The sequence below is a fragment of the Streptomyces sp. NPDC006879 genome (assembly GCF_042869595.1).
Classification (GTDB): Bacteria; Actinomycetota; Actinomycetes; order Streptomycetales; family Streptomycetaceae; genus Streptomyces.
Genome location: NZ_JBIAGC010000004.1, coordinates 168,362 through 254,964, shown reverse-complemented (window position 1 = coordinate 254,964; position 86,603 = coordinate 168,362). Strand labels below are relative to the sequence as shown.

At 69.9% G+C, this 86,603-nt stretch carries 76 protein-coding genes, 1 tRNA gene and 2 pseudogenes (1 of these 79 cut by a window edge); 46 read left to right on the top strand and 33 right to left on the bottom strand.

The genetic code is table 11. The annotated features are described in order from the left end of the window. Positions 1–228 precede the first annotated feature (228 nt). The 3 genes and pseudogenes from ACFYMC_RS05610 to ACFYMC_RS05600 all read right to left on the bottom strand — a co-directional run. Complete coding sequence (locus ACFYMC_RS05610) at positions 229–1,002, bottom strand: HNH endonuclease (protein ID WP_388519255.1); 774 nt, start codon at positions 1,000–1,002, stop codon at positions 229–231. Positions 1,003–1,292: 290 nt separating this feature from the next. Next, entirely contained in the window at positions 1,293–2,903 is a 1,611-nt protein-coding gene (locus ACFYMC_RS05605) for a recombinase family protein (protein WP_388519252.1), read from the bottom strand. A 30-nt stretch (positions 2,904–2,933) separates the two neighbouring features. Beyond that, positions 2,934–3,263: pseudogene (locus tag ACFYMC_RS05600) on the bottom strand (DUF2252 family protein); the annotation flags it as partial. Between the two features lie 179 nt (positions 3,264–3,442). On the opposite strand from ACFYMC_RS05600, the gene dnaE reads away from it, so the two are divergent. Then, positions 3,443–6,982 carry a DNA polymerase III subunit alpha gene (gene dnaE / locus ACFYMC_RS05595; protein WP_388519249.1) on the top strand — a complete coding sequence of 1,180 codons (3,540 nt, stop codon included), beginning with the start codon at positions 3,443–3,445 and terminating at the stop codon, positions 6,980–6,982. 141 nt (positions 6,983–7,123) lie between these two features. Here the strand turns inward: dnaE and ACFYMC_RS05590 are convergent, their stop codons facing one another. Beyond that, on the bottom strand, positions 7,124–7,297 hold the full coding sequence (locus ACFYMC_RS05590) for a hypothetical protein (RefSeq protein WP_388519246.1): 174 nt from the start codon (positions 7,295–7,297) through the stop codon (positions 7,124–7,126). Positions 7,298–7,565: 268 nt separating this feature from the next. Between ACFYMC_RS05590 and ACFYMC_RS05585 the strand changes: the two genes are divergently transcribed. The 4 genes from ACFYMC_RS05585 (at position 7,566) to ACFYMC_RS05570 (ending at position 11,745) form a co-directional block, all read left to right on the top strand. After that, a complete protein-coding gene (locus ACFYMC_RS05585; protein ID WP_388519277.1) occupies positions 7,566–8,846 on the top strand; it encodes an NYN domain-containing protein in 1,281 nt (426 codons plus the stop codon). 88 nt (positions 8,847–8,934) lie between these two features. After that, on the top strand, positions 8,935–10,014 hold the full coding sequence (locus tag ACFYMC_RS05580; RefSeq protein WP_388519243.1) for an ABC transporter ATP-binding protein: 1,080 nt from the start codon (positions 8,935–8,937) through the stop codon (positions 10,012–10,014). Beyond that, positions 10,011–10,850: an ABC transporter permease gene (locus tag ACFYMC_RS05575; protein WP_388519240.1), complete on the top strand. Its 840-nt coding sequence runs from the start codon at positions 10,011–10,013 to the stop codon at positions 10,848–10,850. The genes ACFYMC_RS05580 and ACFYMC_RS05575 overlap by 4 nt, the downstream gene beginning before the upstream one ends. A gap of 142 nt (positions 10,851–10,992) precedes the next feature. Continuing rightward, entirely contained in the window at positions 10,993–11,745 is a 753-nt protein-coding gene (locus ACFYMC_RS05570; protein ID WP_388519238.1) for an ABC transporter permease, read from the top strand. 245 nt (positions 11,746–11,990) lie between these two features. Here ACFYMC_RS05570 and ybaK read toward each other — a convergent pair whose 3' ends face one another. The 3 genes from ybaK to ACFYMC_RS05555 all read right to left on the bottom strand — a co-directional run bounded on the left by ybaK (position 11,991) and on the right by ACFYMC_RS05555 (position 15,027). Beyond that, on the bottom strand, positions 11,991–12,479 hold the full coding sequence (gene ybaK / locus ACFYMC_RS05565) for a Cys-tRNA(Pro) deacylase (RefSeq protein WP_388519235.1): 489 nt from the start codon (positions 12,477–12,479) through the stop codon (positions 11,991–11,993). Positions 12,480–12,508: 29 nt separating this feature from the next. Beyond that, a complete protein-coding gene (locus ACFYMC_RS05560; protein WP_388519233.1) occupies positions 12,509–13,249 on the bottom strand; it encodes an LON peptidase substrate-binding domain-containing protein in 741 nt (246 codons plus the stop codon). Positions 13,250–13,413: 164 nt separating this feature from the next. After that, positions 13,414–15,027, bottom strand: coding sequence for an oxidoreductase (locus ACFYMC_RS05555; protein ID WP_388519231.1), 1,614 nt, complete (start codon positions 15,025–15,027; stop codon positions 13,414–13,416). A 204-nt stretch (positions 15,028–15,231) separates the two neighbouring features. Between ACFYMC_RS05555 and hisD the strand changes: the two genes are divergently transcribed. Genes hisD through hisF form a run of 8 tightly spaced genes read left to right on the top strand, consistent with a single transcriptional unit; the run spans position 15,232 to position 21,000 of the window. After that, the gene (gene hisD / locus ACFYMC_RS05550) at positions 15,232–16,554 is read left to right on the top strand and encodes a histidinol dehydrogenase (protein WP_388519228.1); all 1,323 of its coding nucleotides are present in this window, start codon (positions 15,232–15,234) and stop codon (positions 16,552–16,554) included. Beyond that, positions 16,551–17,702 (top strand): histidinol-phosphate transaminase, encoded by a 1,152-nt coding sequence (locus tag ACFYMC_RS05545; protein ID WP_388519225.1) that lies wholly within the window; start codon positions 16,551–16,553, stop codon positions 17,700–17,702. The genes hisD and ACFYMC_RS05545 overlap by 4 nt, the downstream gene beginning before the upstream one ends. Then, positions 17,699–18,292: an imidazoleglycerol-phosphate dehydratase HisB gene (gene hisB, locus ACFYMC_RS05540; RefSeq protein ID WP_388519223.1), complete on the top strand. Its 594-nt coding sequence runs from the start codon at positions 17,699–17,701 to the stop codon at positions 18,290–18,292. Before ACFYMC_RS05545 ends, hisB begins: the two co-directional genes overlap by 4 nt. 2 nt (positions 18,293–18,294) lie before the next feature. Then, positions 18,295–18,462 carry a hypothetical protein gene (locus tag ACFYMC_RS05535; protein ID WP_388519220.1) on the top strand — a complete coding sequence of 56 codons (168 nt, stop codon included), beginning with the start codon at positions 18,295–18,297 and terminating at the stop codon, positions 18,460–18,462. 3 nt (positions 18,463–18,465) lie between these two features. Next, the gene (hisH, locus tag ACFYMC_RS05530) at positions 18,466–19,107 is read left to right on the top strand and encodes an imidazole glycerol phosphate synthase subunit HisH (protein WP_388519217.1); all 642 of its coding nucleotides are present in this window, start codon (positions 18,466–18,468) and stop codon (positions 19,105–19,107) included. Then, positions 19,107–19,847 (top strand): bifunctional 1-(5-phosphoribosyl)-5-((5-phosphoribosylamino)methylideneamino)imidazole-4-carboxamide isomerase/phosphoribosylanthranilate isomerase PriA, encoded by a 741-nt coding sequence (gene priA, locus ACFYMC_RS05525; RefSeq protein WP_388519214.1) that lies wholly within the window; start codon positions 19,107–19,109, stop codon positions 19,845–19,847. The genes hisH and priA overlap by 1 nt, the downstream gene beginning before the upstream one ends. Further along, entirely contained in the window at positions 19,844–20,248 is a 405-nt protein-coding gene (locus ACFYMC_RS05520; protein WP_388519210.1) for a RidA family protein, read from the top strand. The genes priA and ACFYMC_RS05520 overlap by 4 nt, the downstream gene beginning before the upstream one ends. Next, on the top strand, positions 20,245–21,000 hold the full coding sequence (gene hisF / locus ACFYMC_RS05515) for an imidazole glycerol phosphate synthase subunit HisF (protein ID WP_388519207.1): 756 nt from the start codon (positions 20,245–20,247) through the stop codon (positions 20,998–21,000). The genes ACFYMC_RS05520 and hisF overlap by 4 nt, the downstream gene beginning before the upstream one ends. A gap of 53 nt (positions 21,001–21,053) precedes the next feature. Here hisF and ACFYMC_RS05510 read toward each other — a convergent pair whose 3' ends face one another. Next, a complete protein-coding gene (locus ACFYMC_RS05510; protein ID WP_388519205.1) occupies positions 21,054–21,686 on the bottom strand; it encodes a TIGR03085 family metal-binding protein in 633 nt (210 codons plus the stop codon). Between the two features lie 91 nt (positions 21,687–21,777). On the opposite strand from ACFYMC_RS05510, the gene hisI reads away from it, so the two are divergent. The 11 genes from hisI to lgt all read left to right on the top strand — a co-directional run bounded on the left by hisI (position 21,778) and on the right by lgt (position 30,734). After that, on the top strand, positions 21,778–22,155 hold the full coding sequence (gene hisI, locus ACFYMC_RS05505) for a phosphoribosyl-AMP cyclohydrolase (protein WP_388519202.1): 378 nt from the start codon (positions 21,778–21,780) through the stop codon (positions 22,153–22,155). A 15-nt stretch (positions 22,156–22,170) separates the two neighbouring features. Then, positions 22,171–23,709: an anthranilate synthase component I gene (locus tag ACFYMC_RS05500; protein ID WP_388519200.1), complete on the top strand. Its 1,539-nt coding sequence runs from the start codon at positions 22,171–22,173 to the stop codon at positions 23,707–23,709. 45 nt (positions 23,710–23,754) lie between these two features. Further along, complete coding sequence (locus ACFYMC_RS05495; protein WP_388519198.1) at positions 23,755–24,408, top strand: TIGR02234 family membrane protein; 654 nt, start codon at positions 23,755–23,757, stop codon at positions 24,406–24,408. Between the two features lie 157 nt (positions 24,409–24,565). Continuing rightward, positions 24,566–24,772, top strand: a complete 207-nt coding sequence (locus ACFYMC_RS05490) for an HGxxPAAW family protein (RefSeq protein ID WP_388519195.1) — start codon at positions 24,566–24,568, stop codon at positions 24,770–24,772. An 87-nt stretch (positions 24,773–24,859) separates the two neighbouring features. After that, the gene (locus ACFYMC_RS05485) at positions 24,860–25,288 is read left to right on the top strand and encodes a DUF2752 domain-containing protein (protein WP_388519192.1); all 429 of its coding nucleotides are present in this window, start codon (positions 24,860–24,862) and stop codon (positions 25,286–25,288) included. 236 nt (positions 25,289–25,524) lie between these two features. Next, a complete protein-coding gene (trpC, locus tag ACFYMC_RS05480; RefSeq protein ID WP_388519189.1) occupies positions 25,525–26,334 on the top strand; it encodes an indole-3-glycerol phosphate synthase TrpC in 810 nt (269 codons plus the stop codon). 48 nt (positions 26,335–26,382) lie between these two features. Next, positions 26,383–26,550 (top strand): tryptophan biosynthesis modulator TrpM, encoded by a 168-nt coding sequence (gene trpM, locus ACFYMC_RS05475; protein WP_388519275.1) that lies wholly within the window; start codon positions 26,383–26,385, stop codon positions 26,548–26,550. Positions 26,551–26,635: 85 nt separating this feature from the next. Continuing rightward, a complete protein-coding gene (gene trpB / locus ACFYMC_RS05470; protein ID WP_388519187.1) occupies positions 26,636–27,916 on the top strand; it encodes a tryptophan synthase subunit beta in 1,281 nt (426 codons plus the stop codon). After that, complete coding sequence (trpA, locus tag ACFYMC_RS05465; protein WP_388519184.1) at positions 27,913–28,725, top strand: tryptophan synthase subunit alpha; 813 nt, start codon at positions 27,913–27,915, stop codon at positions 28,723–28,725. The genes trpB and trpA overlap by 4 nt, the downstream gene beginning before the upstream one ends. A 97-nt stretch (positions 28,726–28,822) precedes the next feature. After that, on the top strand, positions 28,823–29,599 hold the full coding sequence (locus tag ACFYMC_RS05460) for a thioredoxin domain-containing protein (RefSeq protein WP_388519181.1): 777 nt from the start codon (positions 28,823–28,825) through the stop codon (positions 29,597–29,599). 100 nt (positions 29,600–29,699) lie between these two features. Beyond that, complete coding sequence (lgt, locus tag ACFYMC_RS05455) at positions 29,700–30,734, top strand: prolipoprotein diacylglyceryl transferase (protein WP_388519178.1); 1,035 nt, start codon at positions 29,700–29,702, stop codon at positions 30,732–30,734. 95 nt (positions 30,735–30,829) lie between these two features. Here lgt and rbsK read toward each other — a convergent pair whose 3' ends face one another. Further along, entirely contained in the window at positions 30,830–31,792 is a 963-nt protein-coding gene (gene rbsK, locus ACFYMC_RS05450) for a ribokinase (RefSeq protein WP_388519175.1), read from the bottom strand. Then, positions 31,789–33,225: an ADP-ribosylglycohydrolase family protein gene (locus ACFYMC_RS05445; protein WP_388519172.1), complete on the bottom strand. Its 1,437-nt coding sequence runs from the start codon at positions 33,223–33,225 to the stop codon at positions 31,789–31,791. Before ACFYMC_RS05445 ends, rbsK begins: the two co-directional genes overlap by 4 nt. Before the next feature lie 429 nt (positions 33,226–33,654). On the opposite strand from ACFYMC_RS05445, the gene ACFYMC_RS05440 reads away from it, so the two are divergent. The 3 genes from ACFYMC_RS05440 (at position 33,655) to ACFYMC_RS05430 (ending at position 40,760) form a co-directional block, all read left to right on the top strand. Further along, positions 33,655–34,386, top strand: coding sequence for a VIT1/CCC1 transporter family protein (locus ACFYMC_RS05440; RefSeq protein ID WP_388519169.1), 732 nt, complete (start codon positions 33,655–33,657; stop codon positions 34,384–34,386). Between the two features lie 325 nt (positions 34,387–34,711). Beyond that, entirely contained in the window at positions 34,712–39,307 is a 4,596-nt protein-coding gene (gene gltB / locus ACFYMC_RS05435; protein WP_388519166.1) for a glutamate synthase large subunit, read from the top strand. Then, positions 39,300–40,760 (top strand): glutamate synthase subunit beta, encoded by a 1,461-nt coding sequence (locus tag ACFYMC_RS05430; RefSeq protein WP_388519164.1) that lies wholly within the window; start codon positions 39,300–39,302, stop codon positions 40,758–40,760. Before gltB ends, ACFYMC_RS05430 begins: the two co-directional genes overlap by 8 nt. A gap of 205 nt (positions 40,761–40,965) precedes the next feature. Here ACFYMC_RS05430 and ACFYMC_RS05425 read toward each other — a convergent pair whose 3' ends face one another. Then, positions 40,966–41,406, bottom strand: coding sequence for a hypothetical protein (locus ACFYMC_RS05425; RefSeq protein ID WP_388519161.1), 441 nt, complete (start codon positions 41,404–41,406; stop codon positions 40,966–40,968). Positions 41,407–41,505: 99 nt separating this feature from the next. Here ACFYMC_RS05425 and ACFYMC_RS05420 point away from each other — a divergent pair, with 99 nt between their 5' ends. Beyond that, positions 41,506–42,810, top strand: coding sequence for a cutinase family protein (locus ACFYMC_RS05420; protein ID WP_388519158.1), 1,305 nt, complete (start codon positions 41,506–41,508; stop codon positions 42,808–42,810). A gap of 126 nt (positions 42,811–42,936) precedes the next feature. On the opposite strand, the gene ACFYMC_RS05415 is transcribed toward ACFYMC_RS05420, so the two are convergent. The 4 genes from ACFYMC_RS05415 to ACFYMC_RS05400 are packed head-to-tail and all read right to left on the bottom strand — an operon-like array spanning position 42,937 to position 46,374. Continuing rightward, entirely contained in the window at positions 42,937–43,434 is a 498-nt protein-coding gene (locus ACFYMC_RS05415; protein WP_388519155.1) for a pyridoxamine 5'-phosphate oxidase family protein, read from the bottom strand. A 35-nt stretch (positions 43,435–43,469) separates the two neighbouring features. Then, positions 43,470–44,198: a vWA domain-containing protein gene (locus ACFYMC_RS05410; protein WP_388519152.1), complete on the bottom strand. Its 729-nt coding sequence runs from the start codon at positions 44,196–44,198 to the stop codon at positions 43,470–43,472. Continuing rightward, positions 44,195–45,229, bottom strand: a complete 1,035-nt coding sequence (locus tag ACFYMC_RS05405; RefSeq protein WP_388519149.1) for an acyl-CoA dehydrogenase family protein — start codon at positions 45,227–45,229, stop codon at positions 44,195–44,197. The genes ACFYMC_RS05410 and ACFYMC_RS05405 overlap by 4 nt, the downstream gene beginning before the upstream one ends. Next, positions 45,229–46,374 (bottom strand): acyl-CoA dehydrogenase family protein, encoded by a 1,146-nt coding sequence (locus ACFYMC_RS05400; protein ID WP_388519146.1) that lies wholly within the window; start codon positions 46,372–46,374, stop codon positions 45,229–45,231. Before ACFYMC_RS05400 ends, ACFYMC_RS05405 begins: the two co-directional genes overlap by 1 nt. 80 nt (positions 46,375–46,454) lie before the next feature. Here ACFYMC_RS05400 and ACFYMC_RS05395 point away from each other — a divergent pair, with 80 nt between their 5' ends. The 5 genes from ACFYMC_RS05395 to ACFYMC_RS05375 all read left to right on the top strand — a co-directional run bounded on the left by ACFYMC_RS05395 (position 46,455) and on the right by ACFYMC_RS05375 (position 51,284). Then, positions 46,455–47,237 (top strand): SDR family oxidoreductase, encoded by a 783-nt coding sequence (locus ACFYMC_RS05395; RefSeq protein WP_388519143.1) that lies wholly within the window; start codon positions 46,455–46,457, stop codon positions 47,235–47,237. 31 nt (positions 47,238–47,268) lie between these two features. Then, complete coding sequence (locus ACFYMC_RS05390) at positions 47,269–47,904, top strand: TetR/AcrR family transcriptional regulator (protein WP_388519141.1); 636 nt, start codon at positions 47,269–47,271, stop codon at positions 47,902–47,904. 33 nt (positions 47,905–47,937) lie between these two features. Continuing rightward, on the top strand, positions 47,938–49,104 hold the full coding sequence (locus tag ACFYMC_RS05385) for an acetyl-CoA C-acetyltransferase (RefSeq protein ID WP_388519138.1): 1,167 nt from the start codon (positions 47,938–47,940) through the stop codon (positions 49,102–49,104). Between the two features lie 223 nt (positions 49,105–49,327). Beyond that, positions 49,328–49,531 carry a cold-shock protein gene (locus ACFYMC_RS05380; RefSeq protein ID WP_365049076.1) on the top strand — a complete coding sequence of 68 codons (204 nt, stop codon included), beginning with the start codon at positions 49,328–49,330 and terminating at the stop codon, positions 49,529–49,531. Positions 49,532–49,637: 106 nt separating this feature from the next. After that, the gene (locus tag ACFYMC_RS05375; protein WP_388519135.1) at positions 49,638–51,284 is read left to right on the top strand and encodes a DEAD/DEAH box helicase; all 1,647 of its coding nucleotides are present in this window, start codon (positions 49,638–49,640) and stop codon (positions 51,282–51,284) included. 38 nt (positions 51,285–51,322) lie between these two features. Here the strand turns inward: ACFYMC_RS05375 and ACFYMC_RS05370 are convergent, their stop codons facing one another. From ACFYMC_RS05370 to ACFYMC_RS05350, 5 genes are all read right to left on the bottom strand, one after another. Then, the gene (locus ACFYMC_RS05370) at positions 51,323–52,237 is read right to left on the bottom strand and encodes a tyrosine-protein phosphatase (protein WP_388519132.1); all 915 of its coding nucleotides are present in this window, start codon (positions 52,235–52,237) and stop codon (positions 51,323–51,325) included. 139 nt (positions 52,238–52,376) lie between these two features. Then, positions 52,377–53,444, bottom strand: a complete 1,068-nt coding sequence (locus ACFYMC_RS05365) for an NAD(P)H-dependent flavin oxidoreductase (RefSeq protein WP_388519129.1) — start codon at positions 53,442–53,444, stop codon at positions 52,377–52,379. Further along, a complete protein-coding gene (locus ACFYMC_RS05360; protein WP_388519127.1) occupies positions 53,444–54,226 on the bottom strand; it encodes a CoA-transferase subunit beta in 783 nt (260 codons plus the stop codon). The genes ACFYMC_RS05365 and ACFYMC_RS05360 overlap by 1 nt, the downstream gene beginning before the upstream one ends. Further along, positions 54,223–55,074, bottom strand: coding sequence for a CoA transferase subunit A (locus ACFYMC_RS05355; RefSeq protein WP_388519272.1), 852 nt, complete (start codon positions 55,072–55,074; stop codon positions 54,223–54,225). The genes ACFYMC_RS05360 and ACFYMC_RS05355 overlap by 4 nt, the downstream gene beginning before the upstream one ends. Before the next feature lie 11 nt (positions 55,075–55,085). Continuing rightward, positions 55,086–55,844 carry an enoyl-CoA hydratase family protein gene (locus ACFYMC_RS05350; RefSeq protein ID WP_388519124.1) on the bottom strand — a complete coding sequence of 253 codons (759 nt, stop codon included), beginning with the start codon at positions 55,842–55,844 and terminating at the stop codon, positions 55,086–55,088. A 64-nt stretch (positions 55,845–55,908) separates the two neighbouring features. Here ACFYMC_RS05350 and ACFYMC_RS05345 point away from each other — a divergent pair, with 64 nt between their 5' ends. The 6 genes from ACFYMC_RS05345 to ACFYMC_RS05320 all read left to right on the top strand — a co-directional run bounded on the left by ACFYMC_RS05345 (position 55,909) and on the right by ACFYMC_RS05320 (position 63,933). Then, positions 55,909–56,694, top strand: a complete 786-nt coding sequence (locus ACFYMC_RS05345; RefSeq protein WP_388519121.1) for an SDR family oxidoreductase — start codon at positions 55,909–55,911, stop codon at positions 56,692–56,694. A gap of 34 nt (positions 56,695–56,728) precedes the next feature. Then, a complete protein-coding gene (locus tag ACFYMC_RS05340) occupies positions 56,729–57,667 on the top strand; it encodes an SDR family oxidoreductase (protein ID WP_388519118.1) in 939 nt (312 codons plus the stop codon). Between the two features lie 347 nt (positions 57,668–58,014). Continuing rightward, the gene (locus tag ACFYMC_RS05335) at positions 58,015–58,365 is read left to right on the top strand and encodes a chorismate mutase (RefSeq protein ID WP_388519115.1); all 351 of its coding nucleotides are present in this window, start codon (positions 58,015–58,017) and stop codon (positions 58,363–58,365) included. Positions 58,366–58,441: 76 nt separating this feature from the next. Then, positions 58,442–60,949 carry an aminopeptidase N gene (pepN, locus tag ACFYMC_RS05330; RefSeq protein ID WP_388519112.1) on the top strand — a complete coding sequence of 836 codons (2,508 nt, stop codon included), beginning with the start codon at positions 58,442–58,444 and terminating at the stop codon, positions 60,947–60,949. 138 nt (positions 60,950–61,087) lie between these two features. Further along, on the top strand, positions 61,088–62,521 hold the full coding sequence (locus tag ACFYMC_RS05325) for a pyridoxal phosphate-dependent decarboxylase family protein (RefSeq protein ID WP_388519110.1): 1,434 nt from the start codon (positions 61,088–61,090) through the stop codon (positions 62,519–62,521). Then, positions 62,518–63,933, top strand: a complete 1,416-nt coding sequence (locus ACFYMC_RS05320; RefSeq protein ID WP_388519107.1) for a lysine N(6)-hydroxylase/L-ornithine N(5)-oxygenase family protein — start codon at positions 62,518–62,520, stop codon at positions 63,931–63,933. The genes ACFYMC_RS05325 and ACFYMC_RS05320 overlap by 4 nt, the downstream gene beginning before the upstream one ends. A 158-nt stretch (positions 63,934–64,091) precedes the next feature. Here the strand turns inward: ACFYMC_RS05320 and ACFYMC_RS05315 are convergent, their stop codons facing one another. Continuing rightward, the gene (locus ACFYMC_RS05315; protein WP_388519105.1) at positions 64,092–65,897 is read right to left on the bottom strand and encodes a bifunctional metallophosphatase/5'-nucleotidase; all 1,806 of its coding nucleotides are present in this window, start codon (positions 65,895–65,897) and stop codon (positions 64,092–64,094) included. A 75-nt stretch (positions 65,898–65,972) separates the two neighbouring features. Between ACFYMC_RS05315 and ACFYMC_RS05310 the strand changes: the two genes are divergently transcribed. Together ACFYMC_RS05310 and pyk are read left to right on the top strand one after the other, a co-directional pair. Next, entirely contained in the window at positions 65,973–66,701 is a 729-nt protein-coding gene (locus tag ACFYMC_RS05310) for an SIMPL domain-containing protein (RefSeq protein WP_388519102.1), read from the top strand. 144 nt (positions 66,702–66,845) lie between these two features. Then, positions 66,846–68,273, top strand: coding sequence for a pyruvate kinase (pyk, locus tag ACFYMC_RS05305; protein ID WP_388519099.1), 1,428 nt, complete (start codon positions 66,846–66,848; stop codon positions 68,271–68,273). Between the two features lie 323 nt (positions 68,274–68,596). On the opposite strand, the gene ACFYMC_RS05300 is transcribed toward pyk, so the two are convergent. After that, positions 68,597–68,671: transfer RNA gene (locus ACFYMC_RS05300), tRNA-Leu, on the bottom strand. Positions 68,672–68,772: 101 nt separating this feature from the next. On the opposite strand from ACFYMC_RS05300, the gene ACFYMC_RS05295 reads away from it, so the two are divergent. Beyond that, on the top strand, positions 68,773–69,429 hold the full coding sequence (locus ACFYMC_RS05295; RefSeq protein ID WP_388519096.1) for an ANTAR domain-containing response regulator: 657 nt from the start codon (positions 68,773–68,775) through the stop codon (positions 69,427–69,429). 79 nt (positions 69,430–69,508) lie between these two features. On the opposite strand, the gene ACFYMC_RS05290 is transcribed toward ACFYMC_RS05295, so the two are convergent. The 8 genes from ACFYMC_RS05290 to ACFYMC_RS05255 form a co-directional block, all read right to left on the bottom strand. Beyond that, entirely contained in the window at positions 69,509–70,225 is a 717-nt protein-coding gene (locus ACFYMC_RS05290; protein WP_388519093.1) for an ABC transporter ATP-binding protein, read from the bottom strand. Then, positions 70,222–71,265, bottom strand: a complete 1,044-nt coding sequence (locus ACFYMC_RS05285; RefSeq protein WP_388519091.1) for an ABC transporter ATP-binding protein — start codon at positions 71,263–71,265, stop codon at positions 70,222–70,224. Before ACFYMC_RS05285 ends, ACFYMC_RS05290 begins: the two co-directional genes overlap by 4 nt. A 5-nt stretch (positions 71,266–71,270) precedes the next feature. After that, positions 71,271–73,001 (bottom strand): branched-chain amino acid ABC transporter permease, encoded by a 1,731-nt coding sequence (locus ACFYMC_RS05280; protein WP_388519088.1) that lies wholly within the window; start codon positions 72,999–73,001, stop codon positions 71,271–71,273. A 5-nt stretch (positions 73,002–73,006) separates the two neighbouring features. Beyond that, positions 73,007–73,942, bottom strand: coding sequence for a branched-chain amino acid ABC transporter permease (locus ACFYMC_RS05275; RefSeq protein ID WP_388519085.1), 936 nt, complete (start codon positions 73,940–73,942; stop codon positions 73,007–73,009). A gap of 120 nt (positions 73,943–74,062) precedes the next feature. Beyond that, positions 74,063–75,298 carry a branched-chain amino acid ABC transporter substrate-binding protein gene (locus ACFYMC_RS05270; RefSeq protein WP_388519082.1) on the bottom strand — a complete coding sequence of 412 codons (1,236 nt, stop codon included), beginning with the start codon at positions 75,296–75,298 and terminating at the stop codon, positions 74,063–74,065. 552 nt (positions 75,299–75,850) lie between these two features. Next, positions 75,851–76,258, bottom strand: a complete 408-nt coding sequence (locus ACFYMC_RS05265; RefSeq protein WP_388519079.1) for a hypothetical protein — start codon at positions 76,256–76,258, stop codon at positions 75,851–75,853. A gap of 101 nt (positions 76,259–76,359) precedes the next feature. Continuing rightward, positions 76,360–76,836, bottom strand: coding sequence for a PaaI family thioesterase (locus ACFYMC_RS05260; RefSeq protein ID WP_388519076.1), 477 nt, complete (start codon positions 76,834–76,836; stop codon positions 76,360–76,362). A 119-nt stretch (positions 76,837–76,955) separates the two neighbouring features. After that, on the bottom strand, positions 76,956–79,235 hold the full coding sequence (locus ACFYMC_RS05255) for an FdhF/YdeP family oxidoreductase (protein WP_388519074.1): 2,280 nt from the start codon (positions 79,233–79,235) through the stop codon (positions 76,956–76,958). Positions 79,236–79,399: 164 nt separating this feature from the next. Between ACFYMC_RS05255 and polA the strand changes: the two genes are divergently transcribed. Continuing rightward, positions 79,400–82,120, top strand: a complete 2,721-nt coding sequence (gene polA, locus ACFYMC_RS05250) for a DNA polymerase I (RefSeq protein ID WP_388519071.1) — start codon at positions 79,400–79,402, stop codon at positions 82,118–82,120. 32 nt (positions 82,121–82,152) lie between these two features. Here the strand turns inward: polA and ACFYMC_RS05245 are convergent, their stop codons facing one another. Further along, positions 82,153–82,995, bottom strand: coding sequence for a DUF4184 family protein (locus ACFYMC_RS05245; RefSeq protein WP_388519068.1), 843 nt, complete (start codon positions 82,993–82,995; stop codon positions 82,153–82,155). A gap of 232 nt (positions 82,996–83,227) precedes the next feature. Here ACFYMC_RS05245 and ACFYMC_RS05240 point away from each other — a divergent pair. Beyond that, positions 83,228–83,974 (top strand): annotated as a pseudogene (locus ACFYMC_RS05240) (hypothetical protein); the annotation flags it as partial. A 113-nt stretch (positions 83,975–84,087) separates the two neighbouring features. Here the strand turns inward: ACFYMC_RS05240 and ACFYMC_RS05235 are convergent. Beyond that, on the bottom strand, positions 84,088–84,810 hold the full coding sequence (locus ACFYMC_RS05235) for a hypothetical protein (protein ID WP_388519280.1): 723 nt from the start codon (positions 84,808–84,810) through the stop codon (positions 84,088–84,090). A gap of 117 nt (positions 84,811–84,927) precedes the next feature. On the opposite strand from ACFYMC_RS05235, the gene ACFYMC_RS05230 reads away from it, so the two are divergent. Both ACFYMC_RS05230 and ACFYMC_RS05225 read left to right on the top strand, forming a co-directional pair. Then, complete coding sequence (locus ACFYMC_RS05230) at positions 84,928–85,068, top strand: SPW_0924 family protein (protein WP_388519065.1); 141 nt, start codon at positions 84,928–84,930, stop codon at positions 85,066–85,068. Positions 85,069–85,078: 10 nt separating this feature from the next. Beyond that, positions 85,079–86,095: a DUF3068 domain-containing protein gene (locus ACFYMC_RS05225; protein WP_388519063.1), complete on the top strand. Its 1,017-nt coding sequence runs from the start codon at positions 85,079–85,081 to the stop codon at positions 86,093–86,095. 14 nt (positions 86,096–86,109) lie between these two features. On the opposite strand, the gene hrpB is transcribed toward ACFYMC_RS05225, so the two are convergent. Then, positions 86,110–86,603: the 3' end of an ATP-dependent helicase HrpB gene (gene hrpB, locus ACFYMC_RS05220; protein WP_388519060.1), read on the bottom strand. Its footprint extends 2,026 nt past the window's final position; 494 of the gene's 2,520 nt are visible here — the last part of the coding sequence; its start codon lies off the right edge, out of view; the stop codon is at positions 86,110–86,112.

Below are 86,603 nucleotides of genomic sequence, written 5' to 3'. Positions count from 1 at the left end.
ACCTCAAGGGTTTTCGAGAGGTTATGAGACGGGTTTTGCTACACGGTTTCGGGCGACTGAGGCGGTCGGTGAGACCGTCTCAATAACCATCGTTTCCGAGACGGTCGATCAGTGTCACGCAAAGCAACGATCGCCCCACAGAAAGACCCTGATGATCCATCAGGGAATTTCCGCTCCCACACGCTCAGGCGCGGGAAGGGTCGGGGGTACCCGCCTGGGGGGGGAAGGTCAGCGCGCTGCCGGGAAGGGTGGCGACCACTCGTCCATCAGCCGATCCTTCTTGGACGAGTTGCACACCACGCAGACCACACGCATGTTGGCGACCGTCGAGAGGCCACCCCGCGATATGGGGGTCAGGTGGTCAATCACCCCACCCTCGGGCAGCGGAGCCGAACAGTGGAAGCACCCGGCATCCCCGTGCGCAGCACGAACCTTGCGCTGAAGCGTCACCCGCCGGGCGGCTGTCCGCTGCTTCGCCTGACAGGAACGGCACACGCCATCGCGGAACTTCAGGACCACGGGCTTACCGCAGCGCCGGCAATCCACCGGTCCGGGTTTGGTGCGGGCACGCTTGCGCAGATGCTCAGCGGCACGGCTGCACCGCTCGGAGCAGTACAAGCGACCACGACCGCCCGATAGACCCACGGGCTCCGAGCACTTCGGACCCTGACAAGGCTTCTGGGCAGCCTCTTGCCGTCTGCGCTCCACCTCCTTCTTACGCTCCTCACGCCGAGACTTGTCCACCTCCTCAGCGCACCGACGGCAGTACAGCGCCCATGCGGCCCGCCCGTGCGGCTCGTCGCAGCGATGGCAGCGCGGGACACCGACGGCAGCCCTTACGGCCTCACGCGCCTTGCGGGCAGCGATCTGCAACCGGGCCGACTCGACACACAACGGCGCGCCACACGTCGCACGATCCCGGCGGGAGCGCGGACCAAGGCACTCCGAACATGTGGCGCGCGACTCATCAAGGGCAGTCAAGCGGAACCCCACCTCTTCCATTTTTGTTGATCATGAAGCGTTGCCGTGGGAGCGCTGCAAGCCAGTAACCGCAAGGGTTGGAGCAGGGGGCCGGACAGGTCCCAAAGAAGCAAAGCAGCGCAAAGCGAGACCCACCCCGTCTACGTCCCTTCACCACTCCCCCGACGAAACCGTTACCGAAGTCCGGCAACGCCCCGACCCTACGCGCGGCCTCTGACGACATCCCCACAGGTCACACACGCTGCCAGGAACGCCAAACGGCCCGCCACCAGGTTTCCCCCAGTGACGGGCCGCGTATGGCGCTCAGACGGCTACAGGAGCCCTTCCTGACGGGCGATGTCGTCCAAGAGGTCCTGCCGGATCTCGTCATGCTGTTCAGGAGTCAGCGCGGTGGGCCTACGGAAGCGCTCTTCGTCCTCAGCGCTGATGATGGCGGCGAACTCGGCGGCAGCATCCTCGAAGAGTTCGCCCAGGTTGATATCGCAGCGTTCCCCGAGCGGAACCCGCGCACGGCGCACTTCGGGGTTCCACACCGTCACTGTTGCTTCCGTCTCCCGTAGCCATTCTCCCCGCTCGGTTTCCGTCCAGCGGTGCCACAGGTCGCGGAGCTTTTCCCCGGTATCGACGGTCACCCAGCCGGATTCGGTTTCCGGCACTGCTTCGAGTTCCGCAATTCGTGTTGCCGTGTCGGCGTACTGTCGCCTGAAACGCTCAAGTGCTTCGGGCGTTGCGTACATGCCCGCCTTTCGGTCTTCTTCAAGCTCAGTGAGGAACGCGCGCATCCGGCCAAGGTCGGCACCGGTTCGATTTCCCTGGTGGTAGACGCGCTGAGTCGCATTCATGCTTCCGACGCGAATCCGAACATCATCGACTACATGTTTGCTCAGCTCTTCGGCGCGCACGCTCACGTTCGGATGCGGATTCTGCAACGTCCCACGGCAGCGAAGAATTACCGTGTCAGGCTGATTCTTTCCGCCGTTGGTCCGCTTCAAGTTCCCCTTGCAGACTCCGCAGCGAGCAACGCCGTAGAGCCAGTGCCTACCGGCTGTGGGCTTGCGGGGAGTTGGGGGCGCGAGAGCGAGAATGGCCGATGCCTGCTCCTCTTCACTGACGATCGGCTCCCAGACCTCAACGGGAATGCCCTCTTCGCGCACGAGCCGCTTCGTCAGGGGGTCGATCTGGTGACCGATGATCGTGGGGGAATCCACGATGACGCGAATTGCCCGGCTTGACCATGCTGCCGCTTTCGGTTCCTTCTTGCCGCTGTTATGGACCCGAGGGGAAGCGATTCCCCGGGACTGTAGGTCAGCGGCAATGGCCGTCATTGCGTCGCCTTCATTGATCCGGTCCACGATTTCCCGAATAACCTTTGCCGCTACGTCGTCCCGGACGAGAATCTTTCCGGCTCCGTCGGGATGTGGGGCAGGCTTCAATCCGTAGGGGACGCGTCCCCCTGTCCAGCGTCCGACCTTGTGAAGATATCGGCGCGCATTGCGCACGCGGGTCCGGATGTTCTCGCGCTCCCATTCGGCAACGGTGGCGAGAATGGATGCCTGCAACCGTCCGGCTGGTGTGCTCAGGTCGAATGCGTCGTGAATGGAGACGAGTACCGTTCCGGCATTCTCGGAGGCGCGCACCATATCCATGAATCCGAAGAGGCTTCGGGCAAGGCGGTCGATCTTCCATACGATCACAACGTCATTCCGTTGCCACTCTTCGAGGAGGCGGGAAAGCCCCGGGCGTTTCGTCGGCTCAAGGGCCCCGCTCACTCCGTCGTCCACGTAGACGACTACGGGAACGCCTGCCCAGCGCTGTGCCGCCAGGGCTCTTCCGTCAGCTTCCTGACGCTCAACTGACGTGCTGTCATCGGTAGTTCGGCTCAGCCGGACGTACAGCCGGATCGTGCCTGGGAGTGTGGTCACACGGGGACTCTACCGGGAAGAGCCTCACGGTACCTTTGGCTCGTCGAAATCGTTGACGTTGAAGATCAGTCGGCCGGTGGAGTCCATGTAGGTGCCGAAGTTCTCGGCATGGAGATCGCCGTGTATCCAGACCCGGCCGGTGCGTTCGTCGAGGTAGGGACCACCGTGCCGGTCCCTTTCCAGGTCGGCGTAGAAGAGGCACGCGGTACCCCGGTAGAAGGCGAAGGCGGAAGCTGCCATCTTGCGGAACTTCACCTGGAACGCTGCCGGGTCGGCGGCGAGGAGTTCACCGAAGGCGGTGTCGAACACATCGAGGATCTGCTCGGCGCGCTGTTCGTTCGTCGTCTCGGGGACCGCCATGGGTGGTGCCTCCTGGTGCACGGGCTGCTACGGGCTGGTACGAGGTGTCGCCGGTCGTCGCGCCGGGGTGTCTCCTGGAATCTGCAACGCCCGACGGTACCGGTCGGTGCCCCTGGAGTGTCACTCCCGGGACGTAGACTTCGGGGCTGTCCCCATCCCCTTGTCGGAGGTCTGCCGCCGTGACCAAGCCGCCGTTCACGCACCTGCACGTCCACACCCAGTACTCCCTGCTGGACGGTGCCGCGCGGCTGAAGGACATGTTCAACGCCTGCAACGAGATGGGCATGACCCATATCGCGATGTCCGACCACGGCAACCTGCACGGTGCGTACGACTTCTTCCACTCCGCGAAGAAGGCCGGGGTCACCCCGATCATCGGGATCGAGGCGTACGTCGCCCCCGAGTCCCGGCGCAACAAGCGCCGCATCCAGTGGGGGCAGCCGCACCAGAAGCGGGACGACGTCTCCGGTTCCGGTGGCTACACCCACAAGACCATCTGGGCCGCGAACAAGACCGGACTGCACAACCTCTTCCGGCTGTCCTCCGACGCCTATGCCGAGGGCTGGCTCACCAAGTGGCCGCGGATGGACAAGGAGACCATCGCCCAGTGGTCCGAGGGACTGATCGCCTCGACCGGTTGCCCCTCGGGCGAGGTGCAGACCAGGCTCCGGCTCGGCCAGTTCGACGAGGCCGTGCAGGCGGCCTCGGACTACAAGGACATCTTCGGTGAGGGCCGCTACTTCCTGGAGCTGATGGACCACGGCATCGAGATCGAGCGCCGGGTCCGCGACGGACTGCTGGAGATCGGCAAGAAGCTCGGCATCCCCCCGCTGGTCACCAACGACTCCCACTACACCTACGCCCACGAGGCCGGGGCGCATGACGCGCTGCTGTGCATCCAGACGGGCAAGAACCTCTCCGATCCTGACCGCTTCCGCTTCGACGGCACCGGCTACTACCTCAAGTCCACGGACGAGATGTACGCCATCGACTCCTCGGACGCCTGGCAGGAGGGCTGCGCCAACACGCGTCTGGTCGCCGACCAGATCGACATGAGTGGCATGTTCGAGGCGCAGAACCTGATGCCCCGCTTCGACATCCCCGAGGGTTACACCGAGGTCACCTGGTTCCGTGAGGAAACCATGCGGGGCATGCACCGGCGCTTCCCGGACGGCATCCCCGAGGACCGCATGAAGCAGGTCGAGTACGAGATGGACACCATCATCTCGATGGGCTTTCCCGGGTACTTCCTCGTGGTCGCCGACTTCATCATGTGGGCCAAGAAGCAGGGCATCGCGGTGGGTCCGGGCCGGGGGTCGGCGGCGGGTTCCATCGTCGCGTACGCCATGGGCATCACCGACCTCGACCCGATCCCGCACGGTCTGATCTTCGAGCGGTTCCTGAACCCCGAGCGCGTCTCCATGCCCGATGTCGACATCGACTTCGACGAGCGTCGGCGCGTCGAGGTGATCAGGTACGTCACGGAGAAGTACGGGGCGGACAAGGTGGCCATGATCGGCACCTATGGCACCATCAAGGCCAAGAACGCCATCAAGGACTCCGCGCGAGTCCTCGGCTATCCGTACGCCATGGGAGACCGCCTCACCAAGGCCATGCCCGCCGACGTGCTCGGCAAGGGCATCCCGCTCTCCGGAATCCTCGACCCGCAGCATCCCCGCTACGGCGAGGCGGGCGAGATCCGCGGCATGTACGAGAACGAACCGGACGTGAAGAAGGTCATCGACACCGCCCGTGGCGTCGAGGGCCTGGTGCGACAGATGGGCGTGCACGCCGCCGGTGTGATCATGTCCAGTGAGACGATCACCGACCACGTGCCCGTGTGGGTGCGCCACACGGACGGTGTGACCATCACCCAGTGGGACTACCCGAGCTGTGAGTCGCTCGGCCTGCTGAAGATGGACTTCCTGGGCCTGCGCAACCTCACGATCATGGACGACGCCGTCAAGATGGTGAAGGCCAACAAGGGCATCGACATCGACCTCCTGGCCCTGCCGCTTGACGACCCCACGACCTTCGAACTGCTCCAGCGCGGTGACACCCTCGGCGTCTTCCAGTTCGACGGCGGCCCTATGCGGTCCCTGCTGCGGCTGATGAAGCCCGACAACTTCGAGGACATCTCCGCAGTCTCGGCCCTGTACCGCCCCGGGCCGATGGGAATGAACTCGCACACCAACTACGCCCTGCGCAAGAACAAGCAGCAGGAGATCACCCCGATCCACCCGGAGCTGGAGAAGCCCCTCGAAGAGGTCCTCGCCGTCACCTACGGCCTGATCGTCTACCAGGAGCAGGTCCAGAAGGCCGCGCAGATCATCGCCGGGTACTCGTTGGGCGAAGCCGACATCCTGCGCCGCGTCATGGGCAAGAAGAAGCCCGAGGAACTCGCCAAGAACTTCACGATCTTCCAGGCCGGCGCCCGCAAGAACGGGTACAGCGACGAGGCCATCCAGGCGCTCTGGGACGTCCTGGTCCCCTTCGCCGGCTACGCCTTCAACAAGGCGCACTCCGCCGCCTACGGCCTGGTGTCCTACTGGACCGCCTATCTGAAGGCCAACCACCCGGCCGAGTACATGGCGGGGCTGCTCACCTCGGTCAAGGACGACAAGGACAAGTCCGCGATCTACCTCAACGAGTGTCGCCGGATGGGCATCAAGGTCCTCCCCCCGAACGTGAACGAGTCGCAGTCCAACTTCGCGGCACAGGGCGACGACGTGATCCTCTTCGGTCTCACAGCGGTACGCAACGTCGGCCAGAACGTGGTCGAGTCGATCATCAGGTGCCGCAAGTCCAAGGGCAAGTACAGTTCCTTCCCCGACTTCCTGGAGAAGGTCGAAGCGGTCGTCTGCAACAAGCGCACCGTCGAGTCCCTGATCAAGGCGGGCGCCTTCGATGAGATGGGGCACACCCGAAAGGGCCTGGTCGCACATCATGAGCCGATGATCGACAACGTGGTGGCGGTCAAGCGCAAGGAGGCCGAGGGCCAGTTCGACCTGTTCGGTGGGATGGGCGAGGCCGACAGCAGCGAACCTTCCTTCGGTCTGGACGTCGAGTTCTCGGACGTGGAGTGGGAGAAGTCCTACCTGCTGGCGCAGGAGCGCGAGATGCTCGGCCTCTACGTGTCCGACCACCCGCTCTTCGGCCTGGAGCACGTCCTGTCCGACAAGACGGACGCCGGGATCTCCCAACTCACCGGCGGGGAGCACGCGGACGGGGCGGTGGTCACCATCGGTGGGATCATCTCCGGCCTTCAGCGCAAGATGACCAAGCAGGGCAACGCATGGGCCATCGCCACCGTGGAGGACCTCGCCGGCTCGATCGAGTGCATGTTCTTCCCCGCCACCTACCAACTGGTCTCCACCCAGTTGGTCGAGGACGCGGTCGTCTTCGTCAAGGGCCGCTTGGACAAGCGCGAGGACGTGCCCCGGCTGGTGGCCATGGAGCTCATGGTCCCCGACCTCTCCTCCGCCGGGACCAACGCACCGGTGGTCCTCACCATCCCCACCGTGAAGGTCACCCCTCCGATGGTCAGCCGCCTCGGCGAGATCCTCAACCACCACCGGGGCAACACCGAGGTCCGGATCAAGCTCCAGGGTCCGCGGTCGACCACGGTGCTGCGACTGGACCGTCACCGGGTCCAACCCGACCCCGCCCTCTTCGGCGATCTGAAGGTGCTGCTCGGCCCGTCCTGCCTGGCGGGTTGAGCCCTCCGGCAAGCCGGCCCGCGCCCGGGTCGCGCACAACGGACAGCACATGAACAGCACATGAGGAGAGGGGCGCACCCGTTTGAGGGTGCGCCCCTCTCCTCATGTGTTCCGGTACTCGCGGTTCAGCCAGAGGCGGCTTCAGTTGTGACCGAAGCGTTTCTGCCGGCCCTTGTGCGCCATGTCCGAGGGTGACGCCTGCTGGAGCCTCTCCTCCGCCTGGTCCTGCGTCGACTTCGGCTGTGCCTGCTCCGCGCTGCCGGACCGGGACTGGTGCTTGGGCTGGCTCTGCTGGCGGTTCTTGTTCTTGGCCATGGTGGAAGCCTCCTGTGAGGGTCTAGGGGCCAGGGCCGCCTTCACATTCACATAGCGGAACAACCCCCGCATTTTGGATCATTGCCGTCCGTAGTCATCGGCGGTGGGCCGGGCGAATTCCGCGTGGCAGGCATGCCGGGCCGGGTGTCCGGAAACAACGTGTGGAGAACAGCAAAATCCGCCACGCCGGTGATCGACGTTCGGCCCGTAAGGGCCTCCGAGGTCGGGCAGACTCAGGAATCCGATGCAGGACCGCTCGCGGAAGAGGGTGGAAAGCGTGGACCGCTGCGTAGTCCTGGTGGACGCGGGCTATCTGCTGGGAGCGGCTGCGAGTCTGCTCGCCGGAGAGCCCTCCCGATCGCGTATCACCGTCGACCATGCGGCCCTCATCCAGGGCTTGCGTGAGCGCGCCGAGGCCGACACCGATCAGCCGTTGCTGCGCATCTACTGGTTCGACGGGGCCCCCGACCGGGTGCCGCAGCCCGAGCATCGGCGCTTGCGCGTAATGTCACGGGTCACCGTGCGCCTCGGTGCGCTCACTCGTAGTGACGGTCGTTGGGCGCAGAAGGGAGTGGACGCGGCGATGCACGCCGAACTCACCGAACTGGCCAGAAACCGTGCCTGTTCCGATGTGGTTCTGGTGACCGGTGACGGAGATCTACTGCCCGGACTGATGTCCGCCAAGGAACACGGAGTTGCCGTGCATCTGTGGGCGGTCCAAGCCGCGGACGGTGACTACAACCAGTCGGAGGACCTCGTGGCGGAGGCGGACGAACGCCGGGTCCTGGACCGTGCCTGGATCACCCGGGCGGTGCGGGGCAAGGAAGCCGGCGGACTGTGCGCACCAGCCTCCGCGCCCCGTCCCGAGATCGCCGCCATCCTCTCCGCACCGCTGCCCGAGGCGGCCCTCGCCGAGGCCGCCCGCAACGGGGGCGCGCCCCGCACCACCTCGCCCAACGAACGGCTCGGTGAAGGTGCGTTGGATCCCGACCGGCTCGACGACACCGCAGCCGGCGCCGGGAGTCACCCCGGCCCGCACAAGGCGCCCAGCGTTCCGACGCCCAAGGACCTCGCCGGGCTGCGCACCGGCAATGCGCACCCCGGCTCGCAGCCCGGCAACGCCACCTTGCGCTGGTCCTCGGACCGGGGCTGGGTGGAACGCGGAGGCCCCCTGGGTGAGCCTCCCGAGACCGCTTCGCTGCCCACGCTCGCCCAGCTCACCAGCGCCGAGGAACGCTGGGCCGACCGAGAGGAGGACATCACCACCGTCGGCGGTGACCCCTTCGAGGTCGGGCAGGTCTTCGCCCGTCGCTGGATGGCCCGTCTCCCCGAGACCGTCCACGTCCAGAAGCTGTCCAGCATGTACCCCCGGATTCCGCACCGCATCGATGGTGAACTGCTGCGCTACGCCGCCCGCTTCGGGCTCCTCGCACACAAGGACGACCAGATCGACGAGCACGACCGGTACGCGATCCGGGCCGGCTTCTGGCGCGAGATCGACGTCCGCGCCGCCGCCGACCACCTTTCGGCGAGCCCTACCGGAGAGTGAGCGCAGGTGTTCAGGGGCCGTGGCGCGCCCGCGCCCCGCAGCGCCCCGCGTACCTCCGCCGGCCCCTGACCCCGTAGGCTGACCCCTCGTGAGTACGGGCACAGCACAGGCGGAAAACGGCGCGAGCGCCGTCACGGAACAGGCTGACGCCGTCTTCGCGGTACGCGATCTCGTCAAGACCTACCCGGCCGTGCGGGCCCGCCGGGGCACTCCCGCGGTTCCCCAGACCCGGGCCACCGACGGCATCTCGCTGGACGTCCGGCGCGGTGAGATCTTCGGTCTGCTCGGCCCCAACGGCGCCGGCAAGTCCACTTTGGTGCGCCAGCTGACCGGGCTCCTGCGCCCCGACTCGGGCACCGTGCACCTGCTCGGCCACGATCTGGTCCGACACCCCGAGCGGGCCTCCCGGCTCCTGGGATACCTGGGGCAGGAGTCCACCGCCCTGGACGAGCTGACCGTCGCCCTGGCGGCCGAGACCACCGGCCGGCTGCGAGGCCTGAGTGCCCCCGCGGCCCGGTCCGCCCGCGACGAGGTGCTCGACGAGCTCGGCCTCGCCGCGATCGCCGGGCGACCGCTGAAGAAGCTCTCCGGTGGCCAACGCCGCCTGGCATGCCTGGCAGCCACCCTGGTGGGGGAACGGCCGGTGCTGATCCTCGACGAGCCCACCACGGGCATGGACCCGGTGGCGCGCCGAGCCGTGTGGGCAGCCGTGGACCGTCGACGCGCGCAGCGGGGCGCCACTGTCGTGCTGGTCACCCACAACGTGATCGAGGCCGAAACCGTCCTCGACCGCGTGGCCGTCCTCGAACGCGGACGGGTCATCGCCTGTGACACCCCCGCAGCCCTCAAGGCGGGGGTCGCCGACGAGGTCCGGCTGGAGCTGGTCTGGCGGGACCGTCCGCCCCTGGACGTTCCCGAGATCGCCGCGCTGCACCTGCGGGCCGAGGGATCCGGGCGGCGCTGGGTGCTGCGGACGACCCCCGACGAGGCGCGTGCGGTGGTGGCCACCGTGACCGGGGGCGCCGCCTTCGCCGCGCTGGACGACTTCACACTTGCCACCCCGAGCCTGGAGGACGTCTACCTGGCGCTCGGCGGTCGTAGCCCGCTGCGCTCCGGCGCGGGCGCCGGCTCGATCCGGGACGCAGCGGACGGGAGCACCACAGGATGAGTGTCGTACCGATGGAAGCGACCCCCGGAGCGGCTACCGGCCTCCCTGCCGAGCACCCCAGGCCCGACGGGGTCCAGGTGGCGGCCCCCTTGGCGCCACGGGCCCGGCTGCTGCCGGCCCTCGCCGCGGTCTACCGGGCCCAGCTCTCCAGGGCCAGGGTGGCTCGGATGCCGCTGCTGTTCGTGGCCACCTTCCAGTCCGTCGGCATCATGATCTTGATGCGGGGTGTGGTTGACGGCGGATCGGAGGCCCGCGCGGTGGTCGCGGGTTCCTCCGTACTGGTCGTCGCCTTCGTCGCGCTCAACCTGCTCGCCCAGTACTTCGGCCAGCTCAGGGCCGGCGGTGGCCTCGACCACTACGCGACCTTGCCGGTTTCGCCGTCCTCGGTGGTACTGGGCGCCGCGGGCGCCTACGCCTCCTTCACGGTGCCGGGCACGGTGGTGACCGCTGCCTTCGGGTCGGTGCTGTTCGGGCTCCCGCTGGCGAACCTCTGGATCCTTGCGGCGGTCATTCCGCTCGCGGGTGCGGCACTGGCGGGTCTGGGCGCCGCGCTGGGGCTACTCGCCCCCCGACAGGAGTTGGCCACCCTCTTCGGGCAACTCGGCATGTCGGCGGCCCTGCTCCTCGGAGTCCTGCCCGCCGAGCGGATGCCCGAGCCGATCGCCTGGGCCCGCGATCTGCTGCCTTCCACCTACGGGGTCGAGGCGTTCGCCCGCACGTTCGAGAAAAGCCCGGACTGGCTCGCGGTGGCCTTGGACCTCGGCGTGTGCGCCGCGGTGGGAGTCGCATCCCTGGCCGTGGCCACGTGGGCCTACCGCCGTGCGGCGGTCCGCTGAGACCCCGCGGGGTGGTCGCTGCCCTCAGGCGGGAGCCGCCGAGGGCTGTCCGGTACGCCGCCCGAGCACGAAAGGCCCTGGCCCAAGAACCGGCTGCCGCCCTGAGTGGGTGCCGTGGCCTGCGGCCTGGCACGATGGCAGAGTGACTGCACCCCTGACACCTCCGGGTCCAAGCTCCGAACACCAGCCCGGCGCCGATCCCTGGCGGCAGTACCAGTCGGCGCCCGAGAGCGAGCCGGTGTCCCCGCACGGGCAGGACCCCCACGGGCAGGAGCAGGGGAGCGGCCCCGGTCTGGCGACGGACCTACGGGACGGAGCCGCGATCGCCGTGCTCCTCGCGGCCTGCGGAGTGGTTCTCGGCCTGTTGTGGCTGTGGCTGGCGCCACGCGTGCAGTTCTTCTCCAACGGTGAGGCGATCTTCCTCAAGGACACCGAGAACGAAGGCAGGATCGGTGCCGACGGCACCTTCCTGCTGATCTCCCTGGGGCTCGGGATGCTCACTGGCGCCCTCGTCTACCTCTTCCGTCGAAGGGGTGGGGTCCTGCTGGTGGTCGGCCTGGCCGTCGGAGCCCTGCTCGGATCGATCCTGGGCTGGCGCCTGGGAGTCTGGCTCGGCCCTAGCCGCGACCTGCTCGGCGCCGCCCGCAAAGCAGGTACGGACGTGCCCTTCGACGCACCTCTCCAGCTCATGGCCCACGGGGCGCTGTTGACTTGGCCGGTGGCCGCCCTCGCCACGCACCTCGCCCTCACCGCACTGTTCGCCCCCCGCGACCCCCAGGTGCAGGACGACTGGCCACAGGGCCGTCCGCCACCGCACCTGCGGACCTCGCAGGCTGAGCAGAAGCCGGTGGAGTCCCAGGATCCCGAGGACCGGTCGGAGCCGCGGGGCGACTGAACGCCTTCCCGGGCCGAACCACGCCCGCCCTGGCAAGGCGCCTCGGCGGGCTCATGCGGGACGCCGTCCATGGTTCGGTCGGGATCGTTTGCGCAGTCGCCACTTCCGCTTGCGCGTGCGTTTGGACACGGGCCCCTCCTCGGCTGGCGCCTTCGCTTCCTCCTCTCGGTGGTAGTCGTGGCGGGCGCCGCCGTACAGGGGGTGTTCCGGCCGCTCTTGGCCGCGCCCCTGCGGCCAAGAGCGGGCTACCGCTTGCCGATCGCCGCCATCACGGCACCCGTCAGAGCGGCCAGCGCGGCCGGGGCCAGTTCGATCTCCACCCCGCGCCGGCCGGCCGACACGCAGATGGTCGGATGGGTCGATGCGGAGGAGTCGAGCACCGTGCGTAGCCGTTTGCGTTGGCCCAGGGGAGAGATGCCGCCGCGGACGTAACCCGTGGTGCGTTCAGCGGCCACCGGGTCAGCCATCGCGGCTCGTTTGCCGCCCAGGGCCTGGGCCAGTGCCTTCAGGTCGAGGGAGCCGGCGACCGGGACCACCGCGACGGCCAGTTCCCCGTCCACGTCGGCCACCAGCGTCTTGAACACCCGCTCGGGTGGCACCCCCAGTGCCTGGGCGGCTTCCGCACCGTAGGAGCCACTGGCGGGGTCGTGGGTGTAGGAGTGCAGGGTGAAGGGTGTGCCGGAGGCGGCCAGCGCGACCGTCGCCGGTGTCCCGCCGGGCTTCTTCTTCGGCACGTGGAGGTTCCTCCGCTCGGTCCTGCTGGTCAGTTCGGGCTGGTCGGTGCGCGGGTGAGTTCCACCGCGGGCAGGGACGGCAGGTGCCGCAGTACCGCGGTCTCCGCGCGCAGCAGCCGCAGTTCCTCGGTCAGCCGGGTGGCCACGTCCGGGGCCTGGAGCAGCCGCTGCTTGGACGGAGTGTCCAGCACCGCGGCGGCGGCGACCAGGTAGGACACCACGGACGGGTCGTCCGGCAGCTCCGCAGCGGTCGCCAGTGAGCGTTCCCGTGCCCCCGCGAGCCGCTTCTGGTACGCGCGGAAGGCGCGCAGCACGCCTTCCGCGAGGGCGCCGGCTCCGTCCCCGGGGTCCTCCGGGAGTTCTTCCAGCTCGGCGGTGAGGTAGGCGCCGGCGGAGTCGATGGAGAGCAGCTTGACCCGTCGTGTGCCGGTGGCCAGCACCTCGAAGCTGCCGTCCTCCCTTTCCCGGATGGTGGCCGCATCCGCGATGCAGCCGACCCGGTGGAAGGCCTGGATGGGGTCGGGGCCGAACCCTGCGGTGGGCCCGCGTTCGGGCAGGGCCGTCGGGTCGGGCATGCCCGGGGCGGTCCGGGCGACCTCACGGCCATCGCGGATCGCCACGACGGCGAACCGGCGGGGCGCGTCCTCGTCGGCCTTCAGCAGGTCGCGCATCATGGCGCGATAGCGCTCCTCGAAGACGTTCAGGGGCAGGACGAGCCCGGGGAACAGCACCGAGTTCAGCGGGAAGAGCGGCAGGCGAACGGTGGTCACGACGGTCAAGCGTAATGGCCGTCGGCCTCAGCTCGGACGGGCTGTACACGACGGCTTCCCGCGATCCCCGCCTGGAGCGCTCCCGCGCACCCCGGCGCACTCGGCGCGGTGGTACGGATGGCCGGGATGCGCCCCCGGGATGCGGGTGGCCCGGGCACTCGCACCTATCCCCTGCGCAGCAGCCGGCTGGCGCCCGCGGCCACGGTCGTCGCCAGGATCCAACCCAGCAGGACCAGGGCCGCGGCCAGCCACTGCCAGGCCCCCTCCAGCCGCCAGTAGCCGTCCTGACCCAGCCCGATCACCGGGAGCAGCAGGTCCAGGGCGAACAGCGGGGCGTTCCACTGGGGGTGCTCGTCCGTCTTGATCGCCGCCGGGTGCAGTCCGGAGAAGGCCAGTGCGCCGGCCGCCCACAGCACGGCCATCCACAGTGCGGCCCGGCCGGGCCGGTACCCGTAGGCGACCGCCCAGTCCTGGAGGTAGCCCCAGGCCCGTGCCGCGACCGGCAGGGTCTCGCGCCGACGGCGCTGCTTGGCCAGCAGCACCGCCCGCGCGTCCGCGTCCTCTCCGCTGCCGCGCAGGACCGCCGCGAGGCGCTCGTACGGTTCGGGGGAGTACTCGGGGGTTGCGGCGGCCAGCCACTCCAGGCGCCGGGCCAGTGGGAAATGGCCGCGGGGAGCCAGCGTTTCGTAGCCGAAGCCGTCCATCGAGAAGCCCCCGGTGCCGGGCCAGGCCGTGGAACGGTCCACCAAGGTGGTCACCTTCGCCCCCGAGAGCACCACCCGGCCGCGCTCCGGGCGTTCGCCGAGGAAGCGCAGTTCGGGGGTGGAGATCCGCCGCAGCGAGAGCTGTTGGTCGGCGGCGAGCACGAAACGGGCCTGGTAGAAGTCCACGGCGTCACCGAAGCGCCCGTCGTCGAGCCGCATTCCGCCGCGGCATTCGAACCTCTGTACGCGGCTGCCCCGGACGGGCGCGCCGCCCACCCCGTAGGGGGGTGTGACGCCCGCTTCGCCCCGCGGATCGACTGCCAGCCCCGTCATGTAGAGCGTGCGTTCGACCGTCAGCTGTGGGGCGTTGAGGGCGTAGCGGCCGTAGGGATTGCGCAGTCGACTGCCGCGCAGACTCATCGACACGCCGACCTTGGCCCCGCGCAGGGAAAGCTCCCCATAGGTTTCGATCATGTCGGCTTGGAAGTCCTGGCCCACCGACATCCCGTCCGCCGCGATCGAGCGTCCCTTGCGGTCCCGGTGCGCGACGACCTGGTTGAGCAGCAGGTCCGTCCCTATCCGCGCGTCCGTCAGGCGGATCCCGCGGGCCACCCGGCAGCGCGGCAGATGGAGATCGCCCTCGGTGTGCAGTCGGGCCGCTTCCAGCCGGGGCATCGAACAGCCGACCATGCGCAGGGTGGTGAAGCGGGCCTCCGGGAGCAGCACCTCGCCGTCGAAACGGCAGGAGTGCAGTTCCACATACGGCGCGATGACGCCGCCCGCCAGGTCGAGCCTGCCGGTGATACGTGCACCTCGGAGCTTGAGGGCGGCCACCCGGCCGGGCAGCGGCGGCGGTCCGCTGAGCAGGAGCAGCGCCACCGTGTCCGCCCGGACGCTGCGCTCCGCACCCCAGGCGTGATCGGCCAGTGGATCGTCCTGGTCCGCCGTACGGGCGCTCAGATCGCACACCGATCCGGTCCGAAACGCCCGCCACATCCGCAGCTCGGCGGTACTGAGGTCGTCCGGCGCCCCGTCGGCCTGGGTCCGTGCCCCGCCGCCCTGCGGCTCCGTCACGGCCGCCTCCTTTCCCCGTGCCGGCGCAAGCCCCGCGAGCGGGGTGCGCTCCGTCTGGTGAGTGCTCGTGCGTGTTTCCGCTCGGGATTCACTCGTTCGTTCCCCGCGGCGCGGAAACCTAGTGGTGACGGGTGACGGTCGGGGCGTGTATCAGCCAGTGATACAGGCGTCCGGTGTGGGGAGAGGGTCTGAGAGAATCGAACCGTGATCTCTCGTATCGACCTGCGCGGTGACGCCCTCCCCGAGGGCGGCGCCCTGCGCGACCTGCTGCCCCGTGCCGAGTTCGACGTGGAAGCCGCCCTGGAGAAGGTGCGGCCCATCTGCGAGGACGTCCATCATCGGGGTACGGCGGCGCTGATCGATTACGCGGAGAAGTTCGACGGTGTCAAGCTCTCGCAGGTCAGGGTGGATCCCTCGGCCATAAAGGCCGCTCTGGAGCAGCTCGACCCGGCGGTGCGTGCCGCCCTGGAGGAGTCGATCCGAAGGGCCCGGATCGTGCACGCTGAGCAGCGTCGTGCCGAGCACACCACCCAGGTGGTGCCCGGCGGCACCGTCACCGAGAAGTGGGTGCCGGTTGGGCGCGTGGGCCTGTACGCCCCCGGTGGCCGGTCCGTGTACCCCTCGTCCGTGGTGATGAACGTGGTCCCGGCCCAGGAGGCCGGGGTGCAGTCCATCGCCCTCGCCTCACCGCCGCAGGCCGAGTTCTCGGGCTTGCCACACCCCACGATTCTGGCCGCCTGCGCACTGCTCGGCGTGGACGAGGTGTACGCGGCAGGAGGCGCCCAGGCCGTCGCGATGTTCGCGTACGGGACGCAGGAGTGCGCCCCGGCGAACATGGTGACCGGCCCCGGAAACATCTGGGTCGCCGCCGCCAAGCGCTACTTCACCGGAAAGATCGGCATCGACACGGAGGCAGGGCCGACGGAGATCGCCGTCCTCGCCGACTCCACCGCGGACCCGGTGCACGTGGCTGCCGACCTGATCAGCCAGGCCGAGCACGACCCGCTCGCAGCGGCGGTCCTGGTCACCGACTCCGAGGAGCTTGCCGCAGCCGTCGAGAAGGAGCTGGAGGCGCAGGTCGCGGTCACCAAGCACATCGAGGACCGGATCCGTCCGGCGCTCGCCGGCAAACAGTCCGCGATCGTCCTCGTCGACGGCCTGGAGGACGGACTGCGAGTCGTCGACGCGTACGGGGCGGAGCACCTGGAGATCCAGGCCGCCGACGCGGCGGCCTGGGCCGACCGCGTCCGCAACGCGGGAGCGATCTTCGTCGGCCCCTGGGCCCCCGTCTCCCTGGGCGACTACTGTGCGGGCTCCAACCACGTCCTGCCCACCGGCGGCTGTGCCTGCCACTCCTCCGGCCTGTCCGTGCAGTCCTTCCTGCGCGGCATCCACATCGTGGACTACACCCGGGACGCACTCGCCGAGGTCACCCACCATGTGGTGACGCTGGCGGAGGCGGAGGACCTGCCCGCACACGGCGCGGCCCTCAAGGCGAGGTTCGGATGGAAGGTTCCCGGCAAGTGAGCAGCGCGTACCAGCACGACACGCCGGCCGCCGCCGGCGCGCCGATCGGCATCGACGACCTCCCCATCCGGCCCGAGCTGCGCGGCAAGTCCCCCTACGGCGCGCCCCAGATCGACGTGCCCGTGCAGTTGAACACCAACGAGAACCCGTACCCGCTGCCCGCCCCGCTCGTCGCCCGGATCGCCGAACGAGTCGCGGAGGCCGCACGTACCCTCAACCGCTACCCGGACCGGGACGCGCTCGAACTGCGCGCCGGATTGGCGGCCTACCTGAACCGCACCTGCCAGTACCCCGTGGGCAGGGAGAACGTCTGGGCGGCCAACGGCTCCAACGAGGTCCTGCAGCAACTGCTCCAGACCTTCGGCGGCCCCGGGCGCACCGCACTCGGCTTCGAACCCTCGTACTCGATGCACTCCCTCATCGCGCGCGGTACCGGTACGGGTTGGGTCCGCGGTCCTCGCGACGAGGGATTCCGCATCGATCGGGACACCGCTGTGGCGGCGATCGCCGAACACGCCCCGGACGTGGTCTTCGTCACCTCGCCGAACAACCCCACGGGTACCGCCACCCCGGCCGGGACGGTCCTCGCGATCTACGAAGCCGCCCAGGCCGCCAAGCCCTCACTGGTCGTCGTCGACGAGGCGTACGTCGAGTTCAGCCACCACGACTCGCTGCTGCCGCTGCTCGACGGACGCCCCAACCTGGTGATTTCCCGGACCATGTCCAAGGCGTTCGGCGCCGCCGGGCTGCGCCTGGGCTACTTCGCCGCGCACCGGGCGGTGGTCGACGCGGTGCAGCTGGTCCGGCTGCCTTACCACCTCTCGGCGGTCACCCAGGCGACCGCGTTGGCCGCGCTGGAGTACACCGACACGCTGCTCGCCTACGTCGAGCAGCTCAAGGCCGAGCGGGACCGGCTGGTCGCCGAGCTGAGGGCGATCGGCTACGAGGTCACCGAGTCCGACGCCAACTTCGTGCAGTTCGGGAAGTTCGCGGACGCCGACGCCGCGTGGCGCAAGATCCTCGATCAGGGTGTCCTGGTCCGGGACAACGGAGTACCGGGGTGGCTCCGGGTCACGGCAGGAACCCCTGCGGAGAACGACGCGTTCCTGGAAGCGGTTCGCGCACTGAAGAAGGAGCAGCAGGCATGAGCCGCATCGGACGGGTCGAACGCACCACGAAGGAGACCTCGGTCCTCGTCGAGATAGACCTCGACGGCACCGGCAAGGTCGACGTGTCCACCGGCGTGGGCTTCTTCGACCACATGCTCGACCAGCTCGGCCGCCACGGTCTGTTCGACCTCACCGTCAAGACCGACGGCGACCTGCACATCGACTCGCACCACACCATCGAGGACACCGCCCTGGCGCTCGGTGCCGCCTTCCGACAGGCCCTCGGCGACAAGGTGGGCATCTACCGCTTCGGCAACTGCACGGTCCCGCTGGACGAGTCCCTCGCGCAGGTGACCGTGGACCTGTCCGGCCGCCCGTACCTCGTGCACACCGAGCCCGAGAACATGGCACCGATGATCGGGTCCTACGACACCACGATGACCCGGCACATCCTGGAGTCCTTCGTCGCCCAGGCACAGATCGCACTGCACGTGCACGTGCCCTACGGGCGCAACGCCCACCACATCGTCGAGTGCCAGTTCAAGGCGCTGGCCCGGGCCCTGCGCTACGCCTCGGAGCGCGACGCGCGCGCCGAGGGCATCCTTCCGTCGACGAAGGGCGCGCTGTAACCGTGACCGGCCTTTCCACCCTCCTTATCGTCGTCGGCCTCTTCCTGGCCGGCGGCGTCTACTCCTTCCACAAGCAGCAGATGCCCAAGGGTGTCATCGTGCTGCTCGGCATCGGCTCGGTGATGTGCCTGGTCGCCGGTGTCATGCGCATCCAGGGAATTTGGGGCTAGCCGGTGAGCACTCAGAAGAAGGTCGTCGTCTTCGACTACGGCTTCGGCAACGTACGTTCCGCCGAACGGGCCCTGGCCCGGGTCGGCGCGGACGTGGAGATCACCCGCGACTACGAGCGGGCGATGGCCGCCGACGGGCTCCTCGTGCCCGGTGTGGGCGCCTTCTCCGCCTGCATGCAGGGGCTGAAGGCGGCCCGCGGCGACTGGATCGTCGGCCGCCGGCTCTCCGGCGGGCGGCCCGTCCTGGGCATCTGTGTCGGAATGCAGATCCTTTTCGCACGCGGCATCGAGCACGGCGTGGAGAGCGAGGGCCTCGACGAGTGGCCCGGCTCGGTGGAACCACTGAAGGCGCCGATCGTTCCGCACATGGGCTGGAACACGGTGGACGCGCCAAAGGACAGCCAGCTCTTCGCCGGGCTCGACGCCGAGGAGCGCTACTACTTCGTGCACTCCTACGCCGTGCACGACTGGAAGCTGGAAGTCGGCAACCCCAACATCCGCGCTCCCAAGGTCACCTGGGCCACCCACGGCGAGCCCTTCGTCGCGGCGGTGGAGAACGGCGCCCTGTGGGCGACGCAGTTCCACCCCGAGAAGTCCGGCGACGCCGGTGCCCAGCTCCTCACCAACTGGATCGAGACCCTCTGATGCCCGCCAACCAGGCCCCCCAGCTGGAACTCCTGCCCGCTGTCGACGTCCGGGACGGCCAGGCCGTCCGTCTGGTCCACGGAGAGTCCGGCACGGAGACCTCCTACGGCTCCCCGCTCCAGGCGGCCCTCGCCTGGCAGGGTGCCGGCGCCCGATGGCTGCACCTCGTGGACCTGGACGCAGCCTTCGGCACGGGTGACAACCGCGACCTGGTCGCGGAGATCACCGGTGCCATGGACATCGAGGTCGAGCTGTCCGGCGGGATCCGCGACGACGCCTCGCTCGCCAAGGCCCTCGCCACCGGCTGCACCCGGGTCAACCTGGGCACCGCCGCCCTGGAGAGCCCGCAGTGGGTGGCCAAGGTCATCGCCGAGCACGGCGAGAAGATCGCCGTGGGACTGGACGTGCGCGGCACCACCCTCAAGGGGCGCGGCTGGACCAGCGAGGGCGGCGACCTGTACGAGACGCTCGCCCGCCTCGACGTCGAGGGCTGCGCCCGCTACGTGGTCACCGACATCGCCAAGGACGGCACGCTGAGCGGCCCCAACCTGGAGTTGCTACGCAACGTGTGCGCGGCCACCGACCGCCCCGTCGTCGCCTCCGGCGGCGTCTCCTCGCTGGCGGACCTGCGCGCCATCGCCGAGCTGGTGCCGCTGGGCGTGGAGGGTTCGATCGTCGGCAAGGCGCTGTACGCCAAGGCCTTCACCCTCGAAGAAGCCCTGAGGGCGGTCTCCTCATGAGCGGATCCGGCCAGGTGCGCCGCATCGCCTCCGGTGGACCCTGGGAGGAGGCCATCGGCTACTCCCGCGCGGTGGAACTCCCCAACGGGCTGGTGCTCGTCTCCGGTTGTACCTCGGTCATCGACGGACGGATCGCGGCGGGTGGTCCGTACGAGCAGACCACCACCGCCTTCGGGGTGGCCTTCGAGGCGCTCCGGCAGGTGGGCCTCGGGCCGGAGCACGTCGTACGCACCCGCATGTACCTCACCCACGCCCGGGACGTCGAGGAAGTGGGCCGTGCCCACAAGGAGCTCTTCGACGCCGTCCGGCCCGCCGCATCCATGATCATCGTCTCCGGCTTCATCGACCCCAGCCTGGTCGTCGAGGTGGAGGTCGAAGCCTTCCGAGGAGAGTCCTCATGACCCTGGCCGTACGGGTGATCCCCTGCCTGGACGTGGACAACGGCCGCGTCGTCAAGGGCGTCAACTTCCAGAACCTGCGCGATGCCGGTGACCCGGTGGAGATGGCCAAGTTGTACGACGCCGAAGGCGCCGACGAACTGACCTTCCTGGACATCACCGCCTCCTCGGGGAACCGCGAGACCACCTACGACGTGGTGCGCCGCACCGCGGAGCAGGTCTTCATCCCGCTGACCGTGGGCGGCGGGGTGCGCACCGCCGAGGACGTGGACAAGCTCCTGCGGGCCGGCGCGGACAAGGTGGGCGTCAACACGGCCGCCATCGCTCGGCCCGAGCTGATCCGCGAGATCGCGGAGCGCTTCGGGCGTCAGGTGCTCGTGCTGTCCGTCGACGCCCGGCGCACCGAATCGGGCACCTTCGAGGTCACCACGCACGGCGGCCGGCAGGGAACCGGCATCGACGCCGTCGAGTGGGCGCACCGGGCCGCCGAGCTCGGTGCCGGCGAGATCCTGTTGAACTCCATGGACGCCGACGGCACCAAGGACGGCTACGACACGCAGATGATCACCGCGGTGCGCCAGCACGTCAGCGTCCCGGTCATCGCCTCCGGTGGCGCTGGCAAGCTGGCGGATTTCCCGCCGGCCGTCGCCGCCGGCGCCGACGCCGTGCTGGCCGCCTCCGTCTTCCACTTCGCAGACCTGCGGATCACCGAGGTCAAGGACACCCTCAAGCAGGCCGGCCACCCGGTCCGCTGAGCCGCTCACGCCGAGCCCCCGGTCTTCCCCGCCGGGGAGGCCGGGGAAGGTCCTCAGATGCCGAACTTGGTTCCGGTGATGCGGGCGATCGCCTCCTTCTCACCCTCCAGCTCCACCTGGGCGCAGTCCTGGCGGCCGAAGAGGAACATCGTCAGCTCGCCCGGCTCGCCGGTGACCGTCACCACGGGGGTTCCCTTGTGAGCCACCACCGTCTGTCCGTTCGGGCGGCGCAGGACCAGGCCGACCGGGGCGCGGCGCGCGGTGATGCGGGCCAGTCTCTCCAGCCGGGACCAGAGGGCGTCCGCGAAGACCGGGTCCACCTCGCGCGGGCTCCAGTCCGGCTGGGCCCGGCGCACGTCCTCGGCGTGGACGTAGAACTCCACCGCGTTGGCCGCCTCGTCGATCTGCTTGAGTGCGTACACGGACGCCTTCGGCGGACCGGTGCGGATCAGTTGGAGCAGTTCCTCGTACGGTTTGGCCGCGTACTCGGCCATCGCGGCGTCCAGCCGGTCCTTGAGGATCTTGAGTAGCAGCCCGCCCGCCGCGTCGGGCCGGCGTTCGCGTACCACCACGTGTGCGGCCAGTTCCCTGGTGCGCCAGCCCTCGCACAGCGTCGGGGCGTCGGGCCCCGCCGACTCCAACAAGTCGGCCAGCAGCAGTCGTTCACGCTTCGCATGGGTAGACATGACCGCCAGCCTACGGCCGTGACCCCCCGGTTGGGCGCCCACGTGCCGGACTCCGGTCCGGGCGCGCCGCTCCGCGCGGCACAATGACCCCATGAGCAGCCAGCAGCACCCCGCCCCCCGGCCCAGCGGCCTCGACCCGGCCATCGCCGCCCGCCTCAAGCGATCCGCGGACGGTCTGGTGCCCGCCATCGCCCAGCAGCACGACACCGGTGAGGTGCTCATGCTCGGCTGGATGGACGACGAGGCGCTGCACCGCACCCTGACCACGGGCCGCTGCACCTACTGGAGCCGCAGTCGCCGGGAGTACTGGGTCAAGGGCGACACCTCCGGCCACGTCCAACACGTGAAGTCCGTCGCACTCGACTGCGACGCGGACACGATCCTGGTCAAGGTCGACCAGGTCGGCGCGGCCTGTCACACCGGTGCGCGCACCTGCTTCGAAGCCGACCGGCTCGACGTCAACCAGTAGGTAGGGTCACCAGGCATGGATCTTGAGACGTTCCGCAAGTTGGCGGCGGACCGCCGCGTCATTCCGGTCACCCGCAGGCTGCTGGCCGACGGAGACACCCCCGTCGGCCTGTACCGCAAGCTCGCCGCCGAACGCCCCGGCACCTTCCTGCTGGAGTCGGCGGACGGAGGCACCTCGCACACCGGGGGCACCGGGGGAGGCGGCTCCTGGTCCCGTTACTCCTTCGTCGGGGTGCGCTCCGCGGCCACGCTGACGGTCCGTGACGGGCAGGCTCACTGGATCGGAAACGCCCCCGTCGGCGTCCCCGTCGACGGGGACCCGCTGGAGGCCCTGCGCGCCACGGTGCAGACCCTGCACACCCCGCGTGACCTCGCCGACCCCGCCGGGGGCGCGCTTCCGCCGTTCACCGGCGGCATGGTCGGATACCTCGGCTACGACATCGTCCGCCGTCTGGAGCGCATCGAGGAGCACGGGCAGGACGTCCTCCAGGTGCCGGAACTGACCATGTTGCTCACCTCCGACCTCGCGGTCCTCGACCACTGGGACGGTTCGGTCCTGCTGATCGCCAACGCGATCAACCACAACGACCTCGACACCGGTGTCGACGAGGCGTTCGCCGACGCCGTCGCCCGTCTGGACGCGATGGAGGCAGACCTCGCCCGGCCGGCGCCGTACGCGCCCGTCTCACTGCCCCCGTCGGAGCTGCCGGAGTTCTCGGCCCTGTGGGGCGGCACCGACTACCAGGCGGCCGTCGAGGACATCAAGGAGCGCATCCGGGCGGGCGAGGCCTTCCAGGTGGTGCCCTCGCAGCGGTTCGAAACCCCCTGCACGGCTTCCGCCCTGGACGTGTACCGGGTGCTGCGGGCCACCAACCCCTCGCCGTACATGTACCTGCTGCGCTTCGAGGGTTTCGACGTGGTGGGGTCCAGCCCGGAGGCGCTGGTCAAGGTCGAGGACGGCAGGGCCATGGTCCACCCGATCGCCGGCACCCGGCACCGCGGTGGTACCCCTCAGGAGGACCAGGCCCTGGCCGAGGAACTGCTGGCCGACCCCAAGGAGCGGGCCGAGCACCTCATGCTCGTCGACCTCGGGCGCAACGACCTGGGCAGGGTCTGCGAGCCCGGCTCCGTCGAGGTGGTCGACTTCATGTCGATCGAGCGGTACTCGCACGTCATGCACATCGTCTCGACCGTCACCGGGAAGGTCGCCGAAGGCCGCACCGCTTTCGATGTGTTGACCGCCTGCTTCCCCGCGGGAACCCTCTCCGGGGCGCCCAAGCCGCGCGCCATGCAGATCATCGAGGAACTGGAGCCCTCGCACCGGGGCCTGTACGGCGGCTGCGTCGGCTACCTCGACTTCGCCGGGGACTCCGACACCGCGATCGCCATCCGCACCGCCCTGCTGCGCGACGGCACCGCCTATGTACAGGCGGGGGCGGGTGTCGTCGCCGACTCCAATCCGGTCTCCGAGGACCAGGAGTGCCGCAACAAGGCGGCAGCGGTGCTGCGGGCGGTGGGCACCGCGAACCGGATGCACGGGGGACCCCGAAGCTGAGCCGGCCGGGAACCGCCTGACGCGCAGCGCGGGCGGTAGGGGATAGTGGGGTACGTGAGTGCCGTATCCCAACCCTTCCCCGAGCCCCCGGGCGCTTCCGCCGGCAGTCGGCGCAGCGTCGCGTCGGCCCTGCTCCTCGGCGCGCTCGGCGCCACGGTCGTCCTCCTCGCCTCCGGTCGTACCTGGGCCAGCGGCAGCACGGAGATCGGCGGCGGCACGCTCGACCTGAGCGCTGACGGCCGGGCCGTCACCGGGGTGCCGGCGGCGTTGGCGATCGTGGCCCTGGCCGCCCTCGTCGCGGTCTTCGCGGTCCGCGGGTCCGGCCGTGCCCTGGTCTCCGGACTCCTCGCGGTGAGCGGCCTGGGCGCCGGGCTGGCCGCGGTCCTCGGCGCCTCCGACCGCCGTGCCCTGCAGGCGGAGGCTGCTCGAACCACCGCGGACACCGCCGCGGGTGTCGCCGACCTGAGCCACACAGCCTGGCCCTACGTCACGGCCGCCGGCGGGCTGCTCATCCTGCTCGCCGGCTTGTTGGCGCTGCGCTACGGGCGTCACTGGCCCGCGATGTCGGGCCGCTACGAGCGCGACGGCACGGCCCGGCCGCGCCGCGCCCGCAGCGCTCCGGCGGACCCCGATCGCCCCGAGGAGCTGTGGAAGGCCCTGGACCGGGGTGAGGACCCCACCCGCGCCGATCCGGCCTGAGGCATCCTGGCGCACCCATCCGGCCCCGGGAGCCTCACCTGAGCCACCCCCCGGCGATCGGGCCCCGCGGCTTGCGGAACAATATGGAACGAGCTTTGACACAGCGGTGCGCCGACGCGGACGCAGCGCACACAGCAACAGCAACGAGGAGCAACTCATGGCGGACAGCCACGGCAACACCCCGGCCGCCTGGACCGGTGTCATCATCGCCTTCATCGGTTTCTGCGTGTCCGGAGCCTTCATGGTGCTCGACAACCCGCTCGGCTTCTGGGCCGGGCTGATCGTCGCAGCCCTCGGTGGCGTGGTCGGCCTGGCGATGCGCGCTGCCGGCATGGGCATGAAGCCGAAGGTCGCGAAGGCCTGAGCCCTGCCTGCCCGCGGGCAGGGAAGGCGCGGCCCGACGGCCGCGCCTTCGACGGCATCCCGACCCAGTCGAGGGGAGAATCGCCGGATGGACGCCTCCCCGCACAGCCCAGCCACCAGGTCCGTCCGCCGCCTCCTCGCGCCCTTGAGCACCCTTGGTGGGGTCGTGGCTGCCTTCAGCTACGTCGCCCTGGTCGACCCGAACCAGCCCGGGCACTACCCCGTGTGCCCGTTGCTCCAGGTGACGGGGCTGCTGTGCCCCGGCTGCGGGGGCCTGCGAAGTGCCCACGCCTTCGCCACCGGTGACCTGCTCGCCGCGTTTGGGGCGAACGCGTTCGCCGTCGCCGGGTACTTCCTGTTCGCCACCTTCGTGGCCCTGTGGCTGATGAGGGCGGTGCAGGGCCGCCCGGCGCCCCGGCTGGCCCTGAAACCCGCCCACTGGTGGGCTCTGGGAGGCCTGGCGTTCGCCTTCAGCGTGCTGCGGAACCTGCCCGTCGGGGCTTTCCTGGCCCCTTGATCAGGTCGCTGACCTGCCCGGGAGGGAACCCCGCCGTTGTCCAGTGTCTGGGACGGCGCCCCTCCTGATGCGGAGCCCAGGGCCCGCTGCGGATACCATTTGAGTGCTGGCCTCGTGGCAGCTCGTGGCAGACCGGGTGTGACGGCCGAGTGATCGGTGGGCGTCCCGCCGGGGGTGACGGGCATCCACGGGGGGCAGTTTGACCACCGTCACCGTCCCGGAAGGGGGCCGCTCGCGTGAGTGTGCTCGACGAGATCATCGAAGGTGTCCGTGCCGACCTCGCAGAGCGACAGGCCGCGGTCAGCCTCGACGAGCTCAAGGAGCGTGCTGCCAAGGCGCCCCAGGCGAAGGACGGCGTCGCCGCGCTGCGCGGCGACGGCGTCAAGGTCATCTGCGAGGTGAAGCGTTCCAGCCCGTCCAAGGGCGCGCTCGCTGCCATCGCAGACCCCGCCGGGCTCGCCGCCGACTACGAGGCAGGCGGCGCCTCCGTGATCTCCGTGCTGACTGAACAGCGCCGCTTCGGTGGTTCGCTGGCGGACCTGGAAGCGGTTCGGGCCAAGGTCGACGTCCCTATCCTGCGCAAGGACTTCATCGTCACCGCCTACCAGCTCTGGGAAGCCCGTGCCTACGGTGCTGACCTGGTGCTGCTGATCGTCGCCGCCCTGGAGCAGGAGGCCCTGGTCTCCCTGATCGAGCGGGCCGAGTCCATCGGGCTCACTCCGCTGGTGGAGGTCCACGACGAGGACGAGGTCCAGCGGGCCGTGGACGCCGGAGCCAAGATCATCGGGGTCAACGCCCGCAACCTCAAGGACCTCAAGGTGGATCGTTCCACCTTCGAGCGGGTCGCCCCCGAGATCCCGGCCGGCATCGTCAAGATCGCCGAGTCGGGCGTCCGAGGCCCCCACGATCTCATCGCCTACGCCAACGAGGGTGCCGACGCCGTCCTGGTGGGCGAGTCCCTGGTGACCGGGCGCGACCCGAAGGGTGCCGTCGCCGACCTGGTGGCGGCCGGCGCCCACCCCGCGCTGCGCCACGGCAGGGGCTGAGCCGCCCCCGTGCCCACCCTCCGCCCAGCCACCCGCACCCGGCCGAGCCTGCGCTCCGCCGGCTCGGTCACGCACGCGCCGCTGGCGCGTGGCTGCCGTCCGCGTGGTTGTCGGGCGCCGGCCCGTCGGGTGCACGGTCGGCGGGTGCGGTACGTGATCGGGTCGGAGCCCGGGCAGGTCAACGGCATGCGATGGCGTCCCGGAGGCGCGCTGTAGTGAGGGTTTCCGGTGCGGTGCGCACCGGACCCTCTCCGTCGGCGCATACGGTGCATCCCACCCGTAGCTTCCGAGGAGTACTGGCATGTCCAGCGAATTCTTCATTCCGGACCCGGAGGGTCAGGTTCCCAGCGCCGAGGGCTATTTCGGCGCGTTCGGCGGCAAGTTCATCCCCGAGGCGCTCGTCGCCGCCGTGGACGAGGTGGCCGTCGAGTACGCGAAGGCCAAGGAGGACCCGGCCTTCGCCGCCGAGCTCAACGAGCTGATGGTCAACTACACGGGTCGCCCCAGCGCCCTCACCGAGGTGCCGCGGTTCGCCGAGCACGCCGGCCGAGCGCGGATCTTCCTCAAGCGCGAGGACCTCAACCACACCGGCTCACACAAGATCAACAATGTGCTGGGTCAGGCGCTGCTCACCAAGCGCATGGGCAAGACCCGGGTCATCGCGGAGACCGGCGCCGGGCAGCACGGCGTCGCCACCGCCACCGCCTGCGCCCTCTTCGGCCTCGACTGCACCATCTACATGGGCGAGGTGGACACCCAGCGGCAGGCGCTGAACGTCGCCCGGATGCGGATGCTCGGCGCCGAGGTCGTGGCCGTCAAGTCCGGCTCGCGCACCCTGAAGGACGCCATCAACGAGGCGTTCCGCGACTGGGTCGCCAACGTCGAGGACACCCACTACCTGTTCGGCACCGTCGCCGGCCCCCACCCGTTCCCGGCGATGGTCCGCGACTTCCACCGGGTCATCGGCGTCGAGGCGCGCCGTCAGATCGTGGAGCGGGCCGGCCGGCTCCCGGACGCGGCCGTGGCCTGCGTCGGCGGCGGCTCCAACGCCATCGGCCTCTTCCACGCCTTCATCCCGGACGCCTCGGTGCGCCTGGTCGGATGCGAGCCCGCCGGACACGGCATCGAGACCGGCGAGCACGCGGCCACCCTGAGCGCCGGTGAGCCCGGCATCCTGCACGGATCGCGTTCCTATGTCCTGCAGGACGAGGAGGGCCAGATCACCGAGCCGTACTCGATCTCGGCGGGCCTGGACTACCCGGGCATCGGACCCGAGCACGCGTACCTGAAGGACTCCGGTCGCGGTGAGTACCGCGCGGTCACCGACGACTCCGCCATGCAGGCATTGCGCCTGTTGTCGCGCACCGAGGGCATCATCCCGGCGATCGAGTCGGCGCACGCCCTGGCCGGGGCCCTGGAGCTGGGCAGGGAGCTGGGCCCCGAGGGGTTGCTGGTCGTGAACCTCTCCGGTCGTGGTGACAAGGACATGGACACCGCGGCCCGCTACTTCGGTCTGTACGAAGCCGACGCTGAGGTCGCCGGTGACACTGAGGACGAGTTCACCGAGGAGGACGCCAAGTGAGCGGCAACATCGCACTGCTGGACAAGACGCTCGCCGCGGCCAAGGCCGAGGACCGGGCCGCCCTGGTGGCCTACCTGCCTGCCGGCTTCCCGACCGTGGAGGGCGGGATCGCCGCGGTGAAGGCGGCCTTCGAGGGCGGGGCGGACATCGTCGAGGTCGGTCTCCCGCACAGTGATCCGGTCCTGGACGGCCCGGTCATCCAGACCGCGGACGACATCGCCCTGCGTGGTGGCGTGAAGATCGCCGACGTGATGCGCACGGTGCGCGAGGCCCACCGGGCCACCGGCAAGCCGGTCCTCGTGATGACCTACTGGAATCCCATCGACCGCTACGGTGTGGAACGTTTCACCGCCGAGCTGGCGGAGGCCGGCGGCGCCGGCTGCATCTTGCCCGACCTGCCGGTCCAGGAGTCCGAGCTGTGGCGGGAACACGGGGCCAAGCACGGGCTGGCGACCGTGTTCGTGGTCGCTCCCTCCAGCAAGGACGAGCGCCTGGCCACCATCACCGCCGCCGGGTCGGGTTTCGTCTACGCGGCCTCGCTGATGGGGGTCACCGGTACCCGGGCGTCGGTCGGGCAACAGGCCGCCGACCTGGTGGCGCGCACCCGCAAGACGACCGAGCTGCCGGTCTGTGTGGGGCTCGGGGTCTCGAACGCCGAGCAGGCGCGCGAGGTCGCCGGGTTCGCCGACGGCGTGATCGTCGGTTCTGCGTTCGTCAAGCGGCTGCTCGACGCGCCGACTCTCGACGAGGGGCTGGCCGAGGTGCGGAGGCTCGCCGCCGACCTGGCACGGGGCGTCCGCAGGAGCTGATCGGGGCGCGTCGCGGACCCCCGCGGTTGCGTAGCCCGTTCGGGTGGAAGTAGGACCGGGGAGGCACTGGCGTGCCTCCCCGGTTCGTTTGTGGGACGTGACCGAGAACCCTGATGCAAAACGTTCCGCCCGAGAGCGCCTCGTCAAGGCGCGCGAGCGGGAGAAGGCGCGCGAGCGGCGCCGTCGCGGCCTGATCGTGGCCTCTGCCGTCGTCGGCGTGCTCGGCCTCGCCGCCGTGGTGGGTCTGATCGCGGCGAACGCGGGGAAGGACGACAACGCCGCGGCGGGGCCTGTCGTGGCGCCTTCGGGGGCGTCGGGCGAAGACGCCCTCGCCATCCGGGTCGGTGAGCCCGGGGCCAAGTCCACGCTGGTGGTGTGGGAGGACTTCCGCTGCCCGGCCTGCAAGGCCTTCGAGGACACCTACCGCAGCACTGTCCAGGAGCTTGCGGACAAGGGGCTGCTGAAGACCGAGTACCACCTGGTCACGCTGATCGACGGGAACATGGGCGGCAGCGGTTCGCTGAAGTCGGCCAATGCCGCGGCCTGCGCGCAGGACGCGGGCAAGTTCGCCGCCTACCACGACGTGCTCTTCGCCAACCAGCCTCCGGAGCCCGACGACGCCTTCGGCAAGAACGACAAACTGATCGAGCTGGCGGGCGAGGTTCCCGGCCTCGACACCCCCGCCTTCCGCAAGTGCGTGGAGGAGGGCACGCACAACAGCTGGGTGGGCAAGTCCTTCGAGGCATTCCAGGCGGGCGAGTTCCGCGGCACCCCGACCGTGCTGCTCAACGGCAAGGACATCTTCTCCGATCAGCAGAACCCTCTGACTCCGGCGAAGCTCAAGGAACAGGTGGAGCAGGCGGCCGGGGGCTGATCCGCATCGGTGCGGGGGGCGCCGGCGGGAGATGTGAGAAAAGAGGAGGGCCGGGCGGGTTGCGGCGTGGGCCACCGGGCAAGGTAGCGTCGGACCTGCCATGGACCTTGCTTATATCCCCAGCCCGTCGACCGGCGTGATCCATCTCGGACCGATCCCGTTGCGCGGCTACGCGTTCTGCATCATCATCGGCGTCTTCGTGGCCGTCTGGCTCGGCAACCGCCGGTGGGTCGCCCGAGGCGGAAAGCCCGGCACGGTCGCTGACATCGCCGTATGGGCCGTGCCCTTCGGCCTCGTCGGCGGTCGCCTCTACCACGTCATCACCGACTACCAGCTGTATTTCGGTGAGGGTGAGAACTGGGTGGACGCCTTCAAGATCTGGGAAGGTGGCCTCGGCATCTGGGGTGCCATCGCCCTCGGCGCCGTCGGTGCCTGGATCGGCTGCCGTCGCCGAGGTATCCCCCTGCCGGCCTGGGCCGACGCCCTCGCCCCGGGCATCGCGCTGGCGCAGGCCATCGGGCGATGGGGGAACTGGTTCAACCAGGAACTGTACGGGCGGCCCACTGACCTCCCGTGGGGGCTGGAGATCAGTGAGGGGGTCAACCGCGTCGCCGGCACCTACCACCCGACCTTCCTCTACGAGTCGCTGTGGTGCGTGGGTGTCGCCCTGCTGGTCATCTGGGCCGACCGCCGCTTCACCCTGGGCCACGGCCGGGCCTTCGCCCTTTACGTGGCCGCGTACTGCGTCGGCCGCAGCTGGATCGAGTACATGCGGGTGGACGAGGCGCACCACGTGTTGGGTCTGCGGCTCAACGTGTGGACGGCCATCGGGGTGTTCCTGCTCGCAGTGACGTACCTGGTGTTGTCCTCGAAGTTCCGCCCCGGCCGGGAGGCCGTCGTCGAGCCGGACCGCAGCGGCGGTTCTGAGCCGGATGCGGCGAAGGCCTCGGGCGTGTCGTCGGGGACCTCCACGAAGGCCGGGCCGGCCCAGGCCACCGGGGAGCACAAGGCCGGTGTCACGACCACGGCTGGCGGGACCAGCACGGCCGAGAAGCAGACGCGGGCCGAATCGGAGGACGTGCACGAGGGCGGCGCCGACACGCCGTCGGGGTCCACCGGGACGCAGAACACCTGACCCGCCGCAACCGTGGGACCGGTGCCCGGTATACCGGGCACCGGTCGTCTTCCACGCCGGTGCCGGCTCCGCCGGCTGCCGGAGCCCCGGCGGTCCTACTGGCCGCCGACGGTCGGCCTGCCCAAGAAGGAATCCGTCTCCTGTCTGGTCGGCATCGAGGCGGTGGCACCGGGCCGCTGCACCGACAGCGCCGCCGCGGCCGAAGCCCACACCAGTGCGCTGGTCATCTCCTGTCCCTCACCCAGGGCCACGGCGAGCGCCCCGACGAAGGTGTCGCCGGCGGCCGTGGTGTCCACCGCGCGCACCTGGGGCGCGGGGACGGTGATCGGTGCCGCGCCGCGGGTCGCGTACAGGCAACCGGCGGAGCCCAAAGTGATCACCACTTCGGGTACCTCTTCCAGGAGGGCGGCTGCGGCCTGCCGCGGGTCGGTGAGCCCGGTCAGGGAAAGCGCTTCGTGCTCGTTGGGTACCAGCAGGTCGGTGGCGGACAGGAGCTCGGTGGGGAGCGGCTGAGCGGGGGCCGGGGTGAGGATGGTCCGGACCGCGTGGGCGCGGGCCGTCCGGGCGCCGGCCAGGACGCCTGCCAGCGGCAGCTCCAACTGCAGCAGCAGGGTGGTGGAGGCCGCGATCCGGGCCTCGTCCCCCGGCTCCAATCCGGTGACCGTCGCATTGGCGCCGGGGATGACGACGATGGAGTTTGCGCCCTCGTCGTCCACGGTGATGTGTGCCGTACCGCTCGGGCCCTCGGCGGTGCGCAGGCCCGCTGTGTCCACCCCGGCCCGGGCGAGTGTGGCGCGCAGGCGGACGCCGAACTCGTCGGCTCCCACCGCACCGATCAAGGTGGCGGCGCCACCGGAGCGTGCGGCGGCGATCGCCTGATTGGCGCCCTTGCCGCCCGGTACCGTGCGGAACTCCCGCCCGGTGACCGTCTCGCCGTGGCGGGGGGCCTTGGACACGTAAGCGACCAAATCCATGTTGGTACTGCCGAGCACGGCGATCCGCGGGCGGGCCGCCGGCCGGGGGTGGCGTTCCGGGGCGGTGGAGTGGCTGGGGCTCATGGGCGGGTTGCCTCCTGTGCGGTGAGGGTGGCCAGGGCGTCGAAGCCGATGCCGTCGAGGCCTGCGACGGGGGTGGCGAGTCGGTTCTTCAGCGGCGCGGTCCACTCGTCGGGCAGTGCACCCGGGGAGCGCGCGAGGAGACCGGTGATGGATCCGACCAGCGCGCCGTTACCCCGGGTGTCCCAACCACCTGCGACCGTACGGCAGATGGAGCCCGCGAACTCGCCTCCGGCGTGGCTGAGTGCGGCGGCCACGAGGGCGGTGTTGGGGACGACGTGGGCGCGGTGGTGGTGTCCGAAGCGGGCGTGCAGACGGTCGACGACCCGGTCCCAGGAGTGGGGGCTGGTGGTGGCGGCGTCGATGCCGAAGCGGATCGCTTCGGCAAGGCGGCTGCGCGGTGGGACGTGGGCCAGCCCGGTGCGCAGGCAGTCGTGCACATCGGCTGGCTGCGCCGTGGGTACGGCCGCTTGGGCCAGCACCGCGGCGCCGAACATCGCCCCGTAGACGCCGTTGGCCGTGTGGGTGAGGCGCGCGTCCCGGTAGGCCGAGGAGGCTGCCGCCGCGGGGGCGCCGGGGTGGGTCCAACCGTGGACGTCGCAGCGGTTGCGGGCTCCGGACCATTCACGGAACGGGTTGCGGTGCGCCGCGGTGTCCGGTGGTTCCAGTCCGAGCAGCAGGTTGCGGTAGGCGCTGCGTTCGGCGCTGCGGGTGTGGCCGGCAGGCAGGTGCGTCAGCCAGACGCGGGCCAGGTCCGCGGTGCGGAAGTCCTTGCCGTAGCGCTTGAGTAGCAGCAGGCCGAGCAGGGGGCGGTCCAGGTGCTCGTCCTGCGGTACTCCGTCGATGTCCTCGGCCAGGCTGCTGCCGTGCCGGCTCCAGGGGTACGCGTCGAGCAGCTCCGTGGGCACGCCCGCGGAGCTGAACCAGCTCCGCAGCGGCCAGTTGTGTGAGGCCTGCGCAAGGTTGCGGATGGCGCTCAGGGACAGCCCGTGGACCGGTCGGCCCAGAAGACAGCCGGCGGCCCGGCCGAGCCAGGCTGCGTTCAGGCGCATGCCGAGATCGGTTGGTGGGCCCGGGGTGCGGTGGGTCGACCCGGGCGCGGCGCGCGCCGGGCAGAGCGTCTCGATGGCCGCCAGCTCGCCGGGCTCGTCGGGGGCCAGGGGCGAGGGGAGGAGGGCGAGTTCGTCCAGCAGCTGGGTGGCCAGCCGACGCAGCCGCGCGGCAGTGGGCCCGTCGGAGGCGCCCGAGGTGCCGGGTGCACCGCCCCCGGCGGCCAGCCATACCCGGCGAAAGGGGCCGGGGTCCCGGCCGTCTTCCCGGGCTTGGCGAAGCTCGTGCCCGATGAGTTCCTCCGGCTGGACCCAGGACAGTGCGAGCGGATCTTCGGCTCTGGGGCGGTCCGCGGTACGGGGACGGGGGGAGCCGGTGGTCACCACGGGCCGCCGACCGTCCGTCCGGTGGTGTGCGCAGGCCTGCGCGGAGGGCCAGACGGGCTGGTGGGGGTGGGGTCGTGCGGTCCACCTCTCGCCCGTTCCAGGAGGATCTGCGGATTGCATGCAATCTGCCTCATGGTGCACCTCTCCGTGCGGGGGGCGAGCCTCGTCGGGCCCCATGGTGGATTTCTGCCATGTCGAGGCGATTGGCGCCGAGTACGAAACACCCCCGTCACCCGGTCGACGGGTCGTAGCAACCCGCAGGCGTGTCTTGCCTGACAGACCTTCGGTACGGAGAAACCGCAGGTAAGTACGGCCTTCCTTGCTGGCGGAGGCTCGAAATCGTGCGTAGTTTCGATGTTGTTGAGGGGGAGCCGGGGCCGCGCGGGAGAGTGCGGACCCCCCTTGAGCGAGTAAGGGGATTCATCACCCATGTCCATCATTGACATCGAAGCGTCACTCCACGAGGCGCACCGCGACAACCACACGCACCGTGACGTCAACGGCGGCTGGTTGCGCCCCGCGGTCTTCGGTGCGATGGACGGCCTGGTCTCGAACCTCGCTCTGATGACGGGCGTGGCCGGAGGGGCGGTCTCCCAGCAGACCATCGTCATCACCGGACTGGCCGGACTGGCTGCCGGTGCCTTCTCGATGGCGGCCGGCGAGTACACCTCCGTCGCTTCTCAGCGTGAACTGGTCCTGGCCGAACTGGATCTGGAGCGCCAGCAGTTGCGCAAGCACCCGGTGGACGAGATGGAGGAGCTGGCGGCCCTGTACGTGGCTCGTGGCGTTGAGCCCGCCCTTGCGCGCGAGGTGGCCATGCAGCTCTCCCGGGATCCGGAGCAGGCGCTGGAGATACACGCCCGCGAGGAGCTCGGCATCGACCCGGACGAGCTGCCCTCGCCGTTGGTGGCGGCCGTCTCCTCGTTCGGCTCCTTCGCCCTGGGTGCGCTCCTTCCGGTGTTGCCGTACCTGCTGGGTGCCGGCGCGCTGTGGCCGGCCGTGGTGCTCGCCCTCGTCGGGCTCTTCGCCTGCGGCGCCGTGGTCTCCCGAGTGACCGCTCGGACCTGGTGGTACAGCGGATTGCGGCAGTTGGCCCTCGGCGGCGCCGCCGCGGGTGTGACGTACGTCCTGGGCACGCTCTTCGGTGCTGCTCTAGGCTGACCAGCTATGCATGGTGCAGCATAAGTAATGCGTTTCCCGGCGGTTTCGGAGCCGTTGCGGCCGGGCATGACACGGAGGCCCCCGGCTCAGGCCGGGGCTCTCCGGTGGGCAATGAAGCCCGCTTCGCGGGGGACCCCCCGATCACTTCCCCTCCCCGGGTAGGTCCGGGGCCCGGGTTCCCCTTCTCTCACGTGCGGCGTCCGCATGGTGGAACGAGCTATCCGGTTTCCGAGATACCCGCCATCATGTAACCTGCACGAAATTTCGCAGAGGGCCAACGTCGTCCCTCGGCAATGCATATGCCACGACGACGACGGGAGAGCCGATGCGTTCCGCGTCCACGCACTCCGCGACCGGCCTGAGCTCCACCTCTGCCTGGTCGCCCATGGACGGTCGCCCCGCCCAGCAGGGCATGTACGACCCGCGCAACGAGCACGACGCCTGCGGCGTCGGCTTCGTGGCCACCCTCACCGGTGAGGCCAGCCACACGCTGGTCGAGCAGGCGCTGACCGTGCTGCGGAACCTCGAACACCGTGGTGCCACCGGCTCCGAGCCGGACTCCGGCGACGGTGCGGGCATCCTCTCCCAGGTCCCCGACGCCTTCCTGCGCGAGGTCGCCGGTTTCGACCTCCCCGAGGCGGGCTGCTACGCCGTCGGCATCGCCTTCCTGCCCGCCGAGGACTCGGCTCCGTCCGTCGCGCAGATCGAGGCCATCGCCGCCGAGGAAGGCCTGGAAGTCCTCGGTTGGCGAGAGGTGCCGATCACCCCGGAGCTCCTCGGCAACGGTGCGCGGGTGACCATGCCGGCCTTCGCCCAGCTCTTCGTCGGCGACGGCGCCAGCAGCGGCATCGCCCTGGACCGCAAGGCCTTCGTGCTGCGCAAGCGTGCCGAACGCGAGGCCGGCGTCTACTTCCCCTCGCTGTCCTCGCGCACCATCGTCTACAAGGGCATGCTGACCACCGGACAGCTGGAGCCCTTCTTCCCGGACCTCTCCGACCGCCGGTTCGCCTCCGCGATCGCCCTGGTCCACTCCCGGTTCTCCACCAACACCTTCCCGAGCTGGCCGCTCGCCCACCCGTACCGCTTCGTCGCCCACAACGGCGAGATCAACACGGTCAAGGGCAACCGCAACTGGATGCGAGCCCGTGAGTCCCAGCTGGCCAGCGAGCTCTTCGGGGCGGGCCAGCTGGAGCGGATCCTCCCGATCTGCACCCCCGACGCCTCCGACTCGGCCTCCTTCGACGAGGTCCTGGAGCTCCTCCACCTCGGAGGCCGCTCGTTGCCGCACAGCGTGCTGATGATGATCCCGGAGGCGTGGGAGAACCACACCTCCATGGACCCCGCACGCCGCGCCTTCTACCAGTACCACTCCACGATGATGGAGCCCTGGGACGGCCCGGCCTGTGTCACCTTCACCGACGGCACCCAGGTCGGCGCCGTCCTCGACCGCAACGGTCTGCGTCCGGGACGCTACTGGGTGACTGACGACGGACTGGTCGTCCTCGGCTCCGAGGTCGGTGTCCTCGACATCGACCCGGCCAAGGTCGTCCGTAAGGGCCGGCTCCAGCCCGGCAAGATGTTCCTCGTCGACACCGCGCAGAAGCGGATCATCGAGGACGACGAGATCAAGGCCGCTCTCGCCGCCGAGCAGCCCTACTCCGAGTGGCTCCAATCCGGCGAGATCGAACTGACCGACCTGCCCGAGCGCGAGCACATCGTGCACACCCACGCCTCGGTCACCCGCCGCCAGCAGACCTTCGGCTACACCGAAGAGGAACTGAAGGTCATCCTGGCGCCGATGGCCCGCACGGGCGGTGAGCCCCTCGGCTCCATGGGCACCGACTCGCCGATCGCCGCGCTTTCCGAGCGCCCCCGGCTGCTGTTCGACTACTTCACCCAGCTCTTCGCGCAGGTCACCAACCCGCCGTTGGATGCCATCCGCGAGGAACTCGTCACCTCCCTGCTGTCCTCCCTCGGCCCCGAGGGCAACCTCCTCGACCCGACCGCCGCCTCCTGCCGCAGCGTCACGCTGCCCTTCCCGGTCATCGACAACGACGAGCTGGCCAAGCTCATCCACGTCAACCGCGACGGCGACATGCCCGGTCTGAAGGCCGCCACCCTCTCCGGGCTGTACCGGGTCAGCGGCGGAGGCGAAGCCCTGGCTGCCCGGATCCAGGAGATCCTCACCGAGGCCGATGCGGCGATCGACAACGGTGCGCGCCTGATCGTGCTCTCCGACCGGCACTCCGATGCCGAGCATGCGCCGATCCCCTCGCTGCTGCTCACCTCCGCCGTGCACCACCACCTCATCCGCACCAAGCAGCGCACCCAGGTGGGCCTGCTGGTCGAGGCCGGTGACGTCCGCGAGGTCCACCACGTCGCCCTGCTGATCGGCTACGGCGCCGCCGCGGTCAACCCCTACCTGGCCATGGAGTCGGTCGAGGACCTGCTGCGCGCCGGTACCTTCATCGAAGGCATCGAGCCCGAACAGGCCATCCGCAACCTGATCTACGCCCTCGGCAAGGGCGTGCTGAAGGTCATGTCCAAGATGGGCATCTCCACCGTTGCTTCCTACCGCGGCGCCCAGGTCTTCGAGGCCGTCGGTCTCGACCAGGCCTTCGTCGACGCCTACTTCAACGGCACCGCCACCAAGATCGGCGGCGCTGGCCTCGACGTCGTCGCCACGGAGGTCGCGGCCCGGCACGCCAAGGCGTACCCCGTCTCGGGCACTTCCTCCGCGCACCGCGCCCTGGAGATCGGCGGCGAGTACCAGTGGCGCCGCGAGGGCGAGCCCCACCTCTTCGACCCCGACACGGTCTTCCGTCTCCAGCACGCTACTCGCAACCGCCGGTACGACATCTTCAAGCAGTACACGGACCGGGTGAACGAGCAGTCCGAGCGGTTGATGACGCTGCGCGGCCTCTTCGGTTTCGCCTCGGACCGCCCCTCGATCCCGGTGGAGGAGGTGGAACCGGTCGGCGAGATCGTCAAGCGGTTCTCCACCGGCGCCATGTCCTACGGGTCGATCTCCCGCGAGGCGCACGAGACCCTCGCCATCGCCATGAACCAGCTGGGGGGCAAGTCCAACACCGGCGAGGGCGGTGAGGACCCCGAGCGCCTGTACGACCCGGCGCGCCGCTCTTCGATCAAGCAGGTCGCCTCCGGCCGCTTCGGCGTCACCAGCGAGTACCTGGTCAACGCCGATGACATCCAGATCAAGATGGCCCAGGGCGCCAAGCCCGGCGAGGGCGGCCAGCTGCCCGGCCACAAGGTGTACCCGTGGGTGGCCAAGACCCGGCACAGCACCCCCGGTGTCGGCCTGATCTCCCCGCCGCCGCACCACGACATCTACTCCATCGAGGATCTGGCCCAGCTGATCCACGACCTCAAGAACGCCAGCCCGGCGGCCCGCATCCACGTCAAGCTGGTCTCCGAGGTCGGCGTCGGAACCGTCGCCGCGGGCGTCTCCAAGGCGCACGCCGATGTGGTCCTGATCTCCGGCCACGACGGCGGCACGGGCGCCTCACCGCTCACCTCCCTCAAGCACGCGGGCGGCCCCTGGGAGCTCGGCCTCGCCGAGACCCAGCAGACCCTGCTGCTCAACGGCTTGCGCGACCGCATCGTCGTGCAGACCGACGGGCAGTTGAAGACCGGTCGCGACGTCGTGATCGCGGCCCTGCTGGGCGCCGAGGAGTTCGGCTTCGCCACCGCACCGCTGGTGGTCTCCGGTTGCGTGATGATGCGCGTCTGCCACCTGGACACCTGCCCGGTCGGCATCGCCACCCAGAACCCGGTCCTGCGCGAGCGCTTCTCCGGCAAGCCCGAGTTCGTCGTCAACTTCTTCGAGTTCATCGCCGAGGAGGTGCGTGAACTCCTCGCCGAGCTGGGCTTCCGCTCGATCGAGGAAGCCGTCGGCCATGCCGAGCTGCTCGACACCACCCGGGCCGTCACCCACTGGAAGGCCGAGGGGCTGGACCTGGAGCCGCTCTTCTACGTGCCGGAGCTTCCGGCGGGTGCCGTCCGGCACGCGTTGATCGAGCAGGACCACGGCCTGGAGAAGGCTCTGGACAACGAGCTCATCAAGCTGGCCGCGGACGCCCTGGCCGCGCCGACCGCCGAGCAGGCCCAGCCGGTGCGCGCGCAGGTAGCCATCCGTAACATCAACCGGACCGTGGGCACCATGCTCGGCCACGAGGTCACCAAGAAGTTCGGTGGGGCGGGACTGCCCGCAGACACCATCGACCTCACCTTCACCGGCTCGGCGGGCCAGTCCTTCGGCGCCTTCGTGCCGAGCGGGATCACCCTGCGCCTGGAGGGCGACGCGAACGACTACGTCGGCAAGGGCCTCTCCGGCGGCCGGGTCATCGTCCGCCCGGACCGCGCGGCCGATCACCTCGCCGAGTTCTCCACCATCGCCGGCAACACGATCGGCTACGGCGCCACCGGCGGTGAGATGTTCCTGCGAGGCCGCACCGGCGAGCGCTTCTGCGTCCGCAACTCGGGTGCGCTGGTGGTCTCGGAAGGTGTGGGTGATCACGGCTGCGAGTACATGACCGGTGGCCGGGCCGTCGTCCTCGGTGAGACCGGCCGCAACTTCGCCGCGGGCATGTCGGGCGGCATCGCCTACGTCATCGACCTCGACCGTGACAACGTCAACGCCGGCAACCTGGGGGCCGTGGAGCCCCTTACCGACACCGACAAGCAGTGGCTGCACGACGTGGTGCGCCGCCATCAGGAGGAGACCGGCTCGACCGTGGCCGCCAAGCTCCTCGCCGAGTGGTCCGTCGCGGTGGACCGCTTCAGCAAGATCATCCCGACCACGTACAAGGCAGTGCTCGCCGCCAAGGACGCCGCTGAGCGGGCCGGACTCTCCGAGTCCGAGACCACCGAGAAGATGATGGAGGCGGCGACCCATGGCTGACCCGAAGGGCTTCCTCACCACCCCCCGCGAGACCGCCAGCACCCGTCCCGTCGCCGACCGGCTGAAGGACTGGAACGAGGTCTACGTCCCCGGCTCCCTGCTGCCGATCATCAGTAAGCAGGCTGGCCGCTGCATGGACTGTGGTATCCCGTTCTGCCACAACGGCTGCCCGCTCGGAAACCTGATCCCCGAGTGGAACGACTACGCCTACCGGGAGGACTGGTCGGCGGCCTCCGAGCGCCTGCACGCCACCAACAACTTCCCCGAGTTCACCGGCCGGCTCTGCCCGGCGCCATGCGAGTCGGCCTGTGTTCTGGGCATCAACCAGCCGGCCGTCACGATCAAGAACGTCGAAGTCTCCATCATCGACCGGGCCTGGGACTCGGGCGGCGTCGTCCCGCAGCCGCCCGGGCGCCTCTCCGGCAAGACCGTGGCCGTCATCGGCTCCGGCCCGTCCGGACTGGCCGCCGCGCAGCAGCTGACGCGGGCCGGGCACACGGTCGCCGTATACGAGCGTGCCGACCGCATCGGAGGTCTGCTGCGCTACGGCATCCCCGAGTTCAAGATGGAAAAGGTGCACATCAACCGCCGCATCGAGCAGATGCGTGCGGAGGGCACCAAGTTCCGCACCGGTGTGGAGATCGGTCGGGACCTGGACGCCGCCCAGCTGCGCAAGCGCTATGACGCGGTGGTCATCGCCGCCGGGGCGACCGTCTCCCGCGACCTGCCGGTACCCGGCCGTGAGTTGAACGGCATCCACTTCGCCATGGAGTACCTGCCGCTGGCCAACAAGGTGCAGGAGGGCGACTTCGTGGCCCCGCCGATCACCGCCGAGGGCAAGCACGTGGTCGTCATCGGCGGTGGCGACACGGGCGCCGACTGCGTGGGCACCGCTCACCGGCAGGGCGCGGCTTCCGTCACCCAGCTGGAGATCATGCCCCGGCCTTCGGACGAGCGCCCGGCCCACATGCCCTGGCCGACCTTCCCGATGCTCTACAAGGTCACCTCGGCCCACGAGGAGGGCGGCGAACGGGTGTACTCCGTCTCCACCACCCACTTCGAGGGTGACGAGGACGGCAACGTCCAGGCCCTGCACCTGGTCGAGGTCGAGTTCGTGGACGGTAGGCTCACCCAGAAGCCGGGTACCGAACGTTCCATCCCGGCCCAGCTGGTCACCCTGGCCATGGGCTTCACCGGCACCGACCGCGCCAACGGCCTGGTCGAGCAGTTCGGCCTGGAACTGGACGAGCGCGGCAACATCGCCCGTGACGCGTCCTACGCCACCAACGTGGACGGTGTGTTCGTCGCCGGCGACGCGGGCCGCGGCCAGTCGCTGATCGTCTGGGCCATCGCCGAGGGCCGCTCCGCAGCGCGCGGAGTGGACCGCTTCCTCACCGGGACCAGCGCGCTGCCGTACCCGGTCAAGCCGACGGACCGCGCCCTGACCGTCTAGCGCGGTGACCGCAAGGGTTCGCCGCAAGTCGGTCAGTCCTTCCGGTCGCAGCACCGGCTCGCATGACCGGCCCCGTCTGGGGCCCCCATACGGTCCGTACAACGGCGTACGGCACTCGACACGGCGCCCGCACCTTCCCCCGACCGGGATGCGGGCGCCGTGGCACGTCCACTTCGGTAGTGGCCCCCAGGTGGCGGGAGCCGGCTCAAGGCCCCTGCGGGCCGTGGCGGTCGAGCTGGTCCTGGAGGTCGTCCCAGCGGATCGTCTCCCAGCGCTCGGTCAAGGTGGACAGCAACCGCCGCGAGTCCTCGGCGTCCAGATCGGGCAGGGCCAGGGTGCGCGCCTGCCGTGCCCTGCGTTCGAAGCCTTCACAGAGCAGGGCCAGGGTCTCGGCCTTGCGAGCCTGGTCTGCGGGGCGGCTGAACCCCAGGACGGCGCCCAGCGCGGAGGAGGTGAGGGCCAACACGGCGGCCGGCCCCTGGTACTGCTCCGCGGCCAGGACGGTGACTCCGGCCAGCGCCGAGAGGACCGCCACGGTCAAACCCGCCCACGTTTCGACGAACCGCCACCACACCGCCCAGCCCCGTTGGCTGCGCGCGGTCCTCGTGGCCTGCTCCTCCAGTGCGGAGATTTCCTCGGCCGTCATGTCACGCACGGTCTGCGGCAAGCCTGTTTCTCCGGCAGCGCCCTCGCTACCCTCGGGACCACCGGCACGTCCACGGACCTCGGGGGGAGTGGTGGAGTCGTGATCCGCAGAAGGTGTCTGGTCTTCCTGGTCCTGATCGGGCTCGCGTTGACGGGGTGTTCCCGTGAAACCGTCGGACAGGGCCCCTCCCGGCGCTACGGCAAGCTCACCCAGGACTGCTCAGAGGAATACATCGTGGTGTTCGCCCGTGGATCGAGTCAACCCCAGGAGGTGTCCGGGCAGCCCGAGACCCGACGCTTCTTCGATGCGATCGACGAGGTGATCCGCCACGAGGCGAAGATCGGGTTCGTTTCGGTGGAGTACCCGGCGCGCGGCGGGCACACCGGCAACTGGGAGGCGTACCGCAACCAGGCCAAGTCCGGTTCCTACCACGACAGTCGCTCCGCCGGCTCGCAGGCCGCGGCCCGCCTGCTGAACGAGCGCTCCGCGCGCTGCGACGGGCTCGAAGCGGGGACGAAAGGAAGAGCCCGGCAGTGGTTCATCCTCGGCGGCTACTCGCAGGGCGCGCACGTCATGCGCGAGGCCCTCTTCCAGTTGAGCGACTCGGCCAGGCAACGTGTGCTCTACGTCGCCCTGTTCGGGGATCCCACCTTCCGGGACTCGAAGATCGCCGCGGGTAGTCGTCAGAAAGGTGCCCAAGGAGTCTTCGGTGGGCCAGAACAACAGGTCCCGACGGACCTCGTGGACAACGCCGAGTCGTACTGCGACGGTCGGGACCTGTTCTGCGGCGGCGGTCGGGAGTTGGGTGCTCTGGTGGCCAGCCAGGCCAAGGACCTGCTGCTCAGTGCGCTGGGCCGGCAGTCGGCGCACGCCCTCTACCCCTTCGAGGAGATGTATGAGGCGGCGGCCCGGTACCTCAAGCGGCGGACGTTGCCCTTCTTCGGGCCCCACATCGACATCAACAGCGGCCAGTTCGGGGGGCGGTACGCAGGGGTCGCCGGATGTGAGTGGAGCGGCAAGGTGAGCTACTCCGATCCCGGGCTGCTGATGTACCTGACTCTCGACGTCACATCGCAGGGCACGGACCTCAGCGGTACCGAACGGGTCGACCGTCTCACAGCGGTGCTCACCTACGAGGACACCAGTCAGCCTCGGCGTAAACGTCTGGGGCAGGCGCAGCTGACGGGCAGCGCACGGGAGGGAAGCATCGACCTCAAGCACCAGAAGTGGCTCAGCGGCGGCAAGGGCGTGACCCCCCTGGACATCGTCGCCGAGGCCTCGTTTCGGGTGACGGGTGACGGGCCGGTCGGCAAGGCCAAGAAGCTGGCCGCCCTGTCCACCCCGCTCTCCGGCCACCAGGGCTGCTTCTACCGGCTGGGTGACACGGTCCGCACCGGTCGGTGAACGGCGACCGGCGGCGCTGACGACCCGCGCGCGCCGGCCGCCGCGGGCGGCAGCCCGAGGTGACGGGAACCAGACCGTGCGCGAAGCGCGCCGGCGCGCGATGGTCGGCAGGCTCGTGTCGGGTGGTCAGGCCTCGTGGGCGGGCTCGTCGTCGTTGCCGCGGCGCAGGGTGCGCAGCGGCTGCCCGGGCCGCCAGGTGGTGACCACCAACTCGTCCCCCTCCACCGAGGTGCGCACCACCTCGGTGAGGTCCGCGTGGAAGAGGTGGAAGGCGTGTGCCTCGCCGGTCTCCTCGGCGAATCGGTGCAGCTCCGGCGGGTCGAGGATCTCCACGGCCCGGCCGCACACGCGTACGTCCCCATCCGGCATGTTCTCGTCGCTGCCCGGATTGGTGTGCAGGGCGAACCTCGGGTCACGCTGGAGGTCGCGGGCCTTCATCGAGCCTGGCATCATCCCGAGCCACAGCTCCCCGCCCCGGAAGCCCACGTTCAGCCCGGTGACGCGGGGGGAGCCGTCCTTGCGGAGGGTGGCCAGCACATGGTGCGGGTACTGTGCGAACCGAGCCTGCACGGCGTGCGTGAACTCCGGCTCGGCCTTCTCGAACACTGCCCAGTTGTTCGTCATGCCCCCATGAAACCGGCGGCCACTGACAACGGCCCTCAGGCTCGCAGGATGGCCTGGCGGCGAGCTTGCGTCAGCCACTGGGGGAACTCCGCCAGGAGCCGCCGGTACAACTCCTCGTCGCCGAGCGCCGTGGGGGTCCGGCCCGCGTGGAAGAAGCCTGCGTTGTCGATGCACCGCTTCTGCGGGACGGGGAGTTCGTCGAGGCGGCGCAGGAAGTCGAACTGGCTGCTGTGGGTGTCCCCGAAGCCGATGAACTGCCAGAACAGCGGGAGGGCCGCGGCCTTGCACAGGTGGCGCTCGGCGGCGGCCCGGCTGGTGGGTCCGCCGTCCGTCTGGAAGACGACGAGGGCCGGGGCGTCGGTGCCGCTGTCGAGGTAGTGGTCGATGACGGCGTCCATCGCCAGGTGGTAGTTGGTGCGGCCCATATGCCCCAGACCGTCCGCGATCCGCTCCACCCGCCCTTCGTGGTCGCCCAGGGTGAGGTCCTCGACGGCGTTGACATCGGTGGAGAAGAAGACCAATGGCACCCGCCCGTCGTCGTCCAGGTGCGCGGACAGCCCCAGTACCCGGTCCGCCAGGGCCTGGACGCTGCCGTCCGCGTAGTAGGGCCGCATCGACCCCGAGTAGTCGAGGACCAGGTACACGGCGGCGCGCAGACCCGTCAGGCCCTGCTTGGTCAGACTGACCGCGGCGCTCTTGTAGAGGCTGACGAGGCCCGGAGCGGATTGCTCGATCTTGCTCAGGCAGATGGCGCTGTGGGTCATGGGGGAGAGGGTACGGCCCGCACTCGTGCTCGGCACTGGGCCGGGTTGCCCCAGGCGTCGCGCAGGGGGCGGGCCTTGCGTATCCATAGCGACAGGTCCAGTTCTTCGGTGTAGCCGATCGCGCCGTGCACCTGAAGGGCGGTTCGGGCGGCCCGATAGGCCGCCTCGCCCGCGGTGAGCTTCGCAGCCGCGATATCGGCCGGGACCCCGGACACCGCCGCCGCCCACAGCAGTGGGCGGGCGAACTCCAATGCGAGGAAGGTGTCGGCGAGTCGGTGCTTGACGGCTTGGAAGCCACCGATCGGGACACCGAACTGGGTGCGCCGTTTGGCGTGCGCGACGGTCGCGGCCAGCAGGGCCTCACCGCAGCCCAGTGCCTGGGCTGCGGTGAGCAGGGCGGCTCGCCGCGCTGCCTGCCGAGCGGCGGCGCGGACCGCCGGTCCGCCGGCCAGTAGTTCCCCACCGGCCACGGGCGTGGCCAGCCGCCTGGCAGGGTCGGTTGAGCGGATCACGGGGCCGTGACCGGGGGAGAGGCGCAGCTCGGCCTCGCCGCGGGCACTGGCGGGGACGGCCAGCAGGAGGGTCGCCGCCTGCGGGTCGAGGACGTAGGGGTTCGCCTCCATGGCCCGGTACCCGGTGGGTTCGGCCGGGACCGCGGCCAGGTGGAGGGTGGTGATGGCCTCGCCCGAGACGATGCTCGGCAGCAGGCGCTTGGCCAGGGCGGGTTCACCGAGGTGGTGCAGGAGGGTCGCTGCCGCGGCGGTCTCGACCAGGGGACCGGGCACGGCGTGCCGCCCCAGTTCTCGGTAGGCCAGGGCTAGTTCGACGGGGTGGTCTCCGAGTCCGGTGTGTTCCTCGGTGACGGCCAGCGCGAACAGTCCCGTCTCAGCCAGACGGGACCACAGAGCCCGACCAGCGGCGAAGTCCCCCGCGGCCCAGGAACGGATCAGGGTGGGTGGGTCCGCGGCGGTGAGCTGTGCGGACAGGGAACGGGCGAAGGCGAGTTGTTCCTCGGTCGGGAGGAAGCGCATCAGCGGCGGCCCTTCGGCAGGCCGAGCAGGCGTTCGGCGATGATGTCGCGCTGGATCTCGTTGGTGCCGGCGTAGAGGGGGCCGGCCAGGGCGAAGATCCATGACTGGGTCCACTCGGAATCGACCCGCTCCGCCGCCGGGCCGAGTAGGTCCAGGGCGGTCTCGTGCAGGGCGATGTCGAATTCGGACCAGAACACCTTGTTCAGGCTGGACTCGGCGCCGATGTTCTCGCCGGCCGCGAGGCGGGAGGCGTTTGCCCAGGTGTGGAGCTGGTAGGCCCGGGCTCCCACGAGGGCGTCCGAGACCCGGTCGGCGAGGGCGGTGTCGGTGGGGTCGGCGCGGTGCGCCCACAGGGCGCGCAGCCGCCGTGCCGAGGCCAGGTACCGGCCGGGTGAGCGCAGGGTCAGTCCGCGTTCGTCGCCGGTGGCGGACATCGCGATCCGCCAGCCCTGCCCCGGCTCTCCGATGACGTCCCGGTCGGGGACGAACACCCCGTCCAAGAAGAGCTCGGCGAAGGCTGGTTTGCCGTCCAGGCGGCCGATGGGGCGGACCGTGACCTCCGGTGCCCGCAGGTCGAACATGAGGTAGGTCAGGCCCCGGTGCGCAGGATCCGCTTCGGGGTCGGAGCGGAAGAGGCCGAAGGCGCGGTCGGCGAAGGCGGCTCGTGAGGACCAGGTCTTCTGGCCGTACAACAGCCAGCCGCCCGTGGTGCGGACGGCGCGCGAGCGTAGGGCGGCGAGGTCGGATCCAGCTTCCGGTTCCGACCAGGCCTGCGCCCAGACCACCTCTGCGCTGGCCATCGGCGGCAGAATCCGATCCTGCTGCTCCGGCGTTCCGAAGGAGTACAGGGTGGGGGCCAGCAGGCTGATTCCGTTCTGCGAGACCCGCGCGGGTGCGCCGGCCGCGTAGTACTCCTCCTCGAAGGCCAGCCATTGGAAGAGGTCGGCTCCCCGGCCGCCGTGGCGGACCGGCCAGGTCACCACGGACCACCGGTCGGCGTGCAGTGTCGCCTCCCAGGACCTGTGCGCTGCGAAGCCCTCGGAGGTCTCCAGGGAGGGCAGGGCGGACGCCGGGACGTGGGAGGCCAGCCAGTCGCGGGCTTCGGCGCGGAGTTCCTCCTCCTCGGGCGTGTGGTCCAGGTCCACCGGTCCGTCCCTTCGCCGAGCCTGGGCGTCGCCGCCCCCGAAGCTTCCCTAACAAGTGTTTGGTAGGTTAACGTACGGCCATGAGCAGCGTCGAGTACGTACCGGCCCACGGCCTGCTGGACGGACGCACCGCGGTGATCACCGCAGCCGGTGGCGCCGGCATCGGTGGCGCCACCGCCCGCCGCTTCCTCGAAGAGGGAGCCCGGATCGTCATCTCCGACGCGCACGCCCGACGCCTGGAGGAAACAGGTGCGGCCCTGCGCGCGGAATTCGGCGGCCACAAGGTCTCGGCGGTCGCCTGCGACGTGACGGACCAGGGGCAGGTCCACGAGCTGATCGCCCACACCCAGCACACCCACGGACGCCTCGACATCGTCATCAACAACGCCGGACTCGGCGGCACCGTGGACCTCGTGGACATGACCGACGACCAGTGGTCCCGGGTCCTCGACGTCACCTTGAACGGCACCTTTCGCTGTACCCGCGCCGCACTGCGCTCCTTCCGTGCGGCCGGCGTCGGCGGGGTCCTCGTCAACAACGCCTCCGTCCTCGGCTGGCGCGCCCAGGCCGGCCAGGCCCATTACGCGGCGGCCAAGGCCGGGGTGATGGCGCTCACCCGTTGCGCCGCGGTGGAAGCCGCCGCCTTCGGGGTCCGGGTCAACGCGGTCGCCCCGAGCCTCGCCCTGCATCCGCACCTGGCCAAGGTCACCACCCCCGCACTGCTGCGGGAGCTGACGGCCAAGGAGGCCTTCGGGCGCTCCGCGGAGCCCTGGGAGATCGCCAACGTCGTCGTCTTCCTCGCCAGCGGCTACTCCTCGTACATGACCGGCGAGACGGTGTCGGTCAGCAGCCAGCACGCGTAAACGGCCGGACGGCGGGCGGGACAATGGGACGGTGCCCCCACAGAACAGCAGCCAGCAGGCCAAAGCCAAGAAGGCTCCGGTGAACTCCGCGCCGGAGCGCCGCGGTGAACTCCTGAACATCGCCGCCGAGGTGTTCGCGGCCCAGGGCTACAACGCCACCACCGTGCGCAAGATCGCGGACGCCGCCGGCATGCTCGCCGGCAGCCTCTACTACCACTTCGACTCCAAGGAGTCGATGCTCGACCAGATCCTCTCCACCTTCCTCGACGAACTGTGGGAGGGCTACGACGCGGTGCTTGCCGCGGGCCTCGGCCCGAGGGCGACCATCGAGGCCCTGGTCACCGAGTCCTTCCGGGAGATCGACCGGCACCGGGCCGCCGTCGCGATCTATCAGAGGGAAGCCAAGCACCTCGTCGACCAACCGCGTTTCCACTACCTCCTCGACTCGCAGGTGAAGTTCGAGAAGGCGTGGCTGGGGACGCTGGAGCGCGGGGTCAGGGCCCGGGTCTTCCGTGCCGACCTCGACGTACGCCTGACCTACCGGTTCGTGCGCGACACCGTCTGGGTCGCCGCCTCCTGGTACCGGCCCGGTGGGCAGCACACCCCCGAAGAGATCGCCCGCCAGTACCTGTCGATGGTGCTGGACGGGATCGCCGTGCGCGACTGAACCGCCCGAGGGCGCAGAACGGAAGGAACAGTGATGGCCGAGGCCTACATCGTCGAAGCGGTACGCACGCCCGTCGGCCGGCGCCGAGGGGCACTGGCCGCGGTCCATCCGGCAGACCTGGGCGCGCACGTACTGAACGCCCTGGTGGCGCGCGCCGGGATCGACCCCGCCGCCGTGGACGACGTCGTCTTCGGCTGCCTCGACACCGTCGGCCCGCAGGCCGGAGACATCGCCCGCACAGCCTGGCTCGCGGCCGGACTGCCCGAAGAAGTGCCCGGTGTCACCGTGGACCGGCAGTGCGGGTCCTCTCAGCAGGCCGTGCACTTCGCCGCGCAGGGCGTCTTGTCGGGGACTCAGGACCTGGTCGTGGCCGGCGGCACGCAGAGCATGTCGATGGTCCCCATCGCCTTCGCCTCGCGCCGAGCCGCCGAACCCCTCGGGCTCACCGAGGGCCCCTTCGCCGGCAGTGCCGGCTGGCGAAGGCGTTACGGAGACCAACCCGTCGACCAGTTCCACGGTGCCCAACTCATCGCCGACAAGTGGGGGATCTCCCGGCTGGCGATGGAGGAGTACGCGTTGCGCTCCCACCAGCGCGCGATCCGCGCCGCCGACGAGGGGCGATTCGACCGGGAGATGGTCGCCTGCGCCGGCCTGGGTGCGGACGAAGGACCGCGGCGGGACACCACCTTGGAGCGGATGGCTGCCCTGGCGCCGGTGGTGGCCGGTGGCACCATCACCGCCGCCTGCTCCTCACAGGTGTCCGACGGAGCGGCTGCACTGCTCATCGCCAGCGAGCGGGCCGTGCGGGAGCACCAGTTGACCCCGCGCGCCCGGTTCCACCACCTCTCGGTGCGGGGCGAGGACCCGATCCGGATGCTGTCCGCCCCGATCCCCGCGACCGTGCACGCCCTGAAGAAGGCCGGACTGTCCCTGGACGCGATCGACCTGGTCGAGATCAACGAGGCATTCGCTCCCGTGGTGCTCGCCTGGCTGAAGGAACTGCGGGAGGCCGGCGCGGACCCCGAAAGGGTCAACGTCAACGGGGGCGCGATCGCCCTCGGCCATCCCCTCGGTGCCACCGGTGCCCGGCTCATGACCACGCTGCTGCACGAGTTGGAGCGGTCTGGAGGCCGTTACGGGCTCCAGACCATATGTGAAGGTGGCGGCCAGGCGAACGTCACGATCATCGAGCGGCTCTGACGTCGCGGCCCGCTCCGGGCGGGGCCGCGGAACCGGGCCCCGCCCCGTGCGGGTCGGTGTGATCCACCACACCTTTGCCGGTGCGGGCCAGCGGCTATGCTACGGTAAGACCGTTACATTTTTGGTACCCATGACTTTATGTGCGCCTGACGGGATGTTCCGCAGGCGCTTTATTGTTTTCCGGTCGTCCGGATGGGTCCTCTTAGCTGTCTAGGAGACAGACATGGCTTCCGGCACCGTGAAGTGGTTCAACTCGGAAAAGGGCTTCGGCTTCATCGAGCAGGACGGCGGCGGCCCCGACGTGTTCGCCCACTACTCCAACATCGCGACCCAGGGCTTCCGTGAGCTCACCGAGGGTCAGCGCGTGAACTTCGACGTCACGCAGGGCCAGAAGGGCCCGCAGGCGGAGAACATCGTCCCGGCCTGAACCGCGGACGCGTAATCCCCATGCACAGCCGGGGTCCGCACCATGTGGTGCGGACCCCGGTTCGTGCTGTCCGGCCCCTCGCGGGGGCCGCAGGAAGGCATCCCGTATGACCAGCTCCAGTTCCGAACGTCCCGCACGCCGCCGTCCCGCGCGCACCCGCAAGCCGGCCGGGCAGACGGGACAGGCCCGGCAGACCCGCTCCGGCAGGCAGCCCGCCCGCCGTGCCGTCGCCGCGCCGCAGGAGTTCACCCTGCCCGAGACGCTGACACCTGCGCTGCCTCCGGTGGTCTCCTTCGACGACCTCGACATGCCGGCCGCGCTCCTGAAGACGCTGGCCGCCCAGGGCGTCACCGAGCCGTTCCCCATCCAGGCCGCCACCTTGCCCAACTCCCTCGCGGGCCGGGACCTGCTCGGCCGGGGGCGTACCGGATCCGGGAAGACCCTTGCCTTCGGGCTCGCCCTGCTCGCCCGCACGGCGGGCCGGCGAGCCGAGCCACACGCCCCGCTCGCCCTGGTGCTGGTGCCCACCCGGGAGCTCGCCCAGCAGGTCACGGACGCGCTGACTCCGTACGCCACCGCGGTCAACCTCAGGATCGCCACCGTCGTCGGCGGCATGTCCATCAACCGTCAGGCGGCTGCGCTGCGCCGTGGCGCCGAGGTGCTCGTGGCGACCCCGGGCCGGCTCAAGGACCTCATCGACCGCGGCGACTGCCGCCTGGACCAGGTCTTCCTCACGGTCCTCGACGAGGCCGACCAGATGGCCGACATGGGCTTCCTCCCGCAGGTCACCTCGCTGCTCAAGCAGGTGGAGCCGGACGGTCAGCGGTTGCTCTTCTCCGCCACCTTGGACAAGAACATCGACAAGCTGGTCCGCGGTTTCCTCACCGATCCCGTGACCCACTCGGTCGATCCCTCCGCGGGCGCCGTGACGACCATGGACCACCATCTCCTGTTCGTCGCGGACGAGACCGACAAGAAGGCGGTGACCACCCGGATCGCCGCCCGTGACGGCCGGGTGATCCTCTTCCTCGACACCAAGCGTTCGGTGGACCGGCTGGTCAAGCGGCTGCTGGCGAGCGGAGTGCGGGCCTCGGGCCTGCACGGTGGTCGTTCCCAGCCGCAGCGCAACCGGACCCTGGAGTGGTTCAAGAACGGCGAGGTGACCGCGCTGGTGGCGACCAACGTGGCCGCCCGCGGAATCCACATCGATGACCTCGACCTGGTCGTGAACGTGGACCCGCCGACCGACCACAAGGACTATCTGCACCGCGGCGGCCGTACGGCACGTGCCGGCGAATCCGGCAGCGTGGTCACCTTGGTCCTGCCCGAGCAGAAGCGGGAGATGAACCGCTTGATGTCCGATGCGGGCATCACCCCGCGGACCGCCCGCATCAAGTCCTCCGACGCGGAACTCGCCGAGCTCACCGGCGCCCGCGAGCCCTCCGGGATCGCCGTCACCATCGAGGTTCCGGTCGAGCAGCCCGCCCCCAAGCGCACCCGCGCCCCCAAGCGCAAGCCGCAGGCCGGCGGCAGGCCCGCGCAGTCCCAGAACAGGGCCGCGGGGGCGACCTCCCAGTCCGAGTCCCGGCGCGGGTCCCGGAGCGGGCAGGGGGCTCCGGCCGCCAAGCAGGGCGTGGCCAAGGACGGGGCTCGCACCGGTCGAGGCTCGACCGGCGGCCGGGCGAGCGGTACGGGCGCCGGCGGCGGCCGGGGCCGGGCCGCATCCCCGCGCACCCGACGCGCCTCCGCCTGACGGGGTCGGGCGCCTGACCGGCTGGTCGGGCGCCCGGTTCAGCGGACCAGCCTGCTCTGGAGCTTGCCCAGGGTCCGCAGGTCCAGACCGAGCCCCCCGGTCAGGTACCCGAAGAAGCCGCCGTACTGCTGCTCCATCTGCTCCTTCGCCGCGTCCAGGTAGTCCTGGCGGACTTCCTGGAGCGGAATCAACAGATCGGGATCCTGCATGCGCCCGGACCGTCGAAGGGCCTCACGCAGTTGCGCGTCGGAGGCGGCCCGGTAGGTGTTGGAGGCGAGGTAGTCGCGTTCGGCGCTGCCGTTCGGCACGCCCAGTGCCCGCAGCAGGACGTAGCTCAACCAGCCCGTGCGGTCCTTGCCCGAGGTGCAGTGGAAGAGCAAGGGACCTGAGCCGTCGGCTAGTTCACGCAAGGTCGCGGAGAACTGCGCCCGGCTCCGTGGATCCGTCACGAACGTGCGGTAGATGTCGCGCATGTACGCCTGTGCGCGCCCCCCGCCCAACATCCGCTCCTGTGCCTCCGGGTCGGCGCTGGAGATCACGGTGACCAACGTGTCGAACAGGCCGAGGTCGCTGACGGGCCGTGAGGTGGCGGTGAGCCCGGCTGGCAGCCGATCGGCGCCCTCGTACTGCACCTCCAGCGCAACGCGGAAGTCGACGACCTCGCGCAGCTCCAGGGCGGCGAGCGCGGTGACGTCCGCATCGGTGAGCCTGCTCAGACCGTCGGCCCGGTAGACCTGCCCCGTACGGACCCGGCCGCCCGTGTAGGAGAGGTGCCCGCCGAGGTCGCGGACGTTGACGGCGCCTTCCAGGACGATCTGGCGGCTGCTCTCGCCAGGGTGGTGGCTGACGGCCTCGACCGCGGTCGAGACGGCCCCGGCGGGCTGCGGGAGGCCGCTCACGGCGAGGGCGGCCAGGAGGACCCCGGCCACGAGGGGGGCCTTGAGAGAGCTCATCGTGAACCTCCAGGAGGACGTCGGCCCACCGGCTGGTGGACGGATCCCCATGCGACGGACCGGTTCGCAGGACCACTTGGCCGCAGCCGGTACGTGGGGGACCGTCCGCCTCCGGCGCGGACGCTGACGGAAAGGAAACTCATGTCCAAGGGGGGCGTGTGGCCAGGCCGTGCAGTTCCGCCAGCGCGGCGTCGGCCTCGGCCATGAGCCGGGCCAGGAGGTCCGCGCACGAGGGAACGTCCTCGATGACTCCCGTGACCTGACCGGCCGCCATGACGCCGAGATCCGTTCGCCCGTCCACCATGGCCGCCCTGAGCAGCATCGGCGTGTTCGCGGCCAGCAGGACCTGCCCCCAGGAAAGGTCCTTGCCGTGCTTGAGCCGCATGCCCTCGCGGTACATCTGCCGCCAGGACAGCCCCGAGATCCGGCGAAAGCCGGCGGCGTGCCGTCCCGCCCTCACCAATGCCCGAATCCGGCCCACGCGCTCCAGGGAGGCGACGAGCTCGGAACGCAGCATCCGGTGGGGGAGCCCGTCGACCGCGGTGGTCACCGTGACGTCCGCGACGCTCGCCGCGAGGTAGCGGGACTTGACCGAGTCCGGCACCGTCGAGTCGGAGGTGAGGAGGAACCGGGTTCCCATCGCGATTCCCGCCGCCCCGTAGGCCAGTGCCGCCACCAGCCCCCGCCCGTCGTGGAAGCCACCCGCCGCCACCACCGGAACGTCCACCGCGTCCACCACTTGGGGCAGCAGCACGCTGGTGGCGATCTCCCCGGTGTGCCCGCCCCCTTCGCCGCCTTGGACCAGCACGGCGTCCGCCCCCCAGTCGGCGACCTTCTCCGCGTGCCGGCGGGCTCCGACCGACGGCATGACGACCACCCCGGCCCCCTTCAATCTGGCGATCAGCTCCCTTGACGGAGCCAGCGCGAAGGAGGCCACCCGTACGCCCTCGGAGATGATCAGGTCCACGCGCTCGCCGGCGTCCTCGGCATCCGCCCGCAGGTTGACGCCGAACGGTTCCCCGGTGCGGCTGCGCACCTCCCTGACCGCGGCCCGTAGTTGCTCGGGCGTCATGGTGGCGCTGCCCAGGATCCCCAGCGCGCCGGCGTTCGCGGCGGCGGCCACCAACCGCGGACCGGCGACCCATCCCATACCGGTCTGGACCACTGGATGGCGCACGCCTGTGAGTCGGGTGAGCGCGGTCTCCATCAGCCACGCACCTCCCGCTCCCGCAGCGAGCCAGGGTCCAACTCGGTACGGATGAGTTCCAGTTCCCGCCGGGTGGGCCGGCGGGTGGTGGGGACGCCATCTTCCGGCAGGGCCAGGGGGAACCCGGTCGACGCCCGCACGTCGGCCACGCTCACTCCCGGGTGTACCGAGGCCAGCCGCATGGAACGGTCTTCGGTTTCGAAGTCGAGGACGCCGAGGTCGGAGACGATCCGCCGGATCTGGTGGAACCGGGTGGCGCTGGGCCCGGCGGCCCTGGCCCGGTCGTATCCCACCCCGCACACCATGTCCACCGCAGCGACGAACACCCGGGGGGAATGTCGACCGATCCAGTAACTCGTCGGGTTGTTCAAGGTGTTGACCGGGGCGCCGCGCACTCCCAACAGCTGGCGGGTCGGGCGCTGCCAGTCGCCGATGCAGGAGATGTTCTGGTTGCCGTACCTGTCGATCTGACTCGCGCCCATCATCACGTGCCGCCGGCCACCGCTGACCATCGCCAGGTGCTGGCGGTAGGGCAACCAGCCCTCCACCTCGCCGCCGTGGCCGATCAGGTGGGCCTCGCCGTCGGTCAGGAGCAGTTCGGGGGAGAAGGTGAGGCGTGCCAGTCGGGCACCGAGCGCGGGGATCAGGCCCATCGGGCTGGCGAGGATCTCTGCGTCGCCCCGCCATGCCTCGGCGCACGCGATCACGCAGGTTTCGGCCCGGGTCGGGGCGGTGGCCGACGTGTCAGCGAGGTTCGGGTACGGGGCGCGTGGTGGGGTCATCGCCTTTGCTCCTCGTGCCAGGCCTGAACGGCCCTTTGGTATTCGCGCTCGTCGCCGGACAGGAAGCGCCGGCTGAACTCCGCCCAGGCGGCGGGGTCGGCGGCGGCGGTCGCGTAAGCCTGCTGGAACTCCTCGTCGCGCTCGTGGTCCGGGGCGCAGGAGGTGAAGTGGGCACCCCGCGGGGCTTCGATGACGCCGGTGACCGAGTGCCGTTTGAGGAGCAGGGTCTGGGGGGCGTGGTCCTTGGTGAGCTCCGTGCTCTCCACGAGCTGCTCGCACGAGACGTAGACGTCGTCGGCGGCTTCGCAGAACAGGTCGTCGAAGTACGGGTCGGGGCCCAGGTACTGGCCGTTGCCGGCCCGGTCGGCGCGGTTGACGTGAACCAGGGCGGCGTCCATGCGCAGCGCGGGGACGGCCACCAGCTCCTCGCCGTCCTCGTAGGGGGAGGTCACGGTGCGCAGCTGCGGGTTGACCCGCATGACGTCCGAGCCGAGCCCGGCCCGTAGGGGGAGGAAGGGCAGCCGGTGAGCGGCTGCGGTCAGTCCCCACATGAGCATCGCTTCGTCCCACTCCTCAAGTGCGAGCAGGCCGCGCTCGCGGGCGGAGCGGAAGTGGGGCTCCAGGGGAATCGTGTCGAGGGTGACGAAGGCGGTGACGAGGGCGCGGATGCGGCCCGCGGCGGCGAGCAGGCCCACATCCGGGCCGCCGTAGGAGATCACCTTGAGGTCGGTGGTGTCGGTGCGAAGCAGCGCCCTCACCAGGGACATGGGTTTGCGTCGCGAGCCCCATCCGCCGATGCCGATGGTCATGCCGCTGTGCAAGCGTCCCACGGCTTGCTCGGCCGTCATGCTCTTGTCGTTCACGCCTTCTCCTGGCTGCCGAATGCGTTTCGAACGCGGTCTGCCACCCCGCTGAGGTTCGCCTCGAAGGTGAACCCCTGTTCGAAGCGGTAGCTGCGCCGCACGTCCACCGGGTCGATGCCGTTGATGGCCGCTTTGGCCAGCCGCAGCAGCGATCCGTCCTTGCGTGCGATCTCCCCGGCCAGTGCCAGGGCCGCCTCGGGTAGTTGTGGGGGTGGCACCACGCGCCAGACCGATCCGTGCGCGTGAAGTTCCGCTGCGGTGACCGTGCGCGAGGTGAAGTACAGGGCCCGCATCAGGTGTTGTGGCACCAGCCGGGCCAGATGGGTGGCGGCGCCGAGCGCCCCCCGGTCCAGCTCGGGCAGTGCGAACACGGCGTCCTCGCCGGCCACGATCACGTCGGCGTTGCCGACCAGGCCGATGCCCCCGCCCAGGCAGAACCCCTGAACGGCGGCGACGACCGGCACCTCGCATTCGTATACGGCGGCGAAGGCCTCGAAGCATCCGTGGTTGGCGCCCAGGAGGGAGGCGTGCGAACCCTGCGCGGTGTCCCGTTGTACCTCCTTGAGGTCCACCCCGGCGTTGAAGCCCCGCCCTTGGGCGGCGAGTACGAGGCAGCGGACCTCGGGGTCCCGGCCGGCGGTGCGCAGTGCGTCGGCCAGGTCGTACCAGCCTTGTACCGGTAGGGCGTTGACGGGTGGGAAGTCGACGGTGATGCGGCGGACGCCCGCGATCGGGTCGCAGGTGGAGACACCCATGGAAGGATCAGCTACCTTTCCACCAAACGTTTGTTAGGTGACACATTCAGGAAGGTAGCAGCCGATGGGACGGGACGGGAGAGCGGGAACGCTCGAAGGGCGGGTCGCCGTCGTCACCGGGGGCACCCGCGGGGTGGGCGCGGGCATCGCCCGCGCCTTCCTGGCGGCCGGCGCCGAGGTGGTCGTCTGCGCGCGCCGACCACCGCGCGAGCCGATCCGCACCGGCAACCGCACAGCCGAGTTCCTCGCCCTCGACCTGCGCGAACACCATGCGGTGAGTGAGTTCTTCGACCTCCTTGCTGGGCCTTCCCGCTACGGGCGACTGGACTGCCTGGTCAACAACGCCGGTGGTACGCCCCACCGCACGCTGAGCGCGGGCTCCGCCCACCAGCACGAGCGGGTGATCGAGCTCAACCTGTCGGCCCCGATGGCCGCTTCGCTCGCCGCCCACCGCCACCTGGCGGCTGCCCACGGCTCGATCGTCATGATCGGAAGTGTCAGCGCCACCCGCCCCTCGCCGGGCTCAGCCGCCTACGGCGCGGCGAAGGCGGGCCTGGAACACCTGGCCCGCTCCATGGCGGTGGAATGGGCCCCGCACGTGCGGGTGAACACGGTGGTGCCCGGGCCCGTGCGCACCGAGCTCGCAGCCCTGCACTACGGCGACGCCGCCGGCCTGGCGGCCGTGGCCCACACCATCCCGGCCGGGCGGCTCGCCGAACCCTCGGACGTAGGGGCAGCGGCCGTCTTCCTGGCATCCGCCGCAGCGGCCCATGTCAGCGGCGCACAGCTGTTGGTGCACGGAGGCGGTGAGCGCCCGGCCTTCCTGGAAGCGGCGAACGTCAACCACTGACCCGAGCGGGAGCGAAGAAAAGAGGAGGACCACGGTGGACAGGGGTACGCGGCGGACACGAGGGGACGGACTCTGCGCGGGCCGGGTGGTGATCGTGACGGGCGCCGGACGGGGTCTGGGCCGCGCCCACGCGCTGGCCTTCGCGGCGGAGGGCGCGAAGGTGGTCGTCAACGACCTGGGGGTGACGCCGGACGGGCTCGCCGGCACCTCACCCGGCCCGGCCCGGCACGTGGTCGAGCAGATCCGCGACGCCGGCGGACAGGCCGTCGCGCACGGCGGTGACATCGCCACCCGCGAGGGCGCCTCCTCCCTCGTCGACTGCGCCCTGGAGTCCTTCGGCGCCCTGGACACCCTGGTGAACAACGCGGGCTTCCTGCGGGACCGGATGCTGGTCAATCTGGACGAGGACGACTGGGAAGCCGTGCTGCGGGTCCACCTCACCGGACACTTCCTGCCGCTCAAATACGCGGCGGCGCACTGGCGCGCGCAGATGCGCCAGGGGCGGCAGCCGGTGGCACGAGTGGTCAACACCAGTTCGGGGGCCGGGCTGCTCGGCTCGCTTGGGCAGGTCAACTACAGTGCGGCCAAGGCCGGGATCGTCGCCCTGACACTGGTGGCGGCGGCGGAGCTGGGGCGCTACGGGGTCCAGGTCAACGCACTGGCGCCGGCGGCCCGTACCCGCATGACCGAACAGGTCTTCGCACAGACGATGGCTACGCCCGAGGGGGACAGCTTTGACGCGATGGCCCCGGAGAACGTCTCGCCGCTGGTGGTGTGGCTCGGGTCGGCGGCCTCGGAAGGCGTCAGCGGCCGGGTCTTCGAGGCGGAGGGCGGTCGGATCACGGTCATGGAGGGCTGGCGCCCCGGCCCGACCGTCACCCGCGCTTCGCGCTGGAGCCCGGCCGAAGCGGGCCGCGTCACCAGAGAGCTACTGGCGAAGGCAGCAGCGCCGGGGGCGGTCTACGGGGTGTGACGACCGCCGGCCCAGGGCGGTGGGCGCTCCAGTTCGTGACGGCGGGCCCCAGCGCGCGAAGACCCACCGCAGCCAACCGCTTCCGGGGCGGAGGGCGACCCCGCGCCGACTCACCCGCCCGTGTCCTCAGGCGGGTACCCGGGGCGCGAGCACACCTCCCCCGGTTGTGAGCGGTCCGGCACCCCGCTCCAACCCTGATCCCGAAGGCGGCTGGCAGGTCACCACCCCCTGCCCCTGGACCCCGACGAGCCCACCACCTGCCACCTGCCCCGCAACGGAACCGGGCCGCCGTCCACCAACCGGTCGCCGATGAGGGAAGAGCCCCCGGCCAACTAAGCTCGATGCCCATGAACACCACCGACGAGTCCGTGAGCGCCGAACTGGCCCGGCTGCGCGACAGCATCGACAACATCGACGCAGCCGTGGTCCATATGCTCGCTGAACGCTTCAAATGCACCCAGCAGGTGGGCAGGCTCAAGGCCGTCCACCACCTGCCCCCGGCGGATCCGGCCCGGGAATCCCGCCAGATCAGCCGGCTGCGGGAGCTTGCCGAGAACGCCAAGCTCGATCCCGCCTTCGCCGAGAAACTGCTGAACTTCATCATCGCCGAGGTGATCCGCCACCACGAGACCATCGCCGCCGCCGGACCCGGCACCGAGCCCGAGCCGCTCACCGAGATCAGCGCCGAGGGCCACTGACCGAAACCACGGCCCGGGCTCACCTCAGGGCGAACGCCTCTGGGCCCGCCGCGGCCCATCAGGCAGCATGGGCTCCATGTCCGTACTGACGCGCGACGAAGCGCAGACTCGAGCCCGACTCCTCGACGTACACCGGTACGAGATCGACCTCGATCTCACCGGGAACGAGGACACCTTCGACTCCCGCACCGTCATCCACTTCACCACGCGGACGGCCGGGGACACCTTCGTCGAGCTCAAGCCGGCCAGCCTGCGCTCCGTCACCCTCGACGGACACCCCCTCGACCCCGCCGCGCTCCAAGACGGCCGCCTGCCGCTCAGCGGGCTCACCGCGGGCCCGCACGAGCTGCGCGTCGACGCGGCCATGGGCTACTCCCGCACCGGCGAGGGCATGCACCGCTTCACCGACCCCGCCGACGGTGAGGTCTACGTCTACACGCAGCTCTTCCTCGATGACGTCCAGCGCGTCTTCGCCGCCTTCGACCAGCCCGACCTCAAGGCGGTCTTCGACGTCGCCGTCACCGCTCCCGAAGCCTGGACGGTCCTCGCCAACAGCACCACCGAACGGCAGGAACCCGCCGACGGCAGCCGCCGCTGGACCGCCGCCCGCACGCCACCGATCTCCACCTACCTCGTCGCCGTCGCGGCCGGCCGCTGGCACTCCATCACCACCGAACACGCCGGCATCCCCTTCGGCATCCACAGCCGCCGCTCCCTCGCCCCCCACCTGGAAGAGGACGCCGAAGAACTCCTCACCCTCACCACCGCCTGTTTCGACCGCTACCACGAGAAATTCGAGGAGCCCTACCCCTTCGACTCCTACGACCAGGCGTTCGTCCCGGAGTTCAACGCCGGCGCCATGGAAAACCCCGGGCTGGTCACCTTCCGCGACGAGTTCGTCTACCGCTCCGCAGTCACCGACACCGAACGCCAAACCCGAGCCATGGTCATCGCCCACGAGATGGCCCACATGTGGTTCGGCGACCTGGTCACCCTCCGCTGGTGGGACGACATCTGGCTCAACGAGTCCTTCGCCGAGTACATGGGCTACCAGACGCTCACCGAAGCCACCCGCTTCACCGACACCTGGGTCGACTTCGGAGTGGCCCGCAAAGCCTGGGGCTACGACGCGGACCAGCGCCCCACCACCCACCCCGTGGCCCCCGACCCCGCCCTCGTGCCGGACACCGCCTCCGCGCTCTTGAACTTCGACGGCATCTCCTACGCCAAGGGCGCCTCGGCCCTGCGTCAACTCGTGGCCTGGCTGGGCGAGAAGGACTTCCTCGCCGGCATCAACACCCACTTCGCCCGCCACAAGTTCGACAACGCCACTCTCGACGACTTCATCGACTCCCTCAGCTCCGGCACCGATCGCGACGTCCGCGCCTGGGCCCAACAATGGCTGCGCACCACCGGAGTCGACACCCTCACCCCCACCCTCGACGGCGACCACCAGACCTGGCGCCTGACCCTCGACCACCGAGGCAACCGTCCCCACCGCATCGCCCTGGGCCTGTACGACGAGACGCCCGGCGAACCACACCGCCTCACCCTGCGCGAACGCACCGAAATCGACGTCCCCCTGGACCAGCCGCACACCGGGCCCGGACGCCGTCCAGCCCTGCTCGTCGTCAACGACCAGGACCTCAGCTACGCCAAAGTGCGCCTGGACCCACAGTCCTGGGCCACCGCCAACCAGCGCCTGTCCGGCATCCCCGACCCCCTGACCCGCGCCGTCATCTGGAACGCCGCCCGAGACATGGTCCGCGACGGCCAACTGCCGCCCGCCGCCTACCTCGACGCCGCACGTAACCACCTCCCCCACGAAACCGACCTGGCCCTCGTCCAGGGTGTCCTCGGCTTTGCCCGCGGTCCCATCACCGACCGCTACCTCCGCCCCGAGCAGCGGCCCGCGGCCCTCGCCTCCCTCACCTCCCTGTGCCGCGACCTCATCCGACGCACCGAGGACGGTGACTCACCCGGGCTGCGCCTGACCGCCGTACGCACCTTCATCGACAGCGCCACCCAGCCCGACACGCTCACCCACTGGCTCGACAACGCGGCAGTCCCCGGCGGCCCCGAACTCGACCCCGAACTGCGCTGGCGCATCCTGGGACGTCTCGCCGTGCTGGGCTCCCTCACCGAATCCCAGATCGCCGCCGAACTCGACCAGGACCCGAGCGCCACCGGCCAGGAAGGCGCGGCCCGCTGTCGCGCGGCCCTCCCCGAGGCGGCAGCCAAAGAGGCAGCCTGGGAGAGCATGTTCGACTCCGACGAACTCTCCAACTACCTGTTCTCGGCCACCGCAACCGGCTTCTGGCAGCCCGAACAAGCCGAGCTCGTAAGCGCGTACGTACCCCGCTTCTACCCCGCCGCCGTCGCCCTCGCCCAACGCCGCGGCCCCGCCATGGCCACCGTCGCGGGTCGCCACGCGTTCCCGCACTACGCGGTCGACGCCGAAGCACTCCGCACCGGCGAAAGCTGCCTGCGCGAAACCGAGATGACCCACGCCCTGCGCCGTCACCTCGCCGACCAACTCGACGACCTCGCGCGCGCCCTGCGGGTCCGAACAGAAGCCCTCTGAACCGCCCGAAGCCGGTGGTGTGCGGCGGCCGGAAACCGACCGCCGCACACCAACGCGCGGTACCACCGGCGGGCGTCGTCGTTGTGCTGTGCGGATGGGAGTCCCCCGCATCCACGCACAGGCACGAAGGACACCCGCATGACCGCCCCACCCGCCGCCGGCCCGCGCTCCCAGCCCGGCCCGCCACCGCCACTCGCCGGCGGCCCCACCGGCCCCGCAGCGCTCCGCCCTCTCCTGACCACCGCACTACGCGCACTCCAGGACGGCGCGCTCACCCGCGACGGCCCCCTCCCCGCGGGCGGTCCCGAGAACGTCAACGCAGCCCTGCGCTCCGCCCTCGGCACGGTCCTGCCCGACCAGGGCACCGGCGCCGAAGAAGCCCTCACCACGATCATCCGCACCCTCGCCGAAGGCTCCGCCGACCCCGCCGACCCGCGGTGCGCCGCCCACCTGCACTGCCCGCCGCTGGCCCTCGCCGTCGTCGCCGACCTCGCCGCCAGCGCCCTCAACCCCTCGCTTGACTCCTGGGACCAGGCACCCGCCGCCTCCGCGCTCGAAGCCCTCCTCACCCGAGCCCTGGCTGCCGAGATCCTGCCCCGCCCGGCCACCATCACAGCCGACGCCCCCGACGCCGTCCTTACCACCGGCGGGACCGAAGCGAACCAACTCGCACTGCTCCTCGCGCGCGAGCACCACGGCCCCGTCCGCCTCGTCTGCGGGACCAACGCCCATCACTCCCTGCCCCGTGCCGCCTGGCTCCTCGGCCTCCCCCAACCCCTCCTCATCCCCACCCCCACCGGCACCCTGGACCCGGGCGACCTCGACGAAGCCCTTGCCGCGCTGCCTGGCCCCACCCTGGTCGCCGCCACCGCCGGGACCACCGAGGCCGGCCTCATCGACCCCCTGCCCGCCATCGCCGCCCGCTGCGCACGGCACGGCGCCCGACTCCACGTCGATGCCGCCTACGGTGGACCCCTGCTCTTCAGCCCACGCCACCGCCACCGACTCGACGGCCTCGACCGCGCCCACTCGGTCACCGTCGACCTCCACAAACTCGGCTGGCAGCCGGTCGCCGCGGGGCTCCTAGCGGTCCCCAGTACCCGAGACCTCGCCCCACTCGACCACCGCGCCGACTACCTCAACGCGGCAGACGACACCGAAGCCGGCCTCCCCGACTTGCTCGGGCGCTCACTGCGCACCACCCGACGCCCGGATGTCGTCAAGATCGCCACCACCCTGCGCGCCCTCGGACGCGACGGCCTTGCCCAACTCATCGACCGCACCTGCCGCATCGCCGAGGAGTTCGCCGACCTCATCGAAGCCCACCCCCGCTTCGAGCTCCACCGTCGCCCCGGCATCAGCACCGTCCTGTTCCGCCCCCGCAACACCACCGACGAGCAACTCGGCGCACTGCGCCGCACCCTGCTCATGCAGGGCCGTGCCGTACTCGGGCGCAGCCACAGCGCGGGCCGGCTCTGGCTCAAGGCCACCCTCCTCAACCCCCACACCACCCAGTCCGACCTCCACTCCCTCGTGCAACTCCTCGAACTCCCGGAAGGCAGCACCCGATGACCGCCCAGCCAGACGCCCCCCTCGACCTCGCGGGCATCGGGATCGGCCCGTTCAACCTCTCCCTCGCCGCCCTCGCCGACGGGCTGCCCGCCACCACGGCGGGTCGCCCCGCCCTGAGCACCGCCTTCTACGACCAGCGACGCGACTTCCGCTGGCACCCGGGCCTGTTGCTGGACGGCGCCACCGTCCAAGTGCCCTTCCTCGCCGACCTCGTCACCCTCGCCGACCCCGCCAGCCCCTGGTCCTTCCTGCGCTACCTCCAACACCGCGAACGGCTCTTCCCCTTCTACTTCGCCGAGCGCCTGCACATCCACCGCGCCGAGTACGACGCCTACTGCCGCTGGGTCAGTGAACGACTCCCCGGCCTGCACTTCGGCCACCAGGTCGACGCAGTCCGCTGGAACCCCGAACGAAGCCTGTTCGAAGTGGACTTCACCCAACTCGACACCGAAGGCGAAGCCGAAGCCCTCGGTCGTACTTACGCCCGCAACCTCGTCCTCGGCGTCGGTACCGCCCCCCACGTCCCCGAACCCCTGCGCCTCCTCACAGACGCCCCCACCGTCCCCGTGATCCACTCCGCGCACTACCTCGACCACCGCGAGCGCATCCTCGCCGCCGAACACGTCACCGTCATCGGTGGCGGGCAATCCGGCGCCGAAGTCCTGCTCGACCTGCTACGGGCCCGCCCCGCCGGCCGCGAACGGCTCACCTGGCTCGCCCGCACCGAAGCCTTCGCCCCCATGGAGTACTCCAAGCTGGGCCTGGAGCACTTCACCCCCGACTACACCCGCTACTTCCACGCCCTACCCGAAGCCGAGCGCGACCACCTGCTTCCCAGGCAGTGGCAACTCCACAAGGGCATCGACCCCACCACCATCGCGGCCATCCACGAGGAGCTCTACCGGCGCAGCCTCCACGGCGGCTGGCCCGACGTCTGCCTCACGCCCGGAGTGAGCGTCCGCACAGCGGGCCGCGTCGCCACCACCAAAGTCGAACTCCACCTCGAACACCGTCAGCAGGGCGTCCGTTCCCGCCTCACCACCGACGCCGTGGTCCTCGCCACTGGCTACCGCGAGCGCCCCTTGGGCGCGCTCCTCGCCGCACTCGACCCCTACATGCGCAAGGACGGCGAAGGTCGCCCCCGCATCGACGAGCAGCACCGGATGATCCTCGACCCCGCGGTCACCGGCGCCCTCTACGTACAGAACGGCGAACGGCACACCCACGGGGTCGGCGCCCCCGATCTCGGCCTGGCCGCCTGGCGTAGCGCCACCATCCTCAACTCCCTCACCGGCACCGACGCCTACGCCCAACCCACCCGCACCGCGTTCACCACCTACGGCCTGGTGCCGGAGCAGGCCCGCCGGCACCCGGTCCGAACGGAGCTGCTCCCGCTCATCGACCAGGTCTAGACGGTGCCCGGGCGCTCCTCGCCGACCTCAAGGGGTGCGCCCGGACAACACCCGATGCCGCCGCGGGCAGGACGGGGGCGACCCCCGCCGGCCCGCGGCACCACCCGCCCCTCAGGCCCGGACCGCCGCCCGCGCAAGGGGCGAGCCCGCACGGGCGATCACGGGAAGACCGGGGCCCCGGCACGCGTCAAACGCCAACCCACCGAAGCGAACTCCGCCGGGTCCACCGTTCCACGCGCCTTCACCCAGCCAATGATCGTGTTGCGGATCTCATCTGAATTCGCCCACAACTGCCGCGCCTGCGGAACATGGGGGAACGCCCCGCCACCCGAGGCACGGTAGTTGTTCACGGCCAGCACGAACTGCGCAGCGGGATCCACCGGCCGCCCCTCGAAGGCCAGCGCGGAGATCCGGGACCCCACCGGTTGGGCGATGTCCACCTCGTACGTCACCCCGGACACGGCGTCGTAGTTGTAGTCCGGAATGTTCCCCGCGTTGGTCAACCGGCTCGGATCCACCACCGCGTCAGGAGCGGTCTGCACGAAATACCGTGCCGAGTACTCCAGGTAGTCCAGCAACTGGGCTCCGGTCACCAACCGGGCTTCCAGGGTGTTCTCGAACGGGTACAGCCCGGCCGCGTCCCTGATCGTCACCTCGCCTGCCGGAATGGCCGCCGTACGGGAGAAACAAGACGCCTGCGACAACACCGCAAGCGCCGCCCACTCGGTGCCCGCCAGCGCCTCCTGCACCGTCTGCGCCTGCACATGGTTGATCAGATCGATGATCGGGACGTCCTTCACCGGACCCTCCGCCGAGGACATCGCCTGCGTCGAGGTACCGATCACCTGATTGACGTACGCGACCACCTTGCGATGCTCATCGCCCAACAGCCCCGTGATCCGCGGGTCCTCGGCCACCTCGTTCGAGTTCAGTACCTGCGCGGCGGTCCGCTCCACCACCCAGCGTCCCTTCTCCCACACCAGGTCGAAATCGAACACGGTCAGTCGTTGCCCCCACTTCAACGGCTCCGACAACACCACGTCCCGGCCCGTCGCCTCGTTCCGCACCCGGTACTCGGGGATCTCCGTATGCGCGTGTCCCACCAAGATCGCATCAATTCCCGGCACTTGCTCCGCCACCAGCGCCGCCGCGTTCTCCACGTAAGGCAGCTGGTCACCGTACGAAGACGTTCCGCTCGACCCCGAGTGCGCCGACACCACCACCACGTCCGCACCCATCGAACGCAGCCGCGGCACCCACTTCGCCGCCTGCTCCTCCAGGCCGGGGAAGACCATCTTCCCCTGCACGTTCTGCTTGTCCCAGATCGCGATCCCCGGATTCGTCAGGCCAAGGACCGCCACCTTCACGTCCCGGCCATGCGGGGTGCACAGCCGGTGCATGCTGTAAGGAGCGAAGGCCGGACGCAAGGTCCTCGCGTCGAGAGCGTTCGCCCCGAGCAGGGGGAAGTCACACTGCTCCTCGAACTTGCGCAGCACCGGTATGCCGTAGTTGAACTCGTGGTTGCCCAGCGCTGCCGCGTCATATCCGATCGCGTTCATTGCCTGCGCCATCGGGTGCACCGGGCCGCGGCGCGCCGTGATGGGGTCGACCTTGGCGTAGTAGTACGACAACTGCGTGCCCTGAATGGTGTCGCCCGCATCGATCAACAGGGTGTTGTGCCGGCCCCGGGCGGCCCGGACCTGACTCACCAGGGTGGAGATCTTCGCCAACCCGACGTCGTTGTGCGCCTTGTCGTCGAACTCCCGGTCCGTGAAGTAGTCCCAGTTGAAGACGTTGCCGTGCAGATCGGTGGTGCCCAACACGGCGAACGAGTACCGATGGGCCCGGTGCCCACCGTGGCCGCGGCCGTGCGCGGTGGCCGTACCCGAGGTGGTCCCGGTCAGCGCCACGGCAGCGCCCGTGGCAGCGGACGTTCCCAGGAACGCCCTTCGGTCGAGCGGCATTTGGTCTCCCTCAGAAGATGGTGCAATGCGCGTAGATTCTGACCCAGGAAGCAGCCGGATGCGACAGTGAGAGGCATGACTCACGACGCCAGGACCGAAACCGTCAACGACGGCCCACCCGTGCCCTACGGCACCCCGGAGGTGCCGCGCGTCGCCGTCCGCGGTGAAGCGCGCATCGAGGTCGACCCCGAGATCGCCCGGATCGCAATCTCCGTCAGTGCCCGTGGAACGGATCGCCGGTCCGCCCTCGAAGACCTGACCCGCCGCAATGCCGCAGCCCTCGACCTCGTCAAGTCCTACGGCGAGGCAGTCGAGAAGCTGGAAACCGGGACCTTCTCCATCACCCCGGAACTGACCCGCCACGGCCGCGGTGAACGGATCCGCGCGTACCACGGACGCGTCCACCTCAGCGCCGAGCTAGGCGACTTCACCGTGCTCGGAGAACTCACCACACGCCTCGCCGACCTCGAACTCACCCGGGTCGAGGGACCCTGGTGGGCCCTGCGCCCCGACTCTCCGGCGCACGGTGAGGCCCGTCGGCAGGCGGTCCGGGAGGCTGTCCAGCGGGCCGGTGAGTACGCGGGAGCGCTCGGCTCCTCCCTCGCGGCCCTCGTGGAACTGGCCGACCTCGGAGCCGAGAACGTCGCCCCGGTGGCCCTGGCCGCACCCGGTGGCACGATGCGCGCGATGGCCTACGACGGCGGAGCCGAGGAGAGCGCCCCGGCGCTGGACCTCGAACCTCAGCGCCAAACCGTCTACGCCTGCGTGAACGCCCGTTTCACCATGACCCCACCGGTGCTCTGAAATCCCCGTGGGAAAGGCGCAGGGATGCTCATCCGAGCACCCCTGCGCCCATTCAAGAGATGTCAACAACCTTTCAATAAAACGTCGTTGACTAGTCACCGGGAACCAAAGCACTACTGCCCAGTAGGGGCATACGCTCAAGATATGCGCCGAGCGAAAATCGTCTGCACCCTGGGCCCTGCAACCGCCTCATACGACCAGATCAAAGCCCTGGTCGAAGCCGGCATGGACGTTGCCCGCCTCAACCTCAGTCACGGCAACTACGCCGAGCACGAGGAGCGCCTGCGGCACGTCCGCAAAGCCGCCGACGAAACCGGACGCAGCGTCGGCATCCTCGTCGACCTTCAGGGCCCGAAGATCCGCCTCGGCCGGTTCGCCGAAGGCCCTGTACTCCTTGAACGCGGCGACGAGTTCACCATCACCGTCGAACCCATCGAAGGCGACCGCCACACCTGCGGCACCACGCACGAAGGACTCGCAGCCGACGTCACCCCCGGCGAACGCATCCTCGTCGACGACGGACGAGTCAGCCTCCATGTCCTCGCCGTCGACGGACCCCGGGTCCGCACCCGCGTCATCGAGGGAGGCATGATCTCCGACCACAAGGGGCTCAACCTCCCCGGCATCGCCGTCTCCGTCCCCGCACTCTCCGACAAGGACATCGAGGACCTGCGCTGGGCGCTGCGCACCGGCGCCGACGTGATCGCCCTCTCCTTCGTCCGCACCGGTGCGGACATCGAGGACGTCCACCGCGTCATGACCGAGGAAGACCGCCACCTCCCGGTCATCGCAAAGATCGAAAAACCCCAGGCCGTCGACAACATCGACGAGATCGTCGCCGCGTTCGACGGCATCATGGTCGCCCGCGGCGACCTCGGTGTGGAAATGCCGCTGGAGCAGGTTCCCATCGTCCAAAAACGTGCCATCAAACTCGCCAAGCGCAACGCCAAACCGGTCATCGTCGCCACCCAGATGCTCGACTCGATGATCGACAACTCCCGTCCCACCCGTGCGGAAGCATCCGACGTCGCCAACGCCGTCATCGACGGCACCGACGCCGTGATGCTCTCCGGCGAGACCAGCATCGGCAAGTATCCCGTCGAAACCGTACGCACCATGTCCCGCATCATCGAAGCAGCCGAGGAGGACGTCCTCGCCAAGGGCCTCCCACCCCTCAACGAACGCAGCAAACCGCGCACTCAGGGCGGCGCCGTCGCCCGAGCGGCGGCAGAGATCGGTGATTTCCTCGAAGCCGACTTCCTGGTCGCCTTCACCCAGAGCGGCGACACCGTCCGGCGCCTCTCCCGCTACCGGTCACCCATCCCTCTCCTCGCCTTCACCCCCGTGCCCTCCGTCCGGGCCCAGCTCAACCTCACCTGGGGCGTCGAGACCTTCCTGGGGCCGCACGTGGAGTCCACCGACGCCATGGTCGCCCAGGTGGACGAACACCTGAGGAAGTCCGGCCGCTGCAAGACCGGAGACACCCTCGTCATCACCGCCGGCTCGCCGCCCGGTGTCGCAGGGACCACCAACCTGGTCCGCGTCCACCACATCGGGGACCCGCTCAGCTGACCGCTCCCGGGCCCGATCAGTTCTTCGGGCCCACGGGGGCGTCTATCAGTGCCACTGACGACCGGCGGGCCACGGGGACGCTGCACGGGCCGCCACCTTGAGGGTGGTTGCGCTATGCGGGACCATTCGCAGTGCACTGGGCTTCAGCGCGGTGGTGAAGCGAATCTAGTCACCGCCGGGTGCGGGCTGGTACACCCGTCGCCATGTCGTACATCGCTGTCACCATCGAAGACCCAGGCCGGCGGACGGAGTCATTCCGGGTGAAGGTCCTCCCTTTGAGGGAGGCCGTTCAACTAGTGGTGACCTTGAAAAGAGAGGAAAAGTGCCCCGGGTCGGACTCGAACCGACACTGTATGGGTTTTGAATCCATTGCCTGCTGCCAATTGGGCTACCGGGGCTCGATGAATCGAAGGTTCGCTCCGACCCACTGCGAGTACACCATACCGTAGCTAGGTAGGCTCGTGTGGAGCTGTAAGCAGCCCCGCAACGAGGAGCCCCCGTGACCGCCCCCGACTCGCCCCTGCCCGTCGACGCCGATCAGTCGCACGTACCGCCCCTGACGACCCGTGTGGTCATCGCGGAGGACGAGGCGTTGATCCGGCTGGACCTCAAAGAGATGTTGGAGGAGGAGGGGTACTCCGTCGTCGGCGAGGCCGGCGACGGGCAGAAGGCGGTGGAACTCGCGCGTGAGCACCAGCCCGACCTCGTCATCCTCGATGTGAAGATGCCGATCCTGGACGGGATCTCGGCGGCGGAGCGGATCGCCGCGGAGTCGATCGCCCCGGTGTTGATGCTGACGGCGTTCTCCCAGCGCGACCTCGTGGAGCGGGCGCGGGACGCCGGCGCGATGGCGTACCTCGTCAAGCCGTTCAGCAAGAGCGACGTGGTGCCGGCGATCGAGATGGCCGTGTCCCGGTTCGCGGAGCTGAAGGCGTTGGAGAAGGAGGTTGCGGACCTCTCGCTGCGGTTGGAGACCCGCAAGCTGGTGGACCGGGCCAAGAGCGTGTTGCAGACCCAGTACGGACTGACGGAGCCCGCCGCCTTCCGGTGGATCCAGAAGACCTCGATGGACCGTCGCATGTCGATGCAGCAGGTCGCCGAGGCGGTCATCGAGGATGCCGAGGAGAAGAAGGCGGCCAAGGGGCAGCAGGGCTGATCCGCGCCGCCGCGCCGGGCATGCACAACAGGGCCCCGTTCCCGGATCCGTCCGGGAACGGGGCCCTGTCGCTGGCGGGTCAGTCCTCGCCGAGGTAGGCCTTGCGGACGTCCTCGTTGTGGAGGAGGTCCTGTCCGGATCCGGACAGGACGACCTTGCCGACCTCCATGACGTGGGCGTGGTCGGCGAGGGAGAGCGCCGCCTGGGCGTTCTGCTCGACGAGCAGGATGGTGGTCCCGGTGGCCTTGAGCTCGGCGATGGTGGCCATGATCTTCTGCATCATCAGCGGGGACAGGCCCATGGAGGGCTCGTCCAGCATCAGCAGCTTGGGCTGGGACATCAGGGCCCGGCCCATGGCGAGCATCTGCTGTTCGCCGCCCGAGAGGGTGCCGGCCGCCTGCTTGCGACGTTCGCCCAGGATGGGGAAGAGGTCGTAGGCGCGGTGGATGTCCTTCTCGATGCCTTCCTTGTCGGTGCGCAGGAAGGCACCGAGTTGGAGGTTCTCAGCGATGGACAGCCGGGGGAAGATGTGGCGGCCTTCGGGGGAGTGGGCCAGTCCCAGGGAGACGATCTTGTGGGCGGGGATGCCGCTGAGCGGCTTTCCGTCGAAGGTGATCGTTCCGCCGCTGGGCTTGAGGAGCCCCGACAGGGTGCGAAGGGTGGTCGTCTTGCCGGCGCCGTTGGTGCCGATGAGGGTGACGACCTGGCCGGCTTCGACGGTGAAGGAGATGCCCTTGACGGCTTCGATCTTGCCGTAGGCGACCCGGAGGTCGTTGACCTCTAGCAGTGCGGTCACTTGGCTTCTCCGTCCTTGCTGGTGGTGCTGCCGTCCTCGGATCCGGTCGCGGGCGGGCCCTCGATGGGCTCGTCCGTCGGCTCGTCCGCGGGGGCGGTGGCGGCCGGAGCGGCCGGTTCCGCGGGTTCCTCGGCGTCCGGGGCGGGCTGGGTTTCCGTTTCTGCTTCGGCTCGGCCCCGAGGGTGGGCGTGCGCTTCGGCGGCTTCCACCTCCGCGTCTTCTTCGCTGGCCGGGGCTCCCTCGAAGGGGGTGCCCAGGTAGGCGGCTACGACGCGCTCGTCACCCTGGACCGTCGAGGCGCTGCCCTCGATGAGCTTCTCGCCTTGGACCAAGCAGGCGACGCGGTCGCAGAGGTTGAAGATGAAGCGCATGTCGTGCTCGATGACGAGGACGGCGATGCCCATGTCGCGGATGGCGAAGATGAGTTCTTCGGCGGCGCGGGTTTCCTGCGGGTTCATGCCGGCGGTGGGCTCGTCGAGGAGCAGCAGGCCGGGGTCGCTGGCGAGGGCCCTGGCGATTTCGAGCTTGCGCTGTTCACCGTAGGGCAGGTTGCGGGCGAGGTGGTCGGCCTTGTGTTCGAGGCCGATGAACTGGAGGAGGTCCATGGCGCGGGCTTCGGAGGCGGCTTCGGCCTTCTTGAAGCCGGGGCCGCGCAGGAGCGCCGACCAGAGGCCTTCCTTGGTCCGGGTGTGGCGTCCGACGAGGACGTTCTCCTTCACCGTCATGTTGGCGAAGAGCCGGATGTTCTGGAAGGTGCGGGCGATGCCGGCCTTGGTGACGAGGTGGGGCCTGGGCGGCAGGACCGTGCCCTTGTAGGCGACTTTGCCTTCGGTGGGCACGTACAGCCCGGTGAGGCAGTTGAAGAAGGTGGTCTTGCCGGCGCCGTTGGGGCCGATGAGGCCGACGATCTCGCCGCTGCGGACGGTGAGGTCGACTGACCGGACGGCGGTGAGGCCGCCGAAGCGCATGGTGACGCCGGTGGCTTCGAGGACCGCCTCGCCGATGGCGGGGGTCGGGTTCTCGGTGGTGGTTGTCGTCATGGTGTTCACGCCCCCGCCCTGGCTGTGGCAGTGGCCGGGTCCTGGGGGGCCTGGTCTGCGGATTCTTCGTGGTACTCAAGCTTGGCGCGCCGGTTGGGGATGAGGCCTTCGGGGCGGAAGCGCATGAGCAGGATGAGGGCGATACCGAAGCCGAGGAGCTGGTAGTCCTGGAGGAACTGCAGCTTGGCCGGGATCATGAAGAGGAGGGTGGCGCCGAGCAGCGGGCCGCTGATGGTGCCCATGCCGCCGAGGATGACCGCCGCGAGCAAGAAGGCGCTGTTGGGCGGAACGGGTCCGGCGAACTGGTACATCTCGGGGACGACCGTGTGCTGGACGTGTGCTTGTACGGTGCCGGCGAGGCCGGCGAGGGTGGCGCCGAGTGCGAAGGCGATGAGCTTGACGCGGAAGCCGTTGATGCCCATGGCGGTGGCGGCGGTTTCATCTTCGCGGATGGCGACCCAGGCGCGGCCGATGCGGGAGTTGCCTGCGCGGGCGAAGACGAGCACCACGACGATCATGACGAGCAGCATGAGCAGGTAGTAGTTGGCGTAGGCGCCGAGCTCGATGCCGAAGATGACGTGGGACTGTCCGAAGTTGTACCCGAAGAATTCGAGGTCGGGGATGTTCGGGATGCCGTTGGGGCCGTTGGTGATCTTCGGTCCCGAGACGCCGTCGAGGTTGCCCATGGCGATGCGGAAGATCTCACCGAAGCCGAGGGTGACGATGGCGAGGTAGTCGCCGCGCAGGCGCAGGGTGGGTGCTCCGATGACGACGCCGAAGATGAGGGAGACGGCGGCGCCGAGGAGGACAGAGGCCCAGAAGGGGAACTGGACATCGAAGACGGAGGCGGTGGATCCGGAGACGAGGGCGGCTGTGTAGGCGCCGACGCCGAGGAAGGCGACGTATCCGAGGTCCAGGAGTCCGGCGAGTCCGACGACGACGTTCAGGCCCAGGGCGACGGTCGCGAAGATGAGGATGTTGACCGCGACCAGGGTGTACTGGTCGGTGTTCTGGGTGAACGGGAAGGCGGCGGCGGCGACGAAGGCCGAGATCAGCGTGATCTGCCGGTTCTTGGCGGTGATGGCCGAGAGCCGGAGCATGAGCCCGGACTTGATGAGGGCGGTGGCGCCGAAGCCGACGGTGATGAGGTAGCCGATGAAGACTTCGGGCTCGTTGTCGTTGGTGTCGATGCCGTACGTGGCGACGATGAGTCCGGTGGCGAAGGCGCCGACGATGATGAGGATTTCGGCCCAGGAGGGGATGGCCTTGGGCGCGGCTGCCTTGCGGGTGTCTTCGGGGAGCAGGTAGGCGCTGGCGACGGGGAGCGCGGAGGCCGCTGCTGCCACGTAGCCGCCGGGTTCGAGGTTGACGAGTCCGCCGAGTTCGATGGCGATGGCGATGACCGTGAACCAGGCGGTTCCGGCTGCCGCGAGGGCGAACAGCAAGGTGGGCTTGCGATGGCCGGTCGGGGCGAGCCAGCCGAGTCCCTTGATGCCGAGCGCGGAGAGCGCGAAGAGCGTGGTGAGCAGGGCCGGTATGAGGGTGAGGACCTGGAGGCCGGCGGGGTAGCCGTAGACGGTGAGGTCGCCGGGGAAGGCGTCCGTGTAGGTCCAGGCCAGGAAGGTGCTGGCGAAGGTCGCGAGGCCGCCGGCAGCGGTGATCCAGCGCAGCATGGTGGCGCGGGAGTCGCTGTCGGCCGTTGCCGTGGGGGTGTTCGTGGTGCTCTCGGTGGTCATGGTTCTCACGCCCGATCCGCGACGCGCTCACCGAGCAGGCCCTGGGGCCGCACGAGGAGGACGACGATGAGAAGTACGAATGCCCAGACGTTGGACCAGGCGCCACCGCCGAGCTGTTGCATGCCGGGTATGTCTTCGATGTAGGCGATCGAGAGGGTCTCGGCGAGTCCGAGGACGACGCCGCCGACCATGGCTCCGTAGATGTTGCCGATGCCGCCGAGGACGGCCGCGGTGAAGGCCTTCAGTCCGAGGATGAAGCCCATCTCGAAGTTGATCTGGCCCTTGTCGAGTCCGTAGACGACTGCGGCGACGGCGGCGAACGCGGCACCGATGGCGAAGGCCATCACGATGATGCGGTCGGTGTTGATGCCCATGAGCTTTGCGGTGTCCGGGTCTTGGGCGGTGGCCTGCATGGCTCGGCCGCTGCGGCTCTTGGCGACGAAGGCGCCGAGGGCGAGCATGCACAGCGGGGCGAGGACGAGGACGAAGGCGTCGGCGCGTTGGATGGCCAGGTCGCCGCCCAGGAACTCGAAGGAGTCCCCGGTGAACTGCGGGAAGCTGCGGGCCTTCTTGGCGTCAGGGTAGAAGCCCCAGACGATCTGCTGAAGGGCGATCGAGAGGCCGATCGCGGTGATGAGGGGAGCCAGTCGTGGTGCGCCGCGCAGGGGGCGGTAGGCGAAGCGCTCCGCGGCGGTGGCGACGGCGACGGAGGCGATCGCGCCACCGATGATCATGAGCGGGATCGCCACCAGGAGGGAGGTTCCGCTGGGGAGCCAGATGTAGGTGGTGAGGGCGCCGAAGCCCCCGATCATGAAGATCTCGCCGTGGGCGAAGTTGATGAGCTGGACGATGCCGTAGACCATGGTGTACCCGATGGCGATGAGGCCGTAGAGGGAACCGAGGGCGAGGCCGTCGACCAGCTGTTGCGGCAGTTCGTTCACCGCAGAGCCTCCGATGAGCGTGTCGGATAAGACTCCGCGCGAGGGCGCTGTTTGCGCCCTCGCGCGGCTGATTACTTGGGGAGGGGGCCCGGCGGCCGTCGGGCCGCCGGGTGGGGTGGGTCAGCCCTCGTAGGTGCCGCTCTTGACGTCCTTCCAGACGCCGCCCTCGACCTTGTACACGGTGAGCTGCTTGTTGGTGGTGTCGCCGTACTCGTCGAAGGCGACCTTGCCGGTCACGCCGTCGAAGGCGACCTTGCCGAGTGCCTCGGTGACCTTGGCGCGGGCGTCGTCGGGGAGCTTGCCGTCGTTGGCGGCGGCGACGGCCTTGACGGCCTGGATGATCGCCCAGCCGGCGTCGTAGGAGTAGCCGCCGTAGGCCGCGTACGGGTCCTTGTAGTTCTCGGCGGTGTAGTCGGCGACGAACTTCTTGGCCGTCTCCAGCTTCTCGACCGGCGCGCCGATGGAGGTGGCGAGGTCGCCCTCGTTGGGCTCACCGGAGGCGGAGATGTACGCCGGGTCGTAGAGGCCGTCTCCACCCATGGTGGGGATCTTGGCTCCGGCCTTCTTGATCTGGTCGGCGAGCAGGCCGCCCTCGGGGTACTGGCCGCCGAAGTAGACGGAGTCGGCGCCCGAGGACTTGATCTTGTTGGCGGTGCCGGAGAAGTCGGTCTCCTTGACCGTGACGTGGTCGGTGCCGACGACCTCACCGCCGAGCTTCTTGAACTCGTCGGAGAAGATGGCGGCGAGGCCGGCGCCGTAGGTCTGCTTGTCGTCGACGACGTAGACCTTCTTCTTCTTCGCGTCGTTGTAGAGGTACTGGGCGGCGAACTTGCCCTGGACCACGTCCGTGGCGGCGGTGCGGAAGTAGGTGTCGAAGGGGCGCTTGTACTCGCCCTTGCCCCAGTTGTCGCCCTGGCTCAGCGCCGGGTTGGTGTTGGCCGGGGAGACCTGGGCCAGCTTGGCGGCGGCGAAGACGCCCTGCATGGACTGGGCGACGCCGGAGTTCAGCGGGCCGACGACTCCGATGACGTCCTTGTTGCCGACGAGCTTGGCGGCGTTGGCCTGGCCGGAGGCCGGGACGGCCTGGTCGTCGAGTGCTTCGATCTTGAACTCGACGCCGGGGACCTCGTTGTTCTTGTTGGCCGTCTTGACGGCCAGGTCCACGGAGTTCTTGATGCCCTGGCCGAGTGCCGAGAGGGAGCCGGTCAGCGGTGCGTCGACACCGATGACGACGACCTTCTTGCCGCCGTCGCTGTTGCTGCTGTCGCTCTTGTCGTCGCGCGAGCCGCACGCGGTGAGGCTGAGGGCTCCAGTGGTAATCACGGAGGTGATGAGGAGCAGAGAACGGTGTCGCACGATTAATCCTTTCCCTGGCGCGGCCCCTCGCAAGGGTGCCGATATGTCGCCGGGCCGCACTTGGGATATCCACGGCCGTGCTGGTTCGCGCCCGGCGGCGCGGTGACTGGCCGTGACTCTAGGCGGAGGTGGTCAGGGCGGGGGAGCAGGGAGGTGAGGATGTGACGCTCTTGTTATGCCAGGGCCAAGAATGGGCGGGGGGAGTATGGACAGATCGGTCCTTAAGGTGACGGCCGACCCTGCCCACATGTTGAGAATTCCCAGTTCTGCTAAGGGGCTTGAGGCATTCATGGTCCTGACGTAGATCGGATTCGGCCAAGGTGGCGCCCTGTGCTCGTCGATGGTGATCGAGGATTCGCCCTGCGGCGACTTGACCTGATAAAACGTCCCGCTCGTCTGCGCGACGGTGACGCACGGTGATCGCGGAGCGAGGGGAGAGGCTCCGGACCGGTCGGGTGCGAAGTGGTGGAAACGCGGGTGTAACCGAATGCCGAGAGGTGTGGGGCGGTGCCCGGTAAGCGAACGGGGCGCGTGACTATCCGGAGAGTCGGGTCACTGCGGCGGGCGCCAGTTCTCCGAGCTGCGGGTGGCTCCCCGCGTCAGTGTGCACTGCCGGTCGGCTTCCCGGTCGATCAGCTCAAGTGCCTTACTGCGGCCGTGTGTTCGTTCCTCGGCTCGGGCGTCGGCGAGGATGACCTCGTGGATTTCGTACTGTTGGTTGGAAAGCCCCTTCTGTTCCCAGTCCAGGCCTGCCCACTTGGAACCCCGAATGGCTTCTTTCGCCCAGTACGAGATGAGGCGGAAACACGTCTCCTCGGGGCTGGTGGGGTGCGGTGCGGGCTCCGAGGGCGAGGGATGAGAGGGGCGCGGGCCGGACGGGGTGGAGCAACCGGCGACGGCCAGGGGGACGAGGATGGCGCATGCGGCCAGGGCGGCCCGGTGGTGCGGCGTGGTCCTCATGAGGGCAAGCTAAGTGGTCACGATCGGTGACACAACAGTGCGAGGGAACCGGAGTCGATGGGTCCGCCCGGCGCCCGCTGGGAGCGCCGGGCGGGACGGTTTCAGCCGTTCTCCCCTTCGCCGCGCTGGAGCTCGCGCAGGACGCACGTGAGGCGGGCCGTGCAGACCCTCTTGTCCTGCTCGTCGGTGATCGCGATCTCGTAGGTGGCGGTGGTCCGACCCCGGTGCACGGGCACGGCCACGCCGGTGACCAGGCCCGAGCGCACGCCGCGGTGGTGCGTGCAGTTCAGGTCCACACCGACGGCAATCTTGGTGGAGCCGCCGTGCAGCATCGCCCCGATCGACCCCAGGGTCTCCGCCAGTACGGCCGAGGCGCCGCCGTGCAGCAGCCCGTAGGGCTGGGTGTTGCCCTCGACGGGCAGGGTGCCCAACACGCGGTCGGCGGAGGCTTCGAGGATCTTGACGCCCATGCGCTCGCCGAGGTGTCCGGCGGAGAAGAGCGCGGGCAGGTCCACGCCCAGCGCGGCGTACTCCTCGATGACCTCCTGCGGAAACTTCACGGTGGTCTGCTCGCCCATGGGTCGGCTCCGTTCGTCAACGATCGTTAACACCCTGCGGTGTGAGGTCATCCTGCCAGGCCACTGAGCGGGCGCTTGGGCGGGGCCGGCCGGGGCCCCGACCTCACAGGGCAATACAACTAGCGCTCGCCCGCGGGCTCGAAGCGGACGACCACCGACTTGCTCGCCGGGGTGTTGCTGGTGTCGGCCGTGGAATCCAACGGCACCAGCACGTTCGTCTCCGGATAGTAGGCCGCGGCGCACCCGCGGGCCGTTGGGTAGTGCACCACCTTGAACCCCGGCGCCCGTCGTTCCACCCCGTCGCGCCACTCGCTCACCAGGTCCACATAAGCACCCTCGGACAGCCCCAGTTCCTGCGCGTCCACGGGATGCACCAGCACGACCCGACGCCCTCCGGTGATGCCCCGGTACCTGTCGTCCAGGCCGTAGATCGTGGTGTTGTACTGGTCGTGCGAGCGCAGCGTCTGAAGCAGCAGCCGCCCCTCGGGCACCCGCGGGTACTCCACCGGGGCCGCGGTGAAGTTGGCCCTCCCGGTGGCGGTGGGGAACCTCCGCTCGTCGCGCGGCGCGTGCGGCAGGGTGAAGCCGCCGGGCCGGGCGGCGCGGGCGTCGTAGTCCTCGAAGCCCGGTACCACCCGCGAGATCCGGTCACGGATCAGGGTGTAGTCCCCTTCGAACTCCTCCCACGGGGTGCGGGAGGCCCTACCGAGAACCGCCCGCGCCATCCGTGCCACGATGGCGGGTTCGGAGAGCAGGTGCGGGCTGGCCGGCGGCAGGTTGCCGCGCGAGGCGTGCACCATGCCCATCGAGTCCTCGACGGTCACGAACTGCCGGCCCGAGGCCTGTTCGTCGCGGTCGGTGCGCCCCAGCGTCGGCAGGATCAACGCCCGCCTGCCGGTCACGGCGTGCGAGCGGTTCAACTTGGTGGAGACGTGCACGGTCAGCGCGGCCTTGCGTAGCGCCGCCTCCGTGACCGCGGTGTCGGGCGTCGCGCCGACGAAGTTCCCGCCCATGGCGATGAAGACCCGGGCCCTCCCGTCGCGGAACGCCTCGATGGCCCGCACCACGTCGAAGCCGTGGTGGCGCGGGGAGACGATGCCGAACTCCCGGTCAAGGGCGTCGAGGAAGGACTCCGCCGGTCGTTCGAAGATCCCCATGGTGCGGTCGCCCTGCACGTTGGAATGGCCGCGCACCGGGCACACTCCGGCGCCCGGCTTACCGATGTCCCCCCGCAACAACAACAGGTTGACCACCTCGCGGATGGTGGCCACCGCGTGCTTGTGCTGCGTCAGCCCCATCGCCCAGCACACGATGGTCTTCCGGGAGGCAAGCACCATGCGGACGGCCTCTTCGACCTCGGCGCGGGTCAGGCCGGTGGCCGTCAGCGTCTCGTCCCAGTCGGCTTGCCGCGCGGCTGCGGCGAACTCCTCGAACCCGTGGGTGTGCTCGGCGATGAACTCCTCGTCCAGCGCTCCCGGGGCCTGGAGGACCAACTTGTTGATCAACCGGAAGAGCGCCTGGTCCCCACCGATGCGGATCTGGAGGAAGAGGTCGTTCAGGGCGGTCCCCCTGAGCGCACCGAGGGGCGACTGAGGGTTCTTGAACCGCTCCATGCCGGCCTCGGGCAGCGGGTTCACGGAGATGATCCGGGCCCCCGCGCCTTTGGCCTTCTCCAGGGCCGAAAGCATCCGAGGGTGGTTGGTGCCCGGATTCTGGCCGGCGACGATGATCAGGTCGGCCTGGTGCAGGTCCTCCAGGCTGACACTTCCCTTGCCGACCCCGATCGTCTCGTTCAGTGCCGATCCGGAGGACTCGTGGCACATGTTGGAGCAGTCGGGCAGGTTGTTCGTGCCCAGTTCGCGTGCGAAGAGCTGATAGAGGAACGCTGCCTCGTTGCTCGTGCGGCCAGAGGTGTAGAAGACGGCCTCGTCCGGTGAGGACAGCGCCTTCAGCTCCTCCGCGATGATCTCGAAGGCCCGCTCCCAGGTCACCGCCTGGTAGCGGTCGGCGCCCTCCGCCAGGTACACGGGCTGGGTGATCCGCCCCTGCTGCCCCAGCCAGTACCCGCTGCGTTCGGCCAGGTCCGCCACCGGGTGGGCGGCGAAGAAGTCAGGGGTGACCCGGCGCAGCGTGGCCTCTTCGGCGACGGCCTTCGCCCCGTTCTCGCAGAACTCCGCCGCATGCCGGTGCTCGCCTTCCGGCCAGGCGCAACCGGGGCAGTCGAAACCGTCCTTCTGGTTGACCTTCAAGAGGGTCTGCGCCGTTCGCCGCAGTCCCATCTGCTGTTGGGCGATGCGCAGGGTGTGCCCGATCGCGGGAAGTCCGGCCGCGGCGTGTTGGGGAGGCCCGACCTGCGGCGCGTCCTGTACCGGATCACCTGTGGGCGGCTTGGCGGCCATGGCGCTCCCCTTCGAGCTGTCGAACCTGCGGCGCACGACCCCGGGGCCGGCGCGCGTCACGGGCGCGGACGTCCCGTACCCCTCCGATCCTGTCACGGGCCGCGGGTGAGGTCGCGAGCGGACGCGGCGCCGGAAATGTCAGTGGGGCCGCCTAGGATCGAAGCGTGGCAGACACAGCATCGAAGAAGACCGACCAGCAGACCCCAGCGCAGCGCCCGCGCCTGATGCTCATGGACGGGCATTCCCTGGCGTACCGGGCGTTCTTCGCGCTGCCCGTGGAGAACTTCACCACCGCGGGCGGCCAGCCGACCAACGCGATCTACGGTTTCGCGTCGATGCTGGCGAACACGCTGCGCGACGAGGCGCCCACCCACTTCGCGGTGGCCTTCGACGTGTCGCGCAAGACGTGGCGCTCGACGGAGTTCCCCGAATACAAGGCGAACCGTTCCAAGACCCCTGACGAGTTCAAGGGTCAGGTGGAGTTGATCGGGGAGTTGTTGGACGCGATGGGCGTGCCGCGCTTCGCCGTCGAGGGCTTCGAGGCCGATGACATCATCGCCACCCTCGCCACCCAGGCCGAGCAAGCCGGCTTCGAGGTGCTGATCGTCACCGGTGACCGGGACTCCTTCCAGTTGGTCTCGGAGCACACCACCGTGCTCTACCCGACCAAGGGGGTCTCGGAGCTGACCCGGTTCACCCCGGAGAAGGTGATCGAGAAGTACGGGTTGACACCGGCCCAGTACCCCGACTTCGCCGCCCTGCGCGGAGACCCGTCCGACAACCTGCCGGGTATCCCCGGCGTCGGTGAGAAGACCGCGGCGAAGTGGATCAACCAGTTCGGGTCGTTCGCGCAACTCGTCGAGCGTGCCGAGGAAGTCAAGGGCAAGGCCGGGCAGAACTTCCGGGACCACTTGGAGTCGGTCAAGCTCAACCGTGTCCTGACGGAGATGGTCAAGGACGTGGATCTCGGCCGCACGCCGGCCGAACTGGAGCGGGCCCCTTATGACCGGTCGGCCGTCACGGGCGTACTGGACGTTCTGGAGATCCGAAACGCTTCGCTGCGCGAGCGCCTACTCGCCGTGGACCCGGGCGCAGAAGAGCAGGAGGCACCAGCCCCGGCCGCTGGCGTCGAACTGGAGGGCAGCGTACTGGGTGCCGGTGAGCTCGCCCCCTGGCTGTCCGCCCACGCCACCGTGCCGCTCGGGATCGCCACCGTCGACGCCTGGGCGTTGGGTGCCGGCAGCGTCAGCGAGGTCGCGCTCGCCGCGGCGGACGGCGCCGCGGCCTGGTTCGACCCGACGGGCCTGGACGAAGCCGACGAGCATGCGTTCGCCCGTTGGCTCGCCGACCCGGACCGCCCCAAGGTGCTGCACAACGCCAAGGGCGCCATGCGGGTGTGCCCCGAGCACGGCTGGCGCATTGACGGCGTCACCATGGACACTGCGCTCGCCGCCTACCTGGTCAAGCCCGGGCGCCGTTCCTTCGCCCTCGACGTGCTGTCCGTCGAGTACCTGGGCAGGGAGTTGCAGCCCGCGGCGGCAGACGGGCAGCTCGCCTTCGGCGCAGACGAGAGCGCCGAGGCCGATGCGCTCATGGCCCAGGCCCGGGCCGTGCTGGACCTCGCAGACGCCTTCGCGGGGCGGTTGGCCGAAGTCGGCGCCACCGAGTTGCTGCACGACGTGGAGCTGCCGACTTCCGAGCTGCTGGCCCGGATGGAGCGGCACGGCATCGCAGCGGACCGCGCACATCTGGAAGCGATGGAGCAGCAGTTCGCCGGTGCGGTGCAGCAGGCGGTCAAGGAGGCGCACGCCGCCGTCGGCCACGAGTTCAACCTCGGCTCGCCCAAGCAGCTCCAGGAGGTCCTCTTCGGTGAACTGGGCCTACCGAAGACAAAGAAGACCAAGACGGGCTACACCACCGACGCCGACGCCCTTGCCTGGCTGGCCACACAGACCGACCACGAACTGCCCGTGATCATGCTCCGGCACCGGGAACAGGCGAAGCTCAGGGTCACCGTCGAGGGTCTGATCAAGACGATCGCTGCCGACGGCCGGGTGCACACCACCTTCAGCCAGACCGTGGCCGCGACCGGAAGGCTGTCCTCCACCGACCCCAACCTGCAGAACGTGCCGGTGCGCACCGACGAGGGTCGCGCCATCCGCCGCGGCTTCGTGGTCGGTGAGGGCTTCGAAGCCCTGATGACCGCCGACTACAGCCAGATCGAGCTGCGGGTGATGGCGCACCTGTCGCAGGACGAGGGCCTGATCGAGGCCTTCCTGTCGGGTGAGGATCTGCACACCACCGTCGCCTCGCAGGTCTTCGGCGTCGAGCGGTCCGCCGTGGACGCCGAGATGCGGCGCAAGATCAAGGCGATGTCCTACGGTCTGGCCTACGGTCTGTCCGCCTTCGGTCTCTCCCAGCAACTCAACATCGAACCGGCCGAAGCGCGGGGGTTGATGGAGACCTTCTTCGAGCGTTTTGGTGGCGTCCGCGACTACCTCCAGCGCGTCGTCGAAGAAGCCCGCGCCACCGGTTACACCGAGACGATGTTGGGCCGCCGCCGATACCTGCCCGACCTCAACAGCGACAACCGTCAGCGCCGTGAGATGGCCGAGCGCATGGCGCTCAACGCCCCGATCCAGGGCACTGCCGCCGACATCGTCAAGGTCGCGATGCTGCGGGTGGACCGCGCACTGTCCGAGGCGGGCCTGAAGTCCCGGATGCTGCTCCAGGTCCACGACGAAATCGTGCTGGAGGTCGCGCCGGGAGAGCGCGTCCGGGCTGAGGAGATCGTCCGCCGCGAAATGGCCGCCGCGGTCGAGCTCCAGGCCCCGCTGGACGTGTCCGTCGGGGTCGGCGCCGACTGGGAGTCCGCCGCGCACTGATCCGCCCGCGGGTGCTCTTGGTGCCGGTGCCCTCACTGCGAGGGCACCGGCACGCTGCCTTTCCGGGATGGCCGGTCGCCGCTCTTGCGTCTGCCGATCCGCACCGCCATCGCGTACAACAGCACCCCCGTGGTCAGGCCAGCCCCTGCGCCGAAACAGGCCGTCGGAAGGATGTCGAGGGGCGTCTCGATCTCGCCGACGTACCCGTACCAGCGGGCACAGCGGTGAACCGCCCCCGCCACGGCGCAACCGGCGAGCGCCACCAGTACCCAGCGCCGCTGGCGCCTGCCGAGCAAGGGCGCGGTGGCGGGGCCGGTTTCGGTGGCCCGCAGGGCTCGTACGGTGAACCAGGTGAGTACGCCGAGGGCCACGGCGGAACTGCCGTACTGCACGTACGTGTAGGTCGGCAGTCCGGCAAGGGGCCGCATCAGGGAGGGGAAGGCCTCGGTGCCCCAGCGGTGTGGGTGGGTGAAGGCGTCCCAACCGGCATGACTGAGCGAGCCCAGCACCGACGAGAGGGAGAACCAGGCCGCCAGCAACAGGGGTGGCCGCCGCCTCCAGTGCTCCCCGCGGACCAACGACCCCCATCGAGGCTGCCAGGCGGGTGGCAACAGGGCGACCACGGGCTCCCGCACCAGCAGCCACAGCCCGACCAGCACGCCGGTGATCAGTACGTCCACGGTCAACAGACCGGGCAAGGAGTGCGTGAACGCTCCGAACGCCATGGCACCGGTGACCAGACTGTCCAGGAAGTAAGTGGCGTCCGGGGCGAACGAACCCGCGATCAGGGCGCAGGCGACCAACGACCCGCGCGCGTCGCCCCTTCTGCGAAGGGCGGGCAGCACCGCTGCTGCGTGACTGAGTGTGAAAGGCATACCTGACCTTGCTTCCGAGGCTTTCCCGGTGACCGAAGACGCGCTGTGAGGCGGGGAGGTTTCGCTGGCCAGAGTGTGTTACCGGGAGTCCGGGGGAAGGTGTGGCGGATTGGTGAAGCATGCGCTCCGAGCCCTGCCCTCCGCAGCGGACGTGTCGTAAGGTCGCCTGCGGCTGACCGCCGACCGGGGGAGCCACGAGCAGCCCACCGCAGTCGACAGGGGGAGAGAGCATATGTCCAGGGCAGGCAGGTTCGGTCGCAGGACGAGGCGCGGTGGCGTCGCGGCGCTGGTATCCGCCCTGGTGGTAGCTGCGGTGAGCGCCTCCCAGGGGCCGGGCGGTCAGACGTTCACCACGGCCGGGGCGGTGGACCGCACCCCGACCGGCCTTCCGCAACCGGCTGGCGAATCCGGGGGAGACTCCACCTACTACACCGAACTGCCGCCCTTGGTCAGCCCGATACCGCCGGCGCAGCCCAGCGCCGACCCCACCGCGCCCCCCAGCGCCAGCGCGAACCCTGACCCGGCAGGTGATCCCGTACCCGGTGCGGACGAGAGCCCCACCGACCCGGACGTTCCCTTGCTGAGCGGGGCGAAGGGAGCACGCGGGATACCCGCGACGGTGCTGGCCGCCTACCAGGGGGCGGAACGTACCGTCGCGGTGAGCGACCCGGGCTGCGGGCTGCGATGGCAGTTGCTCGCCGCGATCGGCAAGGTGGAGTCCGGTCAGGCGCGCGGTGGGCGCGTCGATGGCACGGGCACCACCCTCACCCCGATCCTGGGGCCGGTGCTCAACGGCGCCGGCTTCGCGCACATCCGGGACACCGACGGCGGCGCGTACGACGGCGACGGCGTGTACGACCGGGCCGTGGGGCCCATGCAGTTCATCCCGTCCACCTGGGCCGTCTGGGGTCAGGACGCGAACGGCGACGGGCAGCGCAACCCGAACAACGTCTTCGACGCGGCGCTGGCCGCTGGCCGTTACCTGTGCGCGGGCGGGCGCGATCTGCGTGAGGGCACTGACCTGGACAGGGCGGTGCTCAGTTACAACCGCTCCCGGGAGTACCTCTTCACGGTGCGCTCGTGGTTCGCCTACTACCTGGGCGGAGCCCACGAAGTCCCGGATGGCAAGGGGCCACTGCCACCGGTGCAGCCGCCGAAGCCGAGTGCGAGGCCGACGGTGTCCGCGAGCCCGAAGCCCACTCCGAGCCCGAAGCCCACTTTGAGTGCGAAACCCTCCGCCAGTGCTTCGCCGAGCCCGAGCCCCACGTGGAGCCGGACCGCCTCGCCGAGCCCCACGCCGTCGTCCAGTGTTTCCGCCTCGCCCTCCGCCAGCGCCTCGCCGAGCCCGAGCCCCACGCCGAGCCCGACCGCCTCGCCGAGCCCCACGCCGTCGTCCAGTGTTTCCGCCTCGCCCTCCGCCAGCGCCTCGCCGAGCCCGAGCCCCACGCCGAGCCGGACTGCCTCGCCGAGCCCCACGCCGTCGTCCAGTGTTTCCGCCTCGCCCTCCGCCAGCGCTTCTGCCAGCCCTTCCGTGAGCGACTCGCCATCCCCTTCACCCTCGCCGCGACCAAGTGCCTCCCCGAGCGGCACGGTCTCTCCGACCGCCTCGCCGTCCCCGACGGCAAGCGCGGCGCCCAGTCGTACACCGAAGCCGTCGCTCACGCCCTCCCCGAAGCCTGAGCCGAAGCCGTCACCGAAGCCCTCGCCTTCCTCGAAGCCTGAGCCGTCACCCACACCGAGCCCCACGCCCGCGCCGTCCCGCAGCTCGGTTCCGGCGGCCGTACGCAGCGCCGCCGAGGAGGACTGAGCGCGCACTGATCAAGGGCGGAGCGCGGAGTCCCGCTGGGGGGCGTGGGCGCGACCTGTTCTCATCTCGCCCCTGGATTGCTACCGTGCCCGGGTCCTGACGATGTATCAGATCCGGAGTCCGGCATGCGTGCACTCCTCGCCGCCGCCATCGGTTTGGCCGCCGCGCTGTCTCTCGTGCTCGCCCTCACGGCGGCCGGGACGCCCGAGGGGCGAACCTCGCCCGACCCTCTGCTCACCACCGTCCCCACCGCGCCCGGACACTGAGAGGGCGGCCATGAAACGCGGAGCGGCACTGGTCCTCCTCGCCCTCGCCGTGTTCTGTGGGGCGTTGGCTCCCCTCCTGCGCTGGTACGCCTTCCCCCGGTTGGCGAAGATCCCGGCCGGCCAGTACCAGGAGACGGTCCTGGAGGCCAAGCCGGCGACCCTCCTCGACTACCGGACGATGAAGCCGGCCGAGGTCCCCGGGATCACCATCGTCCAGACCCTCAAGGGAAACGTCGAACGGTCCCGGGAGATCGAGGCAAGCGCTGGTCGGGACGTCGTCGTCTGGGACACCTTGTCGCATGTCGTCGGGTCCGACGGTGCTGTGGTCTCGCAACTGACCGAGCGCTACATCTTCGACGCCCACACCCAGGAACCGGTCCACGCCACCGGCGAGATGGTGGACGGCGATCCGGTGCGGCGCGAGGGGATCGAGTTCAAGTGGCCGTTCTTCACCGAGCCCCGCGACTACCTCTACTTCGACGCCCAGACGCGCACCTCCGCGCCGATCCACTACGTCGGTCCGCGGAAGTTCCGGGGGCTGGACGTCTACTACTTCGAGCAGACCGTGCCCTGGACCAAGGTGCCCTTCCCCAAGAAATTGCCGCTTCCCGGGCTGGATGCGGCGACCATCGAGGAATCGACCGGGACCAGCCGTTGGTACACCACCAAGCGGATGTTCTGGGTGGAGCCAGTCACCGGAGCGCCCGTCAGGGGCGAGGAGATCCATACCGAGGAGCTTCGTGGCGGTACCCTCGCCGCCGATGCGCCGGGCCAGCGGCTGGTTGCCTTCGACGGTCATGTGAAGATGCGCGAGGACTACCTGCGGTACACCGTCGAGCTGGTCAGATCCAACCGGACCAAGCTGCTCGTCCTGCACACCTACGCACCGGCGTCACTCGCCCTCCTCGGGTTCACCGCCCTGGGGCTCGCGCTCTGGCTGGAGGCACGTGGCCGGCGTGGTGTCCACCCGCGGACGGGCCACCGGCCGGCCGGGAGGGGCGTGCGGGCGCCCCTGTCGGCTGGTTGAGCCCGCCGGCGGCCTCAGCGCCCGAGCCGGGCGTTGGTATGCCGAGTGGCCTGGGCCGTCGCCGGGTCCTGCGGCCACGGATGCCTGGGGTAGCGGCCCCGCAGCTCCGCGCGCACTGCCCGGTAGCCGTCCTTCCAGAAGGAGGCCAGATCAGCCGTCACGGCGGCCGGCCGGCCCGCGGGTGACAGGAGATGCACCAGTACCGGCACCCCGGGGCTGCCACCCACCCGCGGTGTCTGGGCCCAACCGAACAACTCCTGGAGTTTCACGGCCAGAACGGGCTGGTCGGCCGAGTAGTCCACCCGGACGCGAGAGCCGCTGGGCACCTCGATCCGCTCCGGCGCCAGCTCGTCCAGTCGCCCCGCATCCCCGCTCGACCAGGGCAGTAGCCGCAGCAGTGCCTGACCGGCGTCCAGGCGGGACAGGTCCGATCGGCGCCGGGCCCGGGACAGTTCGGGCTCCAGCCATTCGTCGGCACGGGCCGCCAGCGCCTGGCCACTGACCTCCG

Coding starts and splice junctions, on each gene's coding strand:
- ACFYMC_RS05610 (WP_388519255.1), bottom strand. CDS start 1,002: ATGGAAGAGGTGGGGTTCCGCTTGACTGCCCTTGATGAGTCGCGCGCC.
- ACFYMC_RS05590 (WP_388519246.1), bottom strand. CDS start 7,297: ATGGCCAAGAACAAGAACCGCCAGCAGAGCCAGCCCAAGCACCAGTCC.
- ACFYMC_RS05575 (WP_388519240.1), top strand. CDS start 10,011: ATGAGTGTCGTACCGATGGAAGCGACCCCCGGAGCGGCTACCGGCCTC.
- hisB (WP_388519223.1), top strand. CDS start 17,699: ATGAGCCGCATCGGACGGGTCGAACGCACCACGAAGGAGACCTCGGTC.
- priA (WP_388519214.1), top strand. CDS start 19,107: ATGCCCGCCAACCAGGCCCCCCAGCTGGAACTCCTGCCCGCTGTCGAC.
- ACFYMC_RS05520 (WP_388519210.1), top strand. CDS start 19,844: ATGAGCGGATCCGGCCAGGTGCGCCGCATCGCCTCCGGTGGACCCTGG.
- hisF (WP_388519207.1), top strand. CDS start 20,245: ATGACCCTGGCCGTACGGGTGATCCCCTGCCTGGACGTGGACAACGGC.
- ACFYMC_RS05510 (WP_388519205.1), bottom strand. CDS start 21,686: ATGTCTACCCATGCGAAGCGTGAACGACTGCTGCTGGCCGACTTGTTG.
- hisI (WP_388519202.1), top strand. CDS start 21,778: ATGAGCAGCCAGCAGCACCCCGCCCCCCGGCCCAGCGGCCTCGACCCG.
- ACFYMC_RS05500 (WP_388519200.1), top strand. CDS start 22,171: ATGGATCTTGAGACGTTCCGCAAGTTGGCGGCGGACCGCCGCGTCATT.
- ACFYMC_RS05490 (WP_388519195.1), top strand. CDS start 24,566: ATGGCGGACAGCCACGGCAACACCCCGGCCGCCTGGACCGGTGTCATC.
- ACFYMC_RS05485 (WP_388519192.1), top strand. CDS start 24,860: ATGGACGCCTCCCCGCACAGCCCAGCCACCAGGTCCGTCCGCCGCCTC.
- trpB (WP_388519187.1), top strand. CDS start 26,636: ATGTCCAGCGAATTCTTCATTCCGGACCCGGAGGGTCAGGTTCCCAGC.
- lgt (WP_388519178.1), top strand. CDS start 29,700: ATGGACCTTGCTTATATCCCCAGCCCGTCGACCGGCGTGATCCATCTC.
- rbsK (WP_388519175.1), bottom strand. CDS start 31,792: ATGAGCCCCAGCCACTCCACCGCCCCGGAACGCCACCCCCGGCCGGCG.
- ACFYMC_RS05440 (WP_388519169.1), top strand. CDS start 33,655: ATGTCCATCATTGACATCGAAGCGTCACTCCACGAGGCGCACCGCGAC.
- gltB (WP_388519166.1), top strand. CDS start 34,712: ATGCGTTCCGCGTCCACGCACTCCGCGACCGGCCTGAGCTCCACCTCT.
- ACFYMC_RS05430 (WP_388519164.1), top strand. CDS start 39,300: ATGGCTGACCCGAAGGGCTTCCTCACCACCCCCCGCGAGACCGCCAGC.
- ACFYMC_RS05425 (WP_388519161.1), bottom strand. CDS start 41,406: ATGACGGCCGAGGAAATCTCCGCACTGGAGGAGCAGGCCACGAGGACC.
- ACFYMC_RS05415 (WP_388519155.1), bottom strand. CDS start 43,434: ATGACGAACAACTGGGCAGTGTTCGAGAAGGCCGAGCCGGAGTTCACG.
- ACFYMC_RS05410 (WP_388519152.1), bottom strand. CDS start 44,198: ATGACCCACAGCGCCATCTGCCTGAGCAAGATCGAGCAATCCGCTCCG.
- ACFYMC_RS05405 (WP_388519149.1), bottom strand. CDS start 45,229: ATGCGCTTCCTCCCGACCGAGGAACAACTCGCCTTCGCCCGTTCCCTG.
- ACFYMC_RS05395 (WP_388519143.1), top strand. CDS start 46,455: ATGAGCAGCGTCGAGTACGTACCGGCCCACGGCCTGCTGGACGGACGC.
- ACFYMC_RS05385 (WP_388519138.1), top strand. CDS start 47,938: ATGGCCGAGGCCTACATCGTCGAAGCGGTACGCACGCCCGTCGGCCGG.
- ACFYMC_RS05380 (WP_365049076.1), top strand. CDS start 49,328: ATGGCTTCCGGCACCGTGAAGTGGTTCAACTCGGAAAAGGGCTTCGGC.
- ACFYMC_RS05375 (WP_388519135.1), top strand. CDS start 49,638: ATGACCAGCTCCAGTTCCGAACGTCCCGCACGCCGCCGTCCCGCGCGC.
- ACFYMC_RS05370 (WP_388519132.1), bottom strand. CDS start 52,237: ATGAGCTCTCTCAAGGCCCCCCTCGTGGCCGGGGTCCTCCTGGCCGCC.
- ACFYMC_RS05365 (WP_388519129.1), bottom strand. CDS start 53,444: ATGGAGACCGCGCTCACCCGACTCACAGGCGTGCGCCATCCAGTGGTC.
- ACFYMC_RS05360 (WP_388519127.1), bottom strand. CDS start 54,226: ATGACCCCACCACGCGCCCCGTACCCGAACCTCGCTGACACGTCGGCC.
- ACFYMC_RS05355 (WP_388519272.1), bottom strand. CDS start 55,074: ATGACGGCCGAGCAAGCCGTGGGACGCTTGCACAGCGGCATGACCATC.
- ACFYMC_RS05350 (WP_388519124.1), bottom strand. CDS start 55,844: ATGGGTGTCTCCACCTGCGACCCGATCGCGGGCGTCCGCCGCATCACC.
- ACFYMC_RS05345 (WP_388519121.1), top strand. CDS start 55,909: ATGGGACGGGACGGGAGAGCGGGAACGCTCGAAGGGCGGGTCGCCGTC.
- ACFYMC_RS05335 (WP_388519115.1), top strand. CDS start 58,015: ATGAACACCACCGACGAGTCCGTGAGCGCCGAACTGGCCCGGCTGCGC.
- pepN (WP_388519112.1), top strand. CDS start 58,442: ATGTCCGTACTGACGCGCGACGAAGCGCAGACTCGAGCCCGACTCCTC.
- ACFYMC_RS05325 (WP_388519110.1), top strand. CDS start 61,088: ATGACCGCCCCACCCGCCGCCGGCCCGCGCTCCCAGCCCGGCCCGCCA.
- ACFYMC_RS05320 (WP_388519107.1), top strand. CDS start 62,518: ATGACCGCCCAGCCAGACGCCCCCCTCGACCTCGCGGGCATCGGGATC.
- ACFYMC_RS05315 (WP_388519105.1), bottom strand. CDS start 65,897: ATGCCGCTCGACCGAAGGGCGTTCCTGGGAACGTCCGCTGCCACGGGC.
- ACFYMC_RS05310 (WP_388519102.1), top strand. CDS start 65,973: ATGACTCACGACGCCAGGACCGAAACCGTCAACGACGGCCCACCCGTG.
- pyk (WP_388519099.1), top strand. CDS start 66,846: ATGCGCCGAGCGAAAATCGTCTGCACCCTGGGCCCTGCAACCGCCTCA.
- ACFYMC_RS05285 (WP_388519091.1), bottom strand. CDS start 71,265: ATGACGACAACCACCACCGAGAACCCGACCCCCGCCATCGGCGAGGCG.
- ACFYMC_RS05280 (WP_388519088.1), bottom strand. CDS start 73,001: ATGACCACCGAGAGCACCACGAACACCCCCACGGCAACGGCCGACAGC.
- ACFYMC_RS05265 (WP_388519079.1), bottom strand. CDS start 76,258: ATGAGGACCACGCCGCACCACCGGGCCGCCCTGGCCGCATGCGCCATC.
- ACFYMC_RS05260 (WP_388519076.1), bottom strand. CDS start 76,836: ATGGGCGAGCAGACCACCGTGAAGTTTCCGCAGGAGGTCATCGAGGAG.
- ACFYMC_RS05255 (WP_388519074.1), bottom strand. CDS start 79,235: ATGGCCGCCAAGCCGCCCACAGGTGATCCGGTACAGGACGCGCCGCAG.
- ACFYMC_RS05245 (WP_388519068.1), bottom strand. CDS start 82,995: ATGCCTTTCACACTCAGTCACGCAGCAGCGGTGCTGCCCGCCCTTCGC.
- ACFYMC_RS05230 (WP_388519065.1), top strand. CDS start 84,928: ATGCGTGCACTCCTCGCCGCCGCCATCGGTTTGGCCGCCGCGCTGTCT.
- ACFYMC_RS05225 (WP_388519063.1), top strand. CDS start 85,079: ATGAAACGCGGAGCGGCACTGGTCCTCCTCGCCCTCGCCGTGTTCTGT.